The organism is Halogranum rubrum, from assembly GCF_900114455.1.
GTDB lineage: Archaea > Halobacteriota > Halobacteria > Halobacteriales > Haloferacaceae > Halogranum > Halogranum rubrum.
Genome location: NZ_FOTC01000003.1, coordinates 293808 through 399227 on the forward strand (window position 1 = coordinate 293808; position 105420 = coordinate 399227).

General features: G+C 63.9%; 125 protein-coding genes, 1 tRNA gene and 1 pseudogene (1 of these 127 cut by a window edge). 68 read left to right on the plus strand and 59 right to left on the minus strand.

Annotated features, from left to right (window positions below):
* On the minus strand, positions 1-239 hold the 5' portion of the coding sequence (locus BM083_RS15440) for a DUF8146 domain-containing protein (protein WP_009366953.1). The gene continues 166 nt to the left of window position 1, outside the view; the window shows 239 of its 405 coding nt (coding positions 1-239); the start codon lies at positions 237-239; the stop codon falls past the left edge of the window.
* A 151-nt stretch (positions 240-390) separates the two neighbouring features.
* Between BM083_RS15440 and BM083_RS15445 the strand changes: the two genes are divergently transcribed.
* Complete coding sequence (locus tag BM083_RS15445) at positions 391-1851, plus strand: YjiH family protein (protein ID WP_089870340.1); 1461 nt, start codon at positions 391-393, stop codon at positions 1849-1851.
* 13 nt (positions 1852-1864) lie between these two features.
* Here BM083_RS15445 and BM083_RS15450 read toward each other — a convergent pair whose 3' ends face one another.
* Entirely contained in the window at positions 1865-2524 is a 660-nt protein-coding gene (locus tag BM083_RS15450; RefSeq protein ID WP_089870342.1) for a helix-turn-helix domain-containing protein, read from the minus strand.
* An 88-nt stretch (positions 2525-2612) separates the two neighbouring features.
* Between BM083_RS15450 and hutU the strand changes: the two genes are divergently transcribed.
* Genes hutU through hutH form a run of 4 tightly spaced genes read left to right on the plus strand, consistent with a single transcriptional unit; the run spans position 2613 to position 8124 of the window.
* Positions 2613-4352, plus strand: a complete 1740-nt coding sequence (gene hutU, locus BM083_RS15455) for a urocanate hydratase (RefSeq protein WP_089870344.1) — start codon at positions 2613-2615, stop codon at positions 4350-4352.
* Positions 4349-5326, plus strand: coding sequence for a formimidoylglutamase (gene hutG, locus BM083_RS15460; protein ID WP_089870346.1), 978 nt, complete (start codon positions 4349-4351; stop codon positions 5324-5326). Before hutU ends, hutG begins: the two co-directional genes overlap by 4 nt.
* Positions 5319-6542 carry an imidazolonepropionase gene (gene hutI / locus BM083_RS15465; protein ID WP_089870348.1) on the plus strand — a complete coding sequence of 408 codons (1224 nt, stop codon included), beginning with the start codon at positions 5319-5321 and terminating at the stop codon, positions 6540-6542. The genes hutG and hutI overlap by 8 nt, the downstream gene beginning before the upstream one ends.
* The gene (gene hutH, locus BM083_RS15470; protein WP_089870350.1) at positions 6532-8124 is read left to right on the plus strand and encodes a histidine ammonia-lyase; all 1593 of its coding nucleotides are present in this window, start codon (positions 6532-6534) and stop codon (positions 8122-8124) included. Before hutI ends, hutH begins: the two co-directional genes overlap by 11 nt.
* A 24-nt stretch (positions 8125-8148) precedes the next feature.
* Here hutH and BM083_RS15475 read toward each other — a convergent pair whose 3' ends face one another.
* The 6 genes from BM083_RS15475 to BM083_RS15500 form a co-directional block, all read right to left on the minus strand.
* On the minus strand, positions 8149-8358 hold the full coding sequence (locus BM083_RS15475) for a hypothetical protein (protein WP_089870352.1): 210 nt from the start codon (positions 8356-8358) through the stop codon (positions 8149-8151).
* The gene (locus tag BM083_RS15480) at positions 8348-8626 is read right to left on the minus strand and encodes a DUF8118 domain-containing protein (protein ID WP_089870356.1); all 279 of its coding nucleotides are present in this window, start codon (positions 8624-8626) and stop codon (positions 8348-8350) included. The genes BM083_RS15475 and BM083_RS15480 overlap by 11 nt, the downstream gene beginning before the upstream one ends.
* A gap of 240 nt (positions 8627-8866) precedes the next feature.
* A complete protein-coding gene (locus tag BM083_RS15485) occupies positions 8867-9481 on the minus strand; it encodes an RPA family protein (RefSeq protein WP_049893700.1) in 615 nt (204 codons plus the stop codon).
* Positions 9482-10417: a replication protein A gene (locus tag BM083_RS15490; protein WP_009366964.1), complete on the minus strand. Its 936-nt coding sequence runs from the start codon at positions 10415-10417 to the stop codon at positions 9482-9484.
* Positions 10418-10636: 219 nt separating this feature from the next.
* The gene (locus BM083_RS15495) at positions 10637-12370 is read right to left on the minus strand and encodes an MFS transporter (protein ID WP_394327618.1); all 1734 of its coding nucleotides are present in this window, start codon (positions 12368-12370) and stop codon (positions 10637-10639) included.
* A gap of 87 nt (positions 12371-12457) precedes the next feature.
* Positions 12458-13300 carry an endonuclease/exonuclease/phosphatase family protein gene (locus BM083_RS15500; protein WP_089870360.1) on the minus strand — a complete coding sequence of 281 codons (843 nt, stop codon included), beginning with the start codon at positions 13298-13300 and terminating at the stop codon, positions 12458-12460.
* A 144-nt stretch (positions 13301-13444) separates the two neighbouring features.
* Here BM083_RS15500 and BM083_RS15505 point away from each other — a divergent pair, with 144 nt between their 5' ends.
* Together BM083_RS15505 and BM083_RS15510 are read left to right on the plus strand one after the other, a co-directional pair.
* Positions 13445-13738, plus strand: coding sequence for a DUF7091 family protein (locus tag BM083_RS15505; RefSeq protein WP_089870362.1), 294 nt, complete (start codon positions 13445-13447; stop codon positions 13736-13738).
* Between the two features lie 44 nt (positions 13739-13782).
* Entirely contained in the window at positions 13783-14796 is a 1014-nt protein-coding gene (locus BM083_RS15510; RefSeq protein WP_089870364.1) for a mannose-1-phosphate guanylyltransferase, read from the plus strand.
* A 9-nt stretch (positions 14797-14805) separates the two neighbouring features.
* Here BM083_RS15510 and BM083_RS15515 read toward each other — a convergent pair whose 3' ends face one another.
* The 4 genes from BM083_RS15515 to BM083_RS15525 form a co-directional block, all read right to left on the minus strand.
* Positions 14806-15591, minus strand: a complete 786-nt coding sequence (locus BM083_RS15515; RefSeq protein WP_089870366.1) for an SDR family oxidoreductase — start codon at positions 15589-15591, stop codon at positions 14806-14808.
* An 84-nt stretch (positions 15592-15675) separates the two neighbouring features.
* Positions 15676-15831 carry a hypothetical protein gene (locus tag BM083_RS23410; protein WP_177197659.1) on the minus strand — a complete coding sequence of 52 codons (156 nt, stop codon included), beginning with the start codon at positions 15829-15831 and terminating at the stop codon, positions 15676-15678.
* 115 nt (positions 15832-15946) lie between these two features.
* Complete coding sequence (locus BM083_RS15520; protein ID WP_009366971.1) at positions 15947-16411, minus strand: Tfx family DNA-binding protein; 465 nt, start codon at positions 16409-16411, stop codon at positions 15947-15949.
* Positions 16412-16487: 76 nt separating this feature from the next.
* On the minus strand, positions 16488-16934 hold the full coding sequence (locus BM083_RS15525) for a TRAM domain-containing protein (protein WP_089870368.1): 447 nt from the start codon (positions 16932-16934) through the stop codon (positions 16488-16490).
* A gap of 110 nt (positions 16935-17044) precedes the next feature.
* On the opposite strand from BM083_RS15525, the gene BM083_RS15530 reads away from it, so the two are divergent.
* On the plus strand, positions 17045-17734 hold the full coding sequence (locus BM083_RS15530) for a hypothetical protein (protein ID WP_089870370.1): 690 nt from the start codon (positions 17045-17047) through the stop codon (positions 17732-17734).
* 36 nt (positions 17735-17770) lie between these two features.
* Here BM083_RS15530 and BM083_RS15535 read toward each other — a convergent pair whose 3' ends face one another.
* Both BM083_RS15535 and BM083_RS15540 read right to left on the minus strand, forming a co-directional pair.
* Positions 17771-19741 carry a MutS-related protein gene (locus BM083_RS15535; RefSeq protein ID WP_089870372.1) on the minus strand — a complete coding sequence of 657 codons (1971 nt, stop codon included), beginning with the start codon at positions 19739-19741 and terminating at the stop codon, positions 17771-17773.
* Between the two features lie 75 nt (positions 19742-19816).
* Complete coding sequence (locus BM083_RS15540; protein WP_089870374.1) at positions 19817-20173, minus strand: hypothetical protein; 357 nt, start codon at positions 20171-20173, stop codon at positions 19817-19819.
* A gap of 132 nt (positions 20174-20305) precedes the next feature.
* Here BM083_RS15540 and larE point away from each other — a divergent pair, with 132 nt between their 5' ends.
* Entirely contained in the window at positions 20306-21175 is an 870-nt protein-coding gene (larE, locus tag BM083_RS15545; RefSeq protein WP_089870376.1) for an ATP-dependent sacrificial sulfur transferase LarE, read from the plus strand.
* A gap of 1 nt (position 21176) precedes the next feature.
* Here the strand turns inward: larE and BM083_RS15550 are convergent, their stop codons facing one another.
* Positions 21177-21791 carry a histidine phosphatase family protein gene (locus BM083_RS15550; protein ID WP_089870379.1) on the minus strand — a complete coding sequence of 205 codons (615 nt, stop codon included), beginning with the start codon at positions 21789-21791 and terminating at the stop codon, positions 21177-21179.
* A gap of 97 nt (positions 21792-21888) precedes the next feature.
* On the opposite strand from BM083_RS15550, the gene BM083_RS15555 reads away from it, so the two are divergent.
* Positions 21889-22389, plus strand: a complete 501-nt coding sequence (locus BM083_RS15555) for an SRPBCC domain-containing protein (RefSeq protein WP_089870543.1) — start codon at positions 21889-21891, stop codon at positions 22387-22389.
* Between the two features lie 3 nt (positions 22390-22392).
* Here the strand turns inward: BM083_RS15555 and BM083_RS15560 are convergent, their stop codons facing one another.
* Positions 22393-23808 carry a twin-arginine translocase subunit TatC gene (locus tag BM083_RS15560; RefSeq protein WP_089870381.1) on the minus strand — a complete coding sequence of 472 codons (1416 nt, stop codon included), beginning with the start codon at positions 23806-23808 and terminating at the stop codon, positions 22393-22395.
* Between the two features lie 91 nt (positions 23809-23899).
* Between BM083_RS15560 and BM083_RS15565 the strand changes: the two genes are divergently transcribed.
* The 4 genes from BM083_RS15565 to BM083_RS15580 all read left to right on the plus strand — a co-directional run bounded on the left by BM083_RS15565 (position 23900) and on the right by BM083_RS15580 (position 27509).
* Entirely contained in the window at positions 23900-26125 is a 2226-nt protein-coding gene (locus BM083_RS15565; protein ID WP_089870383.1) for a twin-arginine translocase subunit TatC, read from the plus strand.
* Positions 26126-26227: 102 nt separating this feature from the next.
* A complete protein-coding gene (locus BM083_RS15570; protein WP_089870385.1) occupies positions 26228-26422 on the plus strand; it encodes a ribbon-helix-helix domain-containing protein in 195 nt (64 codons plus the stop codon).
* Positions 26415-27125, plus strand: coding sequence for a queuosine precursor transporter (locus tag BM083_RS15575; RefSeq protein WP_089870387.1), 711 nt, complete (start codon positions 26415-26417; stop codon positions 27123-27125). The genes BM083_RS15570 and BM083_RS15575 overlap by 8 nt, the downstream gene beginning before the upstream one ends.
* A 138-nt stretch (positions 27126-27263) precedes the next feature.
* On the plus strand, positions 27264-27509 hold the full coding sequence (locus BM083_RS15580; protein ID WP_009366983.1) for a hypothetical protein: 246 nt from the start codon (positions 27264-27266) through the stop codon (positions 27507-27509).
* Between the two features lie 129 nt (positions 27510-27638).
* Here the strand turns inward: BM083_RS15580 and BM083_RS15585 are convergent, their stop codons facing one another.
* Together BM083_RS15585 and BM083_RS15590 are read right to left on the minus strand one after the other, a co-directional pair.
* Positions 27639-28415: a 23S rRNA (uridine(2552)-2'-O)-methyltransferase gene (locus BM083_RS15585; RefSeq protein WP_089870389.1), complete on the minus strand. Its 777-nt coding sequence runs from the start codon at positions 28413-28415 to the stop codon at positions 27639-27641.
* Positions 28416-28466: 51 nt separating this feature from the next.
* Positions 28467-28859, minus strand: a complete 393-nt coding sequence (locus BM083_RS15590) for a CopG family ribbon-helix-helix protein (protein WP_089870391.1) — start codon at positions 28857-28859, stop codon at positions 28467-28469.
* 103 nt (positions 28860-28962) lie between these two features.
* On the opposite strand from BM083_RS15590, the gene BM083_RS15595 reads away from it, so the two are divergent.
* Positions 28963-29775 (plus strand): hypothetical protein, encoded by an 813-nt coding sequence (locus BM083_RS15595; protein WP_089870392.1) that lies wholly within the window; start codon positions 28963-28965, stop codon positions 29773-29775.
* A 14-nt stretch (positions 29776-29789) separates the two neighbouring features.
* Here the strand turns inward: BM083_RS15595 and BM083_RS15600 are convergent, their stop codons facing one another.
* Positions 29790-30260 (minus strand): amphi-Trp domain-containing protein, encoded by a 471-nt coding sequence (locus tag BM083_RS15600; RefSeq protein ID WP_089870394.1) that lies wholly within the window; start codon positions 30258-30260, stop codon positions 29790-29792.
* A 169-nt stretch (positions 30261-30429) separates the two neighbouring features.
* Between BM083_RS15600 and BM083_RS15605 the strand changes: the two genes are divergently transcribed.
* On the plus strand, positions 30430-31173 hold the full coding sequence (locus tag BM083_RS15605) for a DNA polymerase sliding clamp (RefSeq protein ID WP_009366989.1): 744 nt from the start codon (positions 30430-30432) through the stop codon (positions 31171-31173).
* 93 nt (positions 31174-31266) lie between these two features.
* A complete protein-coding gene (locus tag BM083_RS15610; RefSeq protein WP_009366990.1) occupies positions 31267-31506 on the plus strand; it encodes a hypothetical protein in 240 nt (79 codons plus the stop codon).
* A 45-nt stretch (positions 31507-31551) separates the two neighbouring features.
* Here BM083_RS15610 and BM083_RS15615 read toward each other — a convergent pair whose 3' ends face one another.
* Together BM083_RS15615 and BM083_RS15620 are read right to left on the minus strand one after the other, a co-directional pair.
* Complete coding sequence (locus BM083_RS15615) at positions 31552-32901, minus strand: MFS transporter (protein ID WP_089870396.1); 1350 nt, start codon at positions 32899-32901, stop codon at positions 31552-31554.
* A 1095-nt stretch (positions 32902-33996) separates the two neighbouring features.
* Positions 33997-34584: a DUF7474 family protein gene (locus BM083_RS15620; RefSeq protein WP_009366993.1), complete on the minus strand. Its 588-nt coding sequence runs from the start codon at positions 34582-34584 to the stop codon at positions 33997-33999.
* A gap of 158 nt (positions 34585-34742) precedes the next feature.
* On the opposite strand from BM083_RS15620, the gene BM083_RS15625 reads away from it, so the two are divergent.
* Positions 34743-35150 carry a hypothetical protein gene (locus tag BM083_RS15625; RefSeq protein ID WP_089870398.1) on the plus strand — a complete coding sequence of 136 codons (408 nt, stop codon included), beginning with the start codon at positions 34743-34745 and terminating at the stop codon, positions 35148-35150.
* A 15-nt stretch (positions 35151-35165) separates the two neighbouring features.
* Here the strand turns inward: BM083_RS15625 and BM083_RS15630 are convergent, their stop codons facing one another.
* Positions 35166-37139 (minus strand): DUF460 domain-containing protein, encoded by a 1974-nt coding sequence (locus BM083_RS15630; protein ID WP_089870400.1) that lies wholly within the window; start codon positions 37137-37139, stop codon positions 35166-35168.
* Positions 37140-37263: 124 nt separating this feature from the next.
* Between BM083_RS15630 and BM083_RS15635 the strand changes: the two genes are divergently transcribed.
* Both BM083_RS15635 and BM083_RS15640 read left to right on the plus strand, forming a co-directional pair.
* Positions 37264-38241 (plus strand): prohibitin family protein, encoded by a 978-nt coding sequence (locus BM083_RS15635; RefSeq protein WP_089870402.1) that lies wholly within the window; start codon positions 37264-37266, stop codon positions 38239-38241.
* A 3-nt stretch (positions 38242-38244) separates the two neighbouring features.
* Positions 38245-38652: a DUF8108 domain-containing protein gene (locus tag BM083_RS15640; RefSeq protein WP_089870404.1), complete on the plus strand. Its 408-nt coding sequence runs from the start codon at positions 38245-38247 to the stop codon at positions 38650-38652.
* Positions 38653-38656: 4 nt separating this feature from the next.
* Here BM083_RS15640 and rnz read toward each other — a convergent pair whose 3' ends face one another.
* Positions 38657-39583 carry a ribonuclease Z gene (rnz, locus tag BM083_RS15645; RefSeq protein ID WP_177197664.1) on the minus strand — a complete coding sequence of 309 codons (927 nt, stop codon included), beginning with the start codon at positions 39581-39583 and terminating at the stop codon, positions 38657-38659.
* 187 nt (positions 39584-39770) lie between these two features.
* Here rnz and BM083_RS15650 point away from each other — a divergent pair, with 187 nt between their 5' ends.
* The 3 genes from BM083_RS15650 (at position 39771) to BM083_RS15660 (ending at position 42699) form a co-directional block, all read left to right on the plus strand.
* Positions 39771-40937, plus strand: a complete 1167-nt coding sequence (locus BM083_RS15650; RefSeq protein WP_245756905.1) for a DUF4382 domain-containing protein — start codon at positions 39771-39773, stop codon at positions 40935-40937.
* A 119-nt stretch (positions 40938-41056) separates the two neighbouring features.
* Positions 41057-42091, plus strand: coding sequence for an AAA family ATPase (locus tag BM083_RS15655; RefSeq protein ID WP_089870409.1), 1035 nt, complete (start codon positions 41057-41059; stop codon positions 42089-42091).
* On the plus strand, positions 42088-42699 hold the full coding sequence (locus BM083_RS15660; RefSeq protein ID WP_089870547.1) for a protein sorting system archaetidylserine decarboxylase: 612 nt from the start codon (positions 42088-42090) through the stop codon (positions 42697-42699). The genes BM083_RS15655 and BM083_RS15660 overlap by 4 nt, the downstream gene beginning before the upstream one ends.
* 88 nt (positions 42700-42787) lie before the next feature.
* Here the strand turns inward: BM083_RS15660 and BM083_RS15665 are convergent, their stop codons facing one another.
* Complete coding sequence (locus BM083_RS15665; RefSeq protein ID WP_089870411.1) at positions 42788-43762, minus strand: methyltransferase domain-containing protein; 975 nt, start codon at positions 43760-43762, stop codon at positions 42788-42790.
* A gap of 205 nt (positions 43763-43967) precedes the next feature.
* Between BM083_RS15665 and BM083_RS15670 the strand changes: the two genes are divergently transcribed.
* From BM083_RS15670 to BM083_RS15685, 4 genes are all read left to right on the plus strand, one after another.
* Positions 43968-44528 carry a TATA-box-binding protein gene (locus BM083_RS15670; protein WP_009367004.1) on the plus strand — a complete coding sequence of 187 codons (561 nt, stop codon included), beginning with the start codon at positions 43968-43970 and terminating at the stop codon, positions 44526-44528.
* A gap of 79 nt (positions 44529-44607) precedes the next feature.
* Positions 44608-44979: a DUF7473 family protein gene (locus BM083_RS15675; RefSeq protein WP_089870413.1), complete on the plus strand. Its 372-nt coding sequence runs from the start codon at positions 44608-44610 to the stop codon at positions 44977-44979.
* A gap of 58 nt (positions 44980-45037) precedes the next feature.
* Positions 45038-46054, plus strand: coding sequence for a CPBP family intramembrane glutamic endopeptidase (locus BM083_RS15680; RefSeq protein WP_089870415.1), 1017 nt, complete (start codon positions 45038-45040; stop codon positions 46052-46054).
* Between the two features lie 36 nt (positions 46055-46090).
* Complete coding sequence (locus BM083_RS15685) at positions 46091-46501, plus strand: VOC family protein (protein WP_089870417.1); 411 nt, start codon at positions 46091-46093, stop codon at positions 46499-46501.
* 36 nt (positions 46502-46537) lie between these two features.
* Here the strand turns inward: BM083_RS15685 and hisG are convergent, their stop codons facing one another.
* Positions 46538-47383: an ATP phosphoribosyltransferase gene (gene hisG / locus BM083_RS15690; protein ID WP_009367008.1), complete on the minus strand. Its 846-nt coding sequence runs from the start codon at positions 47381-47383 to the stop codon at positions 46538-46540.
* 95 nt (positions 47384-47478) lie between these two features.
* Here hisG and BM083_RS15695 point away from each other — a divergent pair, with 95 nt between their 5' ends.
* The 6 genes from BM083_RS15695 (at position 47479) to hjc (ending at position 52424) form a co-directional block, all read left to right on the plus strand.
* Positions 47479-48774: an amidohydrolase gene (locus BM083_RS15695; protein ID WP_089870419.1), complete on the plus strand. Its 1296-nt coding sequence runs from the start codon at positions 47479-47481 to the stop codon at positions 48772-48774.
* 193 nt (positions 48775-48967) lie between these two features.
* Positions 48968-49813 carry a hypothetical protein gene (locus BM083_RS15700; protein ID WP_089870421.1) on the plus strand — a complete coding sequence of 282 codons (846 nt, stop codon included), beginning with the start codon at positions 48968-48970 and terminating at the stop codon, positions 49811-49813.
* A 242-nt stretch (positions 49814-50055) separates the two neighbouring features.
* Positions 50056-51342 (plus strand): adenosylhomocysteinase, encoded by a 1287-nt coding sequence (locus BM083_RS15705; protein ID WP_089870423.1) that lies wholly within the window; start codon positions 50056-50058, stop codon positions 51340-51342.
* Between the two features lie 71 nt (positions 51343-51413).
* Complete coding sequence (locus BM083_RS15710; protein WP_009367012.1) at positions 51414-51605, plus strand: hypothetical protein; 192 nt, start codon at positions 51414-51416, stop codon at positions 51603-51605.
* 46 nt (positions 51606-51651) lie between these two features.
* Positions 51652-51855, plus strand: coding sequence for a hypothetical protein (locus BM083_RS15715; protein ID WP_089870425.1), 204 nt, complete (start codon positions 51652-51654; stop codon positions 51853-51855).
* Between the two features lie 47 nt (positions 51856-51902).
* Positions 51903-52424 carry a Holliday junction resolvase Hjc gene (hjc, locus tag BM083_RS15720; RefSeq protein WP_009367014.1) on the plus strand — a complete coding sequence of 174 codons (522 nt, stop codon included), beginning with the start codon at positions 51903-51905 and terminating at the stop codon, positions 52422-52424.
* A 216-nt stretch (positions 52425-52640) separates the two neighbouring features.
* On the opposite strand, the gene BM083_RS15725 is transcribed toward hjc, so the two are convergent.
* Positions 52641-53537 carry an alpha/beta fold hydrolase gene (locus BM083_RS15725; RefSeq protein ID WP_089870428.1) on the minus strand — a complete coding sequence of 299 codons (897 nt, stop codon included), beginning with the start codon at positions 53535-53537 and terminating at the stop codon, positions 52641-52643.
* Between the two features lie 8 nt (positions 53538-53545).
* The gene (locus BM083_RS15730; RefSeq protein WP_089870430.1) at positions 53546-54232 is read right to left on the minus strand and encodes an SWIM zinc finger family protein; all 687 of its coding nucleotides are present in this window, start codon (positions 54230-54232) and stop codon (positions 53546-53548) included.
* A 169-nt stretch (positions 54233-54401) separates the two neighbouring features.
* Between BM083_RS15730 and BM083_RS15735 the strand changes: the two genes are divergently transcribed.
* Positions 54402-54596, plus strand: coding sequence for a DUF7472 family protein (locus BM083_RS15735; RefSeq protein ID WP_009367017.1), 195 nt, complete (start codon positions 54402-54404; stop codon positions 54594-54596).
* On the opposite strand, the gene BM083_RS15740 is transcribed toward BM083_RS15735, so the two are convergent.
* Positions 54593-55681 (minus strand): DNA primase large subunit PriL, encoded by a 1089-nt coding sequence (locus tag BM083_RS15740; protein ID WP_089870433.1) that lies wholly within the window; start codon positions 55679-55681, stop codon positions 54593-54595. The genes BM083_RS15735 and BM083_RS15740 overlap by 4 nt on opposite strands.
* Positions 55682-56514: 833 nt before the next feature.
* Here BM083_RS15740 and BM083_RS22870 point away from each other — a divergent pair.
* Together BM083_RS22870 and BM083_RS15750 are read left to right on the plus strand one after the other, a co-directional pair.
* Complete coding sequence (locus tag BM083_RS22870) at positions 56515-56835, plus strand: hypothetical protein (protein ID WP_143085748.1); 321 nt, start codon at positions 56515-56517, stop codon at positions 56833-56835.
* Between the two features lie 262 nt (positions 56836-57097).
* Positions 57098-58090 carry a tyrosine--tRNA ligase gene (locus BM083_RS15750; protein ID WP_089870437.1) on the plus strand — a complete coding sequence of 331 codons (993 nt, stop codon included), beginning with the start codon at positions 57098-57100 and terminating at the stop codon, positions 58088-58090.
* A gap of 28 nt (positions 58091-58118) precedes the next feature.
* On the opposite strand, the gene BM083_RS15755 is transcribed toward BM083_RS15750, so the two are convergent.
* On the minus strand, positions 58119-58298 hold the full coding sequence (locus BM083_RS15755; RefSeq protein WP_009367020.1) for a DUF7470 family protein: 180 nt from the start codon (positions 58296-58298) through the stop codon (positions 58119-58121).
* A gap of 52 nt (positions 58299-58350) precedes the next feature.
* Positions 58351-59139 (minus strand): SDR family NAD(P)-dependent oxidoreductase, encoded by a 789-nt coding sequence (locus BM083_RS15760; RefSeq protein ID WP_177197660.1) that lies wholly within the window; start codon positions 59137-59139, stop codon positions 58351-58353.
* 157 nt (positions 59140-59296) lie between these two features.
* On the opposite strand from BM083_RS15760, the gene eif1A reads away from it, so the two are divergent.
* Complete coding sequence (gene eif1A, locus BM083_RS15765) at positions 59297-59581, plus strand: translation initiation factor eIF-1A (RefSeq protein ID WP_089870441.1); 285 nt, start codon at positions 59297-59299, stop codon at positions 59579-59581.
* A 42-nt stretch (positions 59582-59623) separates the two neighbouring features.
* Here the strand turns inward: eif1A and BM083_RS23415 are convergent, their stop codons facing one another.
* Positions 59624-59785, minus strand: coding sequence for a hypothetical protein (locus BM083_RS23415; RefSeq protein WP_177197661.1), 162 nt, complete (start codon positions 59783-59785; stop codon positions 59624-59626).
* A 142-nt stretch (positions 59786-59927) separates the two neighbouring features.
* On the opposite strand from BM083_RS23415, the gene rio1 reads away from it, so the two are divergent.
* The 9 genes from rio1 to BM083_RS15810 all read left to right on the plus strand — a co-directional run bounded on the left by rio1 (position 59928) and on the right by BM083_RS15810 (position 68757).
* Complete coding sequence (gene rio1 / locus BM083_RS15770) at positions 59928-60785, plus strand: serine/threonine-protein kinase Rio1 (RefSeq protein ID WP_089870443.1); 858 nt, start codon at positions 59928-59930, stop codon at positions 60783-60785.
* Between the two features lie 50 nt (positions 60786-60835).
* On the plus strand, positions 60836-61678 hold the full coding sequence (locus BM083_RS15775; protein ID WP_089870445.1) for an ArsR/SmtB family transcription factor: 843 nt from the start codon (positions 60836-60838) through the stop codon (positions 61676-61678).
* A 105-nt stretch (positions 61679-61783) separates the two neighbouring features.
* The gene (locus tag BM083_RS15780; protein WP_089870448.1) at positions 61784-63115 is read left to right on the plus strand and encodes an MFS transporter; all 1332 of its coding nucleotides are present in this window, start codon (positions 61784-61786) and stop codon (positions 63113-63115) included.
* A 34-nt stretch (positions 63116-63149) separates the two neighbouring features.
* On the plus strand, positions 63150-63452 hold the full coding sequence (locus BM083_RS15785) for a hypothetical protein (RefSeq protein ID WP_089870450.1): 303 nt from the start codon (positions 63150-63152) through the stop codon (positions 63450-63452).
* A 242-nt stretch (positions 63453-63694) separates the two neighbouring features.
* Complete coding sequence (locus tag BM083_RS15790) at positions 63695-64861, plus strand: tryptophan--tRNA ligase (RefSeq protein ID WP_089870452.1); 1167 nt, start codon at positions 63695-63697, stop codon at positions 64859-64861.
* Between the two features lie 102 nt (positions 64862-64963).
* The gene (locus BM083_RS15795; protein ID WP_089870549.1) at positions 64964-65515 is read left to right on the plus strand and encodes a KH domain-containing protein; all 552 of its coding nucleotides are present in this window, start codon (positions 64964-64966) and stop codon (positions 65513-65515) included.
* A gap of 98 nt (positions 65516-65613) precedes the next feature.
* Positions 65614-66069: an MOSC domain-containing protein gene (locus BM083_RS15800; protein ID WP_009367031.1), complete on the plus strand. Its 456-nt coding sequence runs from the start codon at positions 65614-65616 to the stop codon at positions 66067-66069.
* Between the two features lie 207 nt (positions 66070-66276).
* Positions 66277-67935 carry a thermosome subunit alpha gene (gene thsA / locus BM083_RS15805; protein WP_089870454.1) on the plus strand — a complete coding sequence of 553 codons (1659 nt, stop codon included), beginning with the start codon at positions 66277-66279 and terminating at the stop codon, positions 67933-67935.
* A gap of 246 nt (positions 67936-68181) precedes the next feature.
* A complete protein-coding gene (locus tag BM083_RS15810; protein WP_089870456.1) occupies positions 68182-68757 on the plus strand; it encodes an FxLYD domain-containing protein in 576 nt (191 codons plus the stop codon).
* A 74-nt stretch (positions 68758-68831) separates the two neighbouring features.
* Here BM083_RS15810 and BM083_RS23420 read toward each other — a convergent pair whose 3' ends face one another.
* Positions 68832-68975, minus strand: a complete 144-nt coding sequence (locus BM083_RS23420; protein ID WP_009367035.1) for a hypothetical protein — start codon at positions 68973-68975, stop codon at positions 68832-68834.
* Positions 68976-69097: 122 nt separating this feature from the next.
* On the opposite strand from BM083_RS23420, the gene BM083_RS15815 reads away from it, so the two are divergent.
* Positions 69098-69619: an HAD family hydrolase gene (locus BM083_RS15815; RefSeq protein WP_089870457.1), complete on the plus strand. Its 522-nt coding sequence runs from the start codon at positions 69098-69100 to the stop codon at positions 69617-69619.
* 269 nt (positions 69620-69888) lie between these two features.
* Here the strand turns inward: BM083_RS15815 and BM083_RS15820 are convergent.
* Positions 69889-69963: transfer RNA gene (locus BM083_RS15820), tRNA-Arg, on the minus strand.
* Positions 69964-70076: 113 nt separating this feature from the next.
* On the opposite strand from BM083_RS15820, the gene BM083_RS15825 reads away from it, so the two are divergent.
* From BM083_RS15825 to BM083_RS15835, 3 genes are read left to right on the plus strand one after another with little or no spacing between them, the layout of a single operon-like run.
* Entirely contained in the window at positions 70077-70652 is a 576-nt protein-coding gene (locus tag BM083_RS15825) for an AAA family ATPase (RefSeq protein WP_089870459.1), read from the plus strand.
* Entirely contained in the window at positions 70649-71080 is a 432-nt protein-coding gene (locus BM083_RS15830; RefSeq protein ID WP_089870461.1) for an RNA-binding domain-containing protein, read from the plus strand. The genes BM083_RS15825 and BM083_RS15830 overlap by 4 nt, the downstream gene beginning before the upstream one ends.
* Positions 71081-71088: 8 nt before the next feature.
* Entirely contained in the window at positions 71089-71559 is a 471-nt protein-coding gene (locus BM083_RS15835; protein WP_009367039.1) for an HPP family protein, read from the plus strand.
* 9 nt (positions 71560-71568) lie between these two features.
* On the opposite strand, the gene BM083_RS15840 is transcribed toward BM083_RS15835, so the two are convergent.
* From BM083_RS15840 to BM083_RS15855, 4 genes are all read right to left on the minus strand, one after another.
* On the minus strand, positions 71569-72087 hold the full coding sequence (locus tag BM083_RS15840; RefSeq protein WP_089870463.1) for a gamma carbonic anhydrase family protein: 519 nt from the start codon (positions 72085-72087) through the stop codon (positions 71569-71571).
* Positions 72088-72141: 54 nt separating this feature from the next.
* Positions 72142-73191, minus strand: coding sequence for a nucleoside recognition protein (locus BM083_RS15845; protein ID WP_089870465.1), 1050 nt, complete (start codon positions 73189-73191; stop codon positions 72142-72144).
* Between the two features lie 72 nt (positions 73192-73263).
* Positions 73264-73821 (minus strand): magnesium transporter, encoded by a 558-nt coding sequence (locus BM083_RS15850; RefSeq protein ID WP_009367042.1) that lies wholly within the window; start codon positions 73819-73821, stop codon positions 73264-73266.
* Positions 73818-74399 (minus strand): magnesium transporter, encoded by a 582-nt coding sequence (locus BM083_RS15855; RefSeq protein WP_089870467.1) that lies wholly within the window; start codon positions 74397-74399, stop codon positions 73818-73820. The genes BM083_RS15850 and BM083_RS15855 overlap by 4 nt, the downstream gene beginning before the upstream one ends.
* A 291-nt stretch (positions 74400-74690) precedes the next feature.
* On the opposite strand from BM083_RS15855, the gene BM083_RS15860 reads away from it, so the two are divergent.
* A complete protein-coding gene (locus BM083_RS15860; RefSeq protein ID WP_009367044.1) occupies positions 74691-74900 on the plus strand; it encodes a DUF7835 family putative zinc beta-ribbon protein in 210 nt (69 codons plus the stop codon).
* Positions 74901-75038: 138 nt separating this feature from the next.
* Here the strand turns inward: BM083_RS15860 and BM083_RS15865 are convergent, their stop codons facing one another.
* A complete protein-coding gene (locus tag BM083_RS15865) occupies positions 75039-76439 on the minus strand; it encodes a signal recognition particle protein Srp54 (RefSeq protein ID WP_089870469.1) in 1401 nt (466 codons plus the stop codon).
* A gap of 434 nt (positions 76440-76873) precedes the next feature.
* On the opposite strand from BM083_RS15865, the gene BM083_RS15870 reads away from it, so the two are divergent.
* Complete coding sequence (locus BM083_RS15870) at positions 76874-77491, plus strand: LysE family translocator (RefSeq protein ID WP_089870472.1); 618 nt, start codon at positions 76874-76876, stop codon at positions 77489-77491.
* A gap of 1 nt (position 77492) precedes the next feature.
* Here BM083_RS15870 and BM083_RS15875 read toward each other — a convergent pair whose 3' ends face one another.
* The 8 genes from BM083_RS15875 to thpR all read right to left on the minus strand — a co-directional run bounded on the left by BM083_RS15875 (position 77493) and on the right by thpR (position 82065).
* The gene (locus BM083_RS15875) at positions 77493-78020 is read right to left on the minus strand and encodes an Ntn hydrolase family protein (RefSeq protein WP_143085749.1); all 528 of its coding nucleotides are present in this window, start codon (positions 78018-78020) and stop codon (positions 77493-77495) included.
* Positions 78021-78148: 128 nt separating this feature from the next.
* Positions 78149-79564: a signal recognition particle-docking protein FtsY gene (gene ftsY, locus BM083_RS15880; RefSeq protein ID WP_089870476.1), complete on the minus strand. Its 1416-nt coding sequence runs from the start codon at positions 79562-79564 to the stop codon at positions 78149-78151.
* Positions 79565-79570: 6 nt separating this feature from the next.
* Positions 79571-80032, minus strand: a complete 462-nt coding sequence (gene pfdA, locus BM083_RS15885; protein WP_089870478.1) for a prefoldin subunit alpha — start codon at positions 80030-80032, stop codon at positions 79571-79573.
* Positions 80032-80208, minus strand: coding sequence for a 50S ribosomal protein L18Ae (rpl18a, locus tag BM083_RS15890; protein ID WP_049893718.1), 177 nt, complete (start codon positions 80206-80208; stop codon positions 80032-80034). The genes pfdA and rpl18a overlap by 1 nt, the downstream gene beginning before the upstream one ends.
* Positions 80209-80277: 69 nt before the next feature.
* The gene (locus BM083_RS15895; RefSeq protein WP_089870480.1) at positions 80278-80943 is read right to left on the minus strand and encodes a translation initiation factor IF-6; all 666 of its coding nucleotides are present in this window, start codon (positions 80941-80943) and stop codon (positions 80278-80280) included.
* A 2-nt stretch (positions 80944-80945) separates the two neighbouring features.
* Positions 80946-81224, minus strand: a complete 279-nt coding sequence (locus BM083_RS15900) for a 50S ribosomal protein L31e (RefSeq protein ID WP_009367056.1) — start codon at positions 81222-81224, stop codon at positions 80946-80948.
* A gap of 3 nt (positions 81225-81227) precedes the next feature.
* Positions 81228-81380 carry a 50S ribosomal protein L39e gene (locus tag BM083_RS15905; protein ID WP_009367057.1) on the minus strand — a complete coding sequence of 51 codons (153 nt, stop codon included), beginning with the start codon at positions 81378-81380 and terminating at the stop codon, positions 81228-81230.
* 130 nt (positions 81381-81510) lie between these two features.
* On the minus strand, positions 81511-82065 hold the full coding sequence (gene thpR / locus BM083_RS15910; protein WP_089870482.1) for an RNA 2',3'-cyclic phosphodiesterase: 555 nt from the start codon (positions 82063-82065) through the stop codon (positions 81511-81513).
* Between the two features lie 101 nt (positions 82066-82166).
* Here thpR and BM083_RS15915 point away from each other — a divergent pair, with 101 nt between their 5' ends.
* Positions 82167-82907: a tetratricopeptide repeat protein gene (locus BM083_RS15915; RefSeq protein ID WP_089870484.1), complete on the plus strand. Its 741-nt coding sequence runs from the start codon at positions 82167-82169 to the stop codon at positions 82905-82907.
* Positions 82908-83210 carry a DUF424 domain-containing protein gene (locus tag BM083_RS15920; RefSeq protein ID WP_009367060.1) on the plus strand — a complete coding sequence of 101 codons (303 nt, stop codon included), beginning with the start codon at positions 82908-82910 and terminating at the stop codon, positions 83208-83210.
* Positions 83211-83239: 29 nt separating this feature from the next.
* Here the strand turns inward: BM083_RS15920 and BM083_RS15925 are convergent, their stop codons facing one another.
* On the minus strand, positions 83240-83497 hold the full coding sequence (locus BM083_RS15925) for a hypothetical protein (protein ID WP_089870486.1): 258 nt from the start codon (positions 83495-83497) through the stop codon (positions 83240-83242).
* 147 nt (positions 83498-83644) lie between these two features.
* On the opposite strand from BM083_RS15925, the gene sufS reads away from it, so the two are divergent.
* Positions 83645-84922: a bifunctional cysteine desulfurase/selenocysteine lyase SufS gene (gene sufS / locus BM083_RS15930; RefSeq protein ID WP_089870488.1), complete on the plus strand. Its 1278-nt coding sequence runs from the start codon at positions 83645-83647 to the stop codon at positions 84920-84922.
* A gap of 149 nt (positions 84923-85071) precedes the next feature.
* On the opposite strand, the gene BM083_RS15935 is transcribed toward sufS, so the two are convergent.
* On the minus strand, positions 85072-85605 hold the full coding sequence (locus tag BM083_RS15935) for a hypothetical protein (RefSeq protein WP_218148973.1): 534 nt from the start codon (positions 85603-85605) through the stop codon (positions 85072-85074).
* Here BM083_RS15935 and thrC point away from each other — a divergent pair.
* Both thrC and sufU read left to right on the plus strand, forming a co-directional pair.
* On the plus strand, positions 85599-86798 hold the full coding sequence (gene thrC, locus BM083_RS15940; protein WP_089870492.1) for a threonine synthase: 1200 nt from the start codon (positions 85599-85601) through the stop codon (positions 86796-86798). The two genes, BM083_RS15935 and thrC, sit on opposite strands and share 7 nt — an antisense overlap.
* A gap of 66 nt (positions 86799-86864) precedes the next feature.
* Positions 86865-87284, plus strand: a complete 420-nt coding sequence (gene sufU, locus BM083_RS15945) for a Fe-S cluster assembly sulfur transfer protein SufU (protein ID WP_009367065.1) — start codon at positions 86865-86867, stop codon at positions 87282-87284.
* Between the two features lie 111 nt (positions 87285-87395).
* Here sufU and BM083_RS22875 read toward each other — a convergent pair whose 3' ends face one another.
* The 5 genes from BM083_RS22875 to htpX form a co-directional block, all read right to left on the minus strand.
* On the minus strand, positions 87396-87584 hold the full coding sequence (locus BM083_RS22875) for a hypothetical protein (RefSeq protein WP_143085750.1): 189 nt from the start codon (positions 87582-87584) through the stop codon (positions 87396-87398).
* Positions 87585-87693: 109 nt separating this feature from the next.
* The gene (gene radA, locus BM083_RS15950) at positions 87694-88725 is read right to left on the minus strand and encodes a DNA repair and recombination protein RadA (RefSeq protein ID WP_089870494.1); all 1032 of its coding nucleotides are present in this window, start codon (positions 88723-88725) and stop codon (positions 87694-87696) included.
* Positions 88726-89024: 299 nt separating this feature from the next.
* Positions 89025-89630, minus strand: coding sequence for a PspA-associated protein PspAB (gene pspAB / locus BM083_RS15955; RefSeq protein ID WP_089870495.1), 606 nt, complete (start codon positions 89628-89630; stop codon positions 89025-89027).
* A 25-nt stretch (positions 89631-89655) separates the two neighbouring features.
* Complete coding sequence (locus tag BM083_RS15960) at positions 89656-90519, minus strand: M48 family metalloprotease (protein WP_089870497.1); 864 nt, start codon at positions 90517-90519, stop codon at positions 89656-89658.
* A gap of 66 nt (positions 90520-90585) precedes the next feature.
* Positions 90586-91455: a zinc metalloprotease HtpX gene (htpX, locus tag BM083_RS15965; protein ID WP_089870499.1), complete on the minus strand. Its 870-nt coding sequence runs from the start codon at positions 91453-91455 to the stop codon at positions 90586-90588.
* A gap of 397 nt (positions 91456-91852) precedes the next feature.
* On the opposite strand from htpX, the gene BM083_RS15970 reads away from it, so the two are divergent.
* The 4 genes from BM083_RS15970 (at position 91853) to BM083_RS15985 (ending at position 95390) form a co-directional block, all read left to right on the plus strand.
* Positions 91853-92758, plus strand: a complete 906-nt coding sequence (locus BM083_RS15970; protein WP_089870501.1) for an NAD-dependent epimerase/dehydratase family protein — start codon at positions 91853-91855, stop codon at positions 92756-92758.
* A gap of 52 nt (positions 92759-92810) precedes the next feature.
* Positions 92811-93713: an NAD-dependent epimerase/dehydratase family protein gene (locus BM083_RS15975; RefSeq protein ID WP_089870504.1), complete on the plus strand. Its 903-nt coding sequence runs from the start codon at positions 92811-92813 to the stop codon at positions 93711-93713.
* Positions 93714-93797: 84 nt separating this feature from the next.
* Entirely contained in the window at positions 93798-94187 is a 390-nt protein-coding gene (locus BM083_RS15980) for a hypothetical protein (RefSeq protein WP_177197663.1), read from the plus strand.
* An 87-nt stretch (positions 94188-94274) separates the two neighbouring features.
* Positions 94275-95390 (plus strand): 60S ribosomal export protein NMD3, encoded by a 1116-nt coding sequence (locus BM083_RS15985; RefSeq protein ID WP_089870506.1) that lies wholly within the window; start codon positions 94275-94277, stop codon positions 95388-95390.
* Between the two features lie 17 nt (positions 95391-95407).
* Here the strand turns inward: BM083_RS15985 and BM083_RS15990 are convergent, their stop codons facing one another.
* The 3 genes from BM083_RS15990 to BM083_RS16000 form a co-directional block, all read right to left on the minus strand.
* Complete coding sequence (locus tag BM083_RS15990; protein ID WP_089870508.1) at positions 95408-95602, minus strand: DUF7317 family protein; 195 nt, start codon at positions 95600-95602, stop codon at positions 95408-95410.
* A 361-nt stretch (positions 95603-95963) separates the two neighbouring features.
* The gene (locus tag BM083_RS15995; protein ID WP_009367076.1) at positions 95964-97754 is read right to left on the minus strand and encodes a helicase C-terminal domain-containing protein; all 1791 of its coding nucleotides are present in this window, start codon (positions 97752-97754) and stop codon (positions 95964-95966) included.
* A gap of 178 nt (positions 97755-97932) precedes the next feature.
* Positions 97933-98136: a DUF7561 family protein gene (locus tag BM083_RS16000; RefSeq protein WP_009367077.1), complete on the minus strand. Its 204-nt coding sequence runs from the start codon at positions 98134-98136 to the stop codon at positions 97933-97935.
* 77 nt (positions 98137-98213) lie between these two features.
* Between BM083_RS16000 and BM083_RS16005 the strand changes: the two genes are divergently transcribed.
* The 3 genes from BM083_RS16005 (at position 98214) to BM083_RS16015 (ending at position 100827) form a co-directional block, all read left to right on the plus strand.
* The gene (locus BM083_RS16005; RefSeq protein WP_089870510.1) at positions 98214-99095 is read left to right on the plus strand and encodes a YkgJ family cysteine cluster protein; all 882 of its coding nucleotides are present in this window, start codon (positions 98214-98216) and stop codon (positions 99093-99095) included.
* Positions 99096-99158: 63 nt separating this feature from the next.
* Positions 99159-100088 carry an NAD(P)H-binding protein gene (locus BM083_RS16010; protein WP_089870513.1) on the plus strand — a complete coding sequence of 310 codons (930 nt, stop codon included), beginning with the start codon at positions 99159-99161 and terminating at the stop codon, positions 100086-100088.
* A 25-nt stretch (positions 100089-100113) separates the two neighbouring features.
* Positions 100114-100827: a DUF7530 family protein gene (locus BM083_RS16015; protein WP_089870514.1), complete on the plus strand. Its 714-nt coding sequence runs from the start codon at positions 100114-100116 to the stop codon at positions 100825-100827.
* Positions 100828-100832: 5 nt separating this feature from the next.
* Here BM083_RS16015 and BM083_RS23425 read toward each other — a convergent pair whose 3' ends face one another.
* Positions 100833-101006 carry a DUF5786 family protein gene (locus tag BM083_RS23425; protein WP_245756906.1) on the minus strand — a complete coding sequence of 58 codons (174 nt, stop codon included), beginning with the start codon at positions 101004-101006 and terminating at the stop codon, positions 100833-100835.
* Positions 101007-101142: 136 nt separating this feature from the next.
* Here BM083_RS23425 and BM083_RS16020 point away from each other — a divergent pair, with 136 nt between their 5' ends.
* Complete coding sequence (locus BM083_RS16020) at positions 101143-102150, plus strand: DUF5784 family protein (RefSeq protein WP_089870516.1); 1008 nt, start codon at positions 101143-101145, stop codon at positions 102148-102150.
* Between the two features lie 440 nt (positions 102151-102590).
* On the opposite strand, the gene BM083_RS16025 is transcribed toward BM083_RS16020, so the two are convergent.
* Positions 102591-102875, minus strand: coding sequence for a DUF5789 family protein (locus BM083_RS16025; RefSeq protein ID WP_009367084.1), 285 nt, complete (start codon positions 102873-102875; stop codon positions 102591-102593).
* 135 nt (positions 102876-103010) lie between these two features.
* Between BM083_RS16025 and BM083_RS16030 the strand changes: the two genes are divergently transcribed.
* Both BM083_RS16030 and BM083_RS23430 read left to right on the plus strand, forming a co-directional pair.
* Positions 103011-103874: a PHP domain-containing protein gene (locus BM083_RS16030; RefSeq protein WP_394327620.1), complete on the plus strand. Its 864-nt coding sequence runs from the start codon at positions 103011-103013 to the stop codon at positions 103872-103874.
* 26 nt (positions 103875-103900) lie between these two features.
* Entirely contained in the window at positions 103901-104065 is a 165-nt protein-coding gene (locus BM083_RS23430; RefSeq protein ID WP_009367086.1) for a DUF6757 family protein, read from the plus strand.
* A 14-nt stretch (positions 104066-104079) separates the two neighbouring features.
* On the opposite strand, the gene BM083_RS16040 is transcribed toward BM083_RS23430, so the two are convergent.
* Entirely contained in the window at positions 104080-104613 is a 534-nt protein-coding gene (locus tag BM083_RS16040) for a DedA family protein (protein WP_089870517.1), read from the minus strand.
* Positions 104614-105122: 509 nt separating this feature from the next.
* Between BM083_RS16040 and BM083_RS16045 the strand changes: the two are divergent.
* Positions 105123-105420: pseudogene (locus BM083_RS16045) on the plus strand (IS6 family transposase); the annotation flags it as partial.

Consider the following 105420-nt stretch of genomic DNA (forward strand, 5'->3'; position numbering starts at 1 on the left):
CGGACGAAACTCTTCGGCACCTCTATCTTCGGCGGGAAACTCGGTTCGTCGCCGTCGTCGAGTCCGTCGAGTTCGTGCTCGGGGACGATTCGTACTTGGCCGTCGTGGGCAACGAGTGTGTCGACGTAGTCACGAAAGACCGCAGACAGCGAGATGTCGCGTTCTTCGGCAATCTCCCGAAGGGTCTCGAAGGCGTCCTCGTTGACCCGAAACGAGATGGTCTTGTTTTTGTTGCCCATCGTTGTGCTCACTCGACCAGCCAACCACTTAATCGTTTGTCAGACGAGTCCGAGAAGCCGATTCGCCCTCGAAATCCGGAGACACTGATAAATCCTCCCGCACCTGGTGGGGGTCGTATTTTGTGAGTCATTCACAACCGTGTTCACAGACATGGCGACCGAGTCCCAAAACTCACAGGAGCGCGTCTGGACCGTCGAGGCGGACCCGGCGACGCAAGACATCGACGACATCGAACTGCACGAGTACGACCGGAGCGCAGTGGCGAAGTTTCTGTTCGCCTTCGCACTCGGCGGCTTCTTCTTTCTCCTCCCGATTCCGTGGCAGGGCGAGGTGACCGTCCCGTTCGACGTCGCCGTCGACGCCATCGTCGCGGCGTTTCCGAACGCCGTCGGCGTGTACGTCTTCGGCATCATCGTCGCCGGCGGACTGCTGACGACGCTCGCCGAACTGGACCGCCGTGGAGTCCTCTCGCTCGGTGTCGACCTCTCGGCCTTCGAGAGTTCGACCGTGTTCTGGCTCCTTCGGGTTGCAGGCGCAGTCGTCGCCCCAGTCATGTTCTTCCACCTCGAATCGATAGGCGGCTACGACATCGGGTGGCTCTGGGCACCGGGCATCGGCGAGTTCATGTGGAGCACGCTCATCTACAGCGTCGGCGTCATCATCCCGCTCGGCGCGGTGTTCGTCACGATATTCGTCGAACTCGGCGGGTTGGAGTTCGTCGGGACGCTCACCCGTCCGCTCATGCGACCACTGTTCGGCCTCCCCGGACGGGCCGCCCTCGACAGCGTCGCCTCGTGGGTCGGGTCCTATAGCGTCGGTCTCTACGTCACCCGCAACGTGTTCGAGCGCGGTGGCTACCACAAGCGCGACGTGTTCACCATCGCGACCTGTTTCTCCACCGTCAGCATCGGGTTCGTCGGCGTCGTCGCCGCGACGGTCGGCATGCTCGATATCTTCCCGGTCATCTTCCTCGCGTACTTCGTCTCCGTCGTCGTCTGTGGTGTCATCCTCGTCCGAGTGCCGCCGATTAGTCGGATGCCCGAGGAGTATATCGCCGAACCTGACCCCGAGATACCGTTCTCGGGGAGTCCCGTCGACTACCTCCGCTTCGCACTCAGCGAAGCCGCAGCACAGGCCCAGGAGGGGGACAGCTTCCGCTCGGCGGCCACGCGCGGTTTCGTCGACGGTCTCAGGCTGACGAGTCTCGTCCTCGGGACGATTCTGGCGGTCGGTCTCGCCGCCGTCCTCGTCTCCGCGTACACGCCCACCTTCGATATCCTCGGCGCACCGCTCGTCCCGGTCATCGACGCACTCGGCATCCCGAACCCCGAAACCGTCGCTCCGGCCACTATCGTCGGCATCACCGAGATGTACGTCCCCGTCCTCCTCGTCGACGGGGCCGAACCGATGGCGCGCTTCTTCGTCGCGGTTCTCGCCATCTCGCAACTCATCTTCTTCTCCAGCGTCGGCCCGATGACGATGGACATGTTCCGCGACGTCCCCATTCGGTTCCGTGACCTCGTCGCGCTGTTCGCCCTCCGGACGGCGATTCTCGTGCCGCTCGTCGCCGCAATGACGCATCTGGTCGCCGCACTCGGGCTGCTCGGCTAGGTAGCTAGGTAGCTCAGAGATAGTCGACCAGCGCGTCGAGAATCTTGTTCTCCGCCCGTCTGAGGTGTTCTTCGGCCGTCCGCCGTTCGACGCCGACCGACGTGGCAATCTCCTCGGTCGTCGTTCGCCGCGGAATCTCGTAGTAGCCCGCGTCGAAGGCAGTCTTGAGCACCTCGCGCTGCCGCTCGGTCAGCGTCGGTAAGGCGTCGTCGAGCGAGAGCAGCGGCGCGTCCTGCCGAACCGACGATATCTCGCGCTTGGAGTCGACGCCGACGCGGTAGCCGTCCTCGACGAGGTCACGGTAACACGCCGAGAGCGCCGCGGGGTCGAGCGCGAGGACGCGACAGAGTTTCGCCCCCCGGGCGTACCGAAGCGGCGGCAAGAGGAGACAGCCGTGTCGGGCCAAATACCTCTCCACGTGTGAGGGGTCGTGTGACTGGAGGCAGTCGGCCGTGACGAGCACGAGTTCCTCCGCCGTCTCCAGTCGGTCTTGCACGCCGACCAGTTCCTCGACGCGTTCGACGACCGTCGCCGCGGCGTCTCGGTCGCCGCCGCTCGTGACGTGCAGCAGGTCGCAGTGGTCGTTACACCAGAGTTCGATTCGGGCGTCCGAGTCGGCCGTCGCGGCCGCGTAGGACCCGGCGTCGGGGATACGGAACGTCGCCTCGTACATCGAACACAGATTCCGCGCCCACATATAAATACACCACCATAGGCGGGGTTCACCGTCTTTGGGTATCCGTCACACTCTGTAGGTAGAGATGAGCGAGCAACACACCTCCACGACGGACAGATTCGGAACGCCTAGCCCCGAGTGGCGGCGGTATCAGGGCGCACCGACCGGCACCGACATCGAGTGCAAGGGGTGGCGGCAGGAAGCGGCGCTCAGGATGCTGAACAACAACCTCGACCCCGACGTCGCCGAGGACCCGGAGAACCTCGTCGTCTACGGCGGCACCGGTCGCGCGGCCCGCTCGTGGGACGCTTACGACGCCATCCTCGGTGAACTCCGTGAGTTGGACGACGACGAGACCCTCTTGGTCCAGTCGGGGAAACCGGTCGGTCGGTTCACGACCCACGAACGCGCCCCGCGCGTGCTCATCGCCAACTCCAATCTCGTCGGCAAGTGGGACAACTGGGAGCACTTCCACGAACTCGAAGCCGAGGGCAAGATCATGTACGGCCAGATGACCGCGGGGTCGTGGGCCTACATCGGCACGCAAGGAATCCTGCAGGGAACCTACGAGACGCTCGCCGAGGCGGGTCGACAGCAGTTCCCGGACAACGACGGACTCCGCGGCACGATCACCGTCACCGGCGGCCTCGGCGGGATGGGCGGCGCACAACCGCTCGCAGTGACGATGAACCACGGCGTGTGCATCGCCGCCGAAGTCAACGAGCATCGCATCGACCGGCGCATCGAGACGCGCTACTGCATGGAACGGACGGACGACTTGGACGAGGCCATCGAGAAAGCCCGTGAGGCGGCCGAGAAGGGCGAACCGTACTCCATCGCGGTCCACGCGAACGCCGCCGACGTGCTCGAAGGGATGCTCGAACGCGACTTCGTCCCCAACTTCCTGACGGACCAGACAAGCGCCCACGACGAACTGGAAGGCTACTACCCATCGGGCTACACCGTCGAAGAGGCAGACCGACTCCGCGAAGACGACCCCGACCGATACGTCGAGGAGAGCCTCGACACGATGCAGCGGCACGTGCAGGCGATGCTCGACTTGCAAGAGCGCGGTGCTGTGACCTTCGAGTACGGCAACAACATCCGCGGGCAGGTGCAGGAGCACAGAGAGATGACGAATGCGTTCGACTTCCCCGGATTCGTCCCGGCGTACATTCGCCCGCTGTTCTGCCGCGGAAAGGGACCGTTCCGTTGGGTCGCTCTCTCGGGCGACCCCGCGGACATTCACCGCACCGACGAGGCGGTCAGAGAACTGTTCCCCGAGAAGGAGCATCTCGGGCGCTGGATAGACCTCGCGCACGAACAGGTCGAGTTCCAAGGTCTCCCGAGTCGCGTCTGCTGGCTGGGCTACTCGACGGACGAAGAGGGAATCACCGAACGTGCGAAGTTCGCACTCCGCATCAACGAACTCGTCCGTGACGGCGAGATTAGCGCACCGGTGGTCGTCACCCGCGACCACCTCGACGCGGGGAGCGTCGCCAGCCCCCACCGCGAGACGGAGGCCATGAAAGACGGCACCGACGCCGTCGCCGACTGGCCCATCCTCAACGCACTCCTGAACTGCGCGGCGGGCGCGGACATCGTCTCTGTCCACGACGGCGGCGGCGTCGGCATCGGCAACTCGCTGCACACGAACAACCACGTCGTCCTCGACGGCTCCGACCTCGCCGCCGAGAAGGCCCGACGCGTCTTCACCACCGACCCCGGGATGGGCGTGATTCGTCACGCAGACGCCGGCTACGAGGAGGCACTGGACGAAGCCGAGCAGTCGAACGTCGCCGTTCCGATGCGGGACCACGAATGACCGAGTTCACGCACACGTTCGAGTGGCACGGTACCTCCTCGGACCCGAACGACGAACAGTTCGGTCACGTCGTTCGAGAGACCACTATCGACGACGTCGCCGACGGCGACGAGTCCACCGTCGTCCTCGTCGGCGAACCGGTCGACCGGGCGGTCATCGGTCGCCGCGGTGCGAAAGCGGGACCGTCGGCGCTCCGGGAAGCCCTCGCGGGCGTCAAGACCAACCACTTCGAGACGGGTGCCGTCGGTCGTGACTCGACCGTCGCCGACCTCGGCGACGTGGCCGACCTCGTCCGTCTCGACGACCGCTCGGCGAACGCGACGGTCGGCGGCATCCAGAATCTCGTCCGGCAGGCGACCGACCGAGTCCACGCACTCGACGCACTCCCGGTCTTCCTCGGCGGCGACAACTCCTTGACCTACCCGAACGTCGCACCACTTCTCGACGAGGGTAGCGTCGGCGTCGTCAACCTCGACGCCCACCTCGACGTCCGAGAGGTGCGAGACGACGCGACGAGCGGAACCCCGTACCGGCAACTGTTCGAGGCCGGACTCGACGGCTACGCCTGTCTCGGCGCGCGGCACTTCGAGACGTCGACGCCCTACGCCGAGTACGTCGAAGAGCAGGGCGGCGAAATCGTCACTGCCGACGAGGTCGGTTCAGACCCACTCGCCGCCGCAGACCGCGCACTCGACGCCCTCGGCGACGTCGAGCACGTCTACGTCAGCGTCGACTTGGACGTCCTCGACGCCTCGGCCGCTCCGGGCGTGTCGGCACCGACGCCTGGCGGTCTCACCACTCGTGAACTGTTCTCCATCCTCAGACGACTCGCCAGCGACGACCGAATCGCCGGCTTCGAAGTCGTCGAGTGCGCACCACCGCTCGACAGAGAGGGGATGACGACGGCGGCCGGTGCCCGTGCCGTGGCCCACTTCCTAAGTGGATACGCGGCGAACGGAGGGCATCATGAGTGAACTCACCGCCGTCGTCCACGACGCCGCAGAGGTGGTCGTTGGCGAGGGAGAGGCCCCCCTCTACTGCCTCGAAGACGCCGCCGTCGCCGTCGAAGACGGCCACGTCGTCGCCGTCGGTCCGAGTGACGAAATCGTCCGCGAGTACCCAGCCGAAAACGCGCGCCACACTGTCGACGCGACGGGCCGGAGCGTGATTCCGGGGTTCGTCGACTCGCACACCCACGCCTGCTTCGCGGGCGACCGTTCCGACGAGTTCGAGGCCAAGTTGCGCGGCAAGACGTATCAGGAGATTATGGCCGAAGGGGGCGGCATCCTCCGGACCGTTCGTGCGACTCGCGAGGCGAGCGACGACGAACTCCTCCAGAACCTCCTCTCGCATCTCGACACGATGCTCTCGCACGGTAGTACGACCGTCGAGGTCAAGTCGGGCTACGGCCTCGACACCGACACCGAACTCCGAATGTTGGACGCAATTCGGCGCGCCGACGAGCAGCATCCCGTCGACGTCGTCGCGACGTTCATGGGCGCACACGCCGTCCCCGACGGTCGAGACACCGACGACTACGTCGAGGAAGTCGTCTCCGAGCAACTCCCTGCAGTGGAAACACAGGGGGTCGCCGAGTTCTGTGACGTCTTCTGCGAGGAGGGTGTCTTCTCCGTCGAGCAGTCCCGGCGGGTCCTCGAAGCGGGCGTCGAACACGGTCTGACGCCGAAGGTCCACGCCGAGGAGTTCGTCCACATCGGCGGTGCACGACTGGCCGCCGACCTCGACGCGGCGAGTGCAGACCACCTCTTGCAGGCCAACGACAGCGACGTCGACACGCTAACCGAGTCGGACGTGACCCCAGTCTTCCTGCCGGGAACGGCCTTCTCGCTCGGCGAGGCGTACGCCGACGCGCGGTCGTTCGTCGATGCAGGAGGCCAAATAGCCGTCGCGACGGATTTCAACCCGAACTGCTACTCACAGAGCATGCCCTTTGCCGTCGCGCTGGCCTGTGTCGGGATGAAACTGACTCCTGCAGAGGCGCTCGTCGCCGGAACTGAAGGCGGAGCGCGCGCACTAAATCGAACGGGTGGGCTGGGGACGCTCCGCGAGGGCGCACCCGCGGACCTCGTCGTCCTCGATGCACCCTCGTACCGACACATCCCGTACAACTTCGGCGTCAACCCCGTGTCGGCCGTGCTCAAAGAGGGTGAGGTAGTCCATGCAGAGTGAGACGGTCGTCCTCGACGGCGACTCGCTTACCGTCGAAGACGTCGTGGCCGTCGCCCGCGACGGTGCGACGGTCGAACTCGCCGCCGACGCCCGCGAGGCCATCCGTACCTCCCGCGAGCGAATCGAAGACATCGTCGAGAGCGGCGACCCCGTCTACGGCGTCAACACCGGGTTCGGCGAACTCGTCGACACCCAGATTCCGCGTGAGAAGGTCGACCAGTTGCAGACGAACCTCGTTCGAAGTCACGCCGCCGGTGCGGATAGAGAGCTTCGTCGGGAAGAGGTCCGTTCGATGCTCGTGACCCGAATCAACGCACTCGCGAAGGGCTACTCGGGTATCCGCGAAGTCGTCGTCGACCACCTCGTCGCGATGCTGAACGAAGGCGTTCACCCCGTCGTGAAGTCTCGTGGGAGCCTCGGCGCGAGCGGTGACCTCGCGCCGCTTGCGCACATGTCACTCGTGCTCTTGGGTGAAGGAGAAGCCATCGTGGAGGGTGACGGTGGAACGACGAAGCGACTCCCGGGGGACGAAGCACTCGCGGCCGCCGGTCTGGAACCGCTGACGCTCAGAGCGAAGGAGGGACTCGCGCTCATCAACGGGACGCAGTTGTCCGTCGGACTGGCCGCGATGGTCGTCGTCGACGCCGAGCGCGTCCTCCGTGCGGCCGACGCCGGTGGCGCACTGACGACGGAGGTGACGATGGGAACAACCGCCTCCTGCGACCCGGCCATCCACGCGGTACGGCCCCACGCCGGCCAACAGGCGACCGCCCGAAACATCAAGCGACTCTGCAAAGGCTCCGAAATCGTCGAATCGCACCGCAACTGCGACCGGGTGCAGGACGCCTACGCACTCCGCTGCATTCCGCAGGTTCACGGGGCGGTCCGCGACGCCGTGTCACATCTCCGCGAGGCCGTCGAAGTCGAACTGAACAGCGTCACCGACAACCCGCTGGTCTTTCCCCGCGAGCAGGTCGACGAACGCGCCAGCGGGACGGCCCTCGGCGCGGTCATCTCGGGCGGGAACTTCCACGGCGAACCGCTCGCGCTCCGTCTCGACTACGCTGTCAACGCGCTCACCGAACTCGCGGCCATCTCGGAGCGTCGCGTCGACCGGATGGTCAACCCGAACCTCCAAGAACCGCATCTGCCACCCTTCCTGACCGAAGACAGCGGGTTCCAGTCGGGGTACATGATTCCGCAGTACACCGCCGCGGCGCTCCTCAACGAGTGTCGCTCGGAGGGTCGACCCTCGATGGACAGCACGCCCGTCAGCGGGGGCCAGGAGGACCACGTCAGCATGAGTGCGACGTCGGCGTTCGCCGCGCGGCGCGTGACGGAACGTGTCCGAACCGTCGTCGCCATCGAACTCCTCTGTGCGGCACAGGCCGCGGAGTTCGTCGACGAGGAACTGGCACACGCGCCCGGGACGGGAGCGGTCTACGAGAGTGTCCGCGACGTCGTCCCGCCACTCACCGACGACCGGCCGCCGCATCCAGACATCGAGGCGGTGGACGCGCTGGTCGACGGGGGCCTATTGGACGAGCGACTCGACTCGGTGTTGAGCGAGTCGCTGGAGTGAATAAGTGAAGAACGTGAGTGAGGACTACGCGCCGGATTCGAGGCGGGCGAGATAGACCTCACAACACAGGTCGTCACCGTCGACGCCAGGAATCCGGCCGCAGTCGGGACACGGTTCGAGGGTTGGTGAGTCGGTCGAGTCACCCTCGAACTCGTGGTCGACGCCGCCGTCCGCGCACAGTTCGCGGGCGACATCGCGCCACCCGCCGCTCGGGGAGGTGCGGTCACTGGGCATCGTCGCCTCCGGTTTCGTCGGTTCCGTCGGCTTCGTCGTCTGTGGCATCTCTGCCGCCGACGCCGCAACGGAAACATCCGGTTCTGAGTGCTGGGTCGGCGCTCTCGAAGCCACAGTGCTCACAGCGCCAGTAGCGGTGGTCGAACGTGCCGTCGCTGTCGCGACCGTCGTGCGGTCCGGTGATTCGGCGATTTTTGTCGGCCTGTTGGTCGTTCGGTCTGTCGGTACCTTCTTGTGTGATTCCGCGGGTAACGGAGAGTGGGCTCATGTGTTTACCTGGGGCCCGGCGTCTGGGTGCTGCAACACCCGGGCGACTTCGATTCTACGTCGACCCGTGACGCCGGTTTCTGTCGGATTCTTCGGATTCTGTCGATTCGATAGTCGATACGCGCTGCTCGTGGACGACAAATCGTCGCGAGTCGCGTCGCCGACGTCAGCGTGAGATGCTCACGTCGCCGTCACGACTCGATACGTGGGCGTGGGTGCATCCGCGCCCGGAGTGGCCGTCTTACGGCTCTGGCTCCGGCGCGTCGGATGCGAGTTCGTCGGTGGTCTCGGTGTCGAGGCTTTCGAGCGCCCCGATGGCAGCCTGCTTGTAGGCGTCGGTGGGAAGGTCGTACTGCTCTTTGGCCATGCGAGCGTACTCGTTACCTTCGTCGTCGAACGAGTCGATGCGTTCGAGCGTCCGCTGGGCCGTCTCGACGACCCATCGGTCGCGCGTCGCGGCGTTCACTTCGGTGATGGACTCGGGTCGGACGGAGACGTTGATGGAACCGTCGTCCGTCTCGAACGTCCGTGGCTTGCCGACGATGGCGACGTACGAGGGGGCGTCGAGTTCACGCAGCGCGCTCGCGGCCTCTGGCTGGTACTGACCCGCGTAGACGAAGAACGTCCCCGTCGGGTCGACGATGCGGCCGCGCCAGTACTCGGAGTCCTCGCCGACGTCTTCCTTCTCGGTCAGCGTTCCGACGACGAAGACGCGGTTCGCGCGCTCCCCGGTTGGGAGCAAGAGGTAGACCGGCGCACGCTCGTCGTCGGACTCTTTGAACGTGTATCCGGCGTCGTTGAACTCTTCGGCGAACACGCGTCGGGCGACTTCTCGGGAAGGGACTGATTGACTCATTTACATCGACCTCGCTTTGATGAGGACCGCTTCGGCATCGGCTGGACCGCTCAGTTCTTCGAACTCGTCGGCGAGCACGTACCGACCAAAGGTCGGGCCGGTGACGCGGTAGTAGCGACCGAGCACCATCGTTCGCATCTCGTCGGCGACGACGGTGGTATCGAGTGCGTCCATCGCCTGCTGTTTCGCTTCGTCGAGCGTGACGCCGGTGAGTTCCTCGGTCATCTCCTGGTTGAAGATGACTTCGTGGACTTCGGTCCCGTCGTCGAGGACACCTTTGATACGCAGGTCGAACTCGCCTTCGACGTTGCCGTGTTCCGAACAGCGACCGTTCTGGAGGACGCGCGTGCAGTCCTCCTCGGGGCAGCGCTTGATGAGGCCACTGCCGCTCTGGATGTCGACGAGTGCGCCTTCGACGGTGGCGTTGTCGTCGCCGACTTCGATCTCTTCGTCGAGTTCACTGATGGTCGTCGTCCGGTTGAGTTTGACCGAGAAGTTGCCCTCGTACTCGTCGGTGACGACGTTCTGGAGGCTGTACACCTTCCCTTCTTCGAGCGTTTCGAGTTCGGACGTCTGGAAGGCGACGAACTTCATCGTGCCGGACTCGTCGCCGACGAGTCCGACCTGTGCGATGGACTCGTGGCCGGGGTCCCAGAGGTCGACGACTTTCACTTTGAGGTCGACCCACTGTTCGTCTTCCGCGATGTCGGCGAGTTCGACGAGTTGACTCCCGCCGGCACCGCCGGCGATGGCGTCGCGTTCGAGGCCGGCCTCGTCGAGATAGCTGTTGGTGACGCTTCGGCGCGCCTCCTCGACGGGGACTTTGTACTCGTTGACGAGGTTGTCCAGTCGCTCCTCGACTTCGTCGACGCTGACGTCTAGGTGGTCCGAGAACTGTTCCGCAATCTCCGCTGCGTGGGTTCGCAGGTCTGTCATAGGGTCTCACTGCCTCTGCTTGAGTTTTCGACGAGAGGCATACGTCGGTTGGTTCCCGATGGTATAAAAACATCGGCACTCGGTGAAAGTGAAATCGAGTTGGTGGAGTCGTCAGTCGTATGTCTGACGGGGTTTGGAGCGTGCGGAATGCGCTAGCCACGGGGGTTCTGAAAGGCGTCTACGAAGCGTCGAGTCGGCCGACTGTCGACCGTCCGAGGCTCACTCCTGGGTCGTCGACCCGTCGGTGTCGAGCGACGGCGTCACCGAGGAGTCGGGGTGCGGCGACGGCGGCGTCGAGACCGGATGCTGCTGTGGAAGCAGCGTCGTCGAGAGCAGCATCACGAGGACGAGCAGTGTGAGTAAGAGGAGCGTTCCGCGCTGTGCATCGAGCATCGCAGCGTCGAAGACGCCACGCAAGACCTCCTGCTGCGTCGGCGTCAACTGCGCCAAGAACGCCTGTTGGCTCTCTGCGGTCGCCGTCTCGAGTGCATCTTCGAGTGCCACGACGAGGTCGTTTCGCTCGCCCTGTGAGATGGGCGTTCCCGTGGCGCTCAGCACCCCGTCGACGACGTTCTCGTAGAACCCTCTGAGCAAGTACGCGCCGACGACGGCAGTTCCGAGCGCGTAGCCCAGCATCGACGTCGCGTTCAGCACGCCCGAGGCGGCCGAGGAGTCGACGGTGTCGACCGCAGAGAGCGTCATGTCGATGAGTTGGGCCATCACGAGTCCGAGGCCGAGACCGAACGTCGCCATCGGCAACACCAGTTGCAGAATCGTCAGCGAGAGACTCGTCTGGACGACGAGCCACAGCAGTCCGACGCCCATCAACACAGTCCCGGCTTGAACGAGCGTCCGCGGTGAGACGTGCTGTCGCCACCCGGTGGTGAGCGTCGACGCGACGAGTGTGGCAGCAGAGAACGGCAACATGGCGAGTCCAGCCTCGAACGCGGAGTAGCCCACGGCCGACTGGAGAAAGACGGGGATGACGAAGATGAAGGCAGCGAGGACGAGCGACCGAATCGTGTTCGTCGCGACGCCGGCGGTCAACTGCGCGTTCCGCAGGAGGTACAGTGGGACCAACGGCGAACCGCCACGCTCTGCCACCCGCCGCTCGTACTGGACGAACGCGGCGAACGTGAGCAACCCGAACCCGACCAGCCACACCGTCGGCGACGTCCCGAAGGGATTCAACTGAACGCCGCCGAGGGCGAACGGTCGGCGGGCGAGCAGCCATCCGTATCGACTACTCAAGATGAACCCCGCGACCAGTGCGACGACGGCGACGACAGAGAGCACCGTGCCGCCGAGGTCCAACCGTTCGGGTTCGTCGCTGAGGCGGGTGTCGGGGAGGTAACGGACGAACCAGAGCGTGACGAGCACGACGAGTACCTCCAGTGCGAACCCCCAGCGCCAACTCGCGAACGTGGTCAGCGCCCCACCGAGGATCGGACCGACCGCCGTCCCAGTGGCGTTGACGCCCGCGAGGATACCGAGCGCCTTGGCCCTATCTCGCCCCTCGTAGCTCACGATGAGGACGGTGAAGGTCAGCGGCAGGAGGACGGCGGCGGCGGCACCCTCGATGAACGACCACCCGACGTAGAGGACGACCACGTTCCAACTGACGGCCGCGAGGAGCGTGCCGATGCCGTAGACGACCAACGTCACCCTTAGCAGTCGGCGGATGGGGAACATCGACGCGAGTTTCCCGCCGGGGAGAATCAGCGCGGCGATGACCATCGAGTAGAACGCGATGGCACCCTGAACGACCGCGACGGTCGTGTCGAGGTCGAGGACGATTGCGGGGATCGCGACGTTCATGAGCGTCGAGTCGATGACGCCGACGAACATGGCGAGACTCACTGCAATCGCTGGCCCCCAGTGACGCAACCAGCTATCGGACTCCTCCGTCCCCGCGCCGGGCGTCGGACGAGTCGTGTCGGATGGGGAAGACATACAGCAGTATCGGGTTCAACTACTATCAACCACTATGGCTGTTCGCACGAGGAGCAAGAAGCGAGAAACGGACGGTTCAGCCGTCGCTTACTCGTCGAATCGCACGTCGGCGACGACGGGCGCGTGGTCAGACGGCGGGGCACCGTCCCAGTGGTCGTCGACGACGGCGTGTTGGAAGACGCCGAACCCGTCGGTGACGAAGACGTAGTCTATCTTCTCCGTCGCACCGTCGAACCGGTTGAACGTTATCGTCGGGCCGTGGTGGCCGTACTCGGCACAGAACTGCGCGTCGAACAGGCGGCGGCCGTCGCCGTCGGCGGTAGTGAGTATTTCGTAGGGACGACTGGTGTCGGTACAGTTCAGGTCGCCGGTGACGACGGCCGGGAGGTCGCCCGCGACGGCCGAGAGTCGGCGTCGGAGGATGCCCGCACTCTCCTCGCGGGCCGTCGCACTGGCGTGCTCGAAGTGCGTGTTGCAGGCGACGAACGTCCGGTTCGTCTGCTCGTCGTGGAGTTCTGCCCACGTCGCCATCCGCGGGTACGTGGCCTCCGGATGTTTGCTTCCGCGGACGTTCGGTGTCTCTGACAGCCAGAACGTGTCGTGGTCGCGGAGGGTGAATCGGTCGCGACGGAACCCGACCGGGCCGTGTTCGCCCTCGTCTTCACCGTCGACGCGGCCGACGCCGACCCAGTCGTAGGCGGGCAGTTGCTCTCGGAGGAAGGCCAGTTGGTGTTCGAGCGGTTCCTGCAGACCGACGACGTCGGGCCGGTGGAACCGAATCACGCTCGCGACCCGCTCTTTCCGATACGGCCACGCGAGGTCACCGTCCTCGTCGGTGTCGTAGCGGACGTTGAACGTCATCACGCGAAGCGTGTCGGCCGAATCGGGAGAGACAGGGGTGTGAGGGGCAGTCTCGCTCTCGTCGTTCATCTCGAACCTCCGGGCGTGGTGAACCGCATCTATCGCGGTGTGGGGGCTTCACCAACTTATACTGTTGGCTGTAAGTCCGCCGAAGCGTTCGACACACCGAGGAGAGGCGACGGACCTTTGCCCTCGGCGAGCGCACACCGAGACATGGACGAGCGGTTCGAACGGTTCGTACGCACCACGTTCCGGTCCGCCGGGCGGCGCTACGCCGAGGCACGAAGCGCCTACCGAGAGGGCCAAGACGAGGCCAGCGACGGCGGCGTCGACTTCGACCTGCCCCGCGACGACGAGGGGAACGCCCGTCTCGTCTGTCGTCGCTACGCCGAGAAGCGTGCCGTCCCCGTCGACAGCGAGGGACATCCGGCCTGTTTCGACCCCGACCACCCCGACTGCCGAGGCTGTGCCGAGGACGTTCGCGAAGGCGTCGTCGAAACGTGGTAGTCCGCGGGCGGCGGGACTTTGTAGCGTCCGACTGAGAGTCCGGTATGGACCGACCGCTCGTCGCACTCGTTCTCGCCGGCGGCACCGGCACTCGACTCTATCCGGCTAGCCGCGCCGACCGCCCCAAGCAGTTCCTCTCGCTCGTCGGCGACGACTCGCTTCTCGCACAGACCGCCGACCGAGTAAACTTCGCCGACCACACCTTCGTCTCGACGCGCCCCGACTTCGCCGACGAGATTGCCGACCACGCGCCCGACGCCGCGGTCATCACCGAACCCGTCGCCAAAGACACCGGCCCGGCGCTGGTCTACGCGACACACCGAATCCGAGAGGAAGTCGGCGAGTGCGTCGTGCTCGTGGTGCCGAGCGACCACACCGTCGACGGTGACTTCCAGTCGGTAGCCACCAGCGGCGCCCGAGTCGCCAGCGAGACTGACGCGCTGGTGACGTTCGGTGTCGACCCGACCCGACCCGACACGGGCTACGGCTACATCGAGCCAGGTGCAGAGCAGTCGCTCGACGGCGAGTCCTACTTCGACCTCGCGGCGTTCCACGAGAAACCGGACGTCGAGACGGCGAGTGAGTACGTCGACGCGGGCTACTACTGGAACGCGGGTATCTTCGCGTGGACGCCGGAGTCGTTGCTGTCGGCGGCCCGCGACTCGCCGCTGGAACCGCTGGTCGACGCACTCGACGCGGGCGAGGAGGAGCGTGGCTTCGACGACGTTCCCGAGGTGAGCATCGACTACGCGGTGATGGAACGTGCCGACCACGCCGCCGTCGTCCCGGCGACGTTCACGTGGGACGACTTGGGGTCGTGGGACGCACTGGAACGCGTGCTCGACGCCGACGAGGACGGGAACGTCGCACTCGGCGAGTCGCTGACGGTAGACTGCGAGAACACCGTCGTCGCGAGCGACGACAAACACGTCTCGCTCGTCGGCGTCTCTGACCTCGCCGTCGTCGCGTGGGACGACCGAGTGCTCGTCGTGCCGAAAGAGGACGCACAGCGCGTGCGCGAAGTCGTGTCGCAGTTGAAACAGGAAGGGCGGTTTTAGTCTACTAGTCTAACTCCGCAGTCGCCCACCGTCGACAGGGAGGGCGACGCCGTTGACGAAGCTCGCGCGGCGACTGGCGAGGAACGTGACGACGTCGCCGAGTTCGCGCGGGTCGCCGACGCGACCCAGTGGAATGTCGTCGGCCCAACTCTGTAGGCCTTCGTCGTAGCTGTCGTACTCGCCACGGTCGACCGAATCCTCGACGAGTTCCTCGATACGCGCCGTCTCGTGGGCACCGGGCAGGACGGCGTTGGCACGCACGTTCGGGGCGTACTCCCGAGCGAGCGTCTTCACGAGGCCGATGACGCCCCGGCGGACGGCGTTCGAGAGGACGAGGCCGTCGATAGCCTCCTGCACACTGGTCGAGGTGATGCAGGTGACGGTGCCCGCCTCGCTCTGTTTCAGGTAGGGAGCGGCCGTCTTGACCGTCCAGACGACGCTCATCACGAGCATGTCGTACGCGCCGTACCACTCCTTCTCGGTCAGCTCGTCGAACGTGCCCGGCGGAACACCGCCGGCAGAGGTGACGAGATGGTCGATACCGCCGAACTCGTCGACGGTGACTTCGACGAGGTTCTCGATGCTGTCGGGGTCGGTGATGTCGGCTTCGACGCCGACGACGCGACCCGTGCCGACACCTTCGAGCGCCGTCTCGGCAGTGGCGAGTTTCTCGGCGTCACGACCACAGACGACCACGTTCGCGCCCGCCTCGGCGAGCGATTCGGCGCTTCCGTAACCCAGTCCGGCGGAACTCGCGGTGACGAGTGCGACGTCGTCCTCCAGTTCGAGGTTCATGCGTTGGGTGTCTCGGTGGGGTGACTAAAGTGTGCGTCTCGACTCGACAGTCCACGTCGACTGTGGTGGGACGACCCGAACGGGCTACGAGTAGTGCTTGTAGAGGGCGAGTGCGAGGACCAGTAGCAGCGGAACGAACGGAAGTGCGTCCCGAAGTGGTATCAAGAACAGCAGTATCGAACCCATCACGACGAACTCGAGGGCGACCAAGACGCTGACTCTCTCGTGTGAACTCGTCATCGCTCGAATCAGTTCCTACGAACCGACTCACGTGGCAGGGAGTATCAATGTGACGCTGGTGAAACCGGTTCGAGACGGAGTAGAGACCGACAGAACGGCCATCAACAGGTAGCCGCTACCCCGAACGGCGAACCCGCACCGCACCGTCGCTCGTCACGCCGACGAGAATCGACTCGCGAACCTCTCGGCCCTGTACCGCGTCGCCGGCGGCGTCGCTGACCAGTTTCATCAGGTCCGGGGCGGTGTGGTTGACCTTCACACCGGCCTCGTCACAGGCGTCGTAGACCAGTTTCGGCACGTCGTAGAGGTCCGTTCCGGCGGTGACGTCGACCTGCACGGGGGCGGTGAGCGCCTCCGCGAAGGCGACCGTCTCGCGTGCCTTCTCGACGTTCGAACGAGCGCTCGCCTCGATGCTGGAGACGTTCGCGCGCGACGTGCCGAGGCGGTCGGCGATGACCGTCTGGCGGACGCCGCGTTCACGGAGGGCAAGCACTTCGGCCTGCCGGCGCGTCAGAATGCTCTGGTCGGGGTCGAACCCGGCCTGCGCCAGCAGGGTGTCGACGTCGAGGGCATCGTCCATGCGGACGCTTGGCGACCGAGTCGCAAAAAAGTACAGAAATCACTGTCCACGGCCGAGTCGAGGTGTCGTGCGCCGACTACGAACCCCAGAAGTTGTCTCGGCTACCGAGACGCTCTGGGCGGTCGGGACGGTCACGGCCACGCTTCCGGTCGGGCGTGTCGTCCTTGGACTCCTCTTCGTCGGCCTCTTCCATCGGAAGCCGCTCTATCTCCTCTGCGCGGGCGTGATTCGACATGACGCGGAGAATCTTCACCCGAGCGCGAGCGTCGGGGAGGATACCGTCGACCATGACGATGAAGCCGTCTTCGGTCCGACCGACGCCGGCACCGCTCTCGTGGATGTCGGTCACCTCGACGATGACCTCCTCGCCGGGTTTGACTGGCTGTTGCTTCAGGTCGCGAATCGGCTGGTTGTAGTGTTGACACCATTCGGCGCCGCCGCGGTCACCGTAGTGCTGACAGCCCATCCCTTGGATGCGCTCCTGGAAGCTCGGGCAATCGTCGGCCAGTGGACAGTCTGGCATAGTCGTGACTACCCCGGGGTCGGTCTAAACCCTTCCGTTCGGCCGATTGGGACGGTTCGAGCGACTATCCCAATCGAAACCCTTTCGCCGTCACTCACCAACCCCCGGCCATGAGCCGCCGCGTTCCCGAGTTCGCGCTCGTCATCGGAGGCTTCCTCGCACTCACCGTCCTCGCCACCGGCGTCGCCTTCACTGGCGACGTCGCCCGGTCGGTGCTCACGGCGGCCATCGTCGGGACGCCGTTCGGCGTCTACGCCGTCCACCACAGCGACGACCCCACCACCGTCCTTCCACCGCAACTCGTCCTCGCCGGGGCCGCTGTCCTCGGCGGACTCCTCCTCGTCGCCGCCGTCCCCGGCTCGACGGAACGCCTGCCGCGACGTCTCCTCTACGCGCTGTTCGTCGCGCTCGTCGTCGGTCTGCCACTGGCAACCTACGCCGTCCGATACGGCGACCTTCGACCGCTCCCGCCGCGACCGACGGCCGCGGGTTCGGCGCTCGTCGGTCTCGCGCTCCTCGTCGTGGGGCCACTCGTCGGCGACGCGGTGCTCGGTGCGGTCGACGCAGTACTCGTCTTTCTCGCCGGAAACGGCTACGCCGACGCCCACGGTGTCGGGCCGACTCGACGCGTTCGCCGAGCGCTCGTCGTCGCCGGCGGCCTGCTGTGTGTCGGTCTGGTCGCGCTCGGAATCGTCGTCGGGTCGACGACGACGCTCTTCCCGTGGGTGGTCGCCGGTATCGCTGCGGCGCTCGCACCGAGTCTCCACTACGCGTTATCGATAGAACGAGAGGGTCGATAGCGCAAGGGAAGAGTCGATAGCGCGGAGACGAGACGGTCAGAACTTCTTCAACAGGCGGTCGTAGAAGGCGTTTCCGCTCTCACCGGCCAACTTCTCGACGATGAGTTCCGGCGTCGACCGCGCGAGGTGGTCTTTGACTGGCGAGCGGTTCACCTGCAGTTTGCCGTCTTTGAGTCCCACAGCCTCGATACCGTCGACGGCGACGGGGAAGTCTGCCGCCTCTCGAATCTCCCCGGCGAGGTGCGAGACGAACACCGCCGTCGTCCGCTGGCCGTCGAGTTCTTCGAGGATACCGGCGATAATCTTCGCACTCGCGCCCGGTTCGGTGATGCTCTCCAGTTCGTCGACGAGCACGAGGCGGTTCTCCGCTCCTTCGGTCAGTGCGGCGAAGTCCTGTAGCGTACTCTCGAACGCGCCGGCGTCGAGCGTCCCCTGCGACTTCGCGTAGTAGTGTAACTCCTCGACGACGCCGAGTTCGACACGTTCGGCCGGGACGGGCAGTCCCATGTGTGCGAGGAGGACGATGACGCCCACCAGATCGAGCGTCGACGTCTTCCCCCCGCTGTTGACACCGGAGAGGAGCGTGACGCCCGACACCTCGTAGTCGACGGGGTCCACGTCGGCGAAGTCGACGTCCAAGAGCGGCGACCGGCCACCTTCGATGTCGAATCCCTCTCTGCCGAACTCGGGAAGGACGCACTCGAAGTCACGGGCGAACCGGGCGACGGCGAGTTCGACGTCGAGTTCCAGCGCGTCGCGGACGAGCGTCTCGACCGGGTCGCGCAGGTCACCGAGGTCGGTCGCCAAGTCGGCTTTCAGCCGCGCCGCACGCTGGTCGCGGGCCGCTCCCAACTCGGTCTCCAGTCTCGCGGCGACGTCCTCGCGGTGGTCGACCGGAAACGACGGGTCGGTCGGAAAGAGGCGGTCGACGGGGCCGTCCTCGCCCGACTTGAGCGAGAGGCTGTCGACGAGGTGTTCGCGGGCCTTCGCCAACGCCTCGTCGTACTCGTCGGCCAGTTCTCTGTCCAAGAGCGAGTCGACCCGCGCACCCTGCTCGACGAGCGAGAGGAAGTCCGTCCCCTCGATGGTGACGTCCTGCTCGCGGATGGCGTCGCGCAGGTGGTCGTTGGCGACGGACTCGGCGGTGGAGACGGCGGCGTCTACGTCGTCGACGGCGGCCGTCAGGCGGGCCAACTCGTCGTCGCCGACGAGTTCGCCGTCGTCGTCGACGCGAGCGAGTCCGTCGCGCAGGTCGGCGAGCGAGCACGCCGGGTCCATACCCGCGGCTTCGTGGACTTCGGCGGCGGCTTTCAGCCGACTCCGGTTCACCGCGAAGAAGTCGAGCAGGCGTTCGGGGACGATGTCCTCGGGATGCTCCAAGGCGTCCGGACGGACGCGAACGTCTCCCTCGACGTCGATGCCCGCGAACGACTCGTCGAGGACGACGACCGTCGAGTACGAGCGGGCGAGTTCGGCGATGTCGCGGCCGTCTTCGACGATTTCGACGGAGAGTTCGGGGTAGGCGTCCTCGGCCTCGGCGTAGCGTTCGGCGTCGGCGGTGGCGAGACAGCGTTCGCGGACGCGCTGGGTCGGCGCCGACTGGAGCGGGGCGACTCCCGAGAGCGCGTCGAGGACAGCGTCGTCGACGTCGCGGTCCATCGCGTCACCGACGAAGGCGCGGACCTCTTCGATGCGCGACTCGGCGGCGCTCGGAAACAGCGTCTGCAGGCGTTTTCTGGCGTAGGTCGTCTGCGTCCGCGCCTGCAAGAGGCCGAGGACGTCGTCGTACAGTTCGCGGGTGTGGTCCGTCGCGAGAAAGTCACCGTCGTCGCCGTGTTGCTGTCGAATCGCCGCCCGCGCGATGGCGGCCGCTCGACCTTCGGTGAGACCGGGCGCTCGGGCGAGTGCGGCCACGTCACCGTCGCGAAGTGCCCGTTCGGCGTCGTCGAGACTGGCCAGCGAGGCGGCCGTCTTCTCGCCGACACCGGGGATGGCCGTGAACTCCATTCGTCCCGGGGTATTGCGGGCTTTGATAAAACGTTGCGGGTCGGTAGCAGGAGCGGGAGCCAGAACCGGTCGCCGCTACGAGCGGTCGGTCCCGTCGTTCGTTGCCGACTCGCTCTCCTCGTCGCCGGACGCACTCATTCCGGGGAGATGCGACCGCGCGTACTCGGACATCTCGGCGAAGCCGATAGACCGGTCGATGCTATCGACGAGGTCACTGAGCGACTCTCCGGGTGCGAGTTCCCGGCGGTTGACCCACCCCGAGGAGTCGTCTCGTAGCTCCGTCGGACCGAGGTCCGTCTCCAGCAGGAGACGGTCGTCCGGGTGGTAGTACGCGACGCCACCCTCCGCGCTCGTCCCGAGCAGTCGTGCCCCGTCGTGTTCCTCCGGATACGACTCGTCGTCGTCGTCATCCCGAGGGTTCGTGTCGGTCATTGGGCGTTCCTCATCCACTCGTTCGGCGGGAGCGTTCCTGACTCTTGTGGCACTCCGGACCACAGAGTCGGTCGTCCGCCCCGGTTGCGCGAAAGGCAACGCGCTTTTGCAGTCGCGCGGGTAACGCAGGGTATGACCCTCGACGAGAAGTTGTCGGCCGTCCGGACGTCGCTCGCGGAGCGAGACGGCGTCCTCGTTGCGTTCTCCGGCGGCGTCGACTCGGCCGTCGTCGCCACGCTCGCTCGCGACGCCCTCGGTGACGACGCCGTCGCCTGCACTGCCCGCAGCGAGACGCTCCCCGAGGCAGAACTCGGTGACGCGAAGCGCGTCGCGGACGAAATCGGCATCCGTCACGAACTCGTCGAGTTCTCCGAACTCGACAACCCGGACTTCGTCACCAACGACGGCGAGCGGTGCTATCACTGCCGGACGATGCGACTCGGCAAGATGTACGAGAGGGCACAGGAGTTGGGAATCGACACCGTCTGCGACGGCACCAACGCCTCCGACCCCGGCGAAGGCCACCGACCGGGCCTCCGCGCCGTCGAAGAGTTGGAAGTCTTCTCACCGCTCCTCGCACACGACATCACTAAAGACGAGGTGCGCGAAATCGCCGACCGTTACGACCTCTCTGTCGCCGACAAACCGTCGATGGCCTGTCTCTCCTCGCGCATCCCGACCGGTCTGGAAGTCACCGAAGAGAAACTCTCACGCGTCGAGAAGGCCGAACGCGTCCTCCGGACGTGGGGGTTCACCCAGTTCCGCGTCCGCGACCACGACGGACTCGCCCGCATCGAGGTGTCCGAAGAAGAACTCGACGACGCACTCGACCCCGAGTTCGTCCGTGCCGCCCGCGACCACCTCTCGGACCTCGGCTTCGACCACGTGACGCTGGACCTCCACGGCTACCAGACCGGCAGTGTGAGTCCGGCCAACGAGGCGTACGACGAGGAACCGCTCGTCGCCGACGTGTTCGCCGAAGACTACCCGACCCGGAAGTAAGCTACCGCGTCTCGTTCTCGCGAACGAGTTCGGGTGTCTCCGCGATGCGAATCTCGTTGAGCGCGCAGTTGTCCTGTTTCTGTCCGAGTATCGCATCGACGACGTCGAGACCTTTCAGGTCGGCGAGGACGAACCGAATCGGCCCGCCGTGAGTGACGACGAGAACAGTCTCGTGTGCTGCCGCTCCGTCGAGGAGCGCACGCCACGCAGCCAGGACACGTTCGCGCAGGTCGAGGAAACTCTCGCCACCCTTCGGTCGTTCTGTCGCCGCAGTGTAGCCGACGACGTCGAGCGCGTACTCGGGAAATCGACGGCGAACCGTCTCGTCGGTGAGTCCCTGGAGGAACCCGAAATCCCGCTCGCGCCACGCGGCGTCGAAGCGAGGCGTCGGAACCGAGGACGGGAGCGCGGCGACGAGCGACGCTGTCGTCTCTTGGGCGCGCAAGAGGTCCGAGGAGACGACCCGGTCGACGTCGTAGGCGGTGACGAGATACGCGGCGAGTGTCCGTGCCTGTTCGTGGCCGCGAGCGGTCAGTTGCGACGGTGCCCACCCCTGTATCAACCCGTCGCGGTTCCACGTCGTCTCGCCGTGCCGGACGAGAAGTACCGTCGCCATGGGTAGCCGTTCTCTGGACGACGAGATGAGCGTTGCTCCGGAGCAGTGTCGGCACGTCGCACGCGAGATTGAACGTCTCAGCCGACGAGTGAGTGGTATGCGAGAACTCACGACGAGTATCGACATCGACGCGTCACCCGACGCAGTGTGGGACGTACTGACCGACTTCCGTCGCTATCCCGAGTGGAACCCGTTCATGCGCGTCGTCGGACGCGCAAACGAGGGTGCTCACTTAGTGGTCGAACTGACACCGCCGGGGGGGCGACAGTTCCGGTTCCGTCCCACCGTGACGCGGGTCGACCCCAACCACGAACTTCGGTGGCTGGGTCACCTGTTCGTCACGGGTCTCTACGACGGCGAACACCGGTTCACGCTGGAGGCGACTGACGAAGGGACGCGAACGCGGTTCACGCAGGCCGAGTCGTTCGGCGGCGTCCTCGCGGGCCTCGTCAACCGGTTCGTCGGGTCCGCAACCGAAGCGGGGTTCCGCGAGATGAACGCGGCGCTCAAGGAGCGAGTGGAGTCAGGCGTGAAAGGGGAGCAATCGTCCGCTGGAGTCGGCGACGGAAACGAGAGCGGCGACGAAGTGGCCGTCTAACTCTCAGTTCCCTGTCCAACGGAGTAGGAGGAGCGTCCCCTCGAACAGCGCCACCATCGTAATGGCGATGATGATAGGTGCCATCCCCGTCGGGTCGGGGCTGACGAGGAACGCCAGACCGAGGAACGACCCCCAGAAGATGAGCCGTTTGTCCTCCAGCCACCGGCGGGTGACGAGGTTCATCATGATGGCGAGCATGATGAACAGCGGAATCTGGAAGACGATGGCCATGTAGCCCATCAGGATGAGGATGAGGTTGAACGTCTCCGAGAGACCGAACGCGATGACGGCCGTCCCCTCGGTGTAGCTGGTGAAGTACGCGAAGATGGAGGGGAGCACGACGAAGTGTGCGAAGGCGACGCCGATGACCGCGAGGATGAGACTCGTCGGGACGGACGCGAGGTAGTACTTCCGTTCGTTCTGGTAGAGTCCGGGCCGCATGAACAGATACGACTGGTAGACGAACACCGGCAGGCCGACGACGACGCCGACGAGGCTGGCCACCTTCAGTTTCGTCAAGATGAGTTCGAGCGGACCGTAGATGTGGGGCCGGAGCAGTTCGTTACCGGGTGCCCCCGCGCCGGGGATGTGTTTGTTCCAGAGGAAGTTGATGATGTCGACGGTGCTCGGGACGTACTGGAGCACCTCGCCGAGACCGAACACCGAGAGCGCGACGCCGCCGCCGATGATGAAGACGACGGCGAGTCGCCGGACCATCTCTTCGATGTGGTCGGCCAGCGGCATCTCCTGGTCGGTCTCTGGCCCTTGGCCGACGAGTCCGTCGTCCTCGTCGAACTCCTCGGGTTCCGCAAAGTCCTCTTCGGGAATCTCGACGTCGCCGAACGCACCGGGAAGGTCTTCGTCCTCGTCGTCTTCCTCGTGGTCCTCGTGTTCGTCGGCAACCGGGTCGCCGAACCCCTCGTCGGGGTCGTCGAAGCCGCTCTCGCTGACCTGGAGTGCGGGACTGTCTGCGGGGTCGAACGGTTCGTCCGCGTCGTCGTCCTCTTCGAGTACGACGTCTCCGGGCGCGTCGGGTTGGAGCGGCGGTTCAGAACTGTCCTCGGCTTCGTCCCGTTCGTCGGCGTGGGTGTCGTCTGCGTCGTCTGCGTCGTCTGCGTCGTCTCTGTCGTCTGCGTCGACTTTGGTCAGCGCCGAGTCGGCCGACTCGGGGCCACCGTCCGTGTCGAGGGGGGTGTCGTCGGTCGAATCACGTGGCGCTTCGTCGTCGTCACTCGTCGCGTCGTCGACCGACTCGGAGGGTTCAGACGGCTCCGAAGCCTCTGAAGGCTCCGAGGGTTCGGAAGATTCCGAAGGGCCGTCGGTCGACGGCGTGGCGGTCTCGTCGGACTCGGTAGGGGCGTCGTCGCGGTCCTCCAACTGCTCTGTCGGCTCCGCGTCCGACTCCGATTCGTCGCCCATTCAGTTGTCCTACGCCGCCGCTCTGTTATAGGCCTTTTTCCATCGCCCGCAGTCGAAAAGATTGATAACTGCGAGACGGCTTTCCCCTCGTATGTCTAGCGCGCTCGACCAGGATACCCGCCGCACTCTCGACGAAGGTCGGGAGACCGCCGGAGCCATGTTGCGGTCGGCCCAGAAAGACGGGCAGAAGATCTTCATCTTCTTCCTCGTCGGGTTCCTCGGGACGTTCTACGCGCTCCAGTACGGGGTCTGGAGCTTCCTCGAAGGGGTCACGAAAGCCCGGATGAACGAGGTCGTCAGTGGGCAGGTGCAGATCGTCGCCCAGACGCCGTTCGACGTCATCCTCTTACAGGCGAAAGTGAGTATGGCCGCGGGTATCATCTTCGCGCTCCCCGTCTTCATCTACTTCGCCCGTGACGCCCTCGAAGACCGCGGGTACTGGCCCGACTCGCCCGTCGCGACGTGGAAGATTGCCGCCGTCGGCCTCCTCGCAGCCCTGCTGTTCTCGCTCGGACTCTTCTACGGCTACTACCTCTTCTTCCCGCTGATGTTCCAGTTCCTCGCCGAGAACGCCATCGCGGTGGACCTCGCACCCCGGTACTCCATCGTCAAGTGGGCGCAGTTCATCTTCCTCCTGACTATCTCCTTCGGCCTCGCCGCACAGATGCCGCTCGCCATCACGGGGCTCGCGTACACCGAAATCGTCCCGTACGAGACGTTCCGCGACCAGTGGCGCTACGCCGTCGTCGCCATCTTCGTCTTCGGGGCCGTCTTCTCGCCGCCAGACCCCTTCACGCAGGTCATGTGGGCCGTTCCCCTCCTCGTCCTCTACGGCTTCAGCCTCTATCTCGCCAAAATCGTCGTCACCGCGCGCAGAAGTAGCGAGAGCGTGAACTTCCGGCGGACGGCCGCGTCGAACTGGAACGTCCTCGCGGGCGTGTTCGCCGCGGCCGTCGCCGGTGCGTATCTGTTCTACACGCGCGGTGCCGTCGCTCGCATCAACGGCTATCTCGACACGGGCATCGTCGGCAGCTACACGAGCTATCGGCTGGTCCCGGCGGGTGACATCCTCCCGCTGTCGCCGACAGTCAACGCCGTCGTCGTCGGCGCGGTGCTCGGTCTCGTCGCCGCCGTCGTCGTACTGATGTACTTCATCGTCTCGGCTGTCGACGACACCGTCCCGTCCGAGGGCGACGTGGGCGACCCGACGGGTATCGACCTCAGCGAACTCGACGAGGCGGGCGTCCGCGCCGCGCCGTTGGAGGCGTTCGCGGCACTCTCGGAACCGGAGGCGATGCAACTCGCCAGCGAGGCACTGGACGACGGCGACGACATGAAGGCCCAAGCCATACTCGACCGGTTCGACGAGGCACAAGAGGCCGACGTCGAAGGCGACGAGTCGATGGTCGAGACGGGTACGGCGGAAGACGACGTGCCGGCGGCAGGCGAGTCCGACCCCGGTAGCATCGAGGACCGCGCGACCCGCGCAGGTGGGTCGTTCCTCTCCGAACTCACCGACGGCGAACGCGACGAGGACGACATCGGCGGCTACTACAGCGACATCATGTTCATCGTCGAGAGTCTCACCTCGAAGGCGTTCTGGGTGGTCGGGTGGTTCATGCTCGTCCTCGGTGGGACGTTCACGTGGCTGTACAGCGGCGGTATCGGCTACGTCAAGCGGAACTTCCTCGACCGTCTCCCGGCCGCCGTCGACCCCGAGTCGCTGACGGTCATCACGCTCCACCCCGTTGAGGCGCTCATCTTCGAGGTGAAGTTCTCGACGCTCGTGGCCGGCTTGCTGACGCTCCCACTCGTCGCGTTCCTCGCGTGGCCCGCGCTCCGCGACCGAAAACTCGTCTACGGTCGGCGCTACGTCATCTTCGGGTGGGTCGGTGCGCTCCTCGTGGGCCTCGTCGGTGGGTTCGCCCTCGGCTACCTCTACGTCGCGCCGACGGTCATCTCGTTCCTCGTCGCCGACGCGGTGGCGGCCGACATGGTCATCAGCTACCGCATCTCCGACTTCTTCTGGCTCATCTTCTACACGACGGCCGGAATCGGTCTGCTCGCAGACATCCCGGTGCTCATGGTGCTTCTCAACACCACCGGTCTCTCGTACAAGGCGATGCGAGGCCGCTGGCGCGAGGTGACGGTGGGTATCCTGACCTTCGCGGCGTTCTTCACGCCCGCAGGCATCCTCACGATGTTCCTCGTGACGATTCCGCTGATGGCCGCCTACGGACTCGGCCTCGGCGCACTCTACGTCGTCACGTTCGGTGGTCGCCGTGACCTGGCACGACCACGCGCATCGGACGCCTGACTTCGGCGCCGTTCTTTCGGTTGTCGACTGTTCACGAGTGGCAACACTTGCGTTCGGTCCTCGAACTGTAAGACGTAAGTGTTCGCACAAGGAGATTCGTATATGGCCAAGATAAGTGTCGAAATACCCGACGAACTCCTCGCCGACTTAGACGAGCACGTCGGTGAAGGTGGAAAGTTCGTAAACCGGAGTGACGCCATCCGTGCGTCTGTCCGAAAGACGTTGGACCTCCTCGACGAGATAGACGAGCGGCATGGACGACTGGAAGCGCGGAATCGAAACGCTGACGATGAGTGACAGAATGCGAGAGCCATCGCTGGCTCCTATCGCACTCGTCGCGCTCTTCGTCACCGCGCTGGTGACCGCGCAACTGGTCTCCTCGAAGCTTCTCGCCCTCACAATCCCCGTCGTCGGTATCGCACTCACCGCACCCGGTGGAACCCTCGCGTACGCGGCGACGTACTTCGCCTCCGACTGTATCTCCGAACTCTACGGTGAAGCGTTCGCGCGCCGCGTCGTCAACGTCGGCTTCGTGATGAACTTCGTGATGCTGGCACTCGTCTTTCTCACCATCCAGATTCCGGCCGCCCAGGGCAGCCCTGTCGACCCGAGTCAGTTCGCGACCGTCTTAGGGTCGGGTGCGAACATCGTCCTCGGGTCGTCGCTGGCCTACCTCGTCAGCCAGAACTGGGACGTCGTCGTCTTCCATCGGATTCGTGAGGCGACCGACGGGTCGATGCTCTGGCTCAGAAACGTCGGTTCGACGGCGACGAGCCAACTGCTCGATACAGTGATCTTCACCGTCGTCGCCTTCGCCGTCGCACCCGTCGTCTTGGGCACTGGCCAGCCACTCCCGACGAGCGTCGTCGTGAGCCTCGTCGTCGGCCAGTACCTCCTCAAACTGCTCATCGCGCTGTTCGACACCCCGTTCGTCTACGCGACGGTCAGCGCACTTCGCTCGGACGGCCACGAGCAGACGAGTGTGACGGCGAGCGACTAATCGGTCGACCGTTTGAGAGCAGTCCCGTGTTTTTCTCGGGGATTCAGACACCTTCTCACTGATTTCTCTGTTCTGTGTGTCGAATCTGTCCGTAGTTGGGACAGTCGAATTTATGTCTATTGGTGCCAAATGACACGCATGGCCGGGACGCACAGAATACGACTGACAGAGCGCGACAGTATGGAGGGAGGCGTTCGCTGTCCGAGCTGTGGGAGTTATACATCGTTCAGTGACATCATCGCAACTGGACAATGCCGGGGTGTCCACCGACAGGACAAATCCTGCGAGACGGAACTCGCCATCGACCTCGTCATCCAGAAGACGGAGTTGCAACAGAGCGAGTTCGATATCGGCGACGTCGGGTCGTTCGACTCCGAAGAGTGAGAACGGAAAGCGAGTCGAGACCCGACACGAGCGCGACACCGGACGCGGCGGTCCGACGAACACGAGAAACCCGAGATACCCGAGACACCCGAACGTGAGAAGCGGACGCGCTAGCGTGCGAAGAGGGATTCAGGCGTCGTCGACACGCTCGGCGAACGCGAAGCGTGGCTTCACGTCCGTGATACGGACGGTGACAGTCTCGCCCATCTCTGCGCCGGAGACGAAGACGGTGAACTCGTCGACTTTGGCGATGCCGTCGCCCTCGCTGCCGACGTCGACGATTTCGACTTCGCACTCGTCACCTTTCTTGACAGGTGCTGTGATGCGCTTTTTCCCGATGAGGTAGAGTTCCGAGGACTCCTGTCGGGAGGCGTCGGGATGCGTCGCTCGAACGTACTGGAACTCTTTTTCCATGTCGCTTCTGAGGTCCGGCAGGTCCGGACCGTCGAACACCTTCACCACCAGGTCACCGCCGCTGTCGAGCAGTTCGAGAGCGACTTCGAACGCCTGTCGTGCGAGATAGACCGACCGAGCGTGGTCGAGGTTGTACTCGCCGGTCATGTTCGGTGCCATGTCCGAGAGGACGACGTCCGCGCCGTCGTCGCCGATGGCCTCGAACAGTTGCTCTTTCGTGTCTTCCTCGGTCATGTCACCGCGGATGGTCGTCACGTTCCGCGCCTCCAACTCCTTGATACGCTGGAGGTCGACGCCGATGACTTTGCCGTGTTCACCGACCTCTTCGGAGGCGACCTGCAGCCATCCGCCGGGGGCGGCCCCGAGGTCGACGGCGACGTCACCGGGCGAGAGGAGACTAGAGGATTCGTTCAGCTGTTTCAGCTTGTAGGCCGAGCGGGCGCGATAGCCCTGCTGTTTGGCCCTGTTGTAGTACTCGTCTTTTCGTGCCATCAGTTGGTCGTCGATACACGACCGAGCGGTAAACAGCCTTCGTTGTCCACGCTACGCATCGTCGCGGATGACCATCACCTTCACCCGGCTGACGGCGTCGAAATCCCGCAGTCGGTTGGTCAGTTCGCCGATGACTTCGGCAGGTCCTCGACAGAACAGTGACTCCAGACACCACTCGCCTTGGTGGGTGTGGCTGGTGTTGAGGATGACGTCCTGAAACTCGTGTTGGACGGCATGGAGTTCCCTGATGATGTCGTGGTGGCGGTAGTCGAAGCCGACGAGTGCGACCACCTCGCCCGTAGTGGCTTCGAGCCGCGAGTGCGACTCGATGTACTCCTGCATCGCCTCTCGAACCGCCCGCGAGCGGCTTTCGAGCCCTTGTTCCTCCCAGACACCGTCGAACTCGGCGAGGAGGTCGTCGGGGATGTTGAAACTCGTTCGCATCGTGTGGGTGGTCTCCTCACTGGACGATGAAACTCGTTATGACGCACCCCCGGTCTCGGTAATAACTACCGCTATACTCGGCGACAACCGAGTTCGTCTCAAGATGACACTCCTCACTGACGCCGTTGGGCTCTTCCTCGGGGCGATAGCGCTGGGTGCCGTCCACGGTGTCGAGCCGGGTCACGGCTGGCCCATCGCTGCCTCCTACGCGCTCGACCGGTCGAACAAGTGGCTCGCGGGACTCGCGGCGGGGCTGGTCCTCGGTGTCGGCCATCTCATCAGCAGCATCGCCATGGTTGGCGTGTTCTTCTTCGCGACGGCGTACTTCGACCTCACGCAGGTCAACGACCCAGTTCGGGTCTTCGGCGTCGCCATCGGCGGTCCGGTGAGTATCGTCGCTGGCGTCGTCTTGATTGCACTCGGCATTCGAGAGTACACGCACGGTCACGGGCATAGTCACGGCGGGCACGAGAAACACGGAGACGGCCACACGCACCACGAGGAGGGCAGTCATCACCACGGCGGTAGCCACGAACACGAGCACGCACGCAGCCACGGAGAACACAGCCACAGCCACGGAGAACAGGGACACGGCCACTCGCGTACCGACGCTACCACCGACACCACCACCGACCGCGGACTCCTCGGTCTGGCGTGGTTCGCGTTCCTCCTCGGCTTCGCTCACGAGGAAGAGTTCGAGATTATCGTCCTCTGTGCGGGGTCGACCTACTGTCTCGAACTGATGGGTGCGTATGCACTCACTGTCGTCGTCGGCATCGTCGGGTCGACGTTGCTCATGGTTGCCGGCTACGAGCACTTCGAGGAGGAAGTCGAGCAGTACGCCCCGTACTTGCCAGTCGTCTCGGCCGCCATCCTCGTCACGATGGGCGTCGGCTTCGTGTTCGGTCTCTTTTAACTCACTTCACGCACTCACTCGATGTGGAGGTCACCTTCGTCGTCGACGACGTCGGTGTCCCACTCCAGATGGAAGTCGACGCTGCGACGGCTCGTGGAGGTCAGCATCGCCGAGTCGGAGTCGACGGCGACTTCGAAAGTGACCGTCTCCGGCGGGTTGATGGTCGTGCTGTCGTTGCCGACGAAGAACGTCACGCGGTCGTACTTTCGAGCGTGGTCGGCGGTGGTGTCGTCGTGGGTGTCTGTCGTCTCTGTCGTCTCTGTTCCTGTCGGCTTCGACGTCGACTCACGGGTCGTCTCGGCCGTTCGGTCCGCGTTCGTCGTGTTGGTACCGGTGGTACTCGTCGTCTCGCCGGTCGGTCTGCCAGCCGTCTCACCGTGTGTTCCCGTGTGAGTCCCCTCCGAGTCCAGTTGATTGGCGAACTCCCGAAGGTACGATGCGACTTCCGCCCGCGTCAACTCTTGTTTCGTGTCAATTTCTGACATGCCAGAGAGACGGATGCCCGAGCGACAGTCCGATGGGTTGCAGGTGCAAGTCGTTTATGCGTAGTAGCGGCGACGTCGTACCGTTTCTCCTACCGTCGTGCGCGCTCGCACACGGGACACACTACAGCAAATCAGGAGTATTTTTAAGACCCATCTCGTAGCACACCATATGTTCAAGGCCATCGTCAGTGCGTCGACTCTCCGGGACGCACTCGACTCAGTAAGCGTACTTGTCGAGGAGTGTAAGATTCGACTGAACGAGGACGAACTCGCCATCCGCGCGGTCGACCCTGCCAACGTCGGGATGGTCGACCTCTCGCTCGAAGCGGCGGCGTTCGAATCCTACGAGGCTGACGGCGGCGTCATCGGCGTCAACCTCTCGCGTCTCGAAGACATCGCTGGCATGGCCAACTCCGGCGACCTCATCCAACTCGAACTCAACGAGGAGACCCGCAAACTCCACATCCAGATCGAGGGCCTCTCGTACACGCTGGCGCTCATCGACCCCGACTCCATCCGCCAAGAGCCGGACATCCCGGACCTCGACCTTCCGGCCGAAATCGTCCTCGAAGGTAACCAGATGGACCGCGGTATCAAGGCCGCAGACATGGTGTCGGACCACATCCGTCTCCGCGTCGACGAGGAAGCAGAGGCGTTCTACATCGAAGCGGAGGGCGACACCGACGACGTCGACCTCAAACTCACCCGAGAAGACCTCATCGACTTCACCTCCGGCCCGGCGGACTCGCTGTTCTCGCTCGACTATCTCAAGGACATGAACAAGGCCATTCCCTCCGACGCCGAGGTCACCATCGAACTCGGCGCAGAGTTCCCGGTCAAACTGCACTACGAGTTCGGTGAGGGTATGGGTCACGTGACGTACATGCTCGCACCGCGTATCCAGAGCGACTGACGCGAGTCCTCAAACGGTCGAGAATTCAGAACGTCTACTATTCCTATCGGTGGCAAGAACGCCTATCCGTGCGGCAGGAGAATCCGGTCTTGTATGGCGACAAACATCACCGAAGACGACGAAGGCAAGTCAGTGGTTGGCGCAGACGGAGAACAGGTCGGACGCGTCGTCAACGTCGAACACGGGACTGCGTACGTCGAGGCAGACCCGGGGCTGACCGACACCATCAAAGCCAAACTCGGATGGGGCGACACCAGCGAGGACTCCTACCCGCTGCAAGAGCAGTCGGTCGAGGCTGTCACCGACGACGAAATCAAGCTGAAGTCGTTCTAAAACGCCCCAGACAGACGACGGTTTTTCGCTTTTTGCGCACCGAACTCAGGGAACCACAGACCGCCGAGCGAGTGCGACGAGAATCCCGATGATAGGAACGACGAGCACCGCACCCGCGATGAACGGCGACCAGTAGGCGACGAACGCGTACAGCGCCGCCATCGCCGGTGGTCCGATAGTTCGGCCCAGACTCCCGGCACCCTGCGTGACGCCGAAGGCACTCCCCTGTGTCTCGGCGGACGCGGCCATCGAGACGAGCGTCGAGAGCGCGACGTTGAGGAGGCCGTTGCCCAGCGACAGCGTCCCCAACACGACGAGTAGAGCGACGAGTTCACGTGTCAGGTACGCCGGACCGCCGATGGTGGGGAGAACCGACCCAATCTGCGGCGAGAAGGGGATGGCGGCGAGTGCCACGAGCAACAGCGATGCGCCCGCGACGGCGATGCGCGACTCGGCGAAGCGCCGCGAGAGACGACCGACGATGACCCCTTGGTTGATGACACCGAGGACGCCGATGTAGGTGAGCAAGAACGCCGTCTGCGTCTCGTCGTAGCCGTAGATGTCTGCGGCGAAGGGGATGAACATGACCTGAATCCCCGAGAAGGCGACGGAGACGAGGAAGAAGGCGACGACGAGTCCTCTGAGGTTCGTGTCGCGGAGCGCCGTCACGAACTGTCCGACGAGCGACTGTCGGCCGGCCGCCCGACGCTGGCGGTCGGGTTCGGGGAGGAACGCCGCTGCCGAGGCCAACGCGAGGAGACTCAACCCTGCGGCGGCGAAACTCGGCAGCGAGAACCGCGTCGCCGGAACGAACGTCGGGAACAGGTCGCGGGCGGCGGTGACGACGGCGTCACTGGCGAAGATACCACCCAACGCGGGGCCGAAGATGAACCCGAGGCTGAACGACGCGCCGATGAGGCCCAGTGCACCCGCACGGCGCTCCGGCGGCGTGATGTCGGCGATGTACGCCTGCGCCGTAGCGATGTTCCCACCCATCGCACCGGCGACCATCCGCGAGACGAAGAGCACGGCGAGTCCGGCGGTCAGACCGAAGAGGTCCGAGAACTCACCCGCGAGACCGAAGACGGTCCACGCGACGGCGCTTCCCGCCAACGACAGCATCAACACGGGCCGACGCCCACGCTCGTCGGAGATGCGTCCCAACAGCGGCGCGAACAGGAACTGCATCAGTGAGTAGGAGGCCGCGAGGAGACCGATGAAGACGTCGCTGACGAGGAAACTCCGGACGTAGAACGGGAGGATGGGGATGACGATGCCGAAACCGAGTAAGTCGATGAAGACGACACCGATGACCGTCGCCAGCGCACGTCGGCGGGAGGCGACGGCGGCGTCAGCGTCGGCGTCGGGTGCGGTGGCGGCTTCGGGGACGCTCATACACTCACGGCGTCGGGGAGCGGCCTAACGCTTTCCCCGATTTTGGGTGGCGATGGTGGACGTCAGTGCCGAAAACGGTGTCTTCGAAGGTTGGCTCTGATTCCGAGGTTCTGATAGCTGTTGTATACTGAATATAGAGAGTGTAGTCAGCGTCCGGTGTAGTTACCAGCCAGCGTCTGCGACCGACTGACGACACTTATCGGGCGGACACGTACAGAGATGTTGTTCATTCGAGATACTGTGTGCTACAATCGGGCTGGACTTGTACTCCCTTCGCAGTCAGGTACAGGTCTGCTCCCCCGGCAGAGTTGCTTCCACAGTCGGTCTCGGGCCATTTGCGTCTGATTGTTCCGTATCGGTCGCTTGTCACGGTTATTCGTGCTGGCACTCCGCTGAATGCCTCTGTTCCCTCTTCACCCTTATCACCACTTAACCGAAACTCACGGCGATACAGTCTCTCTCCGTCTCGGTTCGTTACCTCGACGACAAACGTCTCAGTAGACTTCATCAAATTAAATACCTCCACGAAATGCCCCAGCTCTCTCGATGAGAGAACTTCACTACAGCCACCAAGTCCTGTGATTCCGAGGCAGAGACCGGCCCCACAGACTCTAAGAACGTTTCTTCGTGAATAGATGGAAGACATAAACCCAACCAATAGATATCTCGATAAATAATTTCTGACTTTGCAGATTTCGTGCAGTACCTGAAACTCCGAGTACTGAGAACCGACTTGCGCGCTGTATTCAGGAGGTCACGGAAATCCATCCAATCACTGTCAGGATCGGCGTACAAGGTACTGGGGCAATATCTCCTGTTCGAGTACACCACACCTATGCTCTAGTCGGGCAAAGCGAACTCAAGGATGGCTGACAAGCGACTCTACTGGCTCACCATCGTCGCAGCGTGCACGGCAGGGTCGATACAGGCCTATTGGGTGATTACCGGCGAGAGAGGCACCCTCGGAATCGTTGCGACTGTCGCTTGGTTGGTGGTCGCTCTCACTTCCGCCTGGCAACTCCGCCGGTCTTCGAAGTAGTTAGCAGTAACCGACCTTTCGGCACTACTCTGCGTAGAATCACGCCGCACTCGTCCTCACACACTTCGGTCGATGACTCGCTTCGCCGCCTGCGCTTTCTCCTTCCAGCCGTATCCGGCCTCGTAGACGTGGCGTTTGCTCTCGACCAGTTGTTCCGGCGTGGCTTCCTCGAACCCGCCGCGGTCCCACGACCCAGAGTCGTGGAGCCACTCGACGACGTGTTCTTTCGTCTCGGCCCACGACAGGCCGACCATCTCGTACCACGCGACCATGGCGAAGACGGCGTTGTCGTGACAGCCGGGAACGCTCCCCTTCAGATAGAGCGTACGCATCGGCTCTCGGGTCGGTTCGGACACTAACTCTTTGTACTCGGCGGCGGTCAGAAGCCGGAGCGCGCCGTCCTCCTCGACGACGCGCTGTTGGCGTTTGAGGTACTCCAACGCCGCGGTGTGGAGGTTGTCCCACTCGCCGTGCGAGAGGTCCGAGAGGCTGTCCTCGGTGCGGGGGGCGACGGAGAGTAGCGAGACGATGTCGACATAGGCTTTCTCGACGGTCGGCCACTGGGTGCCTTCGAACCGGCAGTCGGCGTCGTGCAGGCTGTTCGTGGTCCGACAGCCGGGACACGGGTAGTCGAAGCGCGGCACGTCTCGTCGGTTGTCAATCGGTCGTAATAGCTTGCGTGGTTGCCGATGCGTACGGGAGGTGACGACACGCTGGAGAGAGCGAAGAGAGCGGAAGAGCCATGCCGACCGGACTGTCAAAGATACACGATGCGTCCCGCCACGGTGTGTGAGTTCCCTCCATGACGACCCGGAGAAGCGTCCTCCGGTCGCTCGGTCTGGTCTCGGTCGGCCTGCTCGCTGGCTGTTCGGCTATCGACAGCGATCCGAAACCGGGGTCGCTACTCGTCGTCAACAACGACGGCGTCGATCACACGCTTCGACTCGACATCACGCGGAGTAGTGACGAGAGCGCGACGCGGCAGGAGACGGTCCGAATCGGCGCTGGCGAGTGGGGGCTTCGGAACAAGCTCCTCACCGACCCCGGAAGCTACGAGATTACGGTCACCGTCGGCGAGAGCGACGAGACGGCGGCGACGACAGTCGAAGTGACGCCGAGTGGGAACGGGAAGCGACTCGGCGGCGAGAATCTGGAGGTCTACATCGACAGAGACGGAACCCTGAGAGCGACCGCCCGCACGTACGACTGACTCGGTCCCTCCCGGCTACTCCTCTCTACCGCCGTTGGCGCGGTGTTCGCTGATGATCTGGTCCATCATCTCGGACTTCTGTTCTTTCTGGCGGTCCTCCGCCCGCCGTCGCCAGTCGGCGACGACCGACTCGATGTCGGTCCCGCGGGCGATGGCGAGTTCGTCTATCTCCTGAATCGAGACGTCGTCGGCCGGGCCGACGGGAATGTCGTGGTCGAACAACACCTCGTCGGCGACGTCCGAGAGTCCGCCCGAGCGCAGGACGACGCGCGGTTTCTTCTCGGCGAGGCGCTCGGCCGTGCTCCGACCGGCCCCGCTCGCGTCGCGGAGGTAGACGACGTCGCCCGCGGAGATGCCGTACTCCTCGTCGGTCTGCTCGATAGCTTTCTTGGTGAACTGTTCGACCACCTTCACGGGCACCAAGTCCCGACCCTCGGCGACGTCGGCGAAGTTCGAGTGGTCCAACTTCCAGAGGTCTTTCAGTCGCGAGAGCTTCGACTGGAGTTCGTCGGCGCGTTCTTCCTCCGCTTCGAGTTCGCGCTCCAGTCGACCGTTCTCGCGTTCGAGGCGGTTTACCTCGCGGCGTTCGCGGGCCTCTCGGCGCTCTTTTCGCCGGGCGTCGGAGAGTTCGCTCTTGTACTCCTCGATGGTCTCGTCGCGGTCTTCCACTCGACTCTGGAGCTCCGAGACGTGCGTTTCGAGTCGCTCGACCTGCGATTCGAGCCGTTTTATCTTCTTCTCCTCTGCGCTGAGTTCGCGCTCCGTGTGCTCCGTCGTCTCCTCTTCGGACTCCTCGTCGTCCGAGAGTTCTCGAAGCACGGCTTCGACGGACTCTTCCCCGGAGACGACGCGGGCGATGACCTCGCCGCGGTCGATTCGAGGCGGCACTTTCCGGGTGATGCGCTCGAACTGGTCTTCGTGGGCGTCGAACGCGAACAGCGCCGCCGCCATCGCGTCGCGTTCGTGGTCGTTATCGTAGTCCTCGTCACGAGTACGATGGAGTTTCTCGTCGACTGGGAGGTCCGTCGTCGGGTTCCACCCCGCCGCGTCGAAACTGCGGCGGAACTTCTCGACCGTCTCCGGCATCGGGGTCACGTCGGCGGCGACGATGATAGGTCGACCGCGCTCGATGAGCCACTCGATGACGTCTGCGGTGTCGGCCGTCCGGGTCGAGAGCACGTCGAGGACGGTGCCGTCGAGTCCGACGACGGCCGCCGCGGTGGTCGTTCCGGGGTCGATGCCGACGATGACGTGGTCGCGGCGCTTCACCAACGGTTCGAACTCGATGCCGTCGCGCCGGTCGCGTTCGACTTCGATACGGATGTCGCCGGAGCGACGGTTCGAGACGGGGATGTCCTGCGGGCGAGCCTCGACGGTGAAGATAGCGTTCGAGAACCCGCCGTACTTCTCGGTGACGTCGCGTTCGTAGGCGAGACCGGCGTCTTTGAGTTTCGACTCCACGTCGCGAGACGTGGTCTTGACGTTGCCGTGGATGCGGCGAGTGTAGCGGTCGGAACTCCACCCACCCTTCCCGGTCGAACGGCCGCGAGAGACTTTCACCGTCGTCGTGTCGGTGAACGCCGAGACTTCGTAGCCGACGTTGGCGGCGGCGAGGCGGGCGGCGGCCTCCGCTTCTTTCATCGGCTCTTTCCCGTACGGGACGCCGTGACGGGAGGCGACTCGTGAGAGTGGTTCCGGTTGGTCTGCGCCGGTCACCTGCACGAGCTTCGTGCCAGCGGGGAGTGATTGGAGAAAGTGTACGAGGGCGTCCTTGTCGGCCGCCAGTTCGTACATGTTGTCGGTGGCAACGATAGCCGGTTCTTCGCGCTCGATGAGGCGTCGTAACTTGCGGAAAGAGACAACGTCCTTGTCGAGATGCTCGCCGTCGAAGGCGACGACCGCGTAGGAGGGGGCGTCCCCGCGGATGTTGCCGCTCTGGATGTCGACGCCGAACACCAGCGAGTCGAGCGCACTCGTCCGGGTGCTCACAAACGCTCGGTAGGGTGTCAGTCGATAAATACCCCACGCCGAACCCATTCGAACGTCGCCGTCATCGACGTGTCGAGAGTGCGAACACTGAAACCAGAGAGCAGTAAATCACCACTGTGGAAACATGAGTACTGGTCCCGAACCTCCAAGTCTCGGTCTCTCGAACCTCCGTCGAATCGCCGTCGTCGGCTTCCTCGCCCTCCTCGTCCTCGTCGCCCCCGTCGCAGGAATCCTCGCGTGGGAACCCGTCGACGAAGGGAACATCAAGGTCGTCAAGAAGTGGGGTGCGACGACGGGCACCGTCTTCGAACCCGGTGCCCACTTCGTCAACCCCGTCTCGCAGTCGACGAGTAGCCTCTCGGTCCGGCCGCAGTCCTACACGATGTCGGCCCAGCAGAACGAAGGCCAGCAGACCGGCGACGACGCCATCCGCGTCCTCACCGAAGACGGTCTTCGCACCGATATCGACGTGACCGTGCGCTACCGGGTCGACGCCAGCAAGGCCGTCGACTTCTACCGGAAGTACCGGACGCTCGACACCGCCGAAGAGCGCCTGATTCGGCCCTCGATTCGGTCGATTCTCCGGACCGAGGCCGGGCGACTCCCGGTCACCGAAATCTACACCGGCGAGGGACAGACGAGACTGAAACTCGCCGCCGAACAGGAACTCGGAGCGCAGTTCGCCAACGACGGCCTCATCCTCGAAGCCGTCCAGATTCGGAACGTCGAACTCCCCGCCGAGTACGCGAAAGCCGTCGAGCAGAAGGAGATTACCGAACAGCGTCGCCAGCAGAAACAGAGCGAACTCGAAGTCGAGAAACTCGAAGCCGAACGGAAGACGATCGAAGCGCAGGGTGAAGCCGACGCCAACCGCATCGTCAGCGAGTCGTTGACGAACGAGGTGCTCGCCCAGCAGTACATCCAGCGACTCGACGAGACCGATACGGTCTACATCCCCGTCGGCGGCGACGGCTACCCGCAGTTCGTCCGGAACCTCGAATCCGGGTCGAACAGTGGAAGCAGCAGTAGCAGCGGAAGCAACAGCCAATCGACGCGGAGTGGCCAGTCAACCGGTAACGACACGGCCACTGCCGACTCGTAAGCGATGGACCGTCGTCTCCTCGCCGTCGTCGGCGTCTGTGTGACGCTCTTCGTCGCCTTCCTCGCTCGGGGCGTCCTCCTCTCTGTCGGCCGCGTCGCTCTCGTTGCACTCCTGTTGGCACTCGTCGCCGGTGTCGCCCTCCTCGTGACCCGCGAACCTGCCTACGGGCGGTTCACGGTCGGTGAGAGGACGCGTATCCTCCGACGGCCAGTCGACGAACAGGGTGCCCATCGCTGTGTAGACTGTGAGCAGGCGGTCACCGACGGCGAACGCCGACGGTTCGTCCGCGAGTGGGTGCTGTTCGGCGTTCCGCTCGTCCTCCTCGACGACGGGGAGAACGTCTACTGTTCGGCGTGTGCCGGAGACGAGACGAGCGAACTCGCCGACGACGAACTGCTCCGCGAGAAGTAGTCTCTTACTCTGCGTCGGGGAACGGTACCTCGACCTTCTGGCCGTCGCTCGGGACGAAACACTCGCCGTGGAAGCGTTCTTGGGCCTCTCGCTCGATCGGACTCGCGTCGCCGGCGTAGCGCGACGAGATGTGCGTCAACGCGAGTCGCTTGGCGTTCGCCCGCGATGCCACGTCTGCGGCTTCCTGCGCCGTCGAGTGGTACGTCTGTCGGGCACGCCCCGACTCGTCGCTGGCGAAGGTAGCGTCGTGGATGAGCAGGTCGGCGTCTTCGGCCATCTCGACGGTGGCCTGCACGGGGCGGGTGTCGCCGGTGTAGACCAACTTTCGACCCGGACGCGGGTCACCGACGACCTGTTCGGGCTGGATGACTCGGCCGTCGTCGAGTTCGACGGCCTCGCCGTTGTGGAGTCTCCCGTACATCGGCCCCGGTGGGATGCCGAGTTCTTCTTCGGCTTTCTCGCGGTCGAACCGCCCCGGCCGGTCGTCTTCGACGATGGCGTACCCCTGCGAGCGCGTCCGATGGTTGGTCTTGAACGTCCGGACCTCGAACTCGTCGCCGTCGAGTGCCGTCGACCCCGGCGACACTTCGTGGATGTTGACCGGATAACTCGGGTCGTAGCCACCGGCGTGGACGAGGCGTTTGACGTGCTTTTTCGACCCCGGCGGGACGTGAATCGCCAGCGCGGCGTCGCGGTCGTTGAAGTCCCACGACTGAATCAAGCCGGGAATCCCGAGGATGTGGTCGCCGTGGAGATGCGTGACGAAGAGATGCGAGACGTTGAACCCGGTGTTGAACCGCATCATCTGTCGCTGAGTTCCCTCGCCGCAGTCGAACAGCATCCGCTCGCCCTCGCGGTTGACGAGGACGGCGCTGGGGGCCCGCTCGGTGGTCGGGACCGCCCCGCTGGTTCCTAAGAACGTCACGCGCATCGACATTGAGAAGAACGAGACGGGGTGGACCTAAACGCGTGTCGGAACGGGTTGGCGGCTCGTGTTGTGGACACGTCACCTGCTAGCTTGGCACACAGTTTCGGTCCGTTCACGACCGTTCACTCCTCGAATTCGGTCGAACTGAGCGCGGGGTATATCTATACATACCACTACTGGAGACAGTACGATGAAACAGACTATCGTGGCCGTACTCCTGGCACTCATGCTTCTTCTGGCAGGCTGTTCCGGCGGTGTGGATTCGGGACAGACGACCGATGTGGAGCAGACCGAAACGGCAGGTACAGACGCCGAGGGCGGCGCAACCAGCACGGACGGCACGAACGCCGCGTCGACCGGGACGGTGAACCTGTACGTGAGCGACGAGGTGAACGCCATAGACCAGTTCGAACACCTGAACGTCACCATCACGAGAGTCGGCTTCGCACGGGCTGGCGACGAGGTTGACGAAGAGAGCGAGTCGTCCGCGAACGCGAATACGTCGGTCGAAGCCAACACGACCGTGACAGCAAACGCAACCGACACGAACGTGTCGGCGTCGGCGAACGCGTCCGTCGAGACCAACGCATCGGTGACCGACGACGGCTCCGCAGACAGTGCGGAGAGCGACGAAGACGGTGACACGGGTGGATGGGTCGAGTACGACGTCGGGAAACAGACCGCCGACCTGACCGAACTCCAAGGGCCGCAGTCGACCAAGTTCGGTTCCGTCTCGCTCGAAGCGGGCAAATACACGAAGGTCTTCGTCTACGTCAGTGAGGTCGAAGGGACGCTCAAGACCGGCGAGACAGTGAACGTGAAGCTGCCGAGTAACAAGCTTCAACTGAACAAGGGGTTCGCCATCGAATCAGGTGAGAGCGTCGACTTCGTCTACGACATCACCGTCGTCGAAGCGGGTAAGAGCGGCAAGTACGTCCTCAAACCCGTCATCACCGAATCGGGCACCGGTGACGAAGTCGACATCGAAGTCGTCGAACCGAAGCAGAAGAACGGTGAGAAGGGGAAAGACGAAGCGAACGACGAGTCGGGCCTCGAAGCGACCTTCGTCGGCGACGTCACGGCCGACGGGGACGCGACGGTCCGCGTGATGCAGGACGGTACCGCCGTCGAAGGCGCGACGGTCACCGCCAACGGGGAGACGGTCGGAACGACGAACGAAGACGGCGAACTGACGTTCTCGGTCCCCGAGGGCACCGAAGAGCTCGAAGTGACGGTCACCGCGGACGACGCCGAGGTCGAACTCAGTCAAACCCTCGCGACGTCGAGTGGCGAAAACGGCGGGGAGGGAGACGGCAACGGAGAGGACGCCAACGGTCTGGACGAAGCGGTCGTGTAGTCCGGGTGTTGCGTTTCACTCATCGACACGACCCCAGACCACTGCTTTCTGCGGCGAGTATGGTGAGTGCGGCGTTCGGACCGACCGATTCTTACCCAATCGCCCATTACTCGAAATCAATGGACGCGCCGCTGTGGACGGACACGCACGCGCCGGCTCTCGCCGACCTCCCGCAGGCGGAGGTCCGCGACCGGCTGGACCGCACCGTCGACGAGCCGATGAACCTCGTGGTGCAAGGGCCGGTGGGCGTCGGTAAGACGGCCGCCGTTCGAGCGCTCGCCCGCGAGACACACGACGACCCGGACAACGACTTGGTCGAAATCAACGTCGCGGACTTCTTCAACCGAACGAAGAAGGAGATTCGGTCGGATCCGCGCTTCGAGCAGTTCCTCGACGGTCGAAGCCGGATGGCCAAACGCGACATGATCAACCGAGTGCTCAAGGAGTCCGCCAGCTACGCCCCGATGTCGGGGTCGTTCAAGACAATCGTCCTCGACAACGCCGAGGCGATTCGCGAGGACTTCCAGCAGGCGCTGCGCCGCGTGATGGAGCAGCACCACCGGACGACACAGTTCGTCATCGCCACGCGCCAGCCCTCGAAGCTCATCCCGCCGATTCGCTCGCGCTGTTTCCCCGTGCCGATTCGTGCGCCGACGACCGACGAGACAATCGACGTGCTCGAAGGCATCGTCGAGGCTGAGGACGTCGAGTACGACTCGAACGGACTGGAGTTCGTCGCCAGCGCCGCCGGTGGCAACCTCCGAAAGGCGGTGCTCTCGGCGCAGGCCACCGTCGTCGAACACGACGAACTGACGATGCAGACCGCCTACCAGACGATGGGCGAACTCGGTCACGACGACGCGATACTCGACGCGCTCTCGGCGGCCGAGGCCGGCGACATCAGTGCTGCCAGAAAGGCCGTCGACGACCTCATCTCCGACGAGGGCTACGACGGCCAAGAGTTCCTGAGCGAACTGCTCCGCGTCGCTCGCGCGAAATCTGACATCGCGGGCGACGACCTGGCTCGACTCTATCGCCTCGCCGGGAGCGTCGACCTCGACCTCGCGACGGGGACCGACGCGACGATTCACCTGACACACCTGCTGTCGGCGTGGTCGACCGAGTCCACGGAGTCCACGGAGCGTGCAGCGTGAACCCGCTTCCAGTCGCGCCCGGGACGTGGCGATACGCGGCCCCACCGCTCTTGCTCGCGCTTCCGGCGCTCGTCGTCGCGTTCCCGGTCGGCGTCGGTCTCCTCGTGCTCACAGTCGCCGTCGTCGCCTTCTTCCGTGACCCCGAGCGGACACCACCCGCGTCCGGTATCGTCGCTCCGGCGCACGGGAAGGTCTCCGTGATTCGTGAGGAAGGTGAACAGGTCCGTGTCGGCGTCTTCATGAACGTCACCGACGTCCACGTCATCCGCGCGCCGACCGACGGCTACGCCGAGTCCGTCGAGCGGCGTCCGGGCGCGTACAAACCGGCGTTCTCGAAGGACTCCGACCGAAACGAACGCGTCGACGTCGACTTCGGAACGCACGAGGTGTCGTTTATCGCCGGGTGGTTCGCCCGCCGCATCCATCCGTACATCTCTGGTGGGGAGTCCGTCGCACGCGGTGAACGACTGGGCCACATCGCCTTCGGAAGTCGCGCAGATATCCTCCTCCCGGAGTGGGTCGACGTCGAGGACGTCGAGGTAGAAAAAGGGCAGCGCGTCACCGCCGGTCAGACGGTGGTCGTAGAGACGCCGACCGCGGCCGACTGATTCTCGAAGCGCTCTCTCGTCGTGCGTTCTCCAGTGGAAACAGGGGGGTTTGTCAGACGCTCACATCGTCGAGAGCGTCGGAGCAGAGTTACGCTCGCGTCAGCACGTGGACGTACCGCGTGAGCGACCGGTGGACGCGGCGTTGGAACAGTCTCTCTACGTCCCATCCGGCGTCGACGGCGGCGTCCGCCCACGAACGGTCGGCGACGACGACGGCGCGAGGCGCGACGCGGGCGGCCTCCGAGAGCGCCCCGGCGACGAGGTCCTTCAAGTCGTGTCGAGCAATCTTCGACTGGCGGCCGTAGGGGGCGTCGAAGACGACGCCGTCGACACTGTCGTCCTGTAAGGCGAGACTGGTTGCGTCGCCGCGGACCACGTCCCACGTCGCCTCGGGCGTGAGTTCCGCGAGGTTTGTCCGACTTCCACGAGCCATCTTCCACTGGGCGTCCGCGCCGACGACGCGAGCGCCGACGAGTGCCGCTTCCAGCAGAACGCCGCCGGTGCCGCACATCGGGTCGAGAACCGTCTTTCCCGGCCCCGCACCGGCGATGTTGACGAAAGCGCGGGCGTCGAGCGGAGCCATACTTCCCGGTTGGAAAAAGGGGCGGTCGGTCGGCTTTCGGTCGCCGAAGTCGCGGATGCTCTCGACGTCGAGCCAGCCGAGTATGCAGACGTCGTCGGAGAACAGGACCCGAAGCACGTGGTCGGGGTCGTCGAGGTCGACCGAGAAACCGCGGTCGACGAGCACACTTCCTAGGGTTCGCTCGGCGTCTTGCGTGCTCACGTCGGTCGCGCTGTGAACGTCACGGGCGCGGACGGCGACCGTTCCCGAGCGCTCGATACTGGCCGCTTCGAGGAGGTGACGGGCGCTCTCGACGTCGGCGTCGGTGTGGCCGACGAGTTCGCTGGCGCGGTGGGTGTACGCCAGCATGCGGAGGCGGTCCGGCGAGATGCCTCGTGCCGTCGCGAGACCGGACGCGACGACGTCGACGGCGTCGGCCGCGCTTTCGGCCTCGCAGGCGGCGAACGCGTCGTCCTCGCCGGCGAGTTCGAGACAGTACACGCTCGCAGTGTGACGACCGACCGGTATGAGGATGCCGACTCTCGCCGCGTCGAACCCCGTGTGACCAATCGGCAGACGGACAGAATCCCGAGAGACACGGTGACGGGGGCGATTTCCCACCGTCGACACGTTTGGTCACAAATTCGATGTATCATTCAGTAGCACCAATCTTTTTAAACCTTAAATACGACCCTTAAATCGATACATGACCGACCCCACGGACACAATCAATATCGAAAACGTGGTCGCCTCGACGGGAATCGGGCAGGAACTCGACTTGCAGAGCGTGGCGATGGACCTCGAAGGGGCCGACTACGACCCGGAGCAGTTCCCGGGACTCGTCTACCGGACCCAGAACCCGAAGTCTGCGGCGCTCATCTTCCGCTCCGGGAAAATCGTCTGCACGGGGGCCAAGTCGACCGACGACGTTCACGAGAGTCTCAACATCGTCTTCGACAAACTCCGCGAACTGAAGATTCAGGTCGAAGACGACCCCGAGATTACGGTCCAGAACATCGTCACGAGTGCCGACCTCGGCAAGAACCTCAATCTCAACGCTATCGCAATCGGTCTCGGTCTGGAGAACATCGAGTACGAACCGGAACAGTTCCCGGGTCTCGTCTATCGCCTCGACGAACCGAAGGTCGTCGCACTGCTGTTCGGGTCGGGGAAACTCGTCATCACGGGTGGCAAGAAGCCCGAAGACGCGAAACACGCGGTCGAAGTCATCACGGAACGCCTCTCGGAACTCGGCCTCCTCGGCTGAACGCACACCTCTCAGTTTTCTCTCTTTGGCCTGCACCCGAGAGCGTCAGGACCAAACCCCCACACTGCCAACCCGACGTATGGTTATCCTCCAGGCCGGAGCGGTCGGCAACCCCGTCGCAATCGCGGGTACGGTCGGCCTGTTCGCGCTGTTCCTCTCGGTTACCGCACACATCGCGGCTCGAAACGTCCTCGGCGACGTCGAGGTGAAGAAGGCGTTCGTCGTGGGACCGCTTCCGGCAGCCATCGCCGTCGTCTCCACTGCGTTCGGTCTCAGCCCCTTCCTCGCTATCGCCCTCGCAATCTCTGTCGACGCCGTCGCCATCTCGTTGCTCTACAAGCGTTCGCGACGGCTGACGGCTTACATCACCGCCATCCACATCGTCGTCAGCATCATCCTCGGCGCGATGCTGTTCTCGCTCGCGTTCCTCCTCAGCAGCGCACCGGGATGAGCGAGTGAGAAACAGGGACAACCGAACCGCTCAAGCGACGTCCGGACGCACGGACGGCATGGTCGACTCACTGGTCGGACTCGTGTGGAATCGCACGGAACGTCGCCTCCGCGCACCGCTTCGAGTCGTCGCGACCCTCCTCCTCGTCGGTGTGTTCGTACTCGGTCTCGGTCTGCTCGTCGGCGTCCTCGGTCTCGCTCCCCTCCTCGTCAGTCTGTTCGGTGCGAGTGCTGGCAGTCTCGCGACGGGCCTCGTCGGTAGTCTCGTCGCCGGTATAGCCATCCTCCTCGCCGTCGCCGTCGCCGGTCGGATAGTCGACCGTCGCTGGTTCGACGACTTCGGCTTCCACCTCGACCGGTCGTGGTGGGTCGACCTCGGATTCGGTCTCGGTCTCGGCGTGGGACTGATGACGTTCGTCTTCGTGACTGGCGTCGCCGCCGGATGGTTCCGCGTGACGAGCGTCGCCGTCGGCAACGTCGTCAGCGGCGGGTTCGTGACGCTCGTCGTCCTCTTCTTGCTGGTCGGTCTCTACGAGGAACTGTTCGCCCGGGGCTACCTCCTGACGAACGTCGCGGAGGGACTCACGGGATACGTCGGCGAGCGTGGGGCCGTCGCGCTCTCCGTGCTCTTCTCGTCGAGCGTGTTCGGCGTCCTCCACGCCAGCAACCCGAACGCGTCGCTGCTGAGCACCGTGACCATCACCCTCGCGGGCGTGATGCTGGCGCTCGGCTACGTGCTGACGGACGAACTCGCCATCCCCATCGGTCTCCACGTCACGTGGAACCTCTTTCAGGGCGGTGTCTACGGCTTTCCCGTCAGCGGGTTGGGGGTCGAAACGACGGTCGTTGCGACCCGAGAACAGGGACCGGACCTCGTGACGGGCGGGAGTTTCGGCCCCGAGGCCGGGTTGCTCGGCGTCGCGGCGATGGTGCTCGGGACACTGGCAATCGTCGCGTGGGTTCGCTGGCGACGCGGCGACGTCGGCATTCACCCGGGGCTGACGACGCCGGAGTTGCGTGTGAGCGAATCGAGTGACGCGAGTGAGGCGAACGAACTGAGCAATCGAACGAACTGAGCGAACGGCTATCTCGCCGGGCGGCGACTCTCCTGTATGGACCCCAGACTCACGCTCGTGACGCTCGGCGTCGCCGACGTCGACACCGCGATAGCGTTCTACCGCGACGGACTCGGCTTTCCGATGCAAGAACGAGAACCCGACAGCGACGTCGCGTTCTTCACGCTCGACGGGACGTGGCTCTCGGTCTATCCGCGGAAGCTACTGGCCGAAGACGCGACAGTGCCGTTCGCCGACGGCGACGAGGCTGGATTCTCCGGGGTGACGCTGGCGCACAACGTCGACTCGAAAGCCGAAGTCGACGCGATTCTGGGGACGGTCGAGGAAGTTGGCGGGCGACTCGTAAAACCGGCAGCAGATACGTTCTGGGGCGGCTACTCGGGCTACTTCGCGGACCCCGACGGCCACCTGTGGGAGGTCGCGTACCCGCTTCTCACGGCAGAGTGAGGGTGAAAAATCGACGGCGACCCGTTCGGAAGAGCGTTACTCGACCAACCGCTCGATTTCGGTCACGAGGATGTCCGAGGCACCGACACCGCGGAGGTCGTTGATGACGTTGAACACGTCGCGTTCGTCGACGACGACGTGGACGGCCACCTTCTCGCCACCGGCGATGTCCATCACCGTCGGCCCGCCCATCCCGGGGATGACGTCGCGGACGTCGTCCAGTTTGTCCTTCGGCGCGTTCATCATCAGATAGCGTTTGCCGTCGGCGGCCAGCACAGAGCGAAGCGCCATCGTCACCTGTTGGACCTTCGCGTCGTCTGCGACGTCCGGGCGGGCGAAGAGGCGAACCGACGAGGAGAGCACCTCGTCGATGATTCCTAATCGGTTCACCGCGAGCGTCGTCCCCGTCGAGGTGATGTCGATGATGGCGTCGGCCATGTCGACGTGCGGAGTGAGTTCGGTCGCACCGGTCACTTTCACGATTTCGGGGGAGACACCCTGCTCTTCGAAGTAGCGTCGGGCGATGGTCGGGAACTCGGTGGCGACGCTCTTGTCGTCGACGTCGGCGACAGTCTCGATGTCGCCGTCTTCGGGGGCGGCGAGGACGAGTCGGCAAGAGCCGAACTCCAGGTCCAAGAGTTCCGTCAACTCGTGGCCCGACTCTCGCACCTGATCGAGACCCGTGATTCCCAGGTCTGCCGCGCCGTCGCGGACGTACTCAGGAATGTCGGCCGCGCGAGCGAACAGGACGGTCACGTCGGGGTCGACCGTCTCGGCGTAGAGTTTGCGGTCCGACCCGTTCTTGATGTGGAGGCCGGCGTGTTCGAGCAGCTCGATGGTCGGGTCGTGGATGCGCCCTTTGTTGGGCACGGCGATGCGCATACTCCCCAGTCAGCCCCACGGGAGAACTGTCTTTCCCTCTCCCGTAGACGAGACGAACCACACCAGCTAATGTCTCCACGTGGAAACCACCAGTCATGAGCACGCTCCTCATCGAAGGCGGACAGGTACTACTACCCGATATGCGGGTCGTCGAGGCGGACGTCCTCGTCGACGCCGACGAAGGTGGTATCCTCGACGTGGGCACGGACATCGAAGTCGACGCCGACGAGACGCTCGACGCCTCGGGTGGACTGGTGATGCCCGGTCTCGTCAACGCCCACTGTCACGCCGCGATGACCCTGCTTCGAGGGTACGCCGACGACAAACCGCTCGACGCGTGGCTACAGGAGGACATCTGGCCGGCCGAGGCCGAACTGACGGCCGAGGACATCCACGTCGGCACGGAGTTGGGTCTCTTGGAGATGATCAAATCCGGGACGACCGCGTTCGCGGATATGTACTTCGACGTCCCCGAAGTCGTCGACGCCATCGACGAGGCTGGACTCCGCGCTCGCGTCGGCCACGGTGTCGTCACCGTCGCCAAAGACGACGAGGGCGCACAGGCCGACATCGACGAGAGTCTCGACATCGCCCGCGAGTTCGACGGTGCCGCAGACGGCCGCGTCACGACGGCGTACATGCCACACTCGCTGACGACGGTCGGCGAGTCGTACCTCCGCGAGAGCGTCGCCGAGGCACGCGAAGACGACATCCCGGTCCACTTCCACGCCAACGAGACGACCGACGAAGTCGACCCCATCGTCGACGAACGTGACGAACGACCGCTCGAATACGCCGACGACCTCGGGATGCTCACCCACGAGGACTTCGTCGCCCACGGCGTCCACGTCGACGGGGCCGAAATCGACCTGCTCGCGACGCGCGGGACGGGCGTCGTCCACTGTCCGGCCTCGAACATGAAACTCGCGAGCGGGATGGCCCCGGTCCAGCGGATGCTCGACGCCGGTGTCACGGTCGGACTCGGAACCGACGGCGCGGCGTCGAACAACGACCTCGACATGTTCGACGAGATGCGCGACGCGGCGATGCTGGGGAAACTCGCGACCGGAAACGCCAGCGCCGTCGACGCCGAGAGCGTCGTCCAGATGGCGACGCAGGGGAGCGCCGATGCCATCGGCGTCCAGTCGGGCGTCGTCGAACCCGGTGCGAACGCCGACCTCGTCGTCCTCGACCTCGACTCGCCGCATCTCACGCCCGCCCACGACCTCGTGAGCCACCTCGCCTACGCCGCTCGCGGGTCCGACGTTCGCCACACCGTCTGCGACGGTCAGGTGCTCATGCGTGACCGCGAGGTGCTGACGATGGACGAGTCGGCCGTGCTGACGCGTGCACGGGACCACGCTACGGCTCTCGTCGAACGCGCCGAGTAAGTCGGTCGAACGCGTCTCGGTATCGTCTCCGGTGAAGAAAATCAACAGTATAAGAATGTTTGTTTTTCTTGAATCTACGCCACGAGAGAGCTTTCTAAACAGTGTTGAACGATGTGAGCGCGTCGTGGAACGGGGCGAACGAGGTGAACGACACGTTCTGTTTATCTTGAATGTCTGCCTCAGAGAGGATGCAATGAACGCTCACAGAAAGGTCAACACACTCGCAATCACGATGATGCTCGTCCTCGCGGGCCTCACCGGGGCCGCAGGAACGGCCGTCGCACAGTCCGCAGGCAACGCAGGAAACACGGGCACTGGTGATACAGTGGCCGCAGCAGGCAACGTCGCCGTCACCGTCGAACAAGACGGAAACACCAGTGGCGCAGTCGTCACGGTCACCGACGGCGACGTGCCCGTCGAGAACGCGACGGTCGACGTGACGAGCGATACGACCTACGCGGGAACTGGAACGTACCAGACGGGCGCTGAGGGGACCATCTCGCTTCCCGCACCCGCAGAGACGACGACGGTGACGGTGACGGCGACGAGCGGCAACCACTCCGCGACGACGACGGCGGAACTAGAGGCGCTGACGTTCGAGAGTTTCGGACAGCGCGTCTCGTACTTCGTTCACGGCCTCCTCGACGGCCAGCGCACCGAAGGCGGCATCGGCCAGTTCGTCTCGGAGTTCGTGAAGACGCACAACCCGAGCAACGACAACAAGCCGGACCACGCTGGGAAACCCGACAAAGCAGGGAAACCCGACCACGCAGGACAGAACGGCGAGAAGGACAAGAAAGACAAGAAGGACAAGGCTGGCAAGCCAGAGAACGCAGGCGACAACGGCAAGAGCGACAAGCAGACCGGGAAACCCGACCACGCGAACGGGAAGGACAAAGCCAAAGACGACGAGTCTGAAGAGGAACAGACCGACGACGCGCAGGCAGATGAGTCCGACAGTGACCGTCGCCCCGACAGAGGGAACGGCAACGGCAACGGAAAGGGTCCCAAGGCACTCGCCGCACCGCTGACGAACTAACGCTCTCTACGGCATCGAACCGGACAGTCGTCCGCACCGGGTGTCTCGCGGCGTTCGACCCGAGACCCCCCACCCGGACACACCAACAGGGAGGAGGGAGTCGACTCGGCAGTTAGGGGAAGAGAGTCGACTCGGCATTTAGGGGAAGGGGAGTCGAGTCGACATCGCCGGGCAACGGAACGAGTCCACGAGGGCGTTCCGCCTTCGGTATCGTTTTCACCGCCCTCGTCGCATCCAGACGCATGAGCGAGACGTATCCACCGATTACCGAGCATCTCGACGACGTCGAGACTGCTCGCGACGAGGGTCGCCGCAAGATGGACTGGGCGCTCCAGCACATGCCGATTCTGCAGGCGCTCCGCGAGGAGTTCGAGAGCGAGAAACCGCTCGACGGCCAACGTATCGCGATGGCCATGCACGTCGAGGCGAAGACGGCCAACCTCGTCGAACTGCTCGCACTCGGCGGCGCAGAGGTAGCTATCACCGGCTGTAACCCGCTGTCGACGCACGACGACGTCAGCGCGGCGCTCGACGCCCACGACAACATCACCTCCTACGCCGTCCGCGGCGTCGACGAAGAGGGCTACTACGAGGCACTGCGAGCGACGCTCGACTTCGACCCGACTATCACCGTCGACGACGGGATGGACCTCGTCTACCTCGTCCACGAGGAGTATCCGGACCTCATCGACACCATCGTCGGCGGCGCAGAGGAGACGACGACGGGCGTCCACCGTCTGCGGTCGATGGACGAAGATGGAGAGTTGAAGTACCCCGTCTTCGCCGTCAACGACACGCCGATGAAGCGACTCTTCGACAACGTCCACGGCACCGGCGAGTCCTCCTTAGCGACTATCGCCATGACCACGAACCTCTCGTGGGCAGGCAAGAACGTCGTCGTCGGCGGCTACGGCTACTGCGGCAAAGGTGTCGCCAAGAAGGCCGCCGGCCAGAACGCGAACGTCATCGTCGCCGAAGTCGACTCCCGGCGCGCACTCGAAGCCCACATGGAGGGCTACGACGTGATGCCGATGGCCGAAGCCGCCGAAGTTGGCGACGTGTTCATCACGACGACGGGGAACCGCGACGTCATCACCCGCGAACACTTCGAAGTCATGCAGGACGGCGTACTTCTCGCCAACGCGGGCCACTTCGACGTCGAAATCAACCTCGAAGACCTCTCGGACCTCGCCGTCGACCAGTACGAGGCCCGCGACGGCGTCGACGCCTACGAGATGGAAGACGGCCGCCGTCTGAACGTCCTCGCCGAAGGTCGACTCGTCAACCTCGCCGCACCCCTCTCGCTCGGCCACCCGGTCGAAGTGATGGACCAGTCGTTCGGCGTGCAGGCCGTCTGTGTCCGCGAGATGGTCGAGAACGGCGACGCCTACGACGCCGGCGTCCACGACGTGCCGGACGACCTGGACCGCGAAGTCGCCGAAATCAAACTGGAGGCAGAGGGCATCGAGTTCGACTCCCTGAGCGACGAACAGCGCGAGTACATGGGGTCGTGGGCGCACGGGACGTAATCGCGCACTAGCCACTCGCGATAGTCGTCGAACGAGGGTTTTTTTTTCCACGGTATCTCGAAGGGCCACGTATGAGTCAGACTGGTCTCTCGACTGATGCGCTCGCACTCGCCCTCGGTGCCGCCTTCCTCGCTCTCGGCGTCGGCATCCACTTCGTGTTTCAGGCCACCTTCGCGTACTTCGCGTTTCTCGTCGGCGGCCTGTTCTTCGCCATCGGGTCGATACTTCGCGTGTGGCGTGCGTTCGGCCCGAGTGCAGCGTGAGAGACCGCGCACAAACAGCTATCTCGCCGTTCGACGACTACCAACTATGGGTCGTGGTCTCCCCTTCGTCATCGTCGGATTCACCTTCCTCGGCGTCGCACTGACGCAGTCTCTGACCGACGACACGTCGAGTGCGGTGGTGTGGTTCCCCATCGGAATCGCGATGCTCGCCGTCGGTATCGGCCTGTCGTGGCGAGGCGGCGACGACGCAGATGCAGACGGCGAATCCGCCGACACAGAGCAGTTGTAGCCGACCGCAGTCGCCCGACTTAAGCCCGCCCACCTGCCAGTCGGAGTATGGCCGCCAACAGGAAAGGTGACAGGCGGGAACGCGAACTCGTCAACCGACTCGACGAGGCCGGATTCGCCGTGATGCGCGCCCCGGCCAGCGGTGGCGCGACGACGCGCGAACTCCCCGACGTGCTCGCCGGCAACGGCGAAACGTTCTACGCCATCGAGGCGAAGTCCAGCGCCGGTAACCCCATCTATCTTACCGGCGAAGAAGTCGAGGCGCTCGTCTACTTCTCGCGGAACTTCGGCGCGAAACCTCGTATCGGCGTCCGGTTCGACAGAGAGGATTGGTACTTCTTCCACCCCGCAGACCTCTACACGACCGACGGCGGCAACTACCGAGTGAAGAAAGAGACGGCACTCGCCGACGGCGTCGACTTCGACGAATTCGTCGGGAAGTCCGCGAAGACGACGCTCGCAGACCACACGGAACCGGACGACGGCCCCTCGAAGGGCGTCCGTGACGTGCTCAACGCGGTGAAAGAGGGCGTCATCTCGGTGGACGAGGCGGCGGAGATGCTGGACTAACTGCACAGTACTTTGATTTCGTCGAATCCGCCTGTGTACAGGTGAGTCGTTGCTCGTCGCCGCCGGGCGAGCGTTCGACGGCGACGACGGTTTCGGGGGAGACGCCGAACGGCCAGCAATCGTAGTTATCGTCACCGTGGAAAACGAACAGAGGAGGACACGCCGATGCAGACACGTCCGTCGGTCACACGTCGTTTTCTAGAGGACGAGTCCGAACTACCCCGACTCGTCCAGCGACAACAGGAACGACCGTATCTCGGTGGCGAGTTCCGGCCCCTTCTCCTCTTGGAGATAGTGTCCCGCGTCGTCGTACGCGACGGTCGGCGCATCGGGGAACAGTCGCTGCCAGCGCCGGAGGAAGTCCGGCCCGAACGCCGGGTCCTGCGTCCCCCAGAGCAGACAGACGGGCGTGTCGGCGATGGCCTCGCGGCGACTCCAGAGTGCCCGAAGCCACTCGCTCGACCCGAGAATCTCGCGGGGGAACAGCCACGACCCGAGACGTTCGGTCGGCGTCGACAGCGGTTCGAGGTAGTGGCGGTGAATCTCGGGCGTCAGTTTCGAGCGGTCGCCGTAGACGAGCGGCATCACCCAGCGGGCGAAGCCGTTGTGTCGCGTGACGAGGCGTTTGCCGACCGGGTTGTCGAACGCGCGACTGAACAGACGCGTGCGCCGGTCGTGTTCGACCGGCCACATCCACGTGTTCAGCACGACGAGTGCCCGGACGTTCTCGGGGTGGCGCGTCGCGTAGTCGAGGCCGATGGGACCGCCCCAGTCCTGCACGACGAGCGTCACGTCTGTCAGTTCGAGTTCGTCGAGGAAGCGAGCGACGACGCGAGCGTGGTCCTCGGGGCGGTACGAGAAGTCCTCCGGCTTGTCGGAGAGACCGAACCCGAGGTAGTCGGGCGCGATACAGCGGTAGCCGTCGGAGAGGCCGGAGACGAGGTGTCGGTAGAGGAACGACCACGTCGGGTTGCCGTGGAGGAACACGAGGGGGTCGCCGTCGCCCTCGTCGACGTAGTGGAGACGGCCCTCGGGCAAGTCGAGGTAGTTCGACGCGAAGGGATAGCGGTCGGTGTCGAGCCACTCGGGCCGGTCGAGCGCAGGGGTGGACATGAACTGGATCAGGCTTCGAGCGCGGTACCCGTCACTGATACGGCCACGCGGGGGTGACTTCGTCCGAGGCGCTGAAGCCGAGAGGCAGGGAATCCGTAGCGTTTCACGCCCGAGAGGTCGATTGTACCGTCGGGAGTGCGAAGCGATTCGAGGTAGGCGGCCTCCACGACTGGTTCGTGGACGCCGTAGTCGTCGTTCGTCTCGTAGTCGGCGACGGTTCGACCCTCTGCGGTCTCGTACTCGTCCGCTCGCTGGTCGGTGACGCCGACGACGACGACGACGCTGCCCGTCTCTCGGTCGCGAGCGAACTCGCCGGGGTCGAAGTCGTGGCGGTCACAGAGCTGTGGGCCGCGTTCGGCGACGGGAACGAACGTCCGGTCGCCACAGACGGCGCAGACGGCGCTCCGTTTGCCGGGCGGGGGGACACGGCCTTCGTTGACCTCGATGGCGACGCGGCGGAGATGTTTGCAGCGTGCGCCGCGAATCGCGTGGTCGGGGCAGGTACAGGTCCGTTCGTCGAGGTCCACGACGTAGGTGCCGTGGTCTGTCTCGACGACGTATCGGTCGTCACGGAGCGCTCGGACGAGCATCGGTTCGACGCGAGCACGGAGTGCTCGGCCGGTGAAGCCGTCGGCCGGAAGGGTCGGTCGGGTGTTCGAGTGCGGTGACGCTGGTGTGTGTGCTGGATGCGTCATAGTTTCAGGGACTCACGAGGCTGCTGCCTCGCCGTCGACAGAGATAGGGGCCGGAGACACCTAAGACTTCGGTCGAGGGTCTGAAACCATCGAATTCGACAGTTTCCCGGTGTTCGACAGAGGGGCCAGTTCCGAAGTCCTTTTACTACGTCCGCGGAAACGGCCGGACATGGCTATCGAAGGGGAGACGCTCAAGGAAATCATCGTCTCCGTCGTCGCAGTCGGCTTCTTTATCGCACTCATCGTCGCAATCGGCGCCGTCTACGGTCCCGCACTCACGGGAGTGGGTGGTCTCGCCCTCGTCGGCGCTATCGTCCTATTCGTGCTCGTGATGGCCGTCGTCGGCTTCTTCCTCTCGCCCTAGGCTTCCCGCCACTCTCGAACGTCGTCGGCTTCGTCGAGCGCCTTCTCGTAGTAACTCATCGGGTGTGCGATGGTCTCGCACCGCTCGTCTTTGTTCACACAGTCGCCGTAGGCCTGCATCGTCGCACACGTCGGCGCGGCGAACTGTGCCCCGGTGTCGTCGCGGAGATACTCCGTCTGGTAGCGAATCGTCTCCTCGTCGAGCGTCGTGTCGCGGTAGAACTGCACGACTTCGTCGGTGTCCATCCCGATTCCGGTGAGGAAGGCAGTGAGCGCGAACGTCGAGTGAGCGTCGAGTTCGTTGTCGCGGCGGACTCGGTCGAGCAGATGCGACATACAGGGCGGGAACAGGTCCGGCGCGACGGTGTCTATCTGGCGGACGTCGCGGCGGTCGGCCAAGAGGTCTCTGAGCGTCCCGATTTCTGACTCCAGTGAGTCGGCGATGGCGTCGCCGCCGGCGGTGCCGCGGACCTGAAACGGGAGGCCGTCGGCGACGCGGCGTTCGACCGCCTCACGAAGGAGGCGGGTGAGGTCGGCGCGTTCGACGCGAACCGCGCCGTCGACGACTTCGCGGTTGACGAGTCGCCAGCCGTCGCCCCAGTCGGCGTTCGAGAGCGTGAGATACGACCCGAGTGCGACGCGGAACCAGTCCGGGTCGCGGCCGCGTTCGGGCGGTTCGGCGATGACGTCGTCGGCGAGGTCGAACTCCCGAAGCACGTCGTCGAGTGACACCGTTCGTTGGTTCGTACTCTTGAGTCCGTCGTCGGTGGACGAGAAGTCCTCGGCGAAGTGGTCGGCGGCAGTCGCCGCCTCGGCGGCGGCGTACTTCCGAACCGCGGCCGGGGCGTCGATGAGCGAGACGAGGATACGAGCGATGGGGTAGGAGAGCAGTTCGTCCTGCGTGCTCCACTCGCGGGGCGTCTCCGACTCCGTCGTCCCCGAGAGCAACGCCCGTTCGACCCGTTCGCGGCCGCGGGCGACGGCCGGTGCGTCGTCGGCGATGAGCGTCGGCAACGCGACGCCGGACGCTTCGACCGCCTCACGCGCACCGTCGAAGAAGGGGTACCGGGCGTGGAGCGGATTCATTGCTCGCAGGTTTCGAATCCCGGAGGATAAACACGACGATTGACCGGAGACTGTCTGTGTAAATAGTCAGTTCGGAGAGACAGTTCTGTGGCCGTGTTGAATAGAGGCCGCAAGTCGGTTAGGGTAATGCAGACACCGAAATGATAAGTTGACCACAAAATAGAGTCAGTAGAGTGAATAGACGGTCACTACTTGCGACACTGAGCCTCGGTTCGGTAACTGCGTTGAGTGGCTGCCTCAATCTCGAGGGTATCGATGGTGGCGTCCTCACAGTCATGCATCTGTCTTCGTCCGAAGTCCCAGACGTTGTCCCCGCTTCTGACGAGAGACTCGACGAAGCACCGTTGATACAACGAGCGCTTGACCGCGTAAGGCAAGAAAATCCGCAGGGAGTGATGGACTTCCGATTGAATCGGAAAGAGTACAAGACTGTCGCAGATGTGCTCGAGAAGCTACCGTATTACGACCGCCGGGAGCACGAGATGTCGATTCCATCTGGATTCTTCGTTAGTCACGACGATTTCGTCTACCGTCTCGCGTACAGACCGATCTGCTCGGAGACACCATTTGTCTCGTCCGAAAACCCTCGAAACCGGTGCTGGACGACAGTACCCAAAGGGAGTACCACGCTGTAACAAACGGTCTTGGCTCTGTGAGCGCTCCAACTCGTGTTGCGTACACCCCCGTGTGTTGTACGCGAGTTCTGATAGCATTCAGGAAGATGTCTGTGGCCGTGCTGAACTCAGCGCGCAAGTGTGGCACGGTATTTAGGTCACAGCTATGACATCCTGAATCCATAGAAATTCAACATCTAAAGAACAAACAATAAGAAGATGGACGTTAATTTCGACTCAAGAAGGGTTAACTGGTCACTCATAGGACTCATTATCGTCGGAGCTATCACCGCATTCTACGGGTATACACTGTCACAGACGTTATTTTTAGCTCTCGGAGTTGTTGTCAGCGTTGGTTCCGCTTTAACGTTGAAAGTCAAACAGGCGATATTGCCAGTAGTAATGAGCTGTTCGGGCATTCTAATGTTCGTAATTGGTCTCTCTACAAGCCCACCGCTCGGGTACATCCAGATTGTCGGTGGAATTGCGCTAGCAATTACTCCTCTTGCCTCTTTTGCTACTGATATTGTTCGGAATTGAAATTTGTTAGCAGGCTCAAATTGGATAGCTCACTCTTGAGCATCTGCGTATAAATCTCAACAGGAATGCAAGATACACCCTCTCTATTCAGCACGCTAAATCTGACCCCATGTAGACAGGTTAGATGCAGTCCCCCGAACTGAGCGACCGACCCACTGAGAGCCTCGAGCGAAGGACGAGAGTGACTCCACCCCGCAGAGGCGACCGAAACGCTTCACACACATCCAGAAGTCATATCCCGTCCCCCGAGTTTCACACGAGTATGGACGCCTACGAACAGATCACTCGGAACGTCTCCGAGGTGGTCACCGAGGACGAGGTCCGTGCGCTAGCCGAATCACCCGACGGAAAGCGAGCGTACGTGGGCTACGAACCTTCGGGCGTCCTCCACATCGGCCACATGCTGACGGCGACGAAACTCATGGAACTGCAGGACGCCGGGATGGACGTCACGGTCCTCCTCGCCGACGTCCACGCCTACCTCAACGATAAGGGGTCGTTCGAGGAGATTCGCGACACGGCAGAGCGGATGAAAGCGCAGTTCCTCGCCTACGGACTCGACGAGGAGCAGACCGAGTTCGTCCTCGGGTCGGAGTTCCAGTTCGACCGCGAGTACGTCCTCGACCTGCACGCGCTGGAACTCAACACGACGCTCTCCCGCGCCGAGCGAGCGATGGCCGAGATAAAGGGCGGCGACTCGGTGAAGGTGTCACAGGCGGTCTACCCGCTGATGCAGGCGCTCGACATCGTCTACCTCGACGTGGACCTCGCTATCGGTGGGATGGAACAGCGGAAGGTCCACATGCTCGCCCGCGACGTGCTTCCGGCCATCGACGAGGACGCGCCGACGTGCATGCACACGCCGCTCATCGCCGACCTCTCGTCGGGTGCCGGGAAGATGTCCTCGTCAACGGGGACGACCATCTCGATGGAGGACTCCACGAAGGACATCGAAGAGAAAGTCAACGCCGCGTTCTGCCCGCCGACGGCGAACCCCGACCCTGCCGACGACGGTACCGAACGCGAGAACCCGGTGCTCCAAATCTTCGAGTACCACGTCTTCCCGCGCTTCGAACAGGTCGTCGTCGAGCGTCCCGAGAAGTACGGCGGTAACCTGACCTACGACGACTACGCGTCGCTGGAAGCCGAACTCGAATCGGGCGAACTCCACCCGATGGACGCCAAGACGGCGCTGGCGTCGTACCTCGACGAACTCATCGCGCCGGGCCGCGAGAAGATTCGAGCGCAGAAGTAGTCGACTCGCTCTCTTTCGTTCTCTCCTCTCAGGCCATCCCGAACATCGACATCACGTTACTGACGAGTCCCTTCGCGACGAGGCCGAGACCGACGAGTGCGAGGGCGATGCCGACGGCGACGATGGGCGCTTTGTAGGCGACGACGGCGATACCGACGAGCAGGAGGACGACGCCGAGAATACCGGTCGTACCGAGTTTGTCGAGCATAGACGGGAGGTGACGAGCGCACGGAGTAAACCTGCCGCTTCTCCGAGAGCGGCTATCTGGCGCGTTCTCGTGTCCTCGACTCGTGTTCGACGACGAACCGCTCTGTTCCTCTCTTCACCAAGTACGGGAACAGTCGAGCGACGGCGAGACCGACTCTCGTGAACCAGTCGGCCATGACGACGCGGTCCGTCGATTCGACCTGTCGGGCTAGCTTGCGGCCCACGTCCGTGGGGTCGCTCATCGCGGACGCCGGGTAGTCGAGTGCGGTGGCCGAACGGGTCTTCGCCAGTCGAGGATGCATCACGCTACACGAGACGTTCGTGTGCTGGAGTTCCAGTCGAAGCGAACGGGTGAACGACTCGATAGCACCTTTCGTCGAAGCGTATCCGGTGAGACCGGGGTTACCGACGAGGCCGACGCCGGAACTGACGTTGTGGATGCGCCCCTCGTTCCGGGCCAGCATGTGTGGTAAGACGGCGCGAATCGTTCGGAGGTAGCCGAAGTAGTTCACCTCGAAGGTACGCTTCGTGTCCGCGAGCGTCTGCTCCTCGAAGAACCCGAAGTCCAGTATCGCAGCGTTGTTGACGAGAATATCGACCGCTCCCCATCGGTCGAGGACGTCGGCAATCGCCGTCTCGACGTCGCCGTCGACGGTCACGTCACAGTCGTAGAATCGGACTCGGTCGGGAGACGCCTCCTGCAGTGGTCGGACGTGTTCGCCGTCGACGTCGAGGGCGGCGACTCGATAGCCGTCTTCGAGGAGAGTCGTGAGCATTCCGTAGCCGATACCTTCGTTCGCACCCGTGAGGACGACGACTCGTGACGTCTCGAATTCGGTCATCTCTCTAGAGATGCGTTCGAGAGATATCACCTCGCTGGCGAGTTACGATAGTCAGTCCGGAGTCGAAGCGGGCCGAAGAACGCGCGGGGGCGACGAACCGACTGGTGCTCGGTGGCGGCAGCAAGACATAACCGTCCGGAGTCACGAACGTCCCACCATGAGCGAGTCCACACAGCGTCGAGACCTTCGAATGCCCGACGACGACGAGGTGTTCGCCGTCGTGACCGAGATGCTCGGAGCCAACCGTGTACAGGTCCGGTGTGCAGACGGGACGGAGCGAACCGCTCGTATCCCTGGTCGGATGCAGAAGCGTGTCTGGATTCGCGAGGACGACGTCGTCCTCGTCGAACCGTGGGACTGGCAAGACGAGAAGGCCGACGTCGAGTGGCGCTACGAACGCGACGAAGCCGAACAACTCCGCGAGGAAGGCCACATTCACTGACGAAGAGGCTCGGTTTCGAAGCAGTCGACCGCCGAACGGCCGCTATCGCTCGCGGACGTTCGGGTCGTTACAGATCGGACAGCGCAGTTCACTCATCGGCTTCTCCTCCTGTGGGACGAACGTCTCCATACAGGCGTTACACTGGTACAAGGTTCGTTTCTCGCCACTGCTGAACAGGCCGCGTGCTTTGTCGATGACTCCCATGTGTGAGCACCTCGTACGGAGTCGGTGCGAACAGAGAATAAACCGCGAGAATCGTCGCCGACCGTTGCGGACTGTTTCGGCCGTCAGCGCCACGCGACACACCTGCACCCCTTTTCAGGCCGGAGTCCGTAGTCACTCGTAGATGACAGGGGAGTTCGAGCTAATCGAGCCAGAGGAAGCCGAGGGGTTCGGCGACGAGTGGGAGGAGATAGACGTCTCCGACACCGAAGCCGACCGTATCGCGCGAAAGCGCGACAGAAAGTTCAGCGAGTTCAGAAAGCGCATCAAGGACGCCGACCAGTTCAAGGTCGAACAGTCGGTGTTCGACGACGCGACGTTCGCCGCCATCTACAAACTCGTTCAAGACGGGTACATCGAGGCCTTCGGGGGGCCGATTTCCACGGGAAAGGAGGCGAACGTCTACGAGGCACTCGGAGACGACGACACCGACGTCGCGGTCAAAATCTACCGCATCAACGCCTCGAACTTCCGGCAGATGCGCAACTACCTCGAAGGCGACCCACGGTTCGAGGGCATCGGCAACGACAAGGGGAAAATCGTCCTCGCGTGGGTGCGCAAGGAGTTCGCCAACCTCGAACGCGCCCGCAAAGCCGGCGTCCGCGTCCCCGAACCCATCGCCGTCGAGCGAAACGTCCTCGTGATGGAACTCGTCGGACTGGTCGAAGACCGGGCGCGTCGCCTCTCGGAGGTGAACGTCGAGAACCCCGAGACAGCCTTCGAAGTCGTCCGCGAGTACATGCGTCGCCTCTACAGCGCCGGCCTCATTCACGGTGACCTCAGCGAGTACAACCTCATCATCCACGAGGGCGAACTCGTCGTCATCGACCTCGGACAGGCCGTGACGATTCACCACCCGAACGCAAACGAGTTCCTCCAACGGGACTGTACGAACGTCGCGAGTTTCTTCACCCGCCAAGGTATCGACGTGGACGGCGACGAACTGTACGACTACGTGACCGACGTCGAACCAGACAACTAAGGAGAAAAGACGGCGACAGGTCGAAGTCACCCCGTCGTGTCGGCTTTCCTATGGTCGACGCCTCCGCAACCGACCGCGCCGTCGAAGCCTTCTCCCTCCTCGGCGACGACACGCGACTCGCTATCCTCCGAACGTTGTGGGACGCCGAGGACCCCCTCTCGTTCGGCGACCTCAGAGAGCGGGTCGGCGTCCGCGACAGCGGCCGGTTCAACTACCACCTGAAGAAACTCGACGAGCGGTTCGTCCGCAAAACCGACGAGGGCTACGAACTTCGGTTCGCCGGACGGCGCGTCATCGGGGCACTGCTCGAAGGGACGTACGACCAAGCCGACGACGCCGAACCGATTCCCGTCGACGGGCCGTGTCTGGAGTGCGGCGCGGCGCTCACCTACCGGTACGAAGACGAAATCGCCTCCGTCTCCTGCGACGAGGGTCACGACATGCTCAAGACCGGCGTTCCGCCGGGTATCTTTGCCGGGCGTGACGACGAGACGTTGCCGCGGGTCTTCGAGCGGTACATCCGTCGGCAGTCTGAGTGGACGAAGTCGGGGTTCTGTCCGAACTGCTCGGGGCCGACGAGTGCGCAGGTCGGCGAGTCGGAACTGTGGGACCGTACGGACTACACCGTCGTGACGTTCACCTGCGAGCGATGCGGACAGACGCTTCACTCGGACGTGGCCGCAGCACTGCTCGACCATCCGGACCTCGTCGCCTTCGCCCGTGAACACGGTGTCGGCGTCCGCGAGACGCCCATCTGGGAACTCACGCTCCTCCACGACGCGGAGACGACGGTTACGACCGACCCGTTCCGTGCGGCCGTGACGTTCCGACTCGACGGTGACGAACGCACACTCGTCGTCGATGAGGCGTTCTCCGTCGTCGACGTGACGTGAGACGCCGACAAATGACACTGGGAAGACAGAAGAGACCTTCTGCCGAACCAGTTACAGAACCGTCATTCTGCAGACAGTTATCCGGTCGTCGCTCCATCGACGAGTATGCAGATTCCGTTTCGTGACAGCGTCCTCGTTCGGAACCCGAACCTCCGGCGACTCGTCTTCGGGCGACTGGTGACGAACGCCGGGGACAGCGTCTACGCCATCGCGGCGATGTGGTTAGTCTACGACCTCACCGGGTCGTCGGCGTACACGGGTCTCGCGGGACTCTTGACGATGGGGCCGCAGGCCTTGCAGGTGTTCGTCGGCCCACTCGTCGACCGCTGGCCACTCCGCCGAATCCTCGTCGGAACGCAGGTCGTACAGGCCGTGCTCGTGCTCGTGATTCCGGCGGCGTTCCTCCTCGATGCGCTCTCCGTCTGGGTCGTCCTGACCGTGATGCCGGTCGTCTCGTTGCTCAACCAGTTCGTCTATCCGGCACAGAACGCCGCGCTCCCTCGAATCGTCGAACAAGAGGACCTCGTCTCGGCGAACTCGTTGCTCTCGTTGGCGTATCAGGGCGTGGATATGGCGTTCAACGCGCTCGCAGGTGTTCTGGTCGCCGTCGTCGGCGCGGTGACGCTCTATCTCGTCGACTCCGTCACGTTCGTCGTCGCAGCCATCCTGTTTCTCGGTCTGCGTGTGCCCGCGTCGCGCGGAGCGAGCAGTTCGGAGACGGAGGAGTCAGAGGGAGGAGATTCGGTGGGGAGCGACTCGGAGACGGGAGAGCGGACGGCAGCAGTCGCCGACGGCGGAGCGGATTCTTCCTACCTCGCCGACCTGCGGGCCGGTCTCTCGTTCGTGCGTGGCACCATCCTCCTGCCACTGCTCGTGACCAGCGTCGTCGCCAACGGGACGCTCGGCGGCGTGTGGGCGACGATGCCTGCCTTCGCCGACGCCCGCGGTGGCCCGGAGACGTACGGGGTTCTCATGGCCGCCATCGCCGGCGGGATGCTCGTCGGGGCGCTCGTCGCGTCGCGGTTCGAAGACTACCCACTCGGCCGGTTGACGGTGACGCTGTACGCGCTCTCGGGGAGTCTCTGGCTAGCGGCGGTGTGGTCGTCGTCGCTCCCGTCGACGGCGGCCCTCCTCGCACTGGCGCTCGTTCCGGTCGGCATCTCTAACGTCATCGTCGTCACGATGTTTCAGACGCTCGTCCCCGACGACTTGCTGGGTCGAGTGATGGCCGCAATCGGGAGCATCTCCACCGTCGCGATGCCGCTCGGGTCGGCGGCCGGTGGCGTGGTCGCAGACGCGACGAGTGCGACGTACGTCGTCGCCGGTGGGGGTCTGGGACTGCTGTTCGTCGCCGTCTACATCGCCGCGATTCCGTCGCTTCGTCGACTGCCGCGAACGGAAGAGCTAGAGACGCTGCAGCGGGCGTCCGCGGAGTGAACAGTCTCCGGACGTGGCCAGAGCGCTTAGGGATGTGTCGACCGTTACCACGTTCATGTCCAACAGCGTGAAAGTTTCCGAGTTCGACTACGAGTCCGACGACGAGGGGAACCTCGTCGTCACAGCGACGCTCCGAAACGAGAGTGACGAGGCGGCGACGGTCACGCTCATCGCCAGTGTGACCGCAGGGAAAGGGAAGAACGAGCGAGAGGTCGACCAGTCCGAGCAGTTCGAACTGTCGGAGGGTGCGAGCGCAGACGCCGCCTTCACCTTCGACGTTCCCTACACGCGCTTCGAGCGCAACGGTGGTCTGGACTTGGAAGTCCACCCGGCATAACCCGACGAAGCCCGACGAAGCATTTTTTTGTAGTGGGTCGGTAGGAGAGCGTGATGCAGTCCGCTCCCGACTCCATCTGCTGGCGCTGGTGGCCGCACGCCGTGGGAGCGGACAGTCTCTCGGTCGTCGACGCCGTGGCGTAACCCGGCGTCTCCGGTCGCGGATGCTCACTTCGTTCTCTCGTCTGTGCGAATCGAGTACAGCACACGACCACCAGCGACACGTATTCAAACACTCGACAGATGGACGACTTCACCGTCACACCGTACACCGTCGAAGGCGACGTCGACTACGACCGCCTCCTCGACCAGTTCGGTGCCGACCGACTGACCGACGAACAGCTACAGAACTTCCCCCACCCGACCCACCGACTGCTCCGCCGTCGCGTGTTCTACGCCGGCCGCGACGTCGACCGGTTCACCGCCGCCGCGGCTCGTGGTGAGACCGTCTCGGTCGTGACTGGTCGGGGTCCCTCCGGGCCGATGCATCTCGGACACGTCTACCCCTTCTACTTCGCGAAGTACCTCCAAGACGAACTCGGCGCGTACGTCTACATCCCGCTCTCTGACGACGAGAAGTACTTCTCGAAGGACCTGACGTTCGACGAGATTCACGAGTACACCCGGCAGAACGTCCGCGACATCCTCGCCGTCGGGTTCGACCCCGAGCGCACGAGACTCGTCGTCGACACCGCCGACGCGGACGTGGTGTATCCCGTCGCCGCCGAGTTGGCGAAAGAACTCACGCCCGCCGCCGTCGAGGCGACGTACGGGACGCCGCCGAACGTCGGTCTGGGATTCTACCCGGCGGTGCAGGCGACGCACCTCCTGCTCCCGCAACTGGTCCACGGCCGCCACCCGACGCTCGTTCCCATCGCTGTCGACCAAGACCCGCACGTCCGGGTCTGTCGCGACATCGCCGCGAAGCAGCGACACGACGTGGAGAAACCCGCCGCGCTGCTCTCGCGGTTCCTGCCCCGACTGGGCGGTGGCGGCGGGAAGATGTCGACCAGCGACGACGCGCCCGGCATCCTGCTCTCGGACGACCGCGAGACGGTTCGCGAGAAAGTCCAGCGACACGCCTACTCCGGCGGCCGAGACGACGTAGACGCACACCGCGAACACGGCGGTGATCCGACCGTCGACGTCGCCTACCAACTCCTCGCGTACTTCTTCGAGGAGAGCGACGAGACGTTGGACCGACTGGCCGCGGACTATCGCTCGGGTGAGTTGCTCTCGGGCGAGTTGAAAGCGTACGCCGCCGACCGCATCGCCGACTTCCTCGAAGGGCACCAGCGGCGACGACCCGAGGGTCCAATCGCCGACGTCGTCGAACCGTATCGACTGACCGAAGCGGAACGAGCACGGGTGCGACCAGACGTCTTCGGCGGCGAATCTGACCGAGAGTAGCGCCGACGAACGACACCGCGAGACGGCATCCGCGTGTGTCGGTTTCTCCCACAGAGCGACGACGAACAAACGCTTAAACCGCTCGAACGGATATCCCAGTTCATGCAACACGTGAAGGTTCCGCAGGACCGCATCGGTGTCGTCATCGGTGACGGCGGCGAGACCATGCGGGAGATCGAGAGTCGGGCCGAGGTTCGGCTCGACATCGACTCCGAGAGCGGGTCCGTCGCTATCGACTCCGTCGGCGACCCTGTCACGGGACTCGCCGCCCCGGACATCGTCCGGGCCATCGGCCGCGGGTTCAAGCCCGAGGTCGCCCTCTCGCTGCTCGACAACGACATGCGGATGTTCGACCTCATCGACATCGGTGAGGCCACGCGAAACAAAAACGACATGAAGCGCCAGAAGGGTCGACTCATCGGCGAGAACGGTCGGACCCGCCAACTGATGGAGGAGCTGTCGGGTGCCCACGTCGTCATCTACGGGTCGACGCTCGGCATCATCGGCCAGCCAGAAGAGGTCGAGACGGTCCGCCGCGCCGTCGGGATGATTCTCGACGGAGCGCCCCACGGAGCGGTCTACTCCTACCTCGAACGGAAGCACAACGAACTCTCTCGCGGTGCCCAACTCTCGGGCTCTACCGAAGACTTCTGACGTCGCGTCTCGTCTCTCTGTCTCGCCGCACTTCTGTGCAGTAGCGCCTCGACACGGACACGGGATAGCTACATGTCTCTCGCCACAGTAGCACGGATATGAACGGCCAAGGTGCGGTCGAAGGCGTGTTCGTCACAGCGACGTCCGGCGGCACAGTCGAGCGACGAGATGAAGTCGACGCGCTTGCGGGTCGTGGACTCCGTGGGGACCGACACTGCAAAGAACAGCCATCCGACGCTGGTGACGACGTGACGCTCATAGAGCGGGAAGCCCTCGACGCGATTCGGCGTGAGTCGGGTATCGAACTCGCACCCGGCGAACACCGCCGTAACGTCGAGACGCGCGACGTCGCGCTCAACCACCTCGTCGGCGAGCGATTCCGCGTGGGCGACGCCGTCTGTCGCGGTGTCGAACTCTGTGAACCGTGTAACCACCTCCAGCAGATGACCGAAGACGGCGTGTTGCAGGCGCTGCTCCACCGTGGTGGACTCCGCGCCGAAATCGTCGAGGGCGGGACGATTCGTTCGGGCGACGCCGTCGTCTCACTCGACTGAGAACGCGGTGGTCAAACCGCGCTTTCGCTGCCGACGTCCGCCGGCCAGCGTGTCACGAGTACTACTTATACGGCCCTGTGGGAGAGTGTGACACGAGCAGGCATGTGACTCACGTCTTGCGGTTTTGTGAATTCCGAACCGTAGAGTTTTTATAGAACCACAGACAATCATTGCGTGAATATGGCTCAGCGAATGGGTAATCAGCCGATGATTGTACTGTCGGAGGACAGCCAGCGCACCTCCGGGAAAGACGCACAGTCGATGAACATCACTGCTGGGAAGGCCGTCGCCGAGTCCGTTCGGACCACACTCGGCCCGAAAGGCATGGACAAGATGCTCGTCGACTCGTCGGGCGGCGTCGTCGTCACGAACGACGGCGTGACCATCCTCAAGGAGATGGACATCGACCACCCGGCGGCGAACATGATCGTCGAAGTCTCTGAGACGCAGGAGGACGAAGTCGGCGACGGGACGACGACGGCCGTCGTCATCGCCGGTGAACTCCTCGACCAGGCTGAGGAACTCATCGACTCGGACATCCACCCGACGACCCTCGCACAGGGATACCGTCAGGCGGCCGAGAAAGCCAAGGAAGTCCTCGAATCGAAAGCAATCGACGTCACCGAAGACGACCGCGAGACCCTCGTCAAAATCGCCGCGACGGCGATGACCGGCAAGGGCGCGGAGTCGTCCAAAGACCTGCTCGCCGAACTCGTCGTCGACGCCGTGCTGGCCGTCGCCGACGAGGACGGTATCGACACCGAGAACGTCTCCGTCGAGAAGGTCGTCGGTGGCTCCATCGACAACTCCGAACTCGTCGAAGGCGCAGTCATCGACAAAGAGCGCGTCGACGACAACATGCCGTACATGGTCGAGGACGCCAACGTGGCCGTCTTCGACGGCGCACTCGAAGTCAAAGAGACCGAAATCGACGCGGAAGTCAACGTCACGGACCCCGACCAGCTTCAGCAGTTCCTCGACCAAGAGGAGAAACAGCTGAAGGAGATGGTCGACAAGCTCGTCGAGGCCGGTGTGGACGCCGTCTTCGTCGGTGACGGCATCGACGACATGGCCCAGCACTACCTCGCCAAAGAGGGTATCCTGGCCGTTCGCCGTGTCAAGAACAGCGACCTCAAGCGCATCGCCCGCTCCACGGGCGCACGTGTCGTCTCCAACGTCGACGACATCGAAGCCGACGACCTCGGCTTCGCTGGCTCCGTCGCCCAGAAGGACGTCGGCGGCGACGAGCGCATCTTCGTCGAGGACGTCGAGGACGCGAAGGCCGTCACCCTGTTCCTCCGCGGTGGCACCCAGCACGTCGTCGACGAACTCGAGCGCGCTATCGACGACTCGCTCGGCGTGGTCCGCACGACGCTGGAGGACGGCAAAGTCCTGCCCGGCGGCGGCGCACCCGAGACGGAACTCGCCCTCGAACTCCGCGACTTCGCCGACTCCGTCGGTGGGCGCGAGCAGCTCGCCATCGAGGCGTTCGCCGACGCGCTGGAAGTCATCCCGCGCACGCTGGCCGAGAACGCTGGGCTCGACCCCATCGACTCCCTCGTGGACCTCCGTTCGCGCCACGACGGCGGCGAGTTCGGTGCCGGTCTCGACGCCTACACGGGCGACGTCATCGACATGGAGTCCGAAGGTGTCGTCGAACCGCTCCGGGTCAAGACGCAGGCCATCGAGAGCGCCACCGAGGCGGCCGTCATGATCCTCCGCATCGACGACGTCATCGCCGCAGGTGACCTCTCCGGCGGTCAGATCGACCCCGACGACGACGACGACGAGATGCCGCCCGGCGGCGGAATGGGCGGCGGCATGGGCGGTATGGGCGGCATGGGCGGTATGGGCGGCGCGATGTGAGAGAGGTTCAAAAGAACCTCTAAACCGAGCGGGCGCGCCCGCGAGGTGTGGCGCTGAGCCACTAACACCCACCATCCAGTCCGCTTCCGTATCGACTCTCGACCGTCGGCCCGCGTTTGCCGATTCGAATCCGACTTCTTTCGACGCTCGACGCCGAGTGACGACACCGTCGCCGTTCGTTCTGTCGCCGCAACCGGCCCCAAGCCATTCCAGTGAGCCGCGCGGAGATGACGACAGAGTATCACGATGAGCGAGAGCAGACGCACGTTCCTCAAGACCGCAGGCGCATCGGTAGTCGGAGTGGCAGTCGCCGGATGTACCGGGAACTCGTCGGACGGGTCCGACGGGACGACAGAAGCGACGACGACAGCAGACGGGACGGACACTGTTGCCGAGAACGAGACGACGACGGGAGAGTCGTCGACGACTGCGTCGGCAGGCGACGTCAGCGGGTCCGTCGGGTCGGAGTCGAACGCCGACCTGGAACTCACCGAGCACTCGTACTTCCAAGACGGGTCGAACGAGGGTGTCCGCGGGACGGTGACGAACACCAGCGACAAGACGTACTCGCTGGTCGTCGTTCACGTCAACCCCGAGAACGACGAAGCGGAGACGCTCGACCGGTTCGAAGTCGACAGCAGCGAGTCCATCGACACGCTCGAACCGGACGCGACGTGGGACTTCGAAGTCGTCTTCGACGGAGACATCGACTTCACCCAGTACACCATCTGGGCGACGGGTCAGACCGAGGGCAACTCGGGGGAGACGTCGAACGCGACGACGAACGAGACGGCGATGAACGAGACGACGACGGCGAACTGACGACAGACGTCGCTCTCGGTGGTCTCGTTCGGTCGAAACGAAAAGTGGGATGACAGCAGCGTGTTCTCAGTCGCTCAGAGGAACCAGAGGAGCAGACCGATGAGCAACAGAATCAATCCGAGCCCCGACGTCGTCGGTTCGGGGAAGACGAGCAAGATCGCGCCGATGATGATGAGCAGGCTAGCACCACTCGTCGTGCCTCCGACATTTCGTGCCATACCTCGACGTTCGACGGAGAGTCACAAATGTGCTGTGGCCGTGAAGCCGTTCCCTGCGTCGACTTTGAATGCTGGACTGGAGTCACAAGAGATATCGCCGGACGTGTCAAACAGACGAATAGATGGACGACTCGTACGACGCCGTCGTGTACGACCTCGACGGCACGTTAGTTCGACTCGCGGTCGATTGGCAGGCGACAGCGGAGCGTATCAAACCAGTGCTCCGGACACACGGTATCGAGAGCGACGCTGACGACGCCTTGGACCTGCTCCCCGTCGCCGAAGACGCCGGTGTCGCCGACGAAATCGAACCGTATCTCGCCGAGGCAGAGTGCGAGGGTGCCCGCGACTCCGACCGTCTGGCGACGATGGACGAGTTCGTCGACTCGTCGCTTCCGGTCGCAATCTGCTCGCTCAACTGCGAAGCGGCGTGTCGTGAGGCGCTGGAGACTCACGGCATCCCACGAGACGTCGTCGCCGTCGTCGGCCGCGACTCGGTCGACGAGCGAAAACCGCACCCCGAACCGTTGCTCGCCGCCGTCGACGCGTTAGGAACAGAACCCGAGCGGACGCTGTTCGTCGGCGACTCCGACAGCGACGCGGTGACGGCGCGGAGAGCGGGAACGGCGTTTCGGCGGGTGTGAGTCGTCACCGGATACGAGTGCGGGAAGGACTTTGAACACGCTCCGCTCGTCACGTTCGTTCCTCGCAGAAGCGAGCACGATGGGAGTCCCGCGAGCGAACGCAGTGAGCGAGTGGGACTACATCGTGCGAGAGAAGTCGAGTGAAACGAGACTGAACGAGCACGATGGGATTTGAACCACGCCCGAGAACCTGCGCTTTCAGCGCAGAACCTCGGTCTCATACCAATCCCATGGCTGTCGCTTCCTGCTCACTGTCGTTCGCAGAGAAGCGAGCACGATGGGATTTGAACCCACGGCCGTCGGATTAGAAGTCCGACGCTCTATCCAGACTGAGCTACGTGCCCTCACTGAGAGTCACACGGGGCGGTGTAAAAAGGCATGCGGGTTCGTCTCTCCGCACAGCGTACTCCTCGGCCATTCACAGGGCTTAACCTCGCGAGTAGTGTACGGCCACGTAATGAGAGTCATCGGTACCGTCGGACTCCCGGGAAGCGGCAAAGGGGAAGCCGCCGCCGTCGCCCGCGAGGCGGGCATCCCGGTCGTCACGATGGGCGACGTGATTCGACAGGCGTGCCGCGACAGAGGACTCGACCCCGCCGAACACCACGGCGAAATCGCACAGGCACTCCGCGAGGAGGAGGGTCTCGACGCCATCGCCGCCCGCTCGCTCCCCACGATTCGTGAGCACCTCGACGAGGACGGCACCGACGTCGTCCTCGTCGACGGCCTGCGGTCGATGCACGAAGTCGAGCGGTTCCGCGAGGCGTTCGGTGACGACTTCGTCGTCGTCAGCGTCGAAGCCCCCTTCGAGGTTCGCGCCGAGCGACTCGGCGAGCGTGACCGCGACGCCAGCGACGGCGACGTCGAGCGACTCCGTGAACGCGAGGAGCGCGAACTCGGCTTCGGGATGGGCGAGGTGATGGACGACGCCGACGTCGTCGTCGACAACACGAGTTCGTTAGAAGCGTTCAGAACGAAGGTTCGGACGCTCCTCGACGGCGGCCCCGAGGCGCTCACGGAGGGCGAACGATGATCTACAGCGTCGACGTGCGAATCGTCGCGCCGGTCCGCGATACGGAGGTCACGGACCGCGTCGCCGACGCCGTCTCGAACCTCTTTCCGAACGCCGAGTTAGCGCACGAACCGGGCGAACTCGTCGCCGAGACGCACACGCTCGACCCGTTCTCGGACAAACTCCACGAACAGGAGATTCTCGACACCGCCCGCCGTGAGTTCGAGAAGCGCAAGACCGACGAAGGGTTCTCGTTCGCACTGAAGAAGCAGGCCGCGTTCAAAGGCCTCATCAACTTCTCCGTCGGCAACCCCGACGAACTCGGCGACATCGACGTCCACGTCACCGTCCGCGAACCGAGCGTCGACGACTTCATCGCGTACATCGCGCCGCCGACGAAAGACGGCAAACCAGTCGACGCAGACCACCCAGACTATCGCCACGACTGAGTCTCCCGATGCGTGCTCGTAACGCAGTCTCGTTGGGTCTCCAGACCGGCGTCCTCGTCCTCGTCGCGGGAGCGACGGCGGTTGCGACGGGGTCACCGTTTCTCTTTCCGAGCCTCGGTCCCTCGGCGTACGCGCTGGTCACTGCACCCGACGCAGAGACGACAGAGCCTCACCGGGTCGTCGGTGGCCACGCCATCGGCGTCGTCGCGGGTCTGCTGAGTTACCATCTCCTCGCGCGAGGACTGCTCGTGACCGACCTCCCACCCGCCGGGTCGCTCGACCTGACGAGACTCGCCATGAGCGGCGTCGTCGCCGTCGTCGCGACGACGACGGGGATGGTCGCCACCGACCTCCGGCACGCGCCCGCCTGCGCGACGACGCTCATCGTCGCACTGGGCCTCCTGTCGACGCCGTGGGAGGGAGTGACCGTCGTCGCCGCTGTCACGGTCCTCGTCGCCGTCGACGCCGCCGGTCCCTAGCCCGACAACTCACTCGAACAGGTCCCTGTGTCGGGCCGCGAGGTCTGTGTACGCGCCCGAGTGGTGTTCTTCGAAGATTTCGTCGGGGTCGAGCGTCGTCTCCGAGAGCGGGGTGACGATAGCGGGAACGCCGCGGACGAACGACTCGGGCGGAATCTCGTACCCTTCCGGGACGACTGCGCCGGAAGCGACGATGCTTCTCGCGCCGACGGTGACGTTCGAGTTGAGCGTCGCGTTGAAGCCGACGAGTGCACCGTCCTCGACGACGACGTCGTTGAGCACCGCGCCGTGACCGACCATCACCCGGTCGCCGACGACAGAGGCGTGGAGCGTCGCGTTGTCGCCGACGTGGCTCTCGCGGCCGATACGGACCGGACCGACGTCGCCGCGGAGGACGACGCCCGGCCAGACGCTGGCGTCGGCGTCGACGGTCACGTCGCCGACGAGTGTCGCGTCGCGAGCGACGAACGCTTCGTCGCTAATCTGCGGATATTTCCCGTCGAACTCGTAGTGTCGTCTGTCGACCATGTGAGAAGATAACGACTGACACAAGCAAAACCCTTCGTGCGTGAGCGTCCCCAGTCAGGGAAGGAGCAGGATGGCCACAGCAATCGCGATGAACACGACCTTCAATCCCGTGTTCACGGCGACGACCTTCGACCCGAACGAGGGTCCCCAGATGCCGTACTGGAAGGGAATCGAGCGCTTGAACGTCGAGACGGTGAAGGAGACGATACCCCCGACGAGCATCGTCGCGACGGCCTGTCTCGGCGTGAACACCGACCCGACCTGCGGAGCGACAGTCGCTGCACCGACGGTCGTATCGAACGTGAACGCGACGACGACGGGCACTGCCGCACCGGGGAGGCCGAGGAGCGACGTGAGCGGTGTCGCCGCCTGCGTCACCGCCGCGAGGTCAGTCGTCTCGACGACGAGCGTCACGAGTACGTAGACGATGGCCAGTCGCGGGACGATACGTCGCAGTTTCGACCACGTCTGTCCGGCCGCCGTCCGGAGGATGTCGAGTGTCGTCTCGTCGTCGCCGCCGTCAGTCTCGGAGCGACGGGCAGAGACAGCGTCGCCGGGTTCATCTGTCTCGGTGGGTCCGGTGCGTCCGGTGCGTCCGGTGGATTCAGCGGAACCGGCGTCGCTGGCCCCACCGTCGAGGAGGAGCGCACCGGCGAGGACGCCGACGAGCGTGATACAGAGCGCGATAGCCGCCCGTGACCCGACGTAGAGGAGACCGACCTCCAACCCGAGAATCGGGATGAGCACGGGTGCGTAGAAGGTGAAGACGTGTTGGACGAAGCCGAAGAACGTGTTCATCGTCACGGCGACGAGCGTCTCGCCGTCGCTCAACCGACCGGACTCACGGAAGTCTGCGAGCATCCCGTAGCCTGCCGTCGTCGACGCCGCCGTGGTCAGAATGGCGGTGCCGACCTCGTCCGGGAGATTTGCCGGGCGGGTGAGATACTGCGAGAGGACGGCGATGCGTTCGACGAGGCCGAAACCGACGGCGACGTTCGCGAGGAAGACACCCACGGCGATGAACGCCGAGATGCGGGCGACGCGAGGCAACACCTCGAGGAGAACGGGGAGGAGTGACTCGACGAGTGAGACGGCCGACTGCACGCGAGGGCGTCCGAGAGCGACGGCCAAAGCGTCGTCGGTTGGCGGTTATGGCGATTATGGCGATTATGGCGACTACACGAACACCTGCACCGCACCGAACAGTACGAGCACGCCGAGTACGTCACAGGTGTTGGTGACGACGGGCAGAACGACGTCGTCCGGGTCGAGTTCGAATCGGTAGGCGGCGTAGGTCGCTACGAGCGTGACCACGACGGCGAGGACGGCCAGACAGATTCCGCTCGTGAGCGAGACGAGAAGTACCGTCGAGACGGCCAACTGTGTCTCTCCGAGGAGCGTCGTCAAGAGCCACGCGCCGACGCCGATGACCGGAAAGACCGAGACGGCGAGTGCTACCGTCGCGAGGGCGTTTCCGAGGAGTTCGTCGTCTCTCGGCGAGAACGAGAGCGTCCCGAGGTGGAAGGACGTCGAGAGGCGAGCAGCGAGGATACTCCCGAGGTTGCCTGCAGTCCCGATAGTGACGGGGACGAGTACGAGGAGTGACGGATACTGCAACAGCGACCCCTCGAACCCGCCGAGGACGAGTCCGCTTCCGATTTCGACCAGTGTCAGTGCGAGTAAGACGGGCAGCATCGCCCGCGTAATCGCCCGGACGGTCCACTCCGTCGTCACACGACACCTCCGACGAAGAGGACGGTTCGAACCGCGACGAGAAGAAAGAGGATGCCGAAGACGTCACCCGTGGTAGTGACGACCGGACCGACGAGTGTGTCGGGGTTGTAGCCGCGACGGTAGCCCGCGAAGACGACGGTGACGACGACGGCAGTCAGGACGATTCCGGAGAGCAAGCCCGCGACGAGTGCGATGCCCAGTAAAGTGGCGAGTCCGGCGACGTCCCACCCGAGCAACGTGAGGACGAGAAACGCCATCGTCGCGGCGAACAGACTGGCGAGGATGCCGTTGCCGAGGGCGGCGGCGACGGCCGCGTAGAGTCGTCGGTCGGCCTCGGTGACGCGGGGTTCGATGAACCCCTGGTGGAGCGCGGTGGCGATGCGTGCGCCGAGGCTCCCGTAGACGTTGCCACGGGTGGCGAGGAGGGCGGGGACGAGCACGAGGAGACCCGGGACTGCCCGGAGTTCCGCGCGCATCCCACCGAGGACGACGCCGGCGAGGAGGCCACCGAGGAGACTGGCACCGAGTGCCGGTAGCGCCTCACGGTACGCCTCGACTGCGACCTCGCGCACGCTCATGAGCGAACTCACACGTGGCGGCGGCATAAATGGCGGTACAACCGACACACACTGGCACGACCGCGTTGCCGAAAGCAGGTGTGACAGTCAATGCGAAGGACGCCGGTGTTGCTTGCATATTCAAACAGCAGAGGTATGTGTGTGGAGTGTGATACTCTAGTAGAACGAGAGCGACTCGCGATGCGTCCATCCCTGCGATGGGGTCGCGATTTATTATTTTGCTCGCTCGTGCCGTGATTGCACGGTTCGCACTCTGGTTGCACTCGTTCTGTAGCGGCTGGAGTATACACTATGACCGGAATGCCTGCGGATGTCGACGGGAAGTATCAACAAGAGCACTGTGACACGTGCGGTGACGACACACCACACGACGTCACGATGGAGATTCAATCGACGCACACCGACTCTCCCCGAAAAGAGAACCAGAAGTTTGCCAAGTCACCCTGTCGCGTGACCACCTGTACGGTCTGTGACACGGAGACTCGAACGCTGCAACGGTAGGTTCGGCGACTACTCACGGAGCGGTTTTTTACACGAAAGACGGCCAGATAGCTCGCGGAAGGTGGCCTACGTATGCAAGGGCACAGAGAAGGTCCACGGAACGACGAGAGTCGAGAGTAGGAGAAGAGAACGGCGCAGTTAGCCGAACGGGCCGAGTCCGCCACCGCCCATGCCGCCCATCCCGCCGCCGCCACCTTGATTTTCGAGTTTCTTCATCATCCGCTTCATGTCGCCGTCGCCCATGCTCCCGAACTGCTTGAGCGTCCGCTCCATCATCTTGTGCTGTTCGAGCAGTTCGCGGATGGTCTCTTCGTCTTTCCCGCTCCCCTGCGAGATGCGCCGAATCTGCGAGGCACCGATAGACCGTGGGTTCTCCATCTCGGATTCGGTCATCGAGTCCATGATGACCTCGAACGACCGCATCCGGTTCTGCGTGACGTCCATCGCGTCGTCGGGCAGTTGGTCCATCAACCCGCCGCCGAGACCCGGAATCATGTCCATGATCTGGTCGAGCGGTCCCATCTTGTTCATGGCGTCCATCTGCCGTTTCATGTCCTTCAGGGTGAACGACCCCTTCATGATGTCTTCGGGGTTCCAGTCCTCGTCCTCGGCTTGCGTCTCGGCCATCGCGCGCTCGACGCGTTCCGAGAGCTGTTTGAGGTCACCCATCCCGAGCAGTCGGGAGATGAAGCCGTTCGGTTCGAAGCGTTCGATGTCCTGGACCGTCTCACCGGTTCCGAGGAAGGAGATGGACGACCCCGTCTCGTTGACGGCGGTCAGCGCCCCGCCACCTTTCGCGGTCCCGTCGAGTTTCGTGATGACGACGCCGCCGATACCGATGGAGTTGTCGAACTCTTGGGCCTGCTTCTTCGCACCCTGTCCGATTGCGGCGTCGAGGACGAGCAGGTTCAACTCGGGGTTGACGGCCTCCTCTATCTCCTCGATTTCGTCGATGAGGTCCGATTCGAGCGCGTGACGCCCGGCGGTGTCGACGATGTGGACGTCCGCGTCGTCGGTCGCTTCCATCCCCTCGCGGGCGATCTTGACGGGGTCTTCCTCGTCGGGGTCGCCGTAGAACTCGACCTCGGCACGCTCACACATCTGCTTGGCCTGGTCGTACGCGCCGGGTCGGAAGGTGTCGGTCTGGATGACGGCTGGTCGAAGCCCCTTCTTCGAGAACCACCACGCCATCTTGGCGGCGGTGGTCGTCTTCCCCGACCCCTGCAGACCGGCGAGCATGATGGTCTGTGGTTCGAGGGGAATCTCCGTGGAGTCGCCGACGAGTTCGACCATCTCCTCGTAGACGATTTTGAGGATGTGGTCACGAGCGGTGGTCCCACCGGGTGGTTCCTCTTCGAGCGCTCGTTTCTTGATGCTCTTCGAGAGGTCCATCACCAGCGCGACTTCGACGTCGGCTTGGAGGAGCGACCGCTGAATCTCCTTGACGATCTCCTCGACGTCCTCCTTCGAGAGCCGGGATTTTCCCTGTAGCTTGTTGAGGGAGCCACGCAGGGAACTCCCGAGGTCATCGAGTACCATTTGCCGGTCGCTACGCTGTGGAGTCGTTAAAGACTTTGCACCTGTGGTTTGGTCGCGTGTGTTGGTTTTGGGTAGAGTGCAGGAACGCAGCCAAGAAGAACGAACCGTCTGACACCTCCGTCGAGAACACCTCGAAAGCCCACGTGCTCTCGACTCGCGCGCCTCGCTGCGTTCCTCACCTCACCGGGTTCGGTTGCGGTACTTGTCTCCTCGTGCTTCGTCGAGAGCACGTCCCCTTTCAGTCCCACCCACAGCCACTCCCTCCCCAGCCGATTCCTTCGTTCTCTCGCTTCGCTCGGTCACTCAGTCATCCCTCGCATGAGTGATTCGCGCCGATACACGGCGCGAAGCCACGCGCCACGGTTGTAGGTCCCTCGAACCATCGAACCGCTCGCTCCCCGACCTTTATCTCACAGAACGACTCACCTCTCTCTGTGCTCGGTATCGTCCCCGACCTTCAGACGCTCGCACTCTATCTGGGCGCCGCCATCGCGCTCATCCTCGCGCCTGGCCCAGACACGGTGTACGTCCTCACCCGCGGCGTACAGGACCGCACGGCGGGCCTCCAGTCGGCACTCGGCGTCAGTACGGGCGTACTCCTCCACACGCTCGCCGCGGCACTCGGACTCGCTGCCCTCCTCCGAGCGGCACCGACCGCCTACAGCCTCGTGAAGTACGTCGGCGCGGCCTATCTAGTCTACCTCGGCGTCCAAGCGATTCGTAGCGACGAGTTCGCACTCGACGACGAGACGGACCCGTCGAACAGCTACGTCCGCGGCGTCGCCGTCAACGCACTCAACCCGAAAGTCGCGCTGTTCTTCCTCGCCTTTCTGCCGCAGTTCGCCGGGAGTGGGCCGGATGCGACTGCCAGAATGGTGCTCCTCGGCGTCCTCTATGCCGTCGTCACGGCGTGTTACCTCTCGACCGTCGCCCTCGCGTCGAGTCGGGCGCGTCGCGTCGTCGCCACCGACGGCTTCCGGTCGAAACTCCAGTGGGGCGCAGGAACCGTGTTCGTCGCACTCGGCCTCTCCGTCGCCGTCGGCGGTCAGTAGCTCACTCGTTCGCCAGTCGCCAGACGTCGATCTCGTCTCCCGTCTTCGGGTCACGACTGGCGGTAGTGTCGAACGCCTCGCGGATACGTGACTCGGCGGTGTCGAGGTCCATCTCCTCGTCTTCGAGCGCACCGAGGAGCATCGATGCACCCGTTCCGCGAGCAATCGGCGAGTCGCCCAGCGTCCCGCCGTCGCTACCGATCATGCGAATTCGTGCGACGCCGTCCTCGTCGTGCCCGGCGACGACCGCTTCGACAGCTTCGTCTGCCGCAATCGACGAGACGCGCGTCGCCAGCGGGTCGATACCCATCTCACCGCGGTCGGTTCGATACGACCGGACCTCCTGTTCGAACTGGCGGATGAACTCGTCGACGCCGCCCGCAGGACCGACACAGACTGCGCCCACCGCGTCGTCGACGACGACGAGTCGGTCTCGTGACGTACTCTCGACGCGCCCGTGTTGGACGAGCAGTCGGTCGACGGCGAGCAGTGCGCCATCCGTACATTCGATACCGACGATGGTGCTCATACCCGGTTCGACGGACGGGGAGACAAAGAGTGCTGTTGCCGACGCGGACGGGACGGACGCGTCGCTCACGAGTCGAGGAGTGCAGTGAGGAGATGTGGGTGAGAGAGCGAAACCAGTGGGGTGGTGCGTTACTCCTCGTCGGCGAGGAGACTCGACACCAGTTCCTCTGGGTCGAACCGCTCCATGTCGTCGTAGCCCTGTCCCGTCCCGAGGAAGAGGATGGGCTTGCCGGTGACGTAGGCGATAGAGATGGCCGCCCCGCCCTGCGAGTCGGCGTCGGCCTTCGTCAGAATCGCCCCGTCGATTTCGGCCGCTTCGTCGAACTTCTTGGCGCGTTGGACCGCGTCCTGTCCGGCGACTGCCTCGTCGACGAAGAGGGTCATGTCCGGTTCGACGACGCGGTTGATCTTCTCCAACTGGGCCATCAGGTCGTTGCTGGTGTGCAACCGACCGGCCGTATCGCCGAGCACGACGTCGATGTCGTGGGCTTCGGCGTACTCGACGGCGTCGTAGATGACCGCCGCCGGGTCACCGCCCTGTTCGTGGGCGATGAGCTTCCGGTCTAAGTTCTCCGCGTGCTTGCGAATCTGCTCGTTCGCACCGGCACGGTAGGTGTCGCCGTTGGCCATCACCGACGAGAGCCCCTGTTTCTCCAGATACTCCGTCATCTTGGCGATGGACGTCGTCTTGCCGACGCCGTTGACGCCGGTGAAGATGATGACGACCGGTTTGTCGGCCTGTCGGAGTCGCTCGTCGAAGTCGAACTGCCCGACACTGATGACGTCGAGCAGCGCGTCGTAGAGCGCCTCCTGAACGAGTTCCGCGGTCGTGTCGACCTGCTTGCGGGACTCGCCGATCATGCTGTCGCGGATGGTGTCGAGCATCCGCTCGGCGACGTTCATCTCGACGTCGCTTTCGAGGAGCGCCATCTCGAGTGTCCACAGCGGGCCTTCGAGGTCTTCTTCCTCGATGATGATACGCCCGGTGGCCATCGACTTCATCTGCTGCCACCGACTGGTCGAGGACTGTTTCTCGTCTGTCTCCCCGTCGTCCGAAGACGAGTGCCGACGGGCGAACTCCGGAATCTCGTTTTCCTCTTCGTCGTCCGCATCGGCCGACGTCTCGGACGGTTCGGACGCTTCGGAGTCGTCGAGTTCCTCGGGCGACGTGTCTTGGGCGGATGCCACAGCTTCGGCTGGTTCGGCCGCGGACTCCACGTCTCGCTCCTCGTCGACGAGCGTCTCGGTCGAGGCGGCGGCGTCGCTCTCGGCGCTGACGCCGTCTTCGACGTCGGCCGTGTCCGGTTCCGGTTCGGCCGTCGAATCGGCCTCCGATTCTGCAACCGGGTCGGCATCGACCGCGTCGGTGTCGGCGGCTGTGTCCGCAGAGTCGGTCTCGTCGACCGCCTCTCCAGTTTCAGCAGCGTCGACCGCATCGGCCTTTTTGGCTCTTTCAGCCTCTTCGGCCTCTTCGGCTTTCTCCTCTGCGGTCTCCTCGACGTCTTCGCGGAAACTATTGAGCTTCTTCTTCAGTCCGTCGAACATCGGAGCTTACTCGTCGTCGCCTTCTTCCTGCATCTGCTGCATCTGCTGCATCTGCTGTTGCTGCATCTGCTGTTGCATCTGCTGGGCCTGCTGTTCGAGCTCTTGACTCTCCTCTTCGAGACCTTCGACCTCACCGCGGAGTTCGGCGATCTGCTCGTCGAGGTGGTCCTGTCGGCGGTGGAGCGATTCGATAGCGTCGCCCTGCTCTTGTTCGGCCGCGTAGCCGCCGCCGAGCGAGACGATGACTTCGTCGATGTTCTGCACGTCCGCGCGGAGGTACGCGCCGCCACCGAGCGGAACCTGCACCGTCGACCCGGTTTCGAGCGTCTCGATTGCTTCGACGGCCTCGTCGATTTCGCTCTTCTCGTTTTGCAGGTCCTGAATCTCGCCTTCGACCTCGTTGATCTCCTCGTCGAGTGCCTGCAGTTCCTGCGAGAGCTGCTGCATCTGCTGCTGACCGCCACCCATCATGCTGCGGACACCTCCGAGACTTCGACGTGGGTGCGCTTGAGACCGTGCTCACTACCGAACTGCGAGAGCACGTGCTCGTTTGCGACGTTTTCGTTTGCTGCTTCGACCTGTTTCGTGAAAGACTTCCAGCCATCACGGGACCGGAAGCGACCGCTCACAGTAAACTGACTCATAAAATGGGATGCGAGTGCGAGCGGGAAGTATCTTCCTACTCGGAGCTACTCTGTCCCTCAAAAGAGAGGTTAGTCGATGAAGTCGAGCGTGTCTTCGATGCGGCCGAGTTCGGGACCGGTCGTCTCCTCGCCGATGAGGTAGCCAGCGTCGTTGGCGACGAGTCCGGACCCGACGAGCGGCGCACCGTAGTTGACTGTCCCGATGTCCGCGTGCACGTCGAGATGTGCTTCGAGTGCTTCGAGTTCGGGTTCGCGGGACTTGGGGTGACAGAGGACGCCACGGTTGTTTGCGACGGCGGCGGTTCCAACAGTGCGGACACCGCCGAGATCACCGTGTTCGATGGGGACATCGAGCGCCTCCTTCACGGCGTCGACGGCGTCGTCACCGAGGTCCGGGTGGACCCACGCGCCGTAGTCGTTGGCGAGAACGACGTTACCAGCAGCGTTGACACGGCCGGGGAGGCCGACGACCGGGAGGCCAGTGGCGTCGGCGATGCGGTCCTTCTCGCGGTCGGTGGCGCGCCCGGAGACGAGAATTCCGTTCTCGTTCCCAGTCGCGAGTGCACCGACCGTACCGGAGCCGCCGACGTTCGTCTGGACGACCGGAACCTCGAACTCGGATTCGAGGTCAGCGACGAGCTCATCGCTCAAATCGGGGCGAACGAGGACGACGTCGTCGGTCGCACAGGTGAAGACACCGATGTACGACGACCCAGCGAAAGAGGCGCGGAGCACCGTTATTCGGCCGTCTCAGCCTCGACGACCGCTTCGCCGTCCTCTTCGAAGCGTGCAGAGCGCACGCGAAGCTTGCTCGGCGGGCTCTGGCGACCTTTCGACCAGACGGCCTCGTTGATGCTGGGGTCGAGACGAACGTCGCGCTCGTCGACCTTGAAGTGCTTGGCGAGATGCTCGCGAACGAGCTTCATCGCGCGGTCTGCCTGTTTCTGCGACGGTGCGTTCTTCACACCACGGAGCGGAACGGTGACGACACGTTCCTCGAAGTCACTTGCACTCATGGCTTACTCGTCCGTGTTGCTACGCCGCCAGTTACGACGCTTCGGGTTTCGCGTGACTTCCATGTCGGTCTTCATCATGACCCACGCGGGGACGCGACTGTTCTGGCGCTCGAGCTTTGCCAGACGCTTCTTCTTGGCCTTCGATTTCTTACCCATAGTAGGACAGAGTTCCCTTGCGCGCCATAAAGAGTTGTTCCTTTCCCTCGCTCGGCGTCACAGGCCCACACACTGTGTACTGGCCACGATACGCGAATAGTCGGTGACGACAAGACGTGTCTGAAGAGCGTTAGAGACCGAACCGCGTCACCGTCTCGTACTTCGGCCCACTCGACGAGAGCGTACTCTCGGTCAACCGAACCTGTTCGACACGGAACCGACCGAGCGTCGGCGGGTCGTCTCGGACGACTCGCTGAACCATCTCCTTCCCGCGCGCGTCTTTCAGTCGTCCGAGCGTAACGTGCGGCGTAAAGTCGTGGTCCTCGGGGTCGAACCCGATAGCCGTCGTCTCGCGCTCGATTGCCTCGTAGAGACGTGTCATCTCCGCGGTACCGTCGCCGACTCCCACCCAGACGACGCTGATGTAGTCCATGCTCGGAAACACGCCCAGACCAGCCACTTCCGCCTCGAACGGACCGACGTCGGCGTCGTCGACGGCCGTCTCGAGGGCATCTTCGATTTCAGGGATACGCCGCTCGTCAACGTCACCGAGAAACTTCAGCGTGACGTGGGCCTTCTCGGGGTCGACGAGCGTGAGTCCAGGTGTGTCCTGCAAGGGCGCTTGGACCTCGGCGACGGCGTCGGCGAGTGCGTCGGGGAGGTCGATGCTGACGAACAGACGCATGCTGGTGAGTAACGTGGGGAGTGAGCTAAATTCCTGTGGCGAACGGCCGGTGTGCGACCTGTGACGTAGGGCTTAACCACGGTGACCGCCAAAGCCGGGGCATGAGCGACGACCGCGATAGACCGCACAAGTTCTCCGAGGGGCAGGGACTCGACGAGGACTACGACGAGTTCACGCTCGACCCGCCGGAGCTCAAAATCGACCCGACGAAGGTCGACCCGGTCGACGACCACGTACTCGCAGACATCCTCGACGAACAGAACGTCAAGCGCGACGACGTCGACGTCCAGAGTCTCATCGACGTCGGTCTCTCCTACATGCAGATCAACCGCTTCGAGGAGGCCACGGAGGCCTTCGCCCGCGCCGCGCAGTTCGCCGAGGACGACTCTCTCGACGAACAGGAGGCGTGGGTGAACAAGGGCGCTGCACACGCTCAACTCGAAGAGTACGACGAGGCCATCGGTGCGTATCAGGAGGCACTCCGTATCGACGACGACTCCGAACACGCCGCCTCTGCCCACACCAACCTCGCGTACGCGTTGTGGGAGTGGGGCCACACCGAGGACGCACTCGAACACGCCGAGCGCGCCGTCGAGGCTGACCCACGCTTCCCGCAGGCGTGGTTCAACCGTGGCTTCTTCCTCGCAGAGCGCGGCCTGCACGAGGAGGCCGTCAACGCCTACGACAACGCGCTCCGTCTAGGGATGCGCAACGTGAACATCCTCGAAGAGAAGGCACGCGCACTGGAAGAACTGGGTCGTGAGGAAGAAGCCGAAGAGATCGTCCAACAGGCAGAAGAGATGCGCGAAGAGGCCGAGCGCGAGATGGTCGAGGAGTACTAGATGCTCCTCAGAGAGCGCGAGACGCCGGAGGGACTGCTCGTCTCCGTCTGCGACCCCGACTGTCTCGGCGAGACCTACGAGAGCGGCAAAGTGTCTCTGACCGTCACCGAGGACTTCTACGGTGGCGACGAGGCCGAGGACGCAGACGAAGACGCCGTCGTCGACAGTCTCCACCGCGCGACCGTCGCCAACCTCGTCGGCGAGGAGACGGTGCGCGTCGCCATCGAGGCTGGCGTCGTCGACGAAGAGACCGTCCTCGAACTCGAAGGCACACTGCACGCGCAGTTACTCTGGTTGCGATAGACGAGCGAAAAGAGCGGTCGGCGCGCTTCTCACGCGACCGGACGGGTGGGTCGGACGGAACGTTTCTCACGAACGACGAGATACGCCACGAGCGTGAGCAGTCCCAGGACGACGCCAGCGAGGAGGAGCGCGAAGGTCGCGAGCGCCCACGCGGGGGCGTACGAGATACCGTGCCGCGTCGCGTCGCGGTAGACCCAGTAGGCGACGATGAGGGGGACGAGGAGCAAGACCGGGAGGAGGATCAGTTCTATTCCGCCTGGAATGCCAACTTGTAGTGTAACGACCATGGGAGTATACACGTCAGCCGAGGAGAAGAATACGCGCCCGACGTACCTCGTCCAGATTGATTTCGAGGGGCGAAAGTAACCGGATTCGGTTCACATCGCTTCACACGACCGAAGACGTGTTATCCCCACAGTTCTTAGCCGATTCTAATGAAAGCGCAGGAGTCGTACCCCATCGACGTTGCGGCTATCCGGGAGGATTTCCCCATCCTCGCGCGGAAGGTCGGCGGCGATGTGACGACGCCCGGTGAAGGCGAAGGCGACACGGAACCGTTAGTGTATCTGGACAACGCGGCGACGAGTCAGACGCCGAAACGGGTCGTCGAGAGCATCGTCGACTACTACTACGGCTACAACGCAAACGTCCACCGCGGCATCCACCAACTCAGCCAGGAGGCTTCCGTCGCCTACGAGGAGGCACACGACCGCGTCGCCGACTTCATCGGTGCGGAGGGTCGCGAGGAGATCGTCTTCACGAAGAACACCACCGAGGCGATGAACCTCGTCGCCTACGCGTGGGGACTGAACGAACTCGGCCCGGGTGACCGTGTCGTCCTGACGGAGATGGAACACCACGCCTCACTCGTCACCTGGCAGCAACTCGCCAAGAAGACCGGTGCCGAGGTGAAGTACATCCGCGTCGACGACGAGGGCCGTCTCGACATGGAGCACGCGAAGGAACTCATCGACGAGTCGACGAAGATGGTCTCCACAGTGCATGTCTCGAACACCCTCGGCACCATCAACCCTGTCGACGAACTGGCCGACATGGCCCACGAAGTGGGCGCGTACATCTTCGTCGACGGCGCGCAGTCGGTGCCCACACGACCCGTCGACGTCGGCGACATCGACGCCGACTTCTTCGCCTTCTCGGGACACAAGATGCTCGGCCCGACGGGCATCGGCGTGCTCTACGGCAAAGAGGGGGTTCTGGAGGACATGGAACCCTACCTCTACGGCGGCGACATGATTCGGCGCGTCACCTACGAGGACGCGACGTGGGAGGACCTGCCGTGGAAGTTCGAGGCCGGGACGCCGAACATCGCGCAGGGAATCGGTCTCCACGCCGCCATCGACTATCTCGACGATATCGGGATGGAGAACGTCCAGCGACACGAGGAACTCTTGGCCGAGTACGCGTACGACCGCCTGAGCGAGTTCGACGACATCACCATCTACGGCCCGCCGGGTGACGACCGAGGCGGTCTCGTGGCGTTCAACCTCGACAGCGTCCACGCCCACGACCTCTCCAGTATCCTCAACGACTACGCCGTCGCCATCCGCGCGGGCGACCACTGTACGCAACCGCTCCACGACAAACTCGGCGCGGCCGCCTCCGCGCGTGCGTCGTTCTACGTCTACAACACGCGTGAGGAAGTCGACGCGCTGGTCGAGGCAGTTGGACAAGCGCGAGAGCTATTTGCCTGAGACGGCATCGGCACGTGACCCGCTGTGGTCACGGACACGCTGCCGCGGAAGTGTTGTCCGCCTGAGACGGCACAGCACTCGCATCTCTCCGTGAATCTCTTCTACAGAAGTGCTGTTCACTCGAACGACGGCACCGTGTGACCCCGTGGTCACTCGCTCGTGCTGACGAGGGTTTCGGTGACGTGCGTCAGCGAATCCTCTAGCAGCGTCAATATGTTGTAGGTGACCGTCGCCTGCGCGCCGACGACGCCGAAGACGAACCACGTGGGGAGAGCGGTTCGACCGAGTATCGAGATGAGTCCGTAACTGACGAGCAGGTTACCGGGGGCGGCGATGACGTGGACCGCCGCCGCAGCGACGAACTCCGCGTCGGTGTCGACGTCCGTCTCAGAGAGCGGCGTGCCGAAGGCGAGAAGCAAGAGGAGCGCGAACCCGACCAGTCCGCCGCCGACGTACGCGAAAACCGAATTCGGTGTCGGCGTCCCGAACTGGTGGATGAGGAGCGCACCGGCCCCCCAGATGCTCAACGTGTAACCGTACGCCTTCGATTCGGCCTGACAAGTGCCGGCGAGTCGCCCTCGAACGTTCATCACGTCGAGTTGACTGTGGGCGTAGACAAACACGTTCTGGCAGGAGAGCCAGAGGTGATTTAGTGCCGTCAACCGTCCCGACAGCCGTGACATCACCGACGCTCTCCTGTGTCGCCTGCGGTGAGACCACGAGCGAGTGGTCGTCCGCGCGATGCGACTGCGGCGAACCGCGATGGGTCGACGTCGACGTCGCCGGATTCGACTGGGACAACGTGACCGACGCACCCGGGATGTGGCGCTACGAGTCGCTTCTACCTGTCGACCGCCCGGGCAGTCTCGGCGACGTCGCAGGCGACACGCCACTCGTTCGGACGCCACGCCTCGACGACGTCGCAGGCGCGCGTATCCACGTGAAGAACGAAGCCGCGAACGCGACGGGGAGTTTCAAAGACCGCGGGAGCGCCGTCGGTATCGCGTGGGCGCTGGAACACGGCGTCGACACCGTCGGAACCGTCTCGCACGGCAACATGGCGATGAGCATGGCCGCCCACGCCGCGACCGTCGACCTCGACTGTCTGGTCTTGGTACCCGCCGACATCCCCGCCGAACGCCTCGGAAACATCGCGCAGTACGGCCCGACGCTCCTCCGCGTCGACGGCGACTACGGAAAGCTCTACGACCGGTCGCTGGAACTCGGTGAGGAGGCAGGCATCGAGTTCGTCAACTCCGACGCGCCGCTTCGCGTGGAGGGACAGAAGACCACTGCGCTGGAAATCTGCGAGGCGTTCGCCGCTGAAGGTGCTCAGCCACCGGATGCAATCGTGCTGCCCGTCAGCAGTGGGGGACACGCCAGCGGTGCGTGGAAGGCCGTCCGCGAACTCCACCGTGCGGGAGCCATCGACTCGCTGCCGCGACTCTACTTCGTCCAAGCCGCCGCCTGCGCACCCATCGCCGAGGCGTTCGAGCGGGGTGACGACGAGGTGACGCCCGTCGCCGCCGGTGAGACCATCGCCTACTCTATCGCCAACGCGAACCCGCCGAGCGGCAATCGCGTACTCGCGGCGGCGCGGGAGACCGGTGGTGCAGTGCTCGCCGTCTCCGACGACGCGATTCGAACCGCACAGCGCGAGTTCGCGACACGGGCGGGGCTCTCCGTGGAGACGTCGTCGGCGACGACGTTGGCGGGCACGAAGCGACTAGCAGAGAGCGGCGCCATCGAAAATGACGACGAGGTCGTACTCGTCGCCACCGGCAGCGGGTTCAAGGAACGAGGAAGTGGTGAGACACCCGACGTGGAGACGGTCAAGCTGGACGAACTCGGGGCAGTACTCGGCGTGGAGCGGTAGCGACGCTCGCTACGGCCCCGTACCCCGGAATCCTTTTACAGCGCACTCACTTACGAACGGCCAACTATGGGCATGGGCTCCGACATGTATCGGCAGCAGATTCTCGACCACTACAAGAACCCGCGCAACTACGGCGAGATGGAGGACCCCACCTTCTCGCACGTCGGGGAGAACCCCTCCTGCGGCGACACCATCAAGATGGACGTTCGTCTCGAAGACGACGGCGACACCATCGAGTACGTCGCCTTCTCGGGCGATGGCTGTGCCATCTCACAGGCCAGCGCGAGCATGCTCTCCCAGCAACTGCCGGGAAAGACGCTCTCGGAACTGAAAGAGATGGACCGCGACGACATCGTCGACATGCTCGGCGTCGACATCAGCCCGATGCGTATCAAGTGCGCCGTGCTCGCCGAGAAAGTCGCCCAGGATGGCGCGAAGATCTACCAGGGCGAAATCGACCTCGACAAGACGAAGACCGAAGACTGAGCGCGTTTCGACTCTCTGTTTCTCCTTTCGACGACCCGCTGAGACCCATCTCTGGCGCGTGGGTTTCCGGAGTTCACAGAATGGACAGCACTCGGTTCATCCGACCCCGTTCTACGCCCATCCGCGCCGCCTCGCCACGACTGTCGACCACGCCGCGACGCCGGTCAGCGCGATTGCGACGACAGCAACCGACTGAAACAGGGCGTCGTCGTCCATGGAGAGCGCGTACAGTTCGAGGACGAGGATGACGGCATAGAGAGACGCGAGTATCCACATGGCGGTATCCATTCGGGAACGCATGCGTAGAGATGGCTCCAAGACGACATAAACAGCAGTCGCTCATCTCGTCGAAAACGAAACACCGTCGGAAGAGAAAACCGGGGGAGGAAACCAACCGAAACCTGAGACCTTACTCGGGCATCAGGCCGCCGTCCTGCACGCGCATGACGGCCTCACCGTCGGCGAGGTTCGGTGCGTCGACGAGGCGAACGATACGCTTGTCGCCCTTCGACTTGCGGAGGTACATCCGGAACGTCGACTTGTGGCCGAGGATGTTGCCACCGATAGGCTGCGTCGGGTCGCCGAAGTAGGAGTCGGGGTTCGAGGCGACCTGGTTCGTCACGAGCACGGCGGCGTTGTAGAGGTTGCCGACGCGGTCCAGGTCGTGGAGGTGACGGTTGAGTTTCTGCTGGCGGTCGGCGAGTTGACCACGGCCGACGTACTCCGCGCGGAAGTGTGCCGTGAGCGAGTCGACACAGAGCAGACGAACCGGCCACTCGGTGTCTTCGTGCTCTTGGGCGAGTTCCTCGGCCTTCTCGGCGAGGAGCATCTGGTGGTTGGAGTTGAACGCCTTCGCGACGTGAATCTTGTCGAGGACGTCCGCGATGAGTTCGTCCATCGCCGCCTCGTCGTCGGGCGAGCCCTCGATTTCGCGGTCGTCCATCGTCGCCTGCAGGACGTCGTCGTTGAGGCCACGAACCATGTCGTCGATACGCTCGGGGCGGAACGTGTCTTCCGAGTCGATGAAGATGACGCTGCCGCGGAGACCGCCGACCTCCTTCGGAAGTTGGACGTTGACGGACATCTGGTGGGTGATCTGGGACTTCCCGGCACCGAACTCACCGTAGGCTTCGGTGATGGACTGCGTCTCCAGTCCACCGCCGAGGAGGTCGTCTACTTCGGGAATCTGCCAGCTGAGCTTCCCAATCTTCTCTCGGTGTTCGAGGACGGCCGTTCCGGTCTCGAAGCCACCGATGTCGGCGGCGTTCTGGGCGGCGCGGACGATGTCCGTCGCCGTGCTGTCACCGACGTCCGCCTTCGTCGCGAGGTCTGCGGGACTCGCGACGGCGAGGCTCTCGTACGTGTTGAACCCAGCGTCTGTGAGTTTGTCTGCGGTTGCGGGACCGACTCCGGGGAGGTTTTCGAGATCGTCTTCTGCCATCGTAGTCGTTGGTTACGCCTATCGGCACATAAACCCTCGTTAACAGCAGAGTGAAAGTGAAACTGCCGGACGTCGTGGTGGTCGCTACCACGGTCTGACGAGGGTTTAGATGCGAAAAGCGCGCAGGCGACGAAGCGAGTGCGGAGAGCGACGCAGGTAAGGACAAAGCTAAGCGCGAATCGGACGGCTATAGCGAGGGGAACAGCGGAAGTGAAGCGGGCGACGAGCGCCAGGAGAAGCGGAGTGCGGCGGGAGTCAGAACGACGACGAGCGAAGACGGTGATGGAGGCTACTCGCCGCTACTCCCACGGGTGGCCGGTCGGTGAGTCGGGCCACAGCGGGTACCAGAACTGTTTGTCCTCTTCGACACCGAGTTCTCCGTCGAGGACAGTCTCCAGTTTGAATTCGAGGTTGCTGTCGCGCTCGTGACCGCGTTTCGGCGCGAACGGGTAGTACTTTCCGCGGCGGAACGAGTAGATCCAGTACGCCCGTGAGTCGTCCTTTCGGAAGCCGAACACGGCAGCGAGCAGGCGAGAGCCGTACCCCTGTTCGATGAACTCGTCGGCGGCGAAGTGGATGCTCGTCACGAGGTCTTCGGGGTCGTCGTCTTCGAGGACGACCCAGTGATAGCCGTGGTCGTCCGCGTACCGCTTGAACACGGTTCCGGTCTCTTCTCCACCCGCTTCGAGAATCGCTTCGACGTCGTTCAGCGTCTCGGCGAAGTCGGTGCTGTCCACGGAGGAGAAACAGAGCGCCGCCTCGCCGGCGGAGTCGAAGCCGAGGTCGGCCTCCATCGTCAGATACGCAGTACTCATCCCGAAGAGGTCCTCCGGGTCGGCCGCGCGAGTGGCGTCGGCCTCGGCGCGTAATCCGAGCGCCGAACGGAGCGAGTCGAACAGTCCCATGTGAGAGCCGTCGGGCCGGGTGGACTTAGGTCGTTTCCACCGTGCGTTCGAGTTCTCGAAGCCGAGCGATTCGGCGGTCGGTCGACGGATGAAGCCACGGCAACGGTGCGCTCGTCGGCGAGACGACACAGAACGCGCTGACGACGCCGAGGTCACGAGCGTCACTTGCCGGGGGAGAGGAGTCGTCGACAGTCAACGTCTGGAGCGCCGACGCGAGCGCCCCAGCGTCGCCGGTGAGCGCGACGGCCCCCCGGTCGGCGGCGTACTCTCGCGCTCGCGACAACAGCACGACGACGGGTGCAGTGAGGACGACGAGGACCGCCGAGAGAACACCGAAGAAGAGGCCGAGGAACACGGCTTGCAGGCTCTTCGAAGCGACGTCGACACTGGCCTCGGCAGTCGAGAGACCGACGAGCGTCGGCAGCGACGCGACGGTCATCACCGACGAGTCGTAGTTGGCGACGTGAGCGACCTCGTGGGCGAGGACGGCCGTGAGTTCGTCGCGAGAGAGCACGTCGAGCAGTCCGGTCGTGACGCAGACTGTCGCGTCACCGCGCCAGCCGACCGTGAACGCGTTGGCTTCGGAGCTGTCGACGACGGCGACGGCGGGCGTGGGAACGTCACCCTGCTGTGCGAGTCGGGAGACGAGTCCGACGAGTACCGGTTCTTCTCGGGCAGTGACGACGTTCGCGCCGACGCCACGGAGCGTCAGCGGTGGGCCTGCGACGAGGAAGACGAAGAGCAAACAGCCGAAGAGGAGCGCGACGAACGCGCCGAGCGAACCGAGCAGGTTGAGGAGGAGGGCAGTGAAGCCGACGTAGCCGACGAGGACTGCCCCGCCGGACACGACGGTGGTGGCGACGAGCCACCGGTCGCGGGACCAGTGCATAGCCGAAACGGAACCGCCGAACAGATAAGTGTAGTGACGTGTCGAGAAGTCGACGAAGCGGCGGGTTTACCGCGTCTCCATCTCCTTTTCGAGTTCGCGGAGTTTCGCGACGCGCTTCTCCGTACTCGGGTGCGTGCTGGCGATTTTCCCGATGAAACCGCTCTTGATGGGGATGATGAAGAACGCGTTCATCTCCGCCTGTTCACGCATATCCTCTTTCGGAACGTTGTCCATCCGACCCGAGATCTTCAGGAGCGCCGAGGCGAGCGCCGACGGTTTCCCGGTGATGACCGCGCCACCCCGGTCGGCGGCGTACTCGCGGTAGCGCGAGAGCGCGCGGATGAGGACGAACGAAATCACCCACACGACGAGTGAGAGCATGATTGCGACGATGACCGGAGCACCGCCCTCGCGACGGTCGCCACCACCGAAGAACCAGCCCCAGCGGACGACGAGGAACGCGATCGTCGAGAGGAACGACGCGATGGTCATGACCGCCACGTCACGGTTTTTAATGTGAGCCAGTTCGTGAGCAATGACACCTTCTAACTCATCACGATCGAGCGTCTGCATGATTCCCGTGGTGACACAGACGGCCGAGTTCTTCTGGTTACGACCCGTCGCGAAGGCGTTCGGGACGCGCGAGTCGGCGACGGCAACTTTCGGCTTCGGCAAGTCAGCCTGCTGTGAGAGTCGACCAATCATCGCGTGCAACTCGGGATACTCCTCCTCGGAAACTTCCTTCGCGCCCATGCTGTAGAGCGCGAGTTTGTCGCTGAAGAAGTACTGAACCGCGAGGAACGGTACCATTAGCACGAGGAACCCCACATACTGTGTCTGCGAGATGACGACCGCGAACACGAGGTAGAGAGCGAACAGGAGGAACATGGTCAGCACCATGCGACCCCTGAGTCCCCAGTCCGGTTTCCAATCCATGCGCCCCTCTAGCCACTCTGGTGTATAAACGCTGCCGGAGTTGGCTGTTTGGTGCCATGACACATACTCCTGCACCACAGAGGCAATCGAGGCCGTTCGAGTGAAACCCACGCCGTCCGGGGAACTGCCGAAATACCGGGCGACAAGGCGTGTGAACGCCCACCGTGACACACGGCAACATATTCCTGCCGAAAAAATATTATAATTAGGGGGTGAACCATTGAGTATGGCAACACGCCAGACAGCCCCCTCGGAAAACCACAAGTGTAGCTGTGGACAAACGTTCCCCACGACCGAGGACCTCGTCGCACACGCCCGGCGTGAGCACGGGCTGTGGGCGCACTGACGCACTGCCGGCACACCAGTCTACTTGTTCTATGCAGTCGACGTGAGAGCTATGGAGACAGTTCTCGTGACCGGCGGTCTCGGCCGTTCGGGTCGTTGGCTCGTCAACCACCTCGCCGATAGTTACAACGTCGTCTGCGTCGACGTCGACCACCCCGGCTTCGAAATCGACCCGCGTGAGCACGTCGACTTCCGCGCACTCGACTTGACCGACCGTGGCTCCGTCTTCGACCTCGTGACCGACCTCGACCCCGACGCCGTCGTCCACTGGGGTGCGATTCCCGCACCCGAGCGCCACGCTGGCGGCGACGTCTTCGAGAACAACACACTGTCGACCTACAACACCCTCGTCGCGGCGGGGAGAGTAGACGCACGCGTCGTCTGGGCGTCCAGCGAGAGTTCCTACGGCTTCCCCTTCGCCCGCGAGAAGACACTCCCGGACGAACTCCCCATCACCGAAGACCACGCTCAGCGCCCCGAAGACCCCTACGGCACCTCGAAAGTCGTCGGCGAAGAGATCGCGAAGATGGTCGTCCGCCGTCACGGGGTGTCTATCGCGTCCATCCGCCCCTCGTGGATTCAGTACCCCGGCGAGTACAACTGCCGGACTCTCCCGAGCGTCGAGTGGGACGACCCGTCGGACCTCGAAGCGGGGGCGGGCAACTTCTGGTCCTACGTCGACATCCGCGACGTAGCGACACTCGTCGCCGCCGCACTCGATGCCGAAGTGCCCGGTCACGAGGCGTTCCACGCCGCGGCGGCGGAGAACTACCTCGACCGACCGACGACCCGCGCAGTCGAGGCGTTCTTCGACGCGGTTCCCGAGAACTGCACTCTCGACGGCGACGCGTCGGCGTTGTCGACGGCGAAAGCCGAACGCCTGCTCGACTGGACGCCCGAGCACTCGTGGCGTGAGGCTGTGGACGAAACCGTCGAGGAACCGACGCTCTACGACTGAATCGGCGACGAGATTCGTCGGCTATTTTCGAGCGAGTCTCCTCGGACCAGCTATGGAAACTGTGCTCGTCACCGGCGGCCTCGGGAAATCGGGGCGTTGGCTCGTCGATAGCCTCGCAGAGAGCCACGACGTCGTCTGCGCCGACTTCTCGCACCCCGGATTCGACACGCAGGGAACGAAGGGTATCGAGTTCCGCGCGCTCGATTTGACGGAACGCGGGGCCGTCTTCGACCTCGTGACCGACATCGCTCCCGACGCCGTCGTCCACTGGGGAGCCATCCCCGTCGCGGGCCGGCATCCCGGCGGCGACGTCTTCGAGAACAACACGCTCGCCGCTTACAACGTCCTCGCGGCGGCGGGGCGAGTCGGTGCACGAGTCGTCCAAGCCTCCAGCGACGGTGCCTACGGTTTCTACGGCGCGGCGGAGACGCCCGTCCCGGACGAGTTACCCATCACCGAGGAGCACGCGCTGCGACCGGAGGACGACTACGGCCTCTCGAAAGTCGCCGCCGAGGAGATTGCGAAGTCCTTCGTCCGACGCGACGGCGTGCCAGTCGCCTCTATCCGCCCCTCGTGGATTCAGTACCCCGGTGAGTATCCCTGTCGCGACGACGGGTACCTCTCAGACCTCGCGGCGGGCGCGGGCAACTACTGGTCCTACGTCGACATCCGCGACGTGGTGGGTCTGGTGGAGGCGGCACTGGAAGGGACGAAAGACGGGCGAATCGAAGACCACGAAGCGTTCAACTGCGTCGGCCCGGACAACGCGCTCGGTAAGCCGCTTGCAGACCTCGTAGAGGAGTTCTACGGGTCGCTGCCCGCGGACTGCTCGGTCGAAGGAGACGCGTCGGCGTATTCGGTCGCGAAAGCCGAGGACGTGCTCGGATGGACCCCGGAACACTCGTGGCGTGAGTCGGTCGACGAAGCCGCCGCCGACCCCGAACTGACGGGCTGAGCAGAGAGTCGAGTGTCTCGGCGACGCGCTGGTCACTGTACTCGGGGAGAGAATATCTATGTCCTCAGGAAGCGTTCTGCTGGTATGAGTTACCGTCTCCAGAGTGCCGTGGGTTCCGTCGTCGAGTCTGTCGGTGCCAGCGAGCGCCGTCGCGTACTGGTGGCACTCGGGATTCCACTGCTCTTCTGGCTCACAGTCGAGTTGGCAGCGAATCTCGGATTCCTCCCGCTCGTCCTCGCCGTCGGGCTAGCCGCGTATCTGTACACGCGGGAGACGGAACAGGAGACGCTGGCAGCCGGTTTCGCGGGAGTCGGCCTCCTACTGGCCTCGCTGTTTCTACTCCAGTTGTACTGGGTCGGTGCCACCGGGAGCACGGAACCGCTGGCCGACGCCGCTACGAGGCTCTCCGGATGGCTTCTGACGGGAGTGGTGCTGCTCGGACTCGGCTACTGGCTGTACAGAGTAGAGGTCTGAGACGAGTATCCGCTCGTTCGTCGGGAGGCCGAACATAGCTGACGCTTCGCGGGGCTTAAACGCCACAAAAACGTACGAACGCGCAACATGAGCGAGTCACGCGAGTTCTGTCCGCGTTGTGGCGACCCCGTCGAAGACCGGGAGGAACCGCTTCCCGGAATGCCCCGCGAGAAGGACGCCGTTCTCTGTGACGCCTGCTACTTCGAGGACTTCGACCTCGTCGACGCCCCCGAACGCGTCGAAGTGATGGTCTGTGCCCACTGCGGGGCCGTCTACCGCGGCAACCGCTGGGTCGACGTCGGCGCGAAAGACTACACCGACGTCGCCATCGACGAAGTCTCGAACGCCCTCGGTATCCACCTGAAAGCCCAGGACGTGTCGTGGGCCGTCGAACCCGAGCAGGTCGACCAGAACACCATCCGGATGCACTGTCAGTTCACGGGGATGGTCCGAGACACCTTCCTCGAAGAGGAAGTCGTCGTCCCCGTCAACATCTCTCGACAGACCTGCAAGCAGTGTGGGAAGAAAGCCGGCGGCTACTGGGCGAGCCTCGTCCAACTGCGGGGAACCGAGCGTGTGCCGACGGCGGACGAAGACGCCCGCGCCGTCGAAATCGCCGAGGACATCATCGCCGACCGAGAGGAGGCAGGTGACCGCGGCGCGTTCATCACCGAGACCCAAGAGACCGACGAGGGCGTGGACATCAAACTCTCGACGAACCAGTTGGGACAGGCTATCTCCAACCGTATCACGCGAGAACTCGGCGGTCACGTCAAGACCTACCCGACGCTGGTGACCGAAGACGGCGACGGCAACGAAGTGTACCGCGTCACCTACGCGATTCGCCTGCCGAAGTTCACGCCGGGCGACGTCATCGAACTCGACGACGACGACGAGGGCCCGATTCTGGTCACGAGTTCTCGCGGCAACCTCAAAGGGACCCGACTCACGACCGGCGAACACTACGAGTCGCGGTTCGAGGAGGGTGAGACGCCGCCGGCGACGAAACTGGGGACCGTCGACGACGCCGAGGAGACGACTGTCGTCACCGTCGAAGACGACCACGCAGTGCAGGTGCTCGACCCCGAGACGTACGAGGCCAAGACCATCGCTCGACCGGACTTCTTTGACCCCGAGAAACCGACGGTCGCGGTGCTCAAGAGTCGGGCGGGGCTACACGTCGTTCCGGAGAGCGAGACGTAAGGACAGCGAGAATAACGTTAGTCGGCGCGAGGGGCAGGACGCTCGGTCTGGGCGCCGACCGTCGGTGTCTCGGGGCGCTGTTCGATGCCGTACTGGTGGAGGACTGCAGCGAACTCTTCTTCGGTCCGCCCGGCGCGGGAGGCCGCCTGCGAGAGCGTCAGTGTCTCGCTACGGTACAGTGTCAGAGCCTGCGTGAGGGCGTGGGAGTGCATCGGTGTACACTACCCTGTACTGAGAGGAAGTATGTAAAGCTATCGTGAGAATCGCTCTCAGTATCTTTCGCCTACCGAGTTTAGGGTGAACATATTTGGACATATGAGGTGAGAAAGTGGACAATCAACCAAAGTAGTTAACAATCATTTAGAACCTGTTGGGCAATATTCGCCAGTACGCGACGAACGAGCAGAAGAGGCCCTGTGGGAGTCGTTTCCAGTGAGAATGACTGTCACAGACTCGTGCGAGAACGTGACAATCTCACGAAGAGAGTCGTCGCTCTGTGTCGGCGCGTGAACGCACCAGGGAGTAAAAAAGAGGGATGGCAAAGAAAAGTGAGTTGAAAGCGAACAGACGACGCTAGTTGTCTCCCCAGACGTCCGACAGGGGATGGTTCTTCCGCTGCTCTGCGCTGGATTGCTTGACGCCGGACGAGGTGTTTCCCGAACGACGTCGGCTCCGCCGACCCGACCGACCGGTTCGGTGGCCGCCGGACACCTCGCCGAGGGCCGCCTGCGGGTCGAAGTCGGGAAGGTCGGGTGTCGACATCCGTGTCACCTGCTCGGCGAACCAGTCGGGCATGTCGGGTTCGGCGCGGTCGAACAGGTCGAGCAGGCTCGAGTCCGCGAGGTAGGTGTCGCCGTAGTCGTCGGGCGCGCGGACGACCCGCCCACACGCTTGGATCACGGTCCGGAGCGCCGCACGGTGATACCACGCCCACTGACCCTCTTCCAGTCGGCGCGCGACTCGTGAGTCGCTCGTGTTGAGGTACGGAGCCTTACACAGCACCTGCCAGCGACAGAGGTCACCTTTCAGGTCCAGCGCCTCCTCCATCTTCACCGAGAGGAACAGTTCGGGTTCGTCGGTGGCCTTCCACGCGTCCAGTTCGTCGTCGCGGTCCTCGCGCGTGTGGATACGGACCCTGTCGCCGACGCCGAACTCCGCCAGCGTCGTCGCCAGTTTCTCCTGAATCCCGTAGGAGTGGGCGTGGACCAGTCCCTTCTGGTCGGGGTGTTTCGCCATCAGTCGCACCAAGAGACGAGCAATCTTCGGAATCGTCTCGTCGCGGTGTTCGAACGTCATCTTTCCCTGCGTCACGTCGTACAACGGTCTGTTCTCGACGGGGAACGTGTGGCCGACGTCGACGAGGGCGACGTTCGCCGGGTCCAACCCGACCTGTCGACAGAAGGCGTCTTTGTTCAGAATCGTCGCCGAGAGGAGTGCGAACTTGTTGCCGCGGTCCCAGACGGTGTGGTGCAGATACTTCTCGGGATTGAGAGGCTTGATGACGAGCGGGCTTCCCTCGCCGGCCTCTTGGTCGACGACCCACGTCGTCGCGCTCGTCGGGTCGCGATAGTCCTCGACGAACCACTTCAGTTCGCCGTGGAGCTCTTGGAGTCTGTCGCGGCGGGCGGCCTCGTCGGGCGTCAACTCGGGTTTCGCGACGAGGTCGTCTTTCGCGCGCTTACAGACGCCCATCAGCGTCTCGGCGAACCGCGCCGCGCGGTCGACGGAGTCGTCCGCGCTCGAAACGTCGGGAACGCCGATATCGTCCCAGACGGGAACGGTTCGGGGTTTGACCTCGATGGTGGCGTACATCTCCGCCCACTCGGCGAGTCCGTGCGCCTCGTCGACGACGACGACGTCCCGTTTCCGAAAGACGTCGGACCCGGCGGTCTGCATGAAGTACGCGAGCGTCATCGCCGCGATAGAGCGAGACGAGGCGATAGCGCGGTCCGAGAAGTACGGACAGCGATGCCGAACAGTACAGTCGAACCCCTTCTCGCGGACGCAGGGCGCACGGTTGACGGGCGTGTCGTGTTCGCCCGGGAGGATGCAGTCGTAGTTGCCCTTCCCACGGATAATCTTCAAATCGGAGAGCAGGTCGTCGGTGGCGACGTCGTCGAGTTGCGAGACCTGCGGGGTGGTGTAGTAGGCATCGGTGGCCTCCTTCGGTTCGGCCTCGTCGACCCGGCGGGCGCAACCGGCAATTGCTCTGGCGAGGAGCGACTTGCCGCTCCCGGTGGGCGCACGCACGAGAACTACGTCGTTGCCGGCGGCGAACGCGTCCCGGATGTCGCGGAGCGCCTGCTCCTGATTACCCCGGTAGCTGGGCGCGGGGAACCCCTCGAAGATGCGGTCCGGGTTCACGTTCGTTCCTGTCTCTGCCCCAGCCTAAATCCACCGTTCGGTGAAGGCCTCGGCCGGGTCGTCGCCGTCACCACGCCGCAGCATCCTCGCTACTGTCACAGCCGTCACCACACCGCGACATCTTCTGTACTGTCACGGCCGCTACAGTGCCGCGACATCTTCTGTACTGCCGCGGCCGCTACAGTGCCGCGACATCCTCCGCCGTCACCTCTCGGTCGTCCGGCAACCGCTCGATACAGTCGAAACAGAGGAAGTACTCACTGCCGTCGACGAGTTCGAGTTCGATGCCACCGGTCGACTCGTTGGCGAAACTCCAGAAATCGCCGATACCGCCGGCGATTCGGACGGCTTTTCCGCAGGCGTCACAGGGTTCGCTAGTCATCGAGTGAAAGACTGCGCGGAACGACAAGAGCCTTCCCCGACACACATTCATGGTCCATGCTCTCGTTACTCTCACGTATGGAGGTGAACTGCGAGGACTGTGCCGGCTGCTGTCTCGACTGGCGACCCCTCGTCTCGGAGGCTACCGAACGACCCGCCGCGTTCGACCGGGAGCGTCGCGGTCGCCGCCCGTCGCTCGACGACACCTACAACCTCGTTCCGCTCGCGCGCGACGAGGTACGCGACTTCCTCGATGCGGGCTACGGTGACGTGATGATACCTCGCCTCTGGGAAGCCGACGAGGGCGACGACAGCGTCACCGTCGACGGATACGACCTCGTCGCAATCGCCGACCGACCGGTGTTCTTCGTCGGCCTGCGAAAGCCACCGAAACCGGTCGCTCCGTTCGGAGTCGACTCCCACTGGCTCGACACCTGCGTCTTTCTCGACCCGGACACGCTCCGCTGTCGCATCCACGGGTCGCCACTCTACCCGCGCACCTGCAGCGACTACCCCGGCCAGAACCTCACACTCGACCGTGAGACGGAGTGCGAGCGCGTCGAGGCGGAGTTTGACGGCGAACGACTGCTCGACGACACCCCGCCCGAGACGGTCGGACTCGCACTCGGCCCGCAGGCACTGGGCGCGAAACTGTTCGTCTACCCCGACCCCGACGACCTGACGGGCGTAGTCGACCGACTCGTCCGAAGAGACCTCACTCCCGCCGACCGTGCGCAGTTCGTCGGCGCCGCCGTCGGGTCGAGTCCGGGGACGACGACGGTCGACGAGATGCGTGCCGAGGAGGCGAGAGAAACAGCACTCGCCGCCGACTCGTGGGCCGGGCAAGCAATCGAGGCGTGGGAGGAGGTGGCAGGGGCGGTAGGGTCGACCGTAGACGGTGACGCCGTCTCGGGAGCGACCGTCGAAGTAGCTCGTGGTGCACCTAAAACAGGAGAGTAGAGCCGTGCAAACGACTCGACTCGGCGGGAACAGTTATCCACCCCCCGAGCGTGGATTCGGAGCATGAACGTCCTCGTCACGGGTGCGACCGGGTTCGTCGGGAGGCGGCTCGTCTCCGCACTACTCGATGGTGGCTACGAGGTGACCGCCCTCGTTCGCGACGCCGACCGCTACGATGAGCCGAACGGTGTCCGTGTCGTCGAAGGTGACCTACTCGAACCGGGGAGTTTCGACCAGGCGCTCGACGTCGACGCCGCGTACTATCTCGTCCACTCGATGCAGTCAGGCAGCGACTTCGAGGAGCGCGACCGGTTGGCGGCGCGCACCTTCGCCGACGCGGCCAGCGAGGCGGGTATCGAGCGCGTCATCTACCTCGGCGGACTCGGGTCGGGGCGCGACCGCCTGTCGAAACATCTCCGGTCGCGACGAGAGGTCGAACAGATCCTCGGCGAGGGAGACTACGAGTTGACGACACTGCGGGCGGCCATCGTCGTCGGCGAAGGAAGTGCGAGCTTCGAGATGATAGAACAGTTGGCCAAGCGCCTCCCGGTGATGGTGACACCACAGTGGGTCCAGACGGAGTGCCAACCCATCGCCATCGACGACGTCGTCGCGTATCTCGTCGGTGTCCTCGACGTGCCGGAGACGGCGGGTGAGACGTACGAAATCGGCGGGCCGGAGGTGTTGACCTACGGCGAACTGCTGCAGCGAACCGGCGCACAACTCGGACAGTCGACCCGAATCGTCGCCGTCCCGGTGTTGACACCGCGACTCTCCGCCTACTGGGTCGACCTGGTCACCGACGTGCCTCGGAGTGTCGCCCGACCGCTCATCGAGGGGCTGAAGAACCCAGTCGTGGTCGAAGACACCCGCATCCGTGACCTCATCCCCATCGAGTTGACGCCGTTCGACGTCGCCGTCGAGCGAGCGCTCGGCACCGACCGTCTGGACCCAACTCGGTCGACGTCGGCCGAGCCGACACGGGCCGATTAAGCCACGTGCTCCCTATCCTGCTGCTATGAGTCTGTTGGGAACCGAGTACGGTGAGGCGTGGGCCTACGAGAGCATCGTGGGTGCGTTGCCCGGAGTCAACCTGAGCGAACCACAAGCCGTCGCGTTCCAGTTCGTCCTCTTCGAGGTACTGATTCTACTCTTTGCCTGGGTGTACGACCTGTGGGACGCCGCCATCGCGGGAACCGCCGCCGTCGCCGTCGCCGTCGTCGGCAGCGTCGCGATGCTCCGACTGGGGGCAGGGACACGGTCGCTCGACCTACCTGGAACGTATCGGCGGGTACTGTTCGGGTCGAGTATCGAGGTAGTGCTCGCGGTGCTCGCGTTCATCGCACTCGTCACTCACCTGTTCGTCTTCGACCCACAACAGGCCGCAGCGGTCGGTGAACCGTCACTACTCGACCGACTGTTCGGGCCAGAGCCGCCCGTCGTCGTCGTCTACCTGATGCTCCTCGTCCTCTGGGACCTCTGTTACCGCATCGGCACGTCGTGGTGGACGGCCGTCGTCGCCCTGTGGCGGTCCTACCGGTACACGTTCGACGACGAGACGGTCGACGCTCTTCGACGGCTGGACGCGACGAACGTCGGGTTCGCGCTCGCACAGATGCTGCTCGTCCCGTTCCTCCTCGACGAACCAGTGCTGTTGCTCGCCGTCGGTGGACACGTCGTCGCGGTGACGCTCGTCTCGACGGGTGCACTCGCGACACTGCAGAAAGCCTGAACCCGCTAGTTACCCTTCATTTCCTTGAACTGGTCGAGTAAGGCGTCGGCCGAGTCCCCCGAGTCGAACTCGAGTCGGCCGTGGTACTCTGTACGCATCTCGGAGAAGTCGGTGTCGACTTGTCCAGTTTTCTTCGCACGGCGTTCGTGTTCTTCCTCGTCATAGGCACCCATTGACATGGTACAGCATGTCTTGGGAATGGCCCTATAAAAATATGACGATTAAAATAGACAATGATGAAGAAACGCTCGTGGATGAGTTAGCGGGAGAGGCCCGTGCGCAAGAGGTAAACCCTCCGACGAAGTAGCCACGCCCGTGGCACGACCCCTTCGTTTCCGGCACGCCCCCGGGAAGTGGACGAAGCACCGGATCCGGAACGAGGTGTTCCAACCGCTCGACGACAACCTGGGTGCGACGATGCGAGCACCGTGGTACAAACCGCCGTCGGGGTACGAGGCCTACCGCTTCGAGATGGACAACGGCGACATCGCCCTCTTCGTGTGGAACGACGAAGGAGCGTACTGGCTCGGTAACACCGAGACGCCGAGCAGCCTCTGGCGGACGGACAAGTTCGGCTTCACCGAAGTTCCGTATCCGATTACTCGCTGGGCCGAGCGAGAACTCCTCGCCCAACTGTACGAGGAGTCGCCGTGGCTCGAACCGTTCCCGCACGTCGCGTGGTTCTTCCTCCCCGTCTTCCTCTCGAAAGACGGCCGACACACCACCCGTGAGTTCTTCGACGAACACGCTGCGGGCTTTCCGGACGCGACGCGCGACGAAGCGCTCGGATTCTACGAACGATTCCTCCACACCGGCGCACTCGACGACTATCGAGAACTCATGGCCGGAAAGTTGGGCACCTCACAGCAGGTCGACCTCGTTCGGATGTCAGCGTCGATGGGCGAGTTCAACGTCGCGAAAGTGCTCCACGACGCCGGCTACGACCTCACACCGGAAATCGAAGTGACGACTGGTCACTCACTGGACTATCGAGCAGACCGTCCCGGCGAGGACGGAACACTCGTCGAAGTGACGCGCCCGCTCCCGCCGAACCGACGGTCGGCGAACACCCCCGTCGCCGCCGTCCGCGACACTGCCGAGACGAAGACGAACGGCCAGTTGGCGAACCACGGTGGTGGCGTCACGCTCTTCGTCGACTGCTCGTCGTTCCCGGACGACGATTGGTTCGCCGTCCGCGGCGAGCAACCCGAGGTACGACACAAACCGGCCGTCGTCTTCCGGGTCCGTCCGGACGGGCGCGTCGAAGGCTACTCGAAAGGGTCGGTTCCGCTCGACTTGGACGACGGTCTCACGTGGGTCTGAGTCGGCGACGAACGCGAGTCACGTTTCTCACGCTGCTGATTCGGTCAAGAACCAGGGCGGAGCGACGTGGTCACGACGTGACCGGGCGCAACTGACTCCCCTGATTAATGGCCTGATAGAGTAGGCAGTAAGGAGAACTTCGAGAACCACCTTAGTGTGCAGTACAATCTGTCGGACGGACCCTTGCCCGGAGTTCAGAGCGACAGATTGTGGCATTCCAGTCGACGACGTCCGCTCATCGCGGACGTCTTCCGGTCCCAGCATCGATAGTTTCGTTTCGTCGTTCGACTACTGAGCGAGCGCTGGCTCTCGAAGAGTGACTTTTCAGTCCGAGGGCGCGTCGTGACTCGCCGTCGTAGCCGTCGAAAAATCCGCAAAAGTCCGCGAGAGTCCGCGGGAGTTCGCGAAACTCCGAGCCGTGGTGAGTCTGTTCGGTGTGGTTAGAACGACACCGGGTCGGGACCGGTCTCACCGAGTGTGTACACGTCGCGGTCGCTGTAGAACCGCCGCCCGATAGCCTGGTGGCTCACACCCGTGAAGACCGCGTCTCGAAGGTCCTGTGGCCCGTGATAGGTCTCAGAGCCGAGGCGTTCGAGGACTGCCTGGAGTGTTTCGGACCCGTCTGCAAGTTCGATTTCGTGGTCGCCGTGTGCTTCGATGAGTTCCTCGCTCGTTGCGGGGTACTCGTAGCCATCGATCAGGTCTCCGGTGCCGTTGAGGCGCATCGTACTACGGTGTAGCCGAGAGTGGATTATAATGGTTTTCCATGCACAACCTTCGAGGCCACAGTAGTCCTTAATCTTCCTTAATGACGGTCGAGAGAGAAACCCTTTCGGCACGAGCGACGGAGGAGAGGTATGATGAACGTGGGCGACGCGAACGGCAGCGCGACGGGGGTTCCCGACGATGACAGCACGGCCGAAGAGGCTCCTGCCGCAGACCTGCATCTCCACACGACGGTATCAGACGGGACGCTCACCGTCTCTGCGCTGCCGGATGCGGCACGGGCGGGCGGCGTCGACACCGTCGCCGTCACCGACCACGACCGGGTTCATCCCGGCCTCGACGCACCGGTGACGGTTCACGACGGCGTCACCGTCATTCGAGGTATCGAACTTCGCGTCGACGCCGGCGCACAGAACGTCGACCTGTTGGGATACGCCGTCGACCCGACACCCGCACTCGACGACGAGTTACGTCGACTACAGGAGAACAGAAAGGAGCGCGCCCGTGCCATCGTCGCCTGCGTCGAGAATCGCCTCGGCGTGGCGCTCGACGTCGACATCCACGACGGTATCGGTCGCCCACACATCGCACGGGCCATCGACGCCAGCGACGCCGACTACGACTTCCAAGGCGCGTTCGACCACCTCATCGGTGACGGAGGGCCGTGCTACGTCGCTCGCGAACTGCCCTCCTTCGAGTACGGCGTCGACCTCCTGACCGAGTCGTGTGCCGTCGTCGGCCTCGCCCACCCGTTTCGGTATCCGGACCCTGCGGCGGCGCTGGCCTTGACCGACCAGTTGGACGCGGTCGAACGCTACTACCCCTACGACGCTCCGCCCAACGCCGACGAGGTAGCCCGACTGGACGCACTCGTCGAGAGCCACGACCTGTTGGCGACGGGTGGCAGTGACGCCCACGACGCGACCCTCGGACGAGCGGGGCCACCTCGTACAGCGTTCGACCGATTCGCCGCACGACTGCCGAGAGCGGAGGGTTAAACGTGGTCGGGGCCGAAGTGGTTCGTATGCAGTGCCATTACTGCGACCGCGATGCCGCATACGCCGCCGAGAAAGACGGCATCAAAGTCGGTCTCTGCCAAGCGCACTTCCAAGAGCGGATGGAGGAACTCGCCGAGTCCGACGAACTCGCTGCCCTGCGCGAGCAAATCGACGTCGACCGGACAGAGTAGACCCGTTCTGTCGCTCAGAGAAGCCGACCCGAGAAGACGAACAGACCGGCGAGGATAATCTCGAACGAGAGCGTCCCGAGTGCCGACAGAACTACGAACCGCCGGACGTCGAGTTCCGAGAACCCTGCCGGGACGGTCAACATTCCCCGCGTGAACAGCATCGTGTTACTCAACGGTACCACGATTGGCCCCCAGCGGTCGAACCAGCCGTCGAACTTGTCGAGTCGCTCCTCGCTGATACGGAACCACCGCTTTCCGAGGAGGTAGTCGCGCCCGCCTCGCTTGGCGACCATGAACAGCACGCACTGGCCGATGGTCGCACCGAGGACGGCGATACCGATGATCAAGAGGTTCTCCGGCGCGAACAGCCGAGAGGTGTTCCCGATGAGCAAGATAGCACCGGGAACGATGAGTTCGCTCGGCATGATGTACATCAACATCGCTCCTTCGAGGACGAAGACGAGGAGGAGGACGAGAAAGGCGTATTCGGAGTTGAAAAGCTCCTGGAGATACGGCGGCATCTCCCCGAGTTGGAGCAAGGTGGTCATTGTCCATGTGTAGCCAACTCCCGAATAAATCGTTTGTGACCTCGTGTGCGGACAGTGAGAAGAGAAGAGAGTGTATCCGAAGTCAGCACGACGCCTCGTTGCATCCCCGTGGCGCGTGGCTTCGTCGCCTTCCGGCGGCGAACCACGCACGCGAGGGATGACTGAGTAAGCGAGCGAAGCGAGTGAACGAAGAAATCGGTTGGGGAGGACGTGGCTGTGCTGAAGGTGGGACTGAAAGGGGACGTGTTCTCGTCAGACGAGACGATGCAAGCACCACAGGCGAAGCCGAGGAGCACAGCGAATCGCAGGCGACGAGAACACGTGGGTTTTCGAGCTGATGTAGTCGGGAAATCTCAGTAACTGCAAACCGAGGTCTCTGTTGAAATGCACTGCTGATGACAGTCTTTCAAGGTCGTGCTGAATACAGAGCGCATAGTCAGCACGGCAGAATTTTGAATCTAGTGGCACTGTCTAGATAAGGAACGAGCAGGTCGAAAAGTTAGTGATCTATGCTACTCTCAAACCTGCTCAAGCAGAGTTTAGACACCGCTACGCTTGAATGTTGGCAGCGGGAGCGGACGGCGACGCCCGTCAGGGCGTTCGCCGTCCGACTCCATGCTGCCGGTTTGTCGCTTAGAGAGACAGAAGCGATTCTTCGGCTGCTCGGCGTAGAACGCTCGTTTCAGGCAATCTTTCAGTGGGTACATCGGCTGGCTGACAGCGTCTCAGACCCGCCGAAGGCGACGCCGAGGCGGGTCGCGGTCGACGAGACCGCTGTCAAAATCAACGGTGAGTGGTCTTGGTTAT

What these genes read in the sequence shown, in the direction of transcription:
- hutU (WP_089870344.1), top strand. Translation starts at nt 2,613, where the DNA reads ATGAGCGAGCAACACACCTCCACGACGGACAGATTCGGAACGCCTAGC.
- BM083_RS15595 (WP_089870392.1), top strand. Translation starts at nt 28,963, where the DNA reads ATGACACTCCTCACTGACGCCGTTGGGCTCTTCCTCGGGGCGATAGCG.
- BM083_RS15960 (WP_089870497.1), bottom strand. Translation starts at nt 90,519, where the DNA reads ATGCACTGGTCCCGCGACCGGTGGCTCGTCGCCACCACCGTCGTGTCC.
- BM083_RS22875 (WP_143085750.1), bottom strand. Translation starts at nt 87,584, where the DNA reads ATGCGTTCCCGAATGGATACCGCCATGTGGATACTCGCGTCTCTCTAT.
- BM083_RS15840 (WP_089870463.1), bottom strand. Translation starts at nt 72,087, where the DNA reads ATGGTCGACAGACGACACTACGAGTTCGACGGGAAATATCCGCAGATT.
- BM083_RS15975 (WP_089870504.1), top strand. Translation starts at nt 92,811, where the DNA reads ATGGAAACTGTGCTCGTCACCGGCGGCCTCGGGAAATCGGGGCGTTGG.
- BM083_RS15905 (WP_009367057.1), bottom strand. Translation starts at nt 81,380, where the DNA reads ATGGGTAAGAAATCGAAGGCCAAGAAGAAGCGTCTGGCAAAGCTCGAG.
- BM083_RS15685 (WP_089870417.1), top strand. Translation starts at nt 46,091, where the DNA reads ATGGACCCCAGACTCACGCTCGTGACGCTCGGCGTCGCCGACGTCGAC.
- larE (WP_089870376.1), top strand. Translation starts at nt 20,306, where the DNA reads ATGACCCTCGACGAGAAGTTGTCGGCCGTCCGGACGTCGCTCGCGGAG.
- BM083_RS15700 (WP_089870421.1), top strand. Translation starts at nt 48,968, where the DNA reads ATGAACGCTCACAGAAAGGTCAACACACTCGCAATCACGATGATGCTC.
- BM083_RS15550 (WP_089870379.1), bottom strand. Translation starts at nt 21,791, where the DNA reads ATGGCGACGGTACTTCTCGTCCGGCACGGCGAGACGACGTGGAACCGC.
- BM083_RS15875 (WP_143085749.1), bottom strand. Translation starts at nt 78,020, where the DNA reads ATGAGCACCATCGTCGGTATCGAATGTACGGATGGCGCACTGCTCGCC.
- BM083_RS15515 (WP_089870366.1), bottom strand. Translation starts at nt 15,591, where the DNA reads ATGAACCTCGAACTGGAGGACGACGTCGCACTCGTCACCGCGAGTTCC.
- BM083_RS15450 (WP_089870342.1), bottom strand. Translation starts at nt 2,524, where the DNA reads ATGTACGAGGCGACGTTCCGTATCCCCGACGCCGGGTCCTACGCGGCC.
- BM083_RS15735 (WP_009367017.1), top strand. Translation starts at nt 54,402, where the DNA reads ATGGCTATCGAAGGGGAGACGCTCAAGGAAATCATCGTCTCCGTCGTC.
- BM083_RS16010 (WP_089870513.1), top strand. Translation starts at nt 99,159, where the DNA reads ATGAACGTCCTCGTCACGGGTGCGACCGGGTTCGTCGGGAGGCGGCTC.
- BM083_RS16005 (WP_089870510.1), top strand. Translation starts at nt 98,214, where the DNA reads ATGGAGGTGAACTGCGAGGACTGTGCCGGCTGCTGTCTCGACTGGCGA.
- BM083_RS22870 (WP_143085748.1), top strand. Translation starts at nt 56,515, where the DNA reads ATGGACGTTAATTTCGACTCAAGAAGGGTTAACTGGTCACTCATAGGA.
- BM083_RS15780 (WP_089870448.1), top strand. Translation starts at nt 61,784, where the DNA reads ATGCAGATTCCGTTTCGTGACAGCGTCCTCGTTCGGAACCCGAACCTC.
- BM083_RS15510 (WP_089870364.1), top strand. Translation starts at nt 13,783, where the DNA reads ATGGACCGACCGCTCGTCGCACTCGTTCTCGCCGGCGGCACCGGCACT.
- BM083_RS15835 (WP_009367039.1), top strand. Translation starts at nt 71,089, where the DNA reads ATGCGTGCTCGTAACGCAGTCTCGTTGGGTCTCCAGACCGGCGTCCTC.
- BM083_RS15900 (WP_009367056.1), bottom strand. Translation starts at nt 81,224, where the DNA reads ATGAGTGCAAGTGACTTCGAGGAACGTGTCGTCACCGTTCCGCTCCGT.
- pfdA (WP_089870478.1), bottom strand. Translation starts at nt 80,032, where the DNA reads ATGGGTGGCGGTCAGCAGCAGATGCAGCAGCTCTCGCAGGAACTGCAG.
- sufS (WP_089870488.1), top strand. Translation starts at nt 83,645, where the DNA reads ATGAAAGCGCAGGAGTCGTACCCCATCGACGTTGCGGCTATCCGGGAG.
- BM083_RS23415 (WP_177197661.1), bottom strand. Translation starts at nt 59,785, where the DNA reads ATGGGAGTCATCGACAAAGCACGCGGCCTGTTCAGCAGTGGCGAGAAA.
- ftsY (WP_089870476.1), bottom strand. Translation starts at nt 79,564, where the DNA reads ATGTTCGACGGACTGAAGAAGAAGCTCAATAGTTTCCGCGAAGACGTC.
- BM083_RS15525 (WP_089870368.1), bottom strand. Translation starts at nt 16,934, where the DNA reads ATGCCAGACTGTCCACTGGCCGACGATTGCCCGAGCTTCCAGGAGCGC.
- BM083_RS15600 (WP_089870394.1), bottom strand. Translation starts at nt 30,260, where the DNA reads ATGTCAGAAATTGACACGAAACAAGAGTTGACGCGGGCGGAAGTCGCA.
- BM083_RS15520 (WP_009366971.1), bottom strand. Translation starts at nt 16,411, where the DNA reads ATGGACGATGCCCTCGACGTCGACACCCTGCTGGCGCAGGCCGGGTTC.
- BM083_RS16025 (WP_009367084.1), bottom strand. Translation starts at nt 102,875, where the DNA reads ATGCGCCTCAACGGCACCGGAGACCTGATCGATGGCTACGAGTACCCC.
- BM083_RS15540 (WP_089870374.1), bottom strand. Translation starts at nt 20,173, where the DNA reads ATGACCGACACGAACCCTCGGGATGACGACGACGACGAGTCGTATCCG.
- thpR (WP_089870482.1), bottom strand. Translation starts at nt 82,065, where the DNA reads ATGCGTCTGTTCGTCAGCATCGACCTCCCCGACGCACTCGCCGACGCC.
- BM083_RS15480 (WP_089870356.1), bottom strand. Translation starts at nt 8,626, where the DNA reads ATGAGCCCACTCTCCGTTACCCGCGGAATCACACAAGAAGGTACCGAC.
- BM083_RS15670 (WP_009367004.1), top strand. Translation starts at nt 43,968, where the DNA reads ATGACCGACCCCACGGACACAATCAATATCGAAAACGTGGTCGCCTCG.
- BM083_RS15495 (WP_394327618.1), bottom strand. Translation starts at nt 12,370, where the DNA reads ATGTCTTCCCCATCCGACACGACTCGTCCGACGCCCGGCGCGGGGACG.
- BM083_RS15855 (WP_089870467.1), bottom strand. Translation starts at nt 74,399, where the DNA reads ATGAGCGTGCGCGAGGTCGCAGTCGAGGCGTACCGTGAGGCGCTACCG.
- rnz (WP_177197664.1), bottom strand. Translation starts at nt 39,583, where the DNA reads ATGCGCGTGACGTTCTTAGGAACCAGCGGGGCGGTCCCGACCACCGAG.
- BM083_RS15680 (WP_089870415.1), top strand. Translation starts at nt 45,038, where the DNA reads ATGGTCGACTCACTGGTCGGACTCGTGTGGAATCGCACGGAACGTCGC.
- BM083_RS15970 (WP_089870501.1), top strand. Translation starts at nt 91,853, where the DNA reads ATGGAGACAGTTCTCGTGACCGGCGGTCTCGGCCGTTCGGGTCGTTGG.
- pspAB (WP_089870495.1), bottom strand. Translation starts at nt 89,630, where the DNA reads ATGGGACTGTTCGACTCGCTCCGTTCGGCGCTCGGATTACGCGCCGAG.
- BM083_RS15625 (WP_089870398.1), top strand. Translation starts at nt 34,743, where the DNA reads ATGACGACCCGGAGAAGCGTCCTCCGGTCGCTCGGTCTGGTCTCGGTC.
- BM083_RS15590 (WP_089870391.1), bottom strand. Translation starts at nt 28,859, where the DNA reads ATGCGAACGAGTTTCAACATCCCCGACGACCTCCTCGCCGAGTTCGAC.
- BM083_RS15760 (WP_177197660.1), bottom strand. Translation starts at nt 59,139, where the DNA reads ATGACCGAATTCGAGACGTCACGAGTCGTCGTCCTCACGGGTGCGAAC.
- BM083_RS15865 (WP_089870469.1), bottom strand. Translation starts at nt 76,439, where the DNA reads ATGGTACTCGATGACCTCGGGAGTTCCCTGCGTGGCTCCCTCAACAAG.
- BM083_RS15695 (WP_089870419.1), top strand. Translation starts at nt 47,479, where the DNA reads ATGAGCACGCTCCTCATCGAAGGCGGACAGGTACTACTACCCGATATG.
- rio1 (WP_089870443.1), top strand. Translation starts at nt 59,928, where the DNA reads ATGACAGGGGAGTTCGAGCTAATCGAGCCAGAGGAAGCCGAGGGGTTC.
- BM083_RS15740 (WP_089870433.1), bottom strand. Translation starts at nt 55,681, where the DNA reads ATGAATCCGCTCCACGCCCGGTACCCCTTCTTCGACGGTGCGCGTGAG.
- BM083_RS15535 (WP_089870372.1), bottom strand. Translation starts at nt 19,741, where the DNA reads ATGGAGTTCACGGCCATCCCCGGTGTCGGCGAGAAGACGGCCGCCTCG.
- BM083_RS15580 (WP_009366983.1), top strand. Translation starts at nt 27,264, where the DNA reads ATGGCCGGGACGCACAGAATACGACTGACAGAGCGCGACAGTATGGAG.
- BM083_RS15650 (WP_245756905.1), top strand. Translation starts at nt 39,771, where the DNA reads ATGAAACAGACTATCGTGGCCGTACTCCTGGCACTCATGCTTCTTCTG.
- sufU (WP_009367065.1), top strand. Translation starts at nt 86,865, where the DNA reads ATGGGCATGGGCTCCGACATGTATCGGCAGCAGATTCTCGACCACTAC.
- BM083_RS15920 (WP_009367060.1), top strand. Translation starts at nt 82,908, where the DNA reads ATGCTCCTCAGAGAGCGCGAGACGCCGGAGGGACTGCTCGTCTCCGTC.
- BM083_RS15795 (WP_089870549.1), top strand. Translation starts at nt 64,964, where the DNA reads ATGCAACACGTGAAGGTTCCGCAGGACCGCATCGGTGTCGTCATCGGT.
- BM083_RS15750 (WP_089870437.1), top strand. Translation starts at nt 57,098, where the DNA reads ATGGACGCCTACGAACAGATCACTCGGAACGTCTCCGAGGTGGTCACC.
- BM083_RS15980 (WP_177197663.1), top strand. Translation starts at nt 93,798, where the DNA reads ATGAGTTACCGTCTCCAGAGTGCCGTGGGTTCCGTCGTCGAGTCTGTC.
- BM083_RS15985 (WP_089870506.1), top strand. Translation starts at nt 94,275, where the DNA reads ATGAGCGAGTCACGCGAGTTCTGTCCGCGTTGTGGCGACCCCGTCGAA.
- eif1A (WP_089870441.1), top strand. Translation starts at nt 59,297, where the DNA reads ATGAGCGAGTCCACACAGCGTCGAGACCTTCGAATGCCCGACGACGAC.
- BM083_RS23410 (WP_177197659.1), bottom strand. Translation starts at nt 15,831, where the DNA reads ATGACGAGTTCACACGAGAGAGTCAGCGTCTTGGTCGCCCTCGAGTTC.
- BM083_RS15715 (WP_089870425.1), top strand. Translation starts at nt 51,652, where the DNA reads ATGGGTCGTGGTCTCCCCTTCGTCATCGTCGGATTCACCTTCCTCGGC.
- BM083_RS15605 (WP_009366989.1), top strand. Translation starts at nt 30,430, where the DNA reads ATGTTCAAGGCCATCGTCAGTGCGTCGACTCTCCGGGACGCACTCGAC.
- BM083_RS15505 (WP_089870362.1), top strand. Translation starts at nt 13,445, where the DNA reads ATGGACGAGCGGTTCGAACGGTTCGTACGCACCACGTTCCGGTCCGCC.
- BM083_RS15825 (WP_089870459.1), top strand. Translation starts at nt 70,077, where the DNA reads ATGAGAGTCATCGGTACCGTCGGACTCCCGGGAAGCGGCAAAGGGGAA.
- BM083_RS15475 (WP_089870352.1), bottom strand. Translation starts at nt 8,358, where the DNA reads ATGCCCAGTGACCGCACCTCCCCGAGCGGCGGGTGGCGCGATGTCGCC.
- BM083_RS15775 (WP_089870445.1), top strand. Translation starts at nt 60,836, where the DNA reads ATGGTCGACGCCTCCGCAACCGACCGCGCCGTCGAAGCCTTCTCCCTC.
- BM083_RS15935 (WP_218148973.1), bottom strand. Translation starts at nt 85,605, where the DNA reads ATGTCACGGCTGTCGGGACGGTTGACGGCACTAAATCACCTCTGGCTC.
- BM083_RS16030 (WP_394327620.1), top strand. Translation starts at nt 103,011, where the DNA reads ATGAACGTGGGCGACGCGAACGGCAGCGCGACGGGGGTTCCCGACGAT.
- radA (WP_089870494.1), bottom strand. Translation starts at nt 88,725, where the DNA reads ATGGCAGAAGACGATCTCGAAAACCTCCCCGGAGTCGGTCCCGCAACC.
- BM083_RS15575 (WP_089870387.1), top strand. Translation starts at nt 26,415, where the DNA reads ATGAGTGACAGAATGCGAGAGCCATCGCTGGCTCCTATCGCACTCGTC.
- BM083_RS23420 (WP_009367035.1), bottom strand. Translation starts at nt 68,975, where the DNA reads ATGGCACGAAATGTCGGAGGCACGACGAGTGGTGCTAGCCTGCTCATC.
- BM083_RS15640 (WP_089870404.1), top strand. Translation starts at nt 38,245, where the DNA reads ATGGACCGTCGTCTCCTCGCCGTCGTCGGCGTCTGTGTGACGCTCTTC.
- rpl18a (WP_049893718.1), bottom strand. Translation starts at nt 80,208, where the DNA reads ATGAGTCAGTTTACTGTGAGCGGTCGCTTCCGGTCCCGTGATGGCTGG.
- htpX (WP_089870499.1), bottom strand. Translation starts at nt 91,455, where the DNA reads ATGGATTGGAAACCGGACTGGGGACTCAGGGGTCGCATGGTGCTGACC.
- BM083_RS23430 (WP_009367086.1), top strand. Translation starts at nt 103,901, where the DNA reads ATGCAGTGCCATTACTGCGACCGCGATGCCGCATACGCCGCCGAGAAA.
- BM083_RS15790 (WP_089870452.1), top strand. Translation starts at nt 63,695, where the DNA reads ATGGACGACTTCACCGTCACACCGTACACCGTCGAAGGCGACGTCGAC.
- BM083_RS16000 (WP_009367077.1), bottom strand. Translation starts at nt 98,136, where the DNA reads ATGACTAGCGAACCCTGTGACGCCTGCGGAAAAGCCGTCCGAATCGCC.
- BM083_RS15800 (WP_009367031.1), top strand. Translation starts at nt 65,614, where the DNA reads ATGAACGGCCAAGGTGCGGTCGAAGGCGTGTTCGTCACAGCGACGTCC.
- BM083_RS15830 (WP_089870461.1), top strand. Translation starts at nt 70,649, where the DNA reads ATGATCTACAGCGTCGACGTGCGAATCGTCGCGCCGGTCCGCGATACG.
- BM083_RS23425 (WP_245756906.1), bottom strand. Translation starts at nt 101,006, where the DNA reads ATGTCAATGGGTGCCTATGACGAGGAAGAACACGAACGCCGTGCGAAG.
- BM083_RS16040 (WP_089870517.1), bottom strand. Translation starts at nt 104,613, where the DNA reads ATGACCACCTTGCTCCAACTCGGGGAGATGCCGCCGTATCTCCAGGAG.
- BM083_RS15445 (WP_089870340.1), top strand. Translation starts at nt 391, where the DNA reads ATGGCGACCGAGTCCCAAAACTCACAGGAGCGCGTCTGGACCGTCGAG.
- BM083_RS15705 (WP_089870423.1), top strand. Translation starts at nt 50,056, where the DNA reads ATGAGCGAGACGTATCCACCGATTACCGAGCATCTCGACGACGTCGAG.
- BM083_RS15555 (WP_089870543.1), top strand. Translation starts at nt 21,889, where the DNA reads ATGCGAGAACTCACGACGAGTATCGACATCGACGCGTCACCCGACGCA.
- thsA (WP_089870454.1), top strand. Translation starts at nt 66,277, where the DNA reads ATGATTGTACTGTCGGAGGACAGCCAGCGCACCTCCGGGAAAGACGCA.
- BM083_RS16015 (WP_089870514.1), top strand. Translation starts at nt 100,114, where the DNA reads ATGAGTCTGTTGGGAACCGAGTACGGTGAGGCGTGGGCCTACGAGAGC.
- BM083_RS15915 (WP_089870484.1), top strand. Translation starts at nt 82,167, where the DNA reads ATGAGCGACGACCGCGATAGACCGCACAAGTTCTCCGAGGGGCAGGGA.
- BM083_RS15570 (WP_089870385.1), top strand. Translation starts at nt 26,228, where the DNA reads ATGGCCAAGATAAGTGTCGAAATACCCGACGAACTCCTCGCCGACTTA.
- BM083_RS15925 (WP_089870486.1), bottom strand. Translation starts at nt 83,497, where the DNA reads ATGGTCGTTACACTACAAGTTGGCATTCCAGGCGGAATAGAACTGATC.
- BM083_RS15565 (WP_089870383.1), top strand. Translation starts at nt 23,900, where the DNA reads ATGTCTAGCGCGCTCGACCAGGATACCCGCCGCACTCTCGACGAAGGT.
- BM083_RS15725 (WP_089870428.1), bottom strand. Translation starts at nt 53,537, where the DNA reads ATGTCCACCCCTGCGCTCGACCGGCCCGAGTGGCTCGACACCGACCGC.
- BM083_RS15990 (WP_089870508.1), bottom strand. Translation starts at nt 95,602, where the DNA reads ATGCACTCCCACGCCCTCACGCAGGCTCTGACACTGTACCGTAGCGAG.
- BM083_RS15635 (WP_089870402.1), top strand. Translation starts at nt 37,264, where the DNA reads ATGAGTACTGGTCCCGAACCTCCAAGTCTCGGTCTCTCGAACCTCCGT.
- hisG (WP_009367008.1), bottom strand. Translation starts at nt 47,383, where the DNA reads ATGCGCATCGCCGTGCCCAACAAAGGGCGCATCCACGACCCGACCATC.
- BM083_RS15675 (WP_089870413.1), top strand. Translation starts at nt 44,608, where the DNA reads ATGGTTATCCTCCAGGCCGGAGCGGTCGGCAACCCCGTCGCAATCGCG.
- BM083_RS15655 (WP_089870409.1), top strand. Translation starts at nt 41,057, where the DNA reads ATGGACGCGCCGCTGTGGACGGACACGCACGCGCCGGCTCTCGCCGAC.
- hutH (WP_089870350.1), top strand. Translation starts at nt 6,532, where the DNA reads ATGCAGAGTGAGACGGTCGTCCTCGACGGCGACTCGCTTACCGTCGAA.
- BM083_RS15755 (WP_009367020.1), bottom strand. Translation starts at nt 58,298, where the DNA reads ATGCTCGACAAACTCGGTACGACCGGTATTCTCGGCGTCGTCCTCCTG.
- BM083_RS15585 (WP_089870389.1), bottom strand. Translation starts at nt 28,415, where the DNA reads ATGGCACGAAAAGACGAGTACTACAACAGGGCCAAACAGCAGGGCTAT.
- BM083_RS15615 (WP_089870396.1), bottom strand. Translation starts at nt 32,901, where the DNA reads ATGAGCGTCCCCGAAGCCGCCACCGCACCCGACGCCGACGCTGACGCC.
- BM083_RS15810 (WP_089870456.1), top strand. Translation starts at nt 68,182, where the DNA reads ATGAGCGAGAGCAGACGCACGTTCCTCAAGACCGCAGGCGCATCGGTA.
- BM083_RS15530 (WP_089870370.1), top strand. Translation starts at nt 17,045, where the DNA reads ATGAGCCGCCGCGTTCCCGAGTTCGCGCTCGTCATCGGAGGCTTCCTC.
- BM083_RS15490 (WP_009366964.1), bottom strand. Translation starts at nt 10,417, where the DNA reads ATGACAGACCTGCGAACCCACGCAGCGGAGATTGCGGAACAGTTCTCG.
- hjc (WP_009367014.1), top strand. Translation starts at nt 51,903, where the DNA reads ATGGCCGCCAACAGGAAAGGTGACAGGCGGGAACGCGAACTCGTCAAC.
- hutI (WP_089870348.1), top strand. Translation starts at nt 5,319, where the DNA reads ATGAGTGAACTCACCGCCGTCGTCCACGACGCCGCAGAGGTGGTCGTT.
- BM083_RS15860 (WP_009367044.1), top strand. Translation starts at nt 74,691, where the DNA reads ATGACCGGAATGCCTGCGGATGTCGACGGGAAGTATCAACAAGAGCAC.
- BM083_RS15485 (WP_049893700.1), bottom strand. Translation starts at nt 9,481, where the DNA reads ATGAGTCAATCAGTCCCTTCCCGAGAAGTCGCCCGACGCGTGTTCGCC.
- BM083_RS15710 (WP_009367012.1), top strand. Translation starts at nt 51,414, where the DNA reads ATGAGTCAGACTGGTCTCTCGACTGATGCGCTCGCACTCGCCCTCGGT.
- hutG (WP_089870346.1), top strand. Translation starts at nt 4,349, where the DNA reads ATGACCGAGTTCACGCACACGTTCGAGTGGCACGGTACCTCCTCGGAC.
- BM083_RS15500 (WP_089870360.1), bottom strand. Translation starts at nt 13,300, where the DNA reads ATGAACGACGAGAGCGAGACTGCCCCTCACACCCCTGTCTCTCCCGAT.
- BM083_RS15560 (WP_089870381.1), bottom strand. Translation starts at nt 23,808, where the DNA reads ATGGGCGACGAATCGGAGTCGGACGCGGAGCCGACAGAGCAGTTGGAG.
- BM083_RS15815 (WP_089870457.1), top strand. Translation starts at nt 69,098, where the DNA reads ATGGACGACTCGTACGACGCCGTCGTGTACGACCTCGACGGCACGTTA.
- BM083_RS15730 (WP_089870430.1), bottom strand. Translation starts at nt 54,232, where the DNA reads ATGACGCATCCAGCACACACACCAGCGTCACCGCACTCGAACACCCGA.
- BM083_RS15610 (WP_009366990.1), top strand. Translation starts at nt 31,267, where the DNA reads ATGGCGACAAACATCACCGAAGACGACGAAGGCAAGTCAGTGGTTGGC.